Source organism: Streptomyces sp. NPDC055099 (assembly GCF_053607685.1).
The window spans coordinates 196,561-309,715 of record NZ_JBSGUA010000009.1 but is presented as its reverse complement, the minus strand read 5'-3'; the positions used below and the strand labels follow the sequence as shown (position 1 = coordinate 309,715).

Annotated in this window: 102 protein-coding genes, 2 tRNA genes and 1 riboswitch (2 of these 105 running past the window's edge); of the genes, 64 read left to right on the top strand and 40 right to left on the bottom strand. The window is 70.6% G+C overall.

The features are described 5' to 3' along the window. From ACWFRU_RS23605 to moeZ, 11 genes are all read left to right on the top strand, one after another. Positions 1–1,080 carry the 3' portion of a DUF3152 domain-containing protein gene (locus tag ACWFRU_RS23605; RefSeq protein WP_453689905.1) on the top strand. It extends 405 nt beyond the left edge of the window, so 1,080 of the gene's 1,485 nt are visible here — the last part of the coding sequence; the start codon falls outside the window, past its left edge; it ends in the stop codon at positions 1,078–1,080. 78 nt (positions 1,081–1,158) lie between these two features. Then, the gene (locus ACWFRU_RS23600; protein ID WP_344520500.1) at positions 1,159–1,251 is read left to right on the top strand and encodes an Ms4533A family Cys-rich leader peptide; all 93 of its coding nucleotides are present in this window, start codon (positions 1,159–1,161) and stop codon (positions 1,249–1,251) included. 147 nt (positions 1,252–1,398) lie between these two features. Beyond that, complete coding sequence (locus ACWFRU_RS23595; protein WP_453689903.1) at positions 1,399–3,129, top strand: ABC transporter substrate-binding protein; 1,731 nt, start codon at positions 1,399–1,401, stop codon at positions 3,127–3,129. 20 nt (positions 3,130–3,149) lie between these two features. Next, entirely contained in the window at positions 3,150–4,142 is a 993-nt protein-coding gene (locus tag ACWFRU_RS23590; protein ID WP_453689901.1) for an ABC transporter permease, read from the top strand. Next, the gene (locus ACWFRU_RS23585) at positions 4,139–5,158 is read left to right on the top strand and encodes an ABC transporter permease (RefSeq protein ID WP_453689899.1); all 1,020 of its coding nucleotides are present in this window, start codon (positions 4,139–4,141) and stop codon (positions 5,156–5,158) included. Before ACWFRU_RS23590 ends, ACWFRU_RS23585 begins: the two co-directional genes overlap by 4 nt. Then, positions 5,155–6,783: a dipeptide ABC transporter ATP-binding protein gene (locus ACWFRU_RS23580; protein ID WP_453689897.1), complete on the top strand. Its 1,629-nt coding sequence runs from the start codon at positions 5,155–5,157 to the stop codon at positions 6,781–6,783. The genes ACWFRU_RS23585 and ACWFRU_RS23580 overlap by 4 nt, the downstream gene beginning before the upstream one ends. Before the next feature lie 201 nt (positions 6,784–6,984). After that, positions 6,985–8,730, top strand: coding sequence for a DUF3492 domain-containing protein (locus ACWFRU_RS23575; protein ID WP_453689895.1), 1,746 nt, complete (start codon positions 6,985–6,987; stop codon positions 8,728–8,730). After that, a complete protein-coding gene (locus ACWFRU_RS23570) occupies positions 8,727–9,947 on the top strand; it encodes a hypothetical protein (protein WP_453689893.1) in 1,221 nt (406 codons plus the stop codon). Before ACWFRU_RS23575 ends, ACWFRU_RS23570 begins: the two co-directional genes overlap by 4 nt. A 172-nt stretch (positions 9,948–10,119) precedes the next feature. Further along, the gene (locus ACWFRU_RS23565; RefSeq protein WP_363209136.1) at positions 10,120–11,073 is read left to right on the top strand and encodes an NAD-dependent epimerase/dehydratase family protein; all 954 of its coding nucleotides are present in this window, start codon (positions 10,120–10,122) and stop codon (positions 11,071–11,073) included. Further along, a complete protein-coding gene (locus ACWFRU_RS23560; RefSeq protein WP_453689891.1) occupies positions 11,061–11,810 on the top strand; it encodes a spherulation-specific family 4 protein in 750 nt (249 codons plus the stop codon). The genes ACWFRU_RS23565 and ACWFRU_RS23560 overlap by 13 nt, the downstream gene beginning before the upstream one ends. A gap of 63 nt (positions 11,811–11,873) precedes the next feature. Then, positions 11,874–13,052, top strand: coding sequence for an adenylyltransferase/sulfurtransferase MoeZ (gene moeZ, locus ACWFRU_RS23555; protein WP_363209138.1), 1,179 nt, complete (start codon positions 11,874–11,876; stop codon positions 13,050–13,052). 72 nt (positions 13,053–13,124) lie between these two features. On the opposite strand, the gene ACWFRU_RS23550 is transcribed toward moeZ, so the two are convergent. From ACWFRU_RS23550 to ACWFRU_RS23540, 3 genes are all read right to left on the bottom strand, one after another. Then, positions 13,125–14,690 (bottom strand): alpha/beta hydrolase, encoded by a 1,566-nt coding sequence (locus ACWFRU_RS23550; protein ID WP_453689889.1) that lies wholly within the window; start codon positions 14,688–14,690, stop codon positions 13,125–13,127. A gap of 81 nt (positions 14,691–14,771) precedes the next feature. After that, positions 14,772–16,316, bottom strand: coding sequence for an alpha/beta hydrolase (locus ACWFRU_RS23545; protein ID WP_453689887.1), 1,545 nt, complete (start codon positions 16,314–16,316; stop codon positions 14,772–14,774). A gap of 100 nt (positions 16,317–16,416) precedes the next feature. Continuing rightward, entirely contained in the window at positions 16,417–19,296 is a 2,880-nt protein-coding gene (locus ACWFRU_RS23540; RefSeq protein ID WP_453689885.1) for a lysylphosphatidylglycerol synthase domain-containing protein, read from the bottom strand. Between the two features lie 161 nt (positions 19,297–19,457). Here ACWFRU_RS23540 and ACWFRU_RS23535 point away from each other — a divergent pair, with 161 nt between their 5' ends. From ACWFRU_RS23535 to nudC, 6 genes are all read left to right on the top strand, one after another. Then, entirely contained in the window at positions 19,458–19,919 is a 462-nt protein-coding gene (locus ACWFRU_RS23535; RefSeq protein ID WP_453689883.1) for an MGMT family protein, read from the top strand. Positions 19,920–20,180: 261 nt separating this feature from the next. Continuing rightward, positions 20,181–23,471, top strand: coding sequence for an ATP-dependent helicase (locus ACWFRU_RS23530; RefSeq protein ID WP_453690010.1), 3,291 nt, complete (start codon positions 20,181–20,183; stop codon positions 23,469–23,471). Between the two features lie 113 nt (positions 23,472–23,584). Further along, positions 23,585–24,280 (top strand): hypothetical protein, encoded by a 696-nt coding sequence (locus tag ACWFRU_RS23525; protein WP_453689881.1) that lies wholly within the window; start codon positions 23,585–23,587, stop codon positions 24,278–24,280. 80 nt (positions 24,281–24,360) lie between these two features. Then, positions 24,361–28,014 carry a UvrD-helicase domain-containing protein gene (locus ACWFRU_RS23520; protein ID WP_453689879.1) on the top strand — a complete coding sequence of 1,218 codons (3,654 nt, stop codon included), beginning with the start codon at positions 24,361–24,363 and terminating at the stop codon, positions 28,012–28,014. A 10-nt stretch (positions 28,015–28,024) separates the two neighbouring features. Beyond that, positions 28,025–29,446 (top strand): dipeptidase, encoded by a 1,422-nt coding sequence (locus ACWFRU_RS23515; RefSeq protein WP_451206467.1) that lies wholly within the window; start codon positions 28,025–28,027, stop codon positions 29,444–29,446. Between the two features lie 48 nt (positions 29,447–29,494). Continuing rightward, on the top strand, positions 29,495–30,442 hold the full coding sequence (gene nudC, locus ACWFRU_RS23510) for an NAD(+) diphosphatase (protein WP_453689877.1): 948 nt from the start codon (positions 29,495–29,497) through the stop codon (positions 30,440–30,442). Here the strand turns inward: nudC and ACWFRU_RS23505 are convergent. Then, entirely contained in the window at positions 30,439–30,678 is a 240-nt protein-coding gene (locus ACWFRU_RS23505; protein ID WP_363209148.1) for a mycoredoxin, read from the bottom strand. The two genes, nudC and ACWFRU_RS23505, sit on opposite strands and share 4 nt — an antisense overlap. A 45-nt stretch (positions 30,679–30,723) precedes the next feature. On the opposite strand from ACWFRU_RS23505, the gene ACWFRU_RS23500 reads away from it, so the two are divergent. The 5 genes from ACWFRU_RS23500 to ACWFRU_RS23480 all read left to right on the top strand — a co-directional run bounded on the left by ACWFRU_RS23500 (position 30,724) and on the right by ACWFRU_RS23480 (position 34,765). After that, a complete protein-coding gene (locus ACWFRU_RS23500) occupies positions 30,724–33,045 on the top strand; it encodes an ATP-dependent DNA helicase UvrD2 (RefSeq protein ID WP_453690008.1) in 2,322 nt (773 codons plus the stop codon). Between the two features lie 167 nt (positions 33,046–33,212). Beyond that, positions 33,213–33,584 (top strand): hypothetical protein, encoded by a 372-nt coding sequence (locus ACWFRU_RS23495; RefSeq protein ID WP_453689875.1) that lies wholly within the window; start codon positions 33,213–33,215, stop codon positions 33,582–33,584. Positions 33,585–33,751: 167 nt separating this feature from the next. Further along, a complete protein-coding gene (locus ACWFRU_RS23490; RefSeq protein WP_344522157.1) occupies positions 33,752–34,123 on the top strand; it encodes a WhiB family transcriptional regulator in 372 nt (123 codons plus the stop codon). Continuing rightward, positions 34,120–34,443 carry a hypothetical protein gene (locus tag ACWFRU_RS23485; RefSeq protein WP_451206460.1) on the top strand — a complete coding sequence of 108 codons (324 nt, stop codon included), beginning with the start codon at positions 34,120–34,122 and terminating at the stop codon, positions 34,441–34,443. The genes ACWFRU_RS23490 and ACWFRU_RS23485 overlap by 4 nt, the downstream gene beginning before the upstream one ends. 121 nt (positions 34,444–34,564) lie before the next feature. After that, positions 34,565–34,765: a hypothetical protein gene (locus tag ACWFRU_RS23480; RefSeq protein ID WP_453689873.1), complete on the top strand. Its 201-nt coding sequence runs from the start codon at positions 34,565–34,567 to the stop codon at positions 34,763–34,765. A gap of 50 nt (positions 34,766–34,815) precedes the next feature. Here the strand turns inward: ACWFRU_RS23480 and ACWFRU_RS23475 are convergent, their stop codons facing one another. After that, complete coding sequence (locus ACWFRU_RS23475; RefSeq protein ID WP_453689871.1) at positions 34,816–36,174, bottom strand: ABC1 kinase family protein; 1,359 nt, start codon at positions 36,172–36,174, stop codon at positions 34,816–34,818. 41 nt (positions 36,175–36,215) lie between these two features. Continuing rightward, positions 36,216–37,373: a ThiF family adenylyltransferase gene (locus ACWFRU_RS23470; protein ID WP_453689869.1), complete on the bottom strand. Its 1,158-nt coding sequence runs from the start codon at positions 37,371–37,373 to the stop codon at positions 36,216–36,218. A 204-nt stretch (positions 37,374–37,577) separates the two neighbouring features. On the opposite strand from ACWFRU_RS23470, the gene ACWFRU_RS23465 reads away from it, so the two are divergent. The 4 genes from ACWFRU_RS23465 to ACWFRU_RS23450 all read left to right on the top strand — a co-directional run bounded on the left by ACWFRU_RS23465 (position 37,578) and on the right by ACWFRU_RS23450 (position 41,426). Continuing rightward, the gene (locus ACWFRU_RS23465) at positions 37,578–38,174 is read left to right on the top strand and encodes a M48 metallopeptidase family protein (protein ID WP_363209155.1); all 597 of its coding nucleotides are present in this window, start codon (positions 37,578–37,580) and stop codon (positions 38,172–38,174) included. Positions 38,175–38,291: 117 nt separating this feature from the next. Then, entirely contained in the window at positions 38,292–39,962 is a 1,671-nt protein-coding gene (locus tag ACWFRU_RS23460) for a TerD family protein (protein ID WP_453689867.1), read from the top strand. A gap of 11 nt (positions 39,963–39,973) precedes the next feature. Continuing rightward, positions 39,974–40,654, top strand: coding sequence for an AIM24 family protein (locus ACWFRU_RS23455; RefSeq protein ID WP_453689865.1), 681 nt, complete (start codon positions 39,974–39,976; stop codon positions 40,652–40,654). A 16-nt stretch (positions 40,655–40,670) separates the two neighbouring features. After that, positions 40,671–41,426, top strand: a complete 756-nt coding sequence (locus ACWFRU_RS23450) for an AIM24 family protein (protein WP_453689863.1) — start codon at positions 40,671–40,673, stop codon at positions 41,424–41,426. A gap of 110 nt (positions 41,427–41,536) precedes the next feature. Here the strand turns inward: ACWFRU_RS23450 and ACWFRU_RS23445 are convergent, their stop codons facing one another. Together ACWFRU_RS23445 and ACWFRU_RS23440 are read right to left on the bottom strand one after the other, a co-directional pair. Further along, a complete protein-coding gene (locus ACWFRU_RS23445; RefSeq protein WP_453689861.1) occupies positions 41,537–42,067 on the bottom strand; it encodes an NUDIX hydrolase in 531 nt (176 codons plus the stop codon). Beyond that, positions 42,064–43,539: a zinc-dependent metalloprotease gene (locus tag ACWFRU_RS23440; protein WP_453689860.1), complete on the bottom strand. Its 1,476-nt coding sequence runs from the start codon at positions 43,537–43,539 to the stop codon at positions 42,064–42,066. The genes ACWFRU_RS23445 and ACWFRU_RS23440 overlap by 4 nt, the downstream gene beginning before the upstream one ends. A 191-nt stretch (positions 43,540–43,730) precedes the next feature. On the opposite strand from ACWFRU_RS23440, the gene ACWFRU_RS23435 reads away from it, so the two are divergent. The 4 genes from ACWFRU_RS23435 (at position 43,731) to ACWFRU_RS23420 (ending at position 46,935) form a co-directional block, all read left to right on the top strand. Next, positions 43,731–44,843, top strand: a complete 1,113-nt coding sequence (locus tag ACWFRU_RS23435) for an SDR family oxidoreductase (protein WP_453690006.1) — start codon at positions 43,731–43,733, stop codon at positions 44,841–44,843. Positions 44,844–44,954: 111 nt separating this feature from the next. Next, entirely contained in the window at positions 44,955–45,419 is a 465-nt protein-coding gene (locus ACWFRU_RS23430; RefSeq protein WP_365820340.1) for a molybdenum cofactor biosynthesis protein MoaE, read from the top strand. A gap of 139 nt (positions 45,420–45,558) precedes the next feature. Further along, positions 45,559–45,729: a hypothetical protein gene (locus tag ACWFRU_RS23425; protein ID WP_249587868.1), complete on the top strand. Its 171-nt coding sequence runs from the start codon at positions 45,559–45,561 to the stop codon at positions 45,727–45,729. A 117-nt stretch (positions 45,730–45,846) separates the two neighbouring features. Continuing rightward, positions 45,847–46,935 (top strand): YlbL family protein, encoded by a 1,089-nt coding sequence (locus ACWFRU_RS23420; RefSeq protein ID WP_453689857.1) that lies wholly within the window; start codon positions 45,847–45,849, stop codon positions 46,933–46,935. Positions 46,936–46,986: 51 nt separating this feature from the next. Here ACWFRU_RS23420 and ACWFRU_RS23415 read toward each other — a convergent pair whose 3' ends face one another. Next, positions 46,987–47,526: a PPA1309 family protein gene (locus tag ACWFRU_RS23415; RefSeq protein ID WP_453689856.1), complete on the bottom strand. Its 540-nt coding sequence runs from the start codon at positions 47,524–47,526 to the stop codon at positions 46,987–46,989. Positions 47,527–47,672: 146 nt separating this feature from the next. Between ACWFRU_RS23415 and ACWFRU_RS23410 the strand changes: the two genes are divergently transcribed. From ACWFRU_RS23410 to ACWFRU_RS23395, 4 genes are all read left to right on the top strand, one after another. After that, positions 47,673–50,600: a UPF0182 family membrane protein gene (locus ACWFRU_RS23410; protein ID WP_453690004.1), complete on the top strand. Its 2,928-nt coding sequence runs from the start codon at positions 47,673–47,675 to the stop codon at positions 50,598–50,600. A 50-nt stretch (positions 50,601–50,650) separates the two neighbouring features. Next, positions 50,651–50,724, top strand: a tRNA-Met gene (locus tag ACWFRU_RS23405). 220 nt (positions 50,725–50,944) lie between these two features. Next, positions 50,945–52,765 carry a sel1 repeat family protein gene (locus ACWFRU_RS23400; protein WP_453689854.1) on the top strand — a complete coding sequence of 607 codons (1,821 nt, stop codon included), beginning with the start codon at positions 50,945–50,947 and terminating at the stop codon, positions 52,763–52,765. Between the two features lie 219 nt (positions 52,766–52,984). Then, positions 52,985–53,058, top strand: a tRNA-Met gene (locus ACWFRU_RS23395). A gap of 64 nt (positions 53,059–53,122) precedes the next feature. Here ACWFRU_RS23395 and ACWFRU_RS23390 read toward each other — a convergent pair. From ACWFRU_RS23390 to ACWFRU_RS23375, 4 genes are all read right to left on the bottom strand, one after another. After that, the gene (locus ACWFRU_RS23390; RefSeq protein WP_453690002.1) at positions 53,123–54,271 is read right to left on the bottom strand and encodes an ABC transporter substrate-binding protein; all 1,149 of its coding nucleotides are present in this window, start codon (positions 54,269–54,271) and stop codon (positions 53,123–53,125) included. 26 nt (positions 54,272–54,297) lie between these two features. After that, a complete protein-coding gene (locus tag ACWFRU_RS23385) occupies positions 54,298–55,173 on the bottom strand; it encodes an ABC transporter permease (RefSeq protein ID WP_453689852.1) in 876 nt (291 codons plus the stop codon). After that, positions 55,170–55,937, bottom strand: a complete 768-nt coding sequence (locus ACWFRU_RS23380) for an ABC transporter ATP-binding protein (protein WP_453689850.1) — start codon at positions 55,935–55,937, stop codon at positions 55,170–55,172. The genes ACWFRU_RS23385 and ACWFRU_RS23380 overlap by 4 nt, the downstream gene beginning before the upstream one ends. A gap of 109 nt (positions 55,938–56,046) precedes the next feature. Continuing rightward, entirely contained in the window at positions 56,047–56,463 is a 417-nt protein-coding gene (locus ACWFRU_RS23375; protein ID WP_453689848.1) for a Fur family transcriptional regulator, read from the bottom strand. Between the two features lie 156 nt (positions 56,464–56,619). On the opposite strand from ACWFRU_RS23375, the gene ACWFRU_RS23370 reads away from it, so the two are divergent. Continuing rightward, positions 56,620–58,089 carry a catalase gene (locus ACWFRU_RS23370; RefSeq protein ID WP_453689846.1) on the top strand — a complete coding sequence of 490 codons (1,470 nt, stop codon included), beginning with the start codon at positions 56,620–56,622 and terminating at the stop codon, positions 58,087–58,089. A 73-nt stretch (positions 58,090–58,162) separates the two neighbouring features. Here the strand turns inward: ACWFRU_RS23370 and ACWFRU_RS23365 are convergent, their stop codons facing one another. Then, a complete protein-coding gene (locus ACWFRU_RS23365; RefSeq protein WP_453689844.1) occupies positions 58,163–58,561 on the bottom strand; it encodes a CBS domain-containing protein in 399 nt (132 codons plus the stop codon). A gap of 167 nt (positions 58,562–58,728) precedes the next feature. Continuing rightward, positions 58,729–59,529, bottom strand: coding sequence for a histidinol-phosphatase (gene hisN / locus ACWFRU_RS23360; protein WP_451206409.1), 801 nt, complete (start codon positions 59,527–59,529; stop codon positions 58,729–58,731). A 162-nt stretch (positions 59,530–59,691) separates the two neighbouring features. Here hisN and ACWFRU_RS23355 point away from each other — a divergent pair, with 162 nt between their 5' ends. Continuing rightward, positions 59,692–60,297, top strand: coding sequence for a TetR/AcrR family transcriptional regulator (locus ACWFRU_RS23355; RefSeq protein WP_453689842.1), 606 nt, complete (start codon positions 59,692–59,694; stop codon positions 60,295–60,297). Positions 60,298–60,314: 17 nt separating this feature from the next. Here the strand turns inward: ACWFRU_RS23355 and ACWFRU_RS23350 are convergent, their stop codons facing one another. The 4 genes from ACWFRU_RS23350 to ACWFRU_RS23335 all read right to left on the bottom strand — a co-directional run bounded on the left by ACWFRU_RS23350 (position 60,315) and on the right by ACWFRU_RS23335 (position 63,858). After that, entirely contained in the window at positions 60,315–60,638 is a 324-nt protein-coding gene (locus ACWFRU_RS23350) for a DMT family transporter (protein ID WP_249587857.1), read from the bottom strand. Positions 60,639–60,747: 109 nt separating this feature from the next. Further along, positions 60,748–61,761: a ribosome small subunit-dependent GTPase A gene (gene rsgA, locus ACWFRU_RS23345; RefSeq protein ID WP_453689840.1), complete on the bottom strand. Its 1,014-nt coding sequence runs from the start codon at positions 61,759–61,761 to the stop codon at positions 60,748–60,750. Between the two features lie 16 nt (positions 61,762–61,777). Beyond that, positions 61,778–63,094, bottom strand: coding sequence for a 3-phosphoshikimate 1-carboxyvinyltransferase (gene aroA / locus ACWFRU_RS23340; protein WP_453689838.1), 1,317 nt, complete (start codon positions 63,092–63,094; stop codon positions 61,778–61,780). A 41-nt stretch (positions 63,095–63,135) separates the two neighbouring features. Next, positions 63,136–63,858 (bottom strand): M50 family metallopeptidase, encoded by a 723-nt coding sequence (locus ACWFRU_RS23335; protein ID WP_453690000.1) that lies wholly within the window; start codon positions 63,856–63,858, stop codon positions 63,136–63,138. Between the two features lie 61 nt (positions 63,859–63,919). On the opposite strand from ACWFRU_RS23335, the gene ACWFRU_RS23330 reads away from it, so the two are divergent. The 10 genes from ACWFRU_RS23330 (at position 63,920) to ACWFRU_RS23285 (ending at position 73,993) form a co-directional block, all read left to right on the top strand. Further along, the gene (locus ACWFRU_RS23330; RefSeq protein WP_453689836.1) at positions 63,920–64,735 is read left to right on the top strand and encodes an SOS response-associated peptidase; all 816 of its coding nucleotides are present in this window, start codon (positions 63,920–63,922) and stop codon (positions 64,733–64,735) included. Position 64,736: 1 nt separating this feature from the next. Continuing rightward, positions 64,737–65,393, top strand: coding sequence for an alpha/beta hydrolase family protein (locus ACWFRU_RS23325; RefSeq protein WP_453689834.1), 657 nt, complete (start codon positions 64,737–64,739; stop codon positions 65,391–65,393). 221 nt (positions 65,394–65,614) lie between these two features. Beyond that, positions 65,615–66,295, top strand: coding sequence for a sigma-70 family RNA polymerase sigma factor (locus ACWFRU_RS23320; RefSeq protein ID WP_336605886.1), 681 nt, complete (start codon positions 65,615–65,617; stop codon positions 66,293–66,295). Beyond that, entirely contained in the window at positions 66,292–66,636 is a 345-nt protein-coding gene (gene rsrA / locus ACWFRU_RS23315) for a mycothiol system anti-sigma-R factor (RefSeq protein ID WP_453689832.1), read from the top strand. Before ACWFRU_RS23320 ends, rsrA begins: the two co-directional genes overlap by 4 nt. A gap of 207 nt (positions 66,637–66,843) precedes the next feature. After that, complete coding sequence (locus ACWFRU_RS23310; RefSeq protein WP_453689830.1) at positions 66,844–68,193, top strand: HD-GYP domain-containing protein; 1,350 nt, start codon at positions 66,844–66,846, stop codon at positions 68,191–68,193. Beyond that, positions 68,190–69,419 (top strand): HD-GYP domain-containing protein, encoded by a 1,230-nt coding sequence (locus ACWFRU_RS23305; RefSeq protein ID WP_453689828.1) that lies wholly within the window; start codon positions 68,190–68,192, stop codon positions 69,417–69,419. The genes ACWFRU_RS23310 and ACWFRU_RS23305 overlap by 4 nt, the downstream gene beginning before the upstream one ends. Positions 69,420–69,521: 102 nt before the next feature. After that, the gene (locus tag ACWFRU_RS23300; RefSeq protein WP_351163657.1) at positions 69,522–70,502 is read left to right on the top strand and encodes a tetratricopeptide repeat protein; all 981 of its coding nucleotides are present in this window, start codon (positions 69,522–69,524) and stop codon (positions 70,500–70,502) included. Between the two features lie 64 nt (positions 70,503–70,566). Beyond that, a complete protein-coding gene (gene def, locus ACWFRU_RS23295) occupies positions 70,567–71,217 on the top strand; it encodes a peptide deformylase (protein ID WP_453689826.1) in 651 nt (216 codons plus the stop codon). 305 nt (positions 71,218–71,522) lie between these two features. After that, positions 71,523–72,644, top strand: coding sequence for an epi-isozizaene synthase (cyc1, locus tag ACWFRU_RS23290; protein ID WP_453689998.1), 1,122 nt, complete (start codon positions 71,523–71,525; stop codon positions 72,642–72,644). Further along, positions 72,641–73,993: a bifunctional albaflavenone monooxygenase/terpene synthase gene (locus tag ACWFRU_RS23285; RefSeq protein ID WP_453689824.1), complete on the top strand. Its 1,353-nt coding sequence runs from the start codon at positions 72,641–72,643 to the stop codon at positions 73,991–73,993. The genes cyc1 and ACWFRU_RS23285 overlap by 4 nt, the downstream gene beginning before the upstream one ends. Here ACWFRU_RS23285 and ACWFRU_RS23280 read toward each other — a convergent pair. The 8 genes from ACWFRU_RS23280 to ACWFRU_RS23245 all read right to left on the bottom strand — a co-directional run bounded on the left by ACWFRU_RS23280 (position 73,947) and on the right by ACWFRU_RS23245 (position 84,336). Further along, complete coding sequence (locus ACWFRU_RS23280; protein ID WP_453689822.1) at positions 73,947–74,963, bottom strand: helix-turn-helix domain-containing protein; 1,017 nt, start codon at positions 74,961–74,963, stop codon at positions 73,947–73,949. The genes ACWFRU_RS23285 and ACWFRU_RS23280 overlap by 47 nt on opposite strands. Before the next feature lie 243 nt (positions 74,964–75,206). Continuing rightward, positions 75,207–76,283 (bottom strand): ribonucleotide-diphosphate reductase subunit beta, encoded by a 1,077-nt coding sequence (locus ACWFRU_RS23275; RefSeq protein WP_453689821.1) that lies wholly within the window; start codon positions 76,281–76,283, stop codon positions 75,207–75,209. Continuing rightward, positions 76,283–78,679, bottom strand: a complete 2,397-nt coding sequence (locus ACWFRU_RS23270; protein ID WP_453689819.1) for a ribonucleoside-diphosphate reductase subunit alpha — start codon at positions 78,677–78,679, stop codon at positions 76,283–76,285. Before ACWFRU_RS23270 ends, ACWFRU_RS23275 begins: the two co-directional genes overlap by 1 nt. A gap of 137 nt (positions 78,680–78,816) precedes the next feature. Next, a riboswitch (cobalamin riboswitch) is annotated at positions 78,817–78,940 on the bottom strand. 116 nt (positions 78,941–79,056) lie between these two features. After that, positions 79,057–80,706 carry a monocarboxylate uptake permease MctP gene (mctP, locus tag ACWFRU_RS23265; RefSeq protein ID WP_453689817.1) on the bottom strand — a complete coding sequence of 550 codons (1,650 nt, stop codon included), beginning with the start codon at positions 80,704–80,706 and terminating at the stop codon, positions 79,057–79,059. Further along, on the bottom strand, positions 80,703–80,972 hold the full coding sequence (locus tag ACWFRU_RS23260) for a DUF3311 domain-containing protein (RefSeq protein ID WP_453689815.1): 270 nt from the start codon (positions 80,970–80,972) through the stop codon (positions 80,703–80,705). The genes mctP and ACWFRU_RS23260 overlap by 4 nt, the downstream gene beginning before the upstream one ends. A gap of 121 nt (positions 80,973–81,093) precedes the next feature. Next, positions 81,094–81,291 carry a YbdD/YjiX family protein gene (locus tag ACWFRU_RS23255; RefSeq protein ID WP_453689813.1) on the bottom strand — a complete coding sequence of 66 codons (198 nt, stop codon included), beginning with the start codon at positions 81,289–81,291 and terminating at the stop codon, positions 81,094–81,096. Beyond that, positions 81,288–83,441: a carbon starvation CstA family protein gene (locus tag ACWFRU_RS23250; protein WP_453689811.1), complete on the bottom strand. Its 2,154-nt coding sequence runs from the start codon at positions 83,439–83,441 to the stop codon at positions 81,288–81,290. The genes ACWFRU_RS23255 and ACWFRU_RS23250 overlap by 4 nt, the downstream gene beginning before the upstream one ends. Positions 83,442–83,538: 97 nt before the next feature. Continuing rightward, positions 83,539–84,336 (bottom strand): GntR family transcriptional regulator, encoded by a 798-nt coding sequence (locus ACWFRU_RS23245; protein WP_453689996.1) that lies wholly within the window; start codon positions 84,334–84,336, stop codon positions 83,539–83,541. Positions 84,337–84,610: 274 nt separating this feature from the next. Between ACWFRU_RS23245 and ACWFRU_RS23240 the strand changes: the two genes are divergently transcribed. The 4 genes from ACWFRU_RS23240 (at position 84,611) to ACWFRU_RS23225 (ending at position 89,337) form a co-directional block, all read left to right on the top strand. Continuing rightward, entirely contained in the window at positions 84,611–85,885 is a 1,275-nt protein-coding gene (locus ACWFRU_RS23240) for an extracellular solute-binding protein (RefSeq protein ID WP_453689809.1), read from the top strand. Positions 85,886–85,992: 107 nt separating this feature from the next. Then, positions 85,993–86,973 (top strand): carbohydrate ABC transporter permease, encoded by a 981-nt coding sequence (locus tag ACWFRU_RS23235; protein ID WP_453689807.1) that lies wholly within the window; start codon positions 85,993–85,995, stop codon positions 86,971–86,973. A gap of 53 nt (positions 86,974–87,026) precedes the next feature. Next, on the top strand, positions 87,027–87,833 hold the full coding sequence (locus ACWFRU_RS23230; RefSeq protein ID WP_453689994.1) for a carbohydrate ABC transporter permease: 807 nt from the start codon (positions 87,027–87,029) through the stop codon (positions 87,831–87,833). 7 nt (positions 87,834–87,840) lie between these two features. Continuing rightward, positions 87,841–89,337 (top strand): glycoside hydrolase family 3 protein, encoded by a 1,497-nt coding sequence (locus ACWFRU_RS23225; protein WP_453689805.1) that lies wholly within the window; start codon positions 87,841–87,843, stop codon positions 89,335–89,337. A gap of 138 nt (positions 89,338–89,475) precedes the next feature. Here the strand turns inward: ACWFRU_RS23225 and nagB are convergent, their stop codons facing one another. Continuing rightward, a complete protein-coding gene (gene nagB, locus ACWFRU_RS23220) occupies positions 89,476–90,261 on the bottom strand; it encodes a glucosamine-6-phosphate deaminase (RefSeq protein ID WP_453689803.1) in 786 nt (261 codons plus the stop codon). Between the two features lie 209 nt (positions 90,262–90,470). Beyond that, complete coding sequence (locus ACWFRU_RS23215; protein WP_453689801.1) at positions 90,471–91,241, bottom strand: SDR family oxidoreductase; 771 nt, start codon at positions 91,239–91,241, stop codon at positions 90,471–90,473. A gap of 93 nt (positions 91,242–91,334) precedes the next feature. Here ACWFRU_RS23215 and ACWFRU_RS23210 point away from each other — a divergent pair, with 93 nt between their 5' ends. Then, complete coding sequence (locus ACWFRU_RS23210) at positions 91,335–91,952, top strand: TetR/AcrR family transcriptional regulator (RefSeq protein WP_453689799.1); 618 nt, start codon at positions 91,335–91,337, stop codon at positions 91,950–91,952. A gap of 300 nt (positions 91,953–92,252) precedes the next feature. After that, on the top strand, positions 92,253–93,719 hold the full coding sequence (locus ACWFRU_RS23205) for a sensor histidine kinase (protein ID WP_363209409.1): 1,467 nt from the start codon (positions 92,253–92,255) through the stop codon (positions 93,717–93,719). A 178-nt stretch (positions 93,720–93,897) separates the two neighbouring features. On the opposite strand, the gene ACWFRU_RS23200 is transcribed toward ACWFRU_RS23205, so the two are convergent. Both ACWFRU_RS23200 and ACWFRU_RS23195 read right to left on the bottom strand, forming a co-directional pair. Continuing rightward, entirely contained in the window at positions 93,898–94,155 is a 258-nt protein-coding gene (locus ACWFRU_RS23200) for a WhiB family transcriptional regulator (RefSeq protein ID WP_016639615.1), read from the bottom strand. A gap of 318 nt (positions 94,156–94,473) precedes the next feature. Beyond that, the gene (locus ACWFRU_RS23195; protein WP_453689797.1) at positions 94,474–95,442 is read right to left on the bottom strand and encodes a diacylglycerol/lipid kinase family protein; all 969 of its coding nucleotides are present in this window, start codon (positions 95,440–95,442) and stop codon (positions 94,474–94,476) included. Between the two features lie 92 nt (positions 95,443–95,534). On the opposite strand from ACWFRU_RS23195, the gene ACWFRU_RS23190 reads away from it, so the two are divergent. Next, complete coding sequence (locus tag ACWFRU_RS23190) at positions 95,535–95,987, top strand: hypothetical protein (protein WP_453689795.1); 453 nt, start codon at positions 95,535–95,537, stop codon at positions 95,985–95,987. An 87-nt stretch (positions 95,988–96,074) separates the two neighbouring features. Here the strand turns inward: ACWFRU_RS23190 and ACWFRU_RS23185 are convergent, their stop codons facing one another. From ACWFRU_RS23185 to ACWFRU_RS23175, 3 genes are all read right to left on the bottom strand, one after another. Next, positions 96,075–97,127 carry an RNA polymerase sigma factor SigF gene (locus ACWFRU_RS23185; protein WP_453689793.1) on the bottom strand — a complete coding sequence of 351 codons (1,053 nt, stop codon included), beginning with the start codon at positions 97,125–97,127 and terminating at the stop codon, positions 96,075–96,077. Further along, positions 97,124–97,537, bottom strand: coding sequence for an ATP-binding protein (locus ACWFRU_RS23180; protein WP_135332116.1), 414 nt, complete (start codon positions 97,535–97,537; stop codon positions 97,124–97,126). Before ACWFRU_RS23180 ends, ACWFRU_RS23185 begins: the two co-directional genes overlap by 4 nt. Positions 97,538–97,784: 247 nt before the next feature. Further along, a complete protein-coding gene (locus ACWFRU_RS23175; protein WP_453689791.1) occupies positions 97,785–98,045 on the bottom strand; it encodes a UBP-type zinc finger domain-containing protein in 261 nt (86 codons plus the stop codon). Between the two features lie 46 nt (positions 98,046–98,091). Between ACWFRU_RS23175 and ACWFRU_RS23170 the strand changes: the two genes are divergently transcribed. Further along, entirely contained in the window at positions 98,092–99,690 is a 1,599-nt protein-coding gene (locus tag ACWFRU_RS23170; RefSeq protein WP_453689789.1) for a Na+/H+ antiporter, read from the top strand. Here the strand turns inward: ACWFRU_RS23170 and ACWFRU_RS23165 are convergent. From ACWFRU_RS23165 to ACWFRU_RS23155, 3 genes are all read right to left on the bottom strand, one after another. After that, entirely contained in the window at positions 99,669–100,616 is a 948-nt protein-coding gene (locus ACWFRU_RS23165) for a 1-aminocyclopropane-1-carboxylate deaminase/D-cysteine desulfhydrase (RefSeq protein ID WP_453689788.1), read from the bottom strand. The genes ACWFRU_RS23170 and ACWFRU_RS23165 overlap by 22 nt on opposite strands. A 60-nt stretch (positions 100,617–100,676) precedes the next feature. Then, the gene (locus ACWFRU_RS23160) at positions 100,677–101,267 is read right to left on the bottom strand and encodes an N-acetylmuramoyl-L-alanine amidase (RefSeq protein WP_453689786.1); all 591 of its coding nucleotides are present in this window, start codon (positions 101,265–101,267) and stop codon (positions 100,677–100,679) included. A gap of 137 nt (positions 101,268–101,404) precedes the next feature. Beyond that, positions 101,405–101,653, bottom strand: a complete 249-nt coding sequence (locus ACWFRU_RS23155; RefSeq protein ID WP_363209205.1) for a hypothetical protein — start codon at positions 101,651–101,653, stop codon at positions 101,405–101,407. 254 nt (positions 101,654–101,907) lie between these two features. On the opposite strand from ACWFRU_RS23155, the gene ACWFRU_RS23150 reads away from it, so the two are divergent. The 7 genes from ACWFRU_RS23150 (at position 101,908) to ACWFRU_RS23120 (ending at position 108,133) form a co-directional block, all read left to right on the top strand. Next, positions 101,908–103,314, top strand: coding sequence for a family 2B encapsulin nanocompartment shell protein (locus ACWFRU_RS23150; protein WP_453689784.1), 1,407 nt, complete (start codon positions 101,908–101,910; stop codon positions 103,312–103,314). 96 nt (positions 103,315–103,410) lie between these two features. Further along, positions 103,411–104,478, top strand: a complete 1,068-nt coding sequence (locus ACWFRU_RS23145) for a family 2 encapsulin nanocompartment cargo protein polyprenyl transferase (protein WP_453689782.1) — start codon at positions 103,411–103,413, stop codon at positions 104,476–104,478. A gap of 194 nt (positions 104,479–104,672) precedes the next feature. Then, complete coding sequence (locus ACWFRU_RS23140; protein ID WP_453689780.1) at positions 104,673–105,302, top strand: GNAT family N-acetyltransferase; 630 nt, start codon at positions 104,673–104,675, stop codon at positions 105,300–105,302. Positions 105,303–105,359: 57 nt separating this feature from the next. Next, complete coding sequence (locus ACWFRU_RS23135) at positions 105,360–106,124, top strand: ANTAR domain-containing protein (RefSeq protein ID WP_453689778.1); 765 nt, start codon at positions 105,360–105,362, stop codon at positions 106,122–106,124. A 115-nt stretch (positions 106,125–106,239) separates the two neighbouring features. After that, positions 106,240–106,476 (top strand): hypothetical protein, encoded by a 237-nt coding sequence (locus ACWFRU_RS23130; protein WP_363209210.1) that lies wholly within the window; start codon positions 106,240–106,242, stop codon positions 106,474–106,476. A 47-nt stretch (positions 106,477–106,523) separates the two neighbouring features. After that, on the top strand, positions 106,524–107,048 hold the full coding sequence (locus tag ACWFRU_RS23125) for a hypothetical protein (protein WP_453689776.1): 525 nt from the start codon (positions 106,524–106,526) through the stop codon (positions 107,046–107,048). Next, positions 107,045–108,133: an HAD-IA family hydrolase gene (locus ACWFRU_RS23120; protein WP_453689774.1), complete on the top strand. Its 1,089-nt coding sequence runs from the start codon at positions 107,045–107,047 to the stop codon at positions 108,131–108,133. Before ACWFRU_RS23125 ends, ACWFRU_RS23120 begins: the two co-directional genes overlap by 4 nt. A 33-nt stretch (positions 108,134–108,166) precedes the next feature. Here ACWFRU_RS23120 and ACWFRU_RS23115 read toward each other — a convergent pair whose 3' ends face one another. Further along, positions 108,167–108,634, bottom strand: a complete 468-nt coding sequence (locus ACWFRU_RS23115; RefSeq protein ID WP_453689772.1) for a pyridoxamine 5'-phosphate oxidase family protein — start codon at positions 108,632–108,634, stop codon at positions 108,167–108,169. A 72-nt stretch (positions 108,635–108,706) separates the two neighbouring features. Here ACWFRU_RS23115 and ACWFRU_RS23110 point away from each other — a divergent pair, with 72 nt between their 5' ends. Beyond that, positions 108,707–109,627: a sigma-70 family RNA polymerase sigma factor gene (locus ACWFRU_RS23110; RefSeq protein ID WP_453689770.1), complete on the top strand. Its 921-nt coding sequence runs from the start codon at positions 108,707–108,709 to the stop codon at positions 109,625–109,627. 22 nt (positions 109,628–109,649) lie between these two features. Here the strand turns inward: ACWFRU_RS23110 and ACWFRU_RS23105 are convergent, their stop codons facing one another. Next, the gene (locus ACWFRU_RS23105) at positions 109,650–111,671 is read right to left on the bottom strand and encodes a GTP-binding protein (RefSeq protein WP_453689768.1); all 2,022 of its coding nucleotides are present in this window, start codon (positions 111,669–111,671) and stop codon (positions 109,650–109,652) included. 174 nt (positions 111,672–111,845) lie between these two features. On the opposite strand from ACWFRU_RS23105, the gene ACWFRU_RS23100 reads away from it, so the two are divergent. Together ACWFRU_RS23100 and ACWFRU_RS23095 are read left to right on the top strand one after the other, a co-directional pair. Further along, the gene (locus ACWFRU_RS23100) at positions 111,846–112,514 is read left to right on the top strand and encodes a LysE family translocator (protein ID WP_453689766.1); all 669 of its coding nucleotides are present in this window, start codon (positions 111,846–111,848) and stop codon (positions 112,512–112,514) included. Between the two features lie 32 nt (positions 112,515–112,546). Then, complete coding sequence (locus ACWFRU_RS23095; RefSeq protein WP_453689764.1) at positions 112,547–112,840, top strand: DUF3303 family protein; 294 nt, start codon at positions 112,547–112,549, stop codon at positions 112,838–112,840. A 75-nt stretch (positions 112,841–112,915) separates the two neighbouring features. On the opposite strand, the gene sodN is transcribed toward ACWFRU_RS23095, so the two are convergent. Beyond that, a protein-coding gene (gene sodN / locus ACWFRU_RS23090; RefSeq protein WP_160507177.1) for a superoxide dismutase, Ni crosses the window boundary here: on the bottom strand, positions 112,916–113,155 show its 3' portion. The gene runs 156 nt beyond the window's last position; 240 of the gene's 396 nt are visible here — the last part of the coding sequence; the start codon falls outside the window, past its right edge; its stop codon occupies positions 112,916–112,918.

The window sequence follows — 113,155 nt, the reverse complement described above, 5'->3', positions numbered from 1 at the left end:
GCGTTCGGCGACGAGTCGTTCGGCGACGAGTTCGCCGGCGAGGACCTCTTCGGGAGCGGCGCGACCGGTGCCACGCGTGCGCCGACCGGGCCTCCGCCCCCGCGGACACCCCAGCCCCGCGACCCGTACGCCTCCGTCACCGACTGGGACCGCTCGGTCGACGAGGACGAGGAAGAGCGGGGAGAGCTCTGGGCCGACGGAGCCGACGGAGCGGATGGGGCCGACGGTCCCGGCGCCTTCGCGGATGCGGATGACGACGCCCAGGACGGCAAGGGCGGCAAGGGCCGCGCCTTCACCGGGATCGCCGCCGCCGCTGTCACGACCGTTCTCGCGGTCGTGGTGGCCGGGCAAGTGGCCAGCGGGGCAAAGGATTCTGCGCCCGAGGCCGCCCCGCGGGCCGCGAAGGGCCAGGACAGCCGTGCCGCGGGCGAGGACGCGTCCCGCTCGGACGACCGGCCCACGCCTCCGGAGTCCGCCCCGGCGACGTACGAGACGAAGATGGCCAAGAAGTACCCGCTCGACGCCAAGCTCATGGCGTCCGGCGAGTTCGAGGCGATGGCCGGGTTCGAGAAGGCGCCGGGCAAGGGGCAGTTGTTCCGCTACCGCGTGGACGTCGAGAAGGGGATGGGCCTGGACGGCGAGCTGTTCGCGTCGGCCGTGCAGAAGACCCTGAACGACGAACGGAGCTGGGCGCACGGCGGAGGCCGGACCTTCGAGCGGATCTCCTCGGGAAAACCCGACTTCGTCATCACGCTCGCGAGCCCCGGGACGACCGGGAAGTGGTGCGCGAAGTCCGGGCTCAACACGGTGGAACAGAACGTCTCCTGTGACTCCGCCGCCACCGAGCGCGTGATGATCAACGCCTACCGGTGGGCGCAGGGCGCCAAGACCTACGGCGACCGCATCCACCCGTACCGGCAGATGCTGATCAACCACGAGGTCGGCCACCGGCTCGGCTTCAATCACACGGACTGCACGAAGGACGGCGACCTCGCGCCGGTCATGCAGCAGCAGACGAAGTTCCTCGACCACGACGGAATCAAGTGCAAGGCCAACCCCTGGGCGTTTCCCAAGAGTTGAGACAGAAGTGACCGCCATGCGGTCATTTCCGGATGCGCAGCTTTGACATCTGTCGCAAGTTCGTTCATATTTCTCCGCATGTCGCCTCGTCACGCCTCCTCGCGCGCAGCCCTTGAGCTGGCGCTCTTCGGCGTGACCGCGCTCTGCGTGTCCGACATTCACTGTTGCTGACGCCCGCCCCTGGCGCGTGCGTCGCTTTCGCATGACCTTCTGCGGTCCTGACCTTCTTCGGCGACCCCGGGGCGAGCTCTGCTCATTTCCTGTTGATTGCTGCCCCGCGCCCGTGTGCCGTGCAGCGCTCCCGAGAGGTCCTTTCCCATGCGTCAATCGTCCGTCATGGCCCGCCGTGTGGCAGCGGCATCCGTCAGCCTCGTCCTGGCAGCGGGCGCCGCCGCCTGCGCGGGCCCCGAGGACAACGGCGCCGGCGGCAGCGCCGACGGCAAGCCCGCGAAGGGTGGCATGCTCACCGTCCTCAACAGTGACCCGCAGGTCGACTTCGACCCGGCGCGGCTCTACACCTCCGGCGGCGGCAACGTCCCCTCGCTCGTCTTCCGCACCCTGACCACCCGCAACCGCGAGGACGGCGCCAAGGGGTCGGAGGTCGTGCCGGACCTCGCCACGGACCTCGGCAAGTCGAGCAAGAACGCCACGGTGTGGACGTACACCCTGAAGAAGGGGCTCAAGTACGAGGACGGTTCGCCGATCACCTCCGCCGACATCAAGTACGGCATCGAGCGTTCCTTCGCCGGTGAACTCTCGGGCGGGGCGCCCTACTTGAGGGACTGGCTGATCGGCGGCGACAAGTACGCCGGGCCCTACAAGGACAAGGGCGGGCTCGACTCCATAGAGACCCCGGACGAGCGGACGATCGTCTTCCGGCTCAACAAGCCCGAGGGCGAGTTCCCCTATCTGGCCACGCAGACGCAGTTCACGCCCGTCCCCAAGAGCAAGGACAAGGGCACGAAGTACGAGGAGCACCCGGTCTCCTCGGGCCCGTACAAGGTCGTCAAGAACGAGAACGACGGTGAGCGGCTCACTCTGGAGCGCAACCCGCACTGGTCGGCGAAGACCGACTCCGAGCGCAAGGCCTACCCCGACACGATCGACGTGCGGTCCGGTCTCAACTCCTCCGTCATCAACCAGCGGCTCTCGGCGGGCCAGGGCGCGGACGCCGCCGCCGTGACCACCGACACGAACCTCGGCCCCGCCGAACTCGCCAAGGTCACCGGCGACAAGGAACTCGCGTCGCGCGTCGGCACCGGGCACTTCGGATACACCAACTACCTGGCCTTCAACCCGAAGGTGAAGCCCTTCGACGACCCGAAGGTGCGCCAGGCCATCTCGTACGCCGTCGACCGGTCGTCCGTGGTCAACGCAGCCGGCGGTTCGTCCCTCGCCGAGCCCGCGACGACGTACCTGCCGAACCAGAAATCCTTCGGATACACGAAATACGACCACTTCCCGGCGGGCGCGAACGGCAACCCGAAGAAGGCCAGGGAGCTCCTGAAGGAGGCCGGCCACAAGGACGGGCTCACCATCACGCTGACCCACTCCAACGCCAAGGACTTCGAGACGAGCCCGGAGATCGCCTCCGCGATCCAGGACGCCCTGAAGAAGGCCGGGATCACCGTCAAGCTCCAGGGCCTGGAGGACAACGACTACTCGGACAAGATCCACAGCGCCGAGGACGAGCCGGGCCTCTTCCTCGCCCACTGGGGTGCCGACTGGCCCTCCGGCGGCCCCTTCCTCGCCCCGATCTTCGACGGGCGACAGATCGTGAAGGACGGCGCCAACTTCAACACCGGCTTCCTGGACGACAAGGCCGTCAACGACGAGATCGACGCGATCAACAAGCTCACCGATCTGGACGCCGCCGCGAAGCGCTGGGGCGCCCTCGACAAGAAGATCGGCGAGCGGGCCCTGACCGTGCCGCTCTTCCACCCCGTCTACAAGCGGCTGTACGGCAAGGACGTCAAGAACATCGTGATCAGCGACTGGACGGGCGTCCTCGACGTCTCCCAGGTCGCGGTCAAGGTCTCGGGCAAGTAAGGGCTACCGGTCACATCACCATGAGCGAGGCCCTGTTGGCCTCGGGAGCGGGGACGGGCGTCACGGCGCCCGCCCCGGCTTCCGGAGCCCGTCAGTTCTGGCGGCGGCTGCGTGCGCAGCGTGCCGCCCTCGTCGCGGCGGCCGTCGTCGCGCTGCTCGTCCTGGTCGCGCTCGCCGCGCCGCTGCTCGCCGCCGCCGAGGGCCAGGACCCCAGTACGTACCACCCCGACCTCATCGACTCCGGCCGCGGCGGCGTGCCGATCGGGCCGTTCGGCGGGATCAGCGCCGACCACTGGCTCGGCGTCGAACCGCAGACCGGGCGCGACCTGTTCGCCCGTCTCGTGTACGGCGCGCGGGTCTCCCTTGGCGTCGCGCTCGCCGCGACCGTCGTGCAGGTGCTGATCGGTGTCGCCGTCGGCATCGCGGCAGGGCTCGGCAACCGCCTGGTGGACCAGGTGCTCAGCCGCGCCACCGACGTCATCGTCGCCATGCCGCTGATGGTGCTCTCCCTCGCCCTGATGGCGATCGTGCCCAGCGGTTTCCCGCGCCCCGTGCTGGTCGCCCTGGTCATCGGGCTCGTCGCCTGGGGCAGCACGGCCAAGATCGTGCGCGCGCAGACCATCACCCTCAAGGAGCTCGACCACGTGGCCGCCGCCCGGCTCAGCGGCTGGAGCACCTGGCGCATCGCGCGCCGCGAACTCCTGCCGGGGCTCGCCGCCCCCGTCATCACCTACGCGGCGCTGCTCGTCCCGATGAACATCACGGTGGAGGCCGCGCTCTCCTTCCTCGGCGTCGGCGTCAAACCGCCGACCGCGTCCTGGGGGCAGATGCTCACCTCGGCCGACATCTGGTACCAGGCCGCGCCGCAGTACCTACTGCTGCCGGCGGGGGCCCTGTTCGTGACGGTGCTCGCGCTGACCGTCCTCGGGGACGGCATCCGGACCGCGCTCGATCCACGGGCCGCCTCGCGGCTGCGGATCGGCACCGGGCAGAAGCGGGAGGGCACGGCATGAGCGGCTCCCCGCACGGCGTGAGCGGCTTCCTGGGCTTCTTCCTCAGGCGCTCGGTGGGCGCCCTCGTCACGCTGCTCGCCATCTCCGTGATCATCTACGCGGTCTTCTACATCGCTCCCGGCGACGTCGCCCAGATCACCTGCGGGCCGCGCTGCTCTCCGGCTCAAGTGGCGCAGGTGTCCGAGCAGTTGCGGCTCGACGATCCGGTGTACATCCGCTACTGGGACTTCCTCCAGGGCATCTTCACCGGCCAGGACTACTCGACGGGCACCGGCGTGGAGCACTGCGACGCGCCCTGCCTCGGGCTCTCCTACCAGAGCGATCAGCAGGTCACCGCGCTGATCCTGGCGAAGCTGCCGGTCACCGGGTCGCTCGCGCTCGGCGCCATGGTGATGTGGCTGATCCTCGGCGTCGGCACCGGCGTCCTGTCCGCCTGGCGGCGCGGGCGCGTCACCGAGCGCGTCCTGACCGCCGTCACGCTCGCGGGCACGGCCACGCCCGTCTTCGTCATCGGCCTGCTGCTCATGATCGTGGTCTGCGGGCAGCTGAACTGGCTGCCCTTCCCGCAGTACGTACCGTTCACCGACGACCCCCAGCAGTGGGCGTGGAACCTGCTCCTTCCCTGGCTGTCGCTCGCCCTGATCGAGGCCGCCAAGTACGCGCGCCTCACCCGCGCCTCGATGCTGGAGACCCTCGCAGACGACCACGTGCGGACGTTTCGCGCGTACGGCGTCGGGGAGCGCTCGATCATCGGCAAGCACGCCCTGCGGGGTGCGTACGCGCCGGTCATCGCACTCAGCGCCAACGACTTCGGGTCGATGTTCGGCGGCGCCGTGCTCAGCGAGACCCTCTTCGGGCTGCCCGGCATGGGGCGCGAACTCGTGCACGCCGTCAAGGTCGTCGATCTGCCGGTCGTGGTCGGCATGGTCCTGGTGACCGGCTTCTTCGTGGTGCTCGCCAACGCCGTCGCGGACGTGCTCTATGCGGTGGCCGACCGAAGGGTGATCCTGTCATGAGCCTGGTCCCAAACCTCGTCCAAGTGGACGGCCTGGTGGTCGACTTCGGGGAGACCCGAGCCGTCGACCGGCTCTCCTTCACCCTGGAGAAGGGCGCCGCCCTCGGTCTCGTCGGCGAGTCGGGCTCCGGCAAGAGCACGGTGGCCTCGGCGCTGCTCGGGCTCCACCGGGGCACGGGGGCGAACGTCGGCGGCGCGGTGCGGGTCGGCGGCATCGACGTACAGGAGGCGTCCGGTGCGGAGCTGCGGCGGCTGCGCGGCGGGACGGCGGCCATGGTCTTCCAGGACCCGCTGTCGTCCCTCGACCCCTACTACGCGGTGGGCGACCAGATCGCCGAGGTGTACCGCGTGCACACCGGAGCATCCCGCCGGGCGGCACGCGCGCGTGCCGTCGAGGTACTCGACCGGGTGGGCATCCCGGACGCCGTGCGCAGGGCGCGCTCCAGGCCGCACGAGTTCAGCGGCGGCATGCGGCAGCGCGCGCTCATCGCCATGGCCCTGGCCTGCGAGCCCGAGCTGTTGATCGCCGACGAGCCGACGACCGCCCTGGACGTCACCGTGCAGGCCCAGATCCTCGACCTGCTGCACGTGCTGCGGGCCGAGACCGGCATGGGGCTGCTCCTGGTCACCCATGACGTGGGCGTCGCGGCGGAGAGCGTCGACGACGTCCTGGTCATGCGGTACGGGCGGGCCGTCGAGCGGGGGCCCGTGCGCGAGGTCCTCGGGGCGCCCGCGGACGCGTACACGAAAGAGCTGCTCGGGGCGGTGCCCCGGGTGGACTCGCCGCGGCAGACGTCCACGGCCCGCGCGCAGGGGGACGTCGTCCTCGAAGCGGTGGACCTGCGCAAGGAGTTCGGCCGCGGGAAGCGCGCCTTCGCCGCGGTGGACGGGGTCTCGCTCACGGTCCGCCGGGGCGAGACGCTCGGGGTCGTGGGGGAGAGCGGCAGCGGCAAGACGACCCTCGGCCGGATGCTGGTGGGGCTCCTTGAGCCCTCGGCAGGGGCTGTCCGCCACGGGGGCGCGCGGGAGCCGGGCGAGAAGGCGGCGGGCGGTGACGCGCGGGGCGGTGTGCAGATGGTGTTCCAGGACCCCGTCTCCTCGCTCAATCCCCGCCGCTCCATCGGTGAGTCCATCGCCGACCCGTTGCGCGCGCGGGGCGAGCGCGACGCGGTGGTGCGCGCTCGCGTGAGCGACCTCATGGAGCGCGTCGGGCTCGATCCGGCGTACTACGGGCGCTACCCGCACGAGTTCAGCGGCGGCCAGCGTCAGCGCGTCGGGATCGCGCGGGCCCTCGCCGCCGAGCCGCGGGTCATCGTGTGCGATGAGCCGGTCTCGGCACTCGACGTGACGACGCAGGCACAGGTGACCGCGCTGCTCGCCGAACTGCAGCGGGAGCACGGGCTCGCGCTCGTCTTCATCGCCCATGACCTCGCGGTGGTACGCCAGGTCAGCGACCGGGTCGCGGTGATGCGGCAGGGGCGGATCGTCGAGCACGGCTCCGTCGACGAGGTGTACGGGACGCCCCGACAGGCGTACACCAAACAGCTGTTGGCGGCCGTGCCCGCGCTCGACCCGGAGGCCGCGGCACGGCGCCGTGCCGCCCGCAGGGAGCTGGCCGCAGCTTAACCCTCCGTAGCGAAAGAGCGCTCTCCCGGCTCCATAGCGCGACAGAACGCTACCGGGGCGAGAAAGTTACTGCCGTTCACCCCTTCTGGTGGCGCGATGGACAACCGTCCGTCGCGCCACCGGCATGTCCGCATACGTTCGTCCCGCTGCGAGCCGCCGGTCCAACGGCGGCTCCCCACATGGGAGATCGGGGGTGTACGCGTGCGCATCGGATTGCTTACGGAGGGTGGTTATCCGTATGTGAGCGGTGAGGCCAGGCTCTGGTGCGACCGGCTCGTGCGCGGGCTCGAGCAGCACGAATTCGACATCTACGCACTCAGCCGCAGCGAGCGGCAGGAGGCGCAGGGCTGGATCGAGTTGCCGCCCCAGGTGAACCGGGTGCGGACGGCGCCCCTGTGGACCGTCGACCGGACCGACGACGGAGTGTCCTTCGGGGCCGGGTACGGACGCCGGGCGCGGCGGCGCTTCGCGGAGATCTTCGGCGAACTGGCCGCGGCGGTGTGCGAGTCCGGAACGGGGGCCTCAGACGGCGCCTCCGGCGACTCCGAAGCGTTGGCGGACCGTTTCGGCAGTGCGCTCTACGGCCTCGCCGAACTCGCCGATGATCAAGGCGGGCTCGTAGGTGCGTTGCGTTCCGAGACCGCCGTGCGCGCCCTGGAGGGCGCGTGCCGCGCGCCCGGCGCACTCCGCGCGGCGCGCACCGCTCGCGTACCCGACCTGCTCGCCGTGGCGGGCCTCCTGGAGCGCGCGCTGCGACCGCTCTCCCTCGACTGGTACGGGGCCGACGGCCTCGGCGCGGTCGACCTGTGCCACGCCACGTCCGGCGGCCCGGCGGCGCTCCCCGGCCTCCTCGCCCAGCACTTCTCCGGAGTGCCCCTCCTCGTCACCGAATACGGCGTGCAACTGCGGGCGCACTACCTCGCGACCGGCGACGAGGCCCTCAGTGCGCCGGCGCGGGCACTGCTCACCTCCTTCCACGGCAAGCTCGCCGCCGAGGTGTACCGAAGGGCCACCGTCATCACCCCCGGCAACACGCACGCCCGCCGCTGGCAGGAGCGGTGCGGGGCCGAGCGGTCGAAGCTGCGCACGGTCTACCCCGGCATGGAGGCGTCCCGCTTCGCGGAGGTGGGCGAGCGGGAGGACCCGGGCGACCCCGACACCCTCCTGTGGGTCGGGCGCATTGAGCCCGCCAAGGACCTGATCTCCCTGCTGCACGCCTTCGCGGAGATCCGCAAGGAGGAGCCCAAGGCGCGGCTGCGGATCGTCGGGGCGCCCGCAGAAGGCCCCGATGCGGCCGCGTACCTCACCCACTGCAAGGCGCTCGCGGCGCAGCTCTTCCCCGACGAGGCGGACGGCGCGCACGCCGTCGGCGACAACCCCGTGTCCTTCGAGGAGATCGGCGCCCCCGAGGTGCCCGAACTCGCCGACGCGTACGCCGCGGGGAGCGTCGTCGTCCTTTCGAGCGTCGTCGAGGGCTTCCCGATCAGCCTGGTCGAGGCGATGTTCTGCGGGCGCGCCACGGTCTCCACGGACGTCGGAGCGGTCGTCGAGGTCATCGGCGGCACCGGACTCGTGGTCCCGCCGCGCAATCCGCGGGCGCTCGCGGAGGCGTGCGTGGCGCTGCTGCGCGACGCCGGGCGGCGCGAGCGGCTCGGTGCGGCGGCGCGTGCGCGGGCGCTCGAACTGTTCACCGTGGAGCAGAACACCGAAGCCTTCCGCGGCATCTACCTGGAGATCGTCTCGCACTGCCCGGTGCGCAGGGAGGCGCTCGACGACGCGGGCGAGCCGGTGCCCTTCGGCAACCCGGCGGAGGCGTACATGCCGGGCCGATGGGCGGTGGCCTCGGGTGGCGGGGACGCGGGCAGCGGCGCGGGAGGCGCTGGTGGCGCGCCCAGCTGGGCCCAAGAGGCGGACGGACCTGAGCGGTTGAAGGAGGCGGGCGTATGAACAAGGAACAGCAGATCGACGCGCCACGGGCTCCGGGGAGCCCCGGCGGGTGGGACGCGCGGTCGGAGGAACTGGTGGCCGACGCCGCCCTGGTGCGGGAGCCCGCGGCCTGGCGGGGCGCGGGGGGTGGTGCCGGGACGGACGCCAGGCCCGCGCGGCGCGGTGGCGTCGACCCCGTCAAGGCACTGATGCACCGGCATCGAGAGTTGTGCGAGCGTGCCGTCGACCCGCTGGAGATCGCCGCGGGCCTCGAGGCGCACGGAGTGACCGACCGGACCGCCGCGCGCTTCAGGCACCGGGACGTGTTCGCGCTCGCCGAGGAGATGTACGCGCGCGTGCCCCGCGACGAGGAGGAGCGCGCCACCTCCCAGCCGGCCCCCGCACGCCGAGCACCCGAAGTGCCCGCTGGATGGGCGCTGTTCGCCCTGCTGCCGGGCGTGGCCTGCGGGCTCGCCGCCGTGGGGATCGAACTGAGCGAGGGGCGCGCGCGGTACGCGGTGGGACTCGGCGGAGCACTCGCCGTGGCCGTCGCGCTCCGGGTGGCCCTTCGGTACGGGCCGCTGCGTTCCGCGCACCATGTCGTGCCGGCCACGCGCGCGTGGACGTGCTTTCTCGTCGCGTACGCCCTCTTCGGCGACGGGCTCACACGGGCCGCCGTATCGGGCGGGCCCGACGGTCCGTGGGCGCCGTCGATCGCCGCCGCCCTGGGGCTTTCGCTTGCCGTGGCCCCCGCCATGTGGTGCGTGCGGCTCTTCGCCGTGGGGGCACGGCGACGGCTCGCGCTCAGCCGCGGGCTCGCCGAATTCACCGCCTCCGTACGGCCGTTGCTGCTGGGCGTCGTCGCGCTGTACCTGTGCGCTCTGGGGGCCCTGCTCGTGGGAGCCGCCGCCGTCCATGGCGTGCCGGCCTCCGCGGGGGCCGCCACGCTCGGCGCGCTGCTGCTCCTCGCCCGGCTGCTCTCCTCGTACGGGTTTACGCGGGCGCCCCTGCTGATGCTGGGTGCCGCGGGCGCGGTGGAGGCGGTCTCGCTCGTCTCCGTGTTCGCGGGGCGCCTGCCCGGATGTGCGTGGCTCGCGGCTCCGGTGGAGGGCGCGGTCCGGGCCGGGGGGCCCGGAATCGTCCCCCTCGTCGCGTGCGGCGCCGCCGCGTGCGTGCTGTTGCTCCACTGCCTGCGCGTGCTCAGCCGGGCCTCCGCGCACGGCGACGGAGCGCCCTGAGGATGCGCACCGCCAGTTCCCCCTGGCCCCATTCGAACTGGCCCCATTCGAAAACTCACTCTCCCGCGGGGCCGACACCGCGGGCCTTACCCCGTGCATTACGGCAACCCCCTGAAGGAGAACGCCAGATGAGGACCCCCAGCATCCGAGAATCCGATCCGGGAGCCGCCCGATGAGGGTGCTGCTGATCGGAGCCAACGGATACCTCGGCCGGTTCGTCGCCGACCGGCTGCTCGCCGACCCGGCGGTGCAGCTCACAGCGCTCGGCCGCGGTGACGACTCGGACGTACGGTTCGACCTCGCGAGCGGCAGCCCCGGCGCGCTCACCCGCTTCCTGGACGCCGTGCACCCGGGCGTCGTGATCAACTGCGCGGGCGCCACCCGTGGCGGTGCCCGCGAGCTGACCCGGCACAACACCGTCGCCGTCGCCACGATCTGCGAGGCCCTGCGCCGCAGCGGATGCGGGGCGCGGCTCGTGCAGCTGGGGTGCGGTGCCGAGTACGGGCCGAGCCAGCCGGGGTCCTCCACCGCCGAGGACGCCGTGCCCAGGCCCGGCGGGCCGTACGGCGTCAGCAAGCTCGCGGCCACCGAGCTGGTCCTCGGGTCCGGTCTCGACGCGGTCGTCCTGCGGGTCTTCTCGCCCGCCGGGCCCGGTACGCCCGCCGGATCACCGCTCGGGCGGCTCGCCGAGGCCATGCGGCGGGCCATGCAGGCCGGTGACGGCGAGCTCAAGCTCGGGGGGCTCGGCGTCCAGCGGGACTTCATCGACGTACGCGACGTGGCGCGCGCCGTGCACGCCGCCTCGCTCTCCGCCGCCCAGGGCATCGTGAACATCGGCGCCGGCCGCGCCGTACGACTGCGTGACGCGGCGGCCGTCCTGGCGCGCGTCGCGGGGTACGGCGGAGCCCTGCACGAGCTCGACCAAGGGGCCCTGCGGCAATCCATCGGGCACCCGCGCTCCGAATCCGACCACGGGAGCCCGGCCGCCTACCCCTATCCCGACGGGTGCGGAAGCTGGCAGCAGGCCGATGTGCGCACCGCGCGCGACCGGCTCGGCTGGCGCCCCCGCATCAACCTCGAGGAATCACTCGCCGACATCTGGATGGAGGCGGCATGCCGCATCTGACAAGGACCGGCACAGACACCGCGCAAACCGACGTACGGCTCGGATTCGGCATCCCCGGGTTCGCGCACCCCCTCGTCGCGCCCACCGAATGGTCCGAACTCACCCGCCCTGGTGCCCCTTTGCACTGGGTCGTCCTGAATGTGAGTAGGGGCCCGGGGGACCGGCCCGACCCGCACTGCCTGGAGGCGGCCGGGCGGCTGCGGAACGCGGGCGTACGTGTTCTCGGTCACCTCGACGTGACGTACGGGGCGCGCGGCTTCGGGGAGCTCATCTCCGAGGCGCACCGCTACCTCGACTGGTATCAGGTCGACGGCTTCTCCCTGGACCGCTGTCCCACGGAGCGGGCAGCGCTCCCGGAGGTGCGCAGGACGGTCACGACGCTGCGCGCGCTCTGCGACGACGCGCACATCGTCCTGGGGCACGGCACCCACCCGTATCCCGGATACGCCGAATCGGCCGACCAGTTGGTGACGTTCTCCGGCCCCTGGAGCGATTACCGCTGGTCACAGGTGGCCGAGTGGACCGCGGACTATCCGCCCGAGCGCTTCTGTCACTTCGTGCACGGAATGCCCCGCGGTCATCTCGACGAGGCGCTGCGCATCGCGCGCTGGCAGGGCGCGTCGACGATCTACTTCACCGACCGGGTGGACGGCGGGGGAGGGGACGAGCCCTGGGAGTCGATGCCCGGGTACTGGGACGAAATCGTCTCGCGCATCGGAACGGGTGTCTCGGAATGAAGTAGGGCGTGGCAGTGTTACGGACAGAACAACCGTTTCCACATACCGACCAACGGAGTCTCCGTGTCGCTGCCACCCCTGGTCGAGCCAGCATCTGAGCTCACCGTCGACGAGGTCCGCAGGTACTCCCGCCACCTGATCATCCCCGACGTCGGGATGGACGGGCAGAAGCGGCTGAAGAACGCCAAGGTGCTGTGTGTCGGCGCCGGCGGCCTCGGGTCACCGGCGCTGATGTACCTCGCCGCGGCGGGCGTCGGCACGCTCGGCATCGTGGAGTTCGACGAGGTCGACGAGTCGAACCTGCAGCGCCAGATCATCCACAGCCAGGCCGACATCGGCCGCTCCAAGGCGGCGTCGGCGAAGGACTCCGTCCTCGGCATCAACCCGTACGTGAACGTGATCCTCCACGAAGAGCGGCTCGAGGCCGAGAACGTGATGGACATCTTCAGCCAGTACGACCTGATCGTCGACGGCACGGACAACTTCGCCACGCGTTACCTGGTCAACGACGCCTGCGTGCTGCTCAACAAGCCGTACGTATGGGGTTCGATCTACCGCTTCGACGGCCAGGCGTCCGTCTTCTGGAGCGAGCACGGCCCGTGCTACCGCTGCCTCTACCCGGAGCCCCCGCCGCCCGGCATGGTCCCGTCCTGCGCCGAGGGCGGCGTGCTCGGCGTGCTCTGCGCGTCGATCGGCTCCATCCAGGTCACCGAGGCGATCAAGGTCCTGGCCGGCGTGGGCGACCCGCTGGTCGGCCGCCTGATGATCTACGACGCCCTGGAGATGCAGTACCGCCAGGTCAAGGTCCGCAAGGACCCCGACTGCGCGGTCTGCGGCCCGAACGCCACCGTCACGGAGCTCATCGACTACGAGGCCTTCTGCGGCGTCGTGTCGGACGAGGCCCAGGAGGCGGCGCTCGGCGCGACGATCACTCCCAAGCAGCTCAAGGAGTGGATCGACGCGGACGAGAAGATCGAGATCATCGACGTGCGCGAGCAGAACGAGTACGAGATCGTTTCGATCCCCGGCGCCAAGCTGATCCCCAAGAACGAGTTCCTCATGGGCACCGCCCTGGAGAGCCTTCCGCAGGACAAGAAGATCGTCTTGCACTGCAAGACGGGTGTCCGGTCCGCGGAGGTCCTCGCCGTCCTGAAGTCCGCGGGCTTCAGCGACGCGGTGCACGTGGGCGGCGGCGTGATCGGCTGGGTCAACCAGATCGAGCCCGAGAAGCCGGTCTACTAGGCGTAGCGCCTGAACGGATCAGAATGGGGCCCGCACCTTTTGGTGCGGGCCCCCTCTGCTTGAACCGCTCGCTCAGTTCTCGCAGACCTTGCCGTCCTTCGGGGTCTTGCCCTCCAGCAGGTAGGCGTTCACCGTGCTGTCCACGCAGTCGCTGCCCATGCCGTACGCACCGTGGCCCTCGCCCTTCCAGGTCAGCATGGTGCCGACCCCCTTGCCGAGCTCGTCGGCCATCTTCCGCGCACCCTCGTACGGCGTCGCCGGGTCACCGGTGTTGCCGACGACCAGGATCGGCGCCGCGTCGGGGGCGCTGACCTCGGGGGAGTCGTGCAGCCCGGCCACCGGCCACTTGTGGCACCAGCCGGCCGTGTCCCAGCCCATGAACTCGCCGAAGACGGGCGATATCTCGCGGAAGTCGGCCAGTTGCGCCTTCGCCTGCGCGGGCGTCGTCCGTGCCTTGGCGTCGCGGCAGGCGATCGAGCGCTGCGAGTGGCTCTGCGTGCTGTAGCGTCCGGATTCGTCCCGTTCGTTGTAGGCGTCGGCCAGCTGCAGCAGGGCCGAGCCGTCGCCCTTCTCGGCCGCCTCCAGGCCGCGGGTCAGGGCGGGCCAGCTCTGCTGGCTGTAGAGGGTGACCGTGATGCCGGTGAGGGCCAGGGACTGGGTCAGCTTGCGGTCGCCGGAACCGGGCAGCGGCTCGGCGTCGAGGCGCTTGAGGAGGCGCACTATCTTCTGCGAGCCGTCCTTGGGGTCCTGGCCCGAGGACTTCAGGTAGTTCTCCAGGGCGCGCTGGAAGCCCCGCGCCTGATTCCTGGCGTGGCCCACGGAGTCCGCGGTCGGGTCGACGACGGCGTCCAGGGTGAGGCGCCCCGCCTTCTTGGGGAACAAGTGGGCGTACGTGCCGCCCAGTTCCGTGCCGTACGAGATGCCCATGTAGTGCAGCTTCTCGTCGCCGAGGACCTGGCGCATCACGTCCATGTCCCGGGCGGCCTCGACCGTCGAGACATGGCCGAGGAGCTTGTCCGCGTCGTCGGCGCAGCCCGCGCCGAAGTCGGCCGCGTCCTTGAAGTACGCCGCTTCCTCGGCCGGGGTGTCGGGGGTGAGGTCGACGGCCTCCGCGGCCTCCGTCTCCTTGTCGCTGCGGCAGCGGATGCCCTCGCTGCCCGCGACCCCGCGCGGGTCGAAGCTCACCAGGTCGTAGCGCTCGCGGAGCTTGTCGTACATGTCCGCGAACGACGGCAGCATGGAGACACCGGAGCCGCCGGGTCCGCCGAAGTTGAACAGGAGCGAGCCGATGCGCTTGCCCTCGCCGGTGGACCTGGCGCGGATCAGCGCGACGTCGATCGTCTCGCCGTCCGGCTTCGCGTAGTCCAGGGGGACCTTGAGGGTCGTGCACTGCCACTCGGAGCCGGGGGCGGGGTCGCCGCCGGTCGCCTTGCAGCCGCCCCAGTCGAGCTTCTGGGTGGTGAGCGAGGCGGGCAGGGTGGAGGAGGGGTCGGGCTTCGGCGACTGCTCGGGTCCGGTCGGGGCGGGCTTGGCGTCGTCCTTGCCGCCGTCCCCGTCGGAGCCACCGCAGCCGACGGCGAGCCCCGCCACCAGAACCCCTGCGGCGGCCATGGCTGCTGACCGTACGAAACGCGGCATGGAGCGCTTCCCCCCTCGGAAGACAGTCAATCCATAGTAGGCGGGACCACCGACAGTCCCCTGGGCGGGTTGATCACCCCGTCACGAGCAGACCGTGCCCTCCTTCGGCACCGCGCCGTCCAGCAGATAGCCGTTCACCGCGTCGCGCACACACTTGTTCTTGCTGTCGTACGCCCCGTGCCCCTGGCCCTTGTACGTCAGCTCGACGCCGACGCCCTTGCCCAGCGCGTCCGCCATCTTCTTCGCGCCCTCGTACGGGGTGGCCGGGTCGCCCGTGTTGCCGATGACGACGATGGGCGGCGCGCCCTGCGCGCTGACGTCCGGGTGCTCGGCGGCGCCGTCCACCGCCCAGTCGGTGCAGCCGACCATGCCCCAGGCCAGATAGTCGCCGAACAGCGGCGACGCCTCACGGAACCCGGGGAGCTTCTGCTCGACGTACTGAGGGGTGTAGCGCTCCTTGTCGTCCGCGCAGTTGATGGCGATGTTGGCTGCCTGGATGTTGCTGTACGTGCCGTCCTGGTTGCGGCCGTTCATGGAGTCGGAGAGCGCCATGAGGATCTTGCCGTCGCCGTCGTACGCCTCCTCCAGGCCCTCGGTGAGATACGGCCAGAAGTCCTTGGAGTACAGGGCCTGCGCGATGCCGTTCGTGGCGGCGGTCTGGGTCAGTTCGCGCGGCGCGATGGCGGGCAGCGGCTTGGCGTCCAGGTCCTTCAGGAGCGCCGCGATCTTGCCCTTGACGTCCTGCTCGGTGTCGCCGACGGGACAGTCCGCGACCTTCGACGTGCAGTCCTTCGCATAGTTGTCGAGCGCGAGCTGGAAGCCCTCGGCCTGGCCGAGCGAGCCCTGTTCGGCGGTCTCGGTGGGGTCGACGACCGCGTCGAAGACGGCACGGCCCACCTTCTTGGGGAACAAGTGCGCGTAGACGCCCCCGAGTTCGGTGCCGTACGAGATGCCGAAGTAGTGCAGCTTGTCGTCGCCGAGCACCTGGCGCATCAGATCCATGTCGCGGGCCGCGTCGGTGGTGCGTACGTGCGGGAGCACCTCGCCGGAGTTCTTCTCGCAGGCTCCGTTGAAGCCCTTCACGTTGTCGACGAGCTTCTTCTGCTCGGCGTCGTCGTCGGGCGTGGAGTCCTGCTGGAAGTACGTGTCGAGTTGTTCGTCGTCCTCGCACCGCACGCCCGCGCTGCGCCCGACGCCGCGCGGGTCGAAGCTCACCAGGTCGTAGCGGGTGCGCAGCTTGGCGTAGTCCTCACCGAAGGCGGGCAGCGTGGTGATGCCCGAGCCGCCGGGGCCACCGAAGTTGAAGACGAGCGAGCCGATCCGCCGGTCCTTCTCGCCGCTCGCCGCGGCGCGGATCAGGGCGATGTCGAGGGTGTCCCCCTTGGGCTTGTCCCAGTCGAGGGGGGCCTTCATGGTGGCGCACTGCCATGCGACGCCGCCGGGCAGCGGGGACGGGGCCTCGCCGCCGCCCTCGGAGGCGGCGGGCGCGGGGCAGTCCTTCCAGTCGAGCTCCTGGGCCGACAGGTTCTCGTCCCCGGAGTCCTTGGAGTCGTCTGTGCCGCAGGCCGCGAGGGTCGCGGACAGCAGGACGACAGTGGCGGCGGCACGCGCCTTGAGGTTGGGCATGCTCCCCATCCTGAGGGGGGCGTGAACGGGGCGCACGGCTGGCTCGGCCTTCCGTGAACAGGCCTCCTTCTTAAAGAAGACTCCAGGAAGACCCCTCGTTCTAAAGAAGGCCCTTCCTTGTCAGGTGGTTGAAGAACAACCACCCGGGGAGCACCGGCAGCCACAGGGTGAGGAGGCGGAAGAGGAGCACGGCGGGCGCCGCGACATCCTTGGGCACGCCCACCGCGATCAGACCGAAGGTGAGCGTCGCCTCGACCGCTCCGACACCGCCGGGCGTGGGCGCCGCGGAGCCGAGCGCGTTTCCGGCGAGGAAGACCACGGCGACGCTGGCCAGGGTCAGCGGCTTCATCTCCGTGGTGCTGAAGGCGCGTACCGAGGCGTCGAGGCAGAGCACGAACGTCAGCGTCAGGAGGAGCATGCCGCCGATGCCGGTGAGCAGCTTCTGCGGGCGCTGCAGCACGTCGAGCATGCGCGGCACGACGCCCGCGAAGAGCGAGCGCACGCGCGTGACGACGAACTTCCGAAGGAACGGGATCGCGGTCACCACGAGCACGAGCACCGCGACCGACAGGAGACCGGCGATGACGGTCCGGGACGGCGACAGGGAAGGCGTCTTCTCCGTACCGGTCACATAACCGAAGATCATCAGCAGCATGATGTGCGAGCCGAGCCCGAAGAGCTGCGAGGCGCCGACGCTCGCCACCGCGAGGCCGGAGCGCACCCCGGAGCGCTGCAGGAAGCGCGTGTTGAGCGCGACGCCGCCCACCGCGGCGGGCGCCACGATCTTCACGAACGACCCGGCGACCTGCGCCTGCACGGCCCGCAGGAACGGCACACGCTCCGGCACGAAGCCAAGCAGGCTCATCGCCGCCGCGAAGTAGCTCAGCGCCGAGCACGCCACGGCCACGGCCACCCAGCCCCACTCGGCCTCGCTGACGATCGTGTTGAAGTCGACGTGGGTGAGCTGCGAGAGCAGGAAGTACGCGCCGATGGCACCGGCGATGAAGCTGATGAGCGTGCGCGGCCTGATCCGCTCCAGCTGGGCGGGCTCGACGGGCGCCTGCGGCCGGATGAGCAGCACCTGGTGGCGGATCTGGGTGAGCAGGTCCTCCTCGCGGGCCTGGTCCAGCGCGACGTCTATGGCCTGCTTCTCGGCCTGCTTCTCCGCGCGCACGGTCTTGCGGTCGGGGCCCTTGGCGCCCCCCTCGGCGGTCTCAAGGGCTTCCGCGGCCGCGTCGGCGTTCGCCTCCGCCGCGCGGGCCAGCTTGTCCTTGCGGGAGGCCTCCAGGACCGCCTCGCGCTCGCGCTGGGACCTCTCCCTGGCCAGCTTGCGCAGGGTTCCGCGGGTCGAGCGGGTCAGCGCGATGGGCTGGAGCAGCGGCAGACAGTCGGCGACCGAGTCGGGGCCGAGCACGTCGACCGCGGTCGCCACCGCGCGTTCGGCGCCCACGCGCAGCCCGAAAGCGGTCAGGAGCTGGGCGATGTCCATCCGCAGGACGAGGTCGCCCGCGGCGATCTCACCGCCCCTGAGGTCGGTCAGGATCACCGTGCCGGAACGATCCACCAGAATCGCGTCGCCGGCGAGCCTGCGGTGCGCGATCCGCCGCGACTGGAGCGCCTGCACCTGTCGCCAGGTGTCGCACAGCAGTTCATCGGTGATGACCTCGTCCGGCAGGGAGTCCAGGGTGCGGCCGCCCGTGTGCTCGTAGACGAGGATGACGGCGTCGGGGCCGAGCTCGGAGGTGGCGATCAGCTTGGGCGCGTTGGCCCCGGCCGCGATCGCCGCGTACGCGAGGAGGGCCTCCTGCTCCAGGGCCTGGCGCAGCGACTGGAGGCTGCGGCGCTGGGTGATGCCGCGCAGCGTGAGTCTGCGCCAGGCGCGGTAGAAGAAGCCCTGGGCCTGCTGTTCGCGGTCGATGACCGTGACGTCCAGGGGCGGGCCGTCCTCCAGGGTGACGAAATAGCGGCGGCCCCGGTCGCCGTGCTCGCTGTCGGGGGAGTCCTCGCGGGCGGCGCTCACCGGGTGGAAGCCGACGTGCCGCAGACCGGCGAGCAGCGTCTGGCCGGTGGGCCGCACGTTCGGTGAGCCGACCGCGTACAGCGTGCCGTAGGCCACGCTCCAGCCGAGGAGGACGGTCAGGAGGATCGAGAACGGCGTCGTGTAGCCGGTGACCAGCATGGTGAACGCGTCGAGCAGCAGCACCACCCACAGGACCACGCGCCAGCGCGGTCTGCGGGACATCCCCACGGCTGTCATATAGGCGATGACGGGGGCCAGATAGCCGTGTACGGGGTCGGTGAGCGCGTGCAGATCGCCGGGGGACGGCCGGGTCAGCGCCTCCTGGATGGAGCCCGGCGCCGCCTTGGCGACCCAGAGGTCGGTGGCGAGCGTGACGCCGTGCGCGAGGACGGCCGCGAGGACGCCGTCGGCGATGCGCAGCCCGTCCCGTTTGACCAGTCGCTCGATGGCGAACGCGACCGGCACGAGCAGGACACCGATGCTCGCGGTGAGACCCGCGAACTTGATCAGGAGGTCGGGCGCCTGGTCGGTGCCCTTGTCGATGTCCTGGGCGAGACCCGACGTCGTGCCGTGCGCGAACGCGGCGATGGCGAGGACGACGGCGATCCCGAGGATGCCGACGAGCAGCCGCATCAGGTCGGAGGGACGGTGTACGCGCGCGGCGAGCAGCGGTTCGTCACCGGCGACGCGGTCGGTGTGGGCTTCCTCTTCGTCGGCGCAGTCGTCGGGCACGAAGGCGTCGTGGATGTCCTGCCCGGCTCCGGACAGGCCGGCTCCTGGCAACTCGGCTCCTGACAGCCCGGCCCCGTCCTTGTCGGAGCCGACCGACTTCTCGAACTTCTCGTGCTTCTTCAGGGAGTGCCCACCGGTGTCCGGGTGCGCCTCGGCCGCAGGGGTGCCCGCCGTCTCATCGGGGTGCACATCCTGCTGCTCCGTCGCCTCTTCTTGATCTCGTATCACCAGTCACCGCCCGCACGATGGTGGCATGTCCCACCGACAGAGGGGGGCATCAGGGTGCAATGCGGGGGCGCAAAGTGTTCGCCGAGCTCCAGTTTGTCTCGTACCGCACACTCTGTCGCGGGCCGCTCACTGTGTCGGTGGGGTACGGCAGGATGGACCGGATGAGCGAGGAGAGCGGACCGGAGCAAGGGCTTCCGGAGTACCCGGAGTACGCGGAGCGGGTCCTCGAGGTCGCGGAGCTGATCCCTCCGGGGCGGGTGATGACCTACGGGGACGTCGCCGAGTGGCTGGAGGAGGGCGGTCCCCGGCAGGTCGGTCGGGTGATGGCGCTCTACGGAGGGGCGGTTCCGTGGTGGCGCGTGGTGCGCTCGGACGGCGTGCTCCTGCCCGGCCACGAACTGCGGGCGATCGACCACTACCGCGCGGAGGGCACACCGCTGCGTGAGGCGAGCCGCGCGGCCCAGGGCCATGTGCCGCGCCTCGACATGCGACGGGCACGCTGGGACGGCGCCGGTCCGCACGGGGGTAGCGCCGGTCCGCGCGGGGGCGGCGAGGCGGCGGGCGACGACGCGGCGGGAAGCGGCGAGGCCGCTCACCCGCGGGCTCCGGAGGCTCACACCTGACAGCTTCGGCCATCGCGCGCGGTCGCGGGGGACCGGTGGCCCGTACGGGGGAAGCCACGCGTCCCGCACGCCCGCTGGCGTAGCGTCGACCGCACGCATCTCCCTCACCCCGCTCTCTCATCCCGCGGCCACCGCGCAGCCGTTTTTCACCACGTACACCCACCAGGACCGGCGACCCACGTGAGCTCCACTTCTTCCGCCCGGCACACCCGGCACCCGTCGCACCCCCAGGGGCGACAGGGGAGCCAGGGTGCCTATCGGCTGGTGCGTACCCCGCCGGTCCGCGTGGACCCCCCTCGTCTTGACGCACGGCAGCGTGCGGTGGTTGACCACCCGGGAGGGCCGCTGCTCGTCCTGGCGGGGCCCGGCACGGGCAAGACGACGACGCTCGTGGAGTCCGTCGCCGCGCGGGTCGCCAAGGGCACGGAGCCGGAGCGGGTCCTGGTCCTCACCTTCAGCCGCAAGGCCGCCGTGGAACTGCGTGACCGCATGGCGCTGCGCATAGGAGCGGCCAACGCCCCGCAGGCGACGACGTTCCACTCCTTCTGTTACGCCCTCATCCGCGCCCACCAGGACGCCGACCTGTTCGTCGAGCCGCTCCGGCTGCTCTCGGGCCCCGAGCAGGACGTGGCCGTACGCGAGCTCCTCGCGGGCCAGATCGACTTGGCGGGGGAGGGGCGCTCGCACGTCCGCTGGCCGGACGAACTGCGCGCCTGCCTGACCACGCGTGGCTTCGCCGACGAGGTGCGCGCGGTGCTCGCCCGGAGCCGTGAACTGGGTCTCGGTCCCGATGCCCTGGACGCCTTCGCCCGGCGCGCGGGGCGCCCGGACTGGGGCGCGGCGGCGGCGTTCCTCGCGGAGTACCTGGACGTACTCGACATGCAAGGAGTGCTCGACTACGCGGAACTGGTGCACCGCGCGGTGCTGCTCGCGCGCCGCCCCGAGGTCGCGCGGGCGCTCGGAGCGCAGTACGACGCGGTGTTCGTGGACGAGTACCAGGACACGGACCCGGCGCAGGTGCGGCTGCTGCACGCGCTTGCCGGGGGCGGGCGGTCTCTCGTCGCGTTCGGCGACCCGGACCAGTCGATCTACACCTTCCGGGGTGCCGACGTGAACGGCATCCTGGAGTTCCCCGACCGCTTCCCGCGCGCGGACGGCACCGCGGCGCCCGTGGAGGTACTGACGACCTCGCGCAGGTCCGGCGCAGCCCTCCTGGCGGCCACCCGCCTGCTCACCCGCCGCATGCCGCTCACCAGGCTGCCCGCGGACAAGGTGCGGGCCCACCGGGAACTGGCCGCGGTTCGCGAGGGCGGCCGCGTGGAGACGTACACCTACCCGACGGCGGGCGCCGAGCTCGACAACATCGCGGACATCCTGCGCCGCGCGCACCTGGAGGACGGTGTTCCGTGGGGTGAGATGGCGGTCCTGGTCCGCGCGGGTGCCCATACGATCCCCGCGGTCCGCCGCAGCCTCACCGCGGCCGGCGTCCCCCTGGACATCGACGGCGACGACATCGCCCTGCGCCACGAACCGGCGGTCACGCCCCTTCTGACGGCGCTGCGGGCGGTGGCTACGGCGGTGGTGTCGGAGGTGCCGTCTGCGGAGCCGGAACCGGAACCGGAGCCAGAGCCGGAGCCGGAGCTAGGGGCCGAAGCCGAACCCGGAGCCACCGCCTCCCCCTGGCTCGACACCGAGACCGCCCTGACCCTCCTGACGTCCCCCCTCGCCGGCATGGACGCCGCCGATCTCCGCCGTCTGGGGCGTGCCCTCCGCGCGGAGGAGCGCGCCGCGGGGAACCACCTTCCGCCGCCCTCCGACGACCTCCTCGCGCGTGCCCTTGCCGAACCGGAGCGGCTCGTCGCGCACGACCCCGCGTACGCGCGAGGCGCCCAGCGGCTCGGCGCGCTGCTCCGCAAGGCCCGTGAGCGGCTCGCGGGCGGCGGCACCGCCGAGGAGGCGCTCTGGGAGCTGTGGGACGGCACGCCGTGGCCGCGCCGCCTGGAGCGGACCGCGCGGCGCGGAGGCGCCGCGGGGCGCAACGCGGACCGCGATCTCGACGCGGTCTGCGCCCTGTTCGCGTACGCCTCCCGCGCGGAGGAGCGCACCGGAGGGCGCGGAGCCCTCAACTTCCTGGAGGAGACCGAGGCGCAGGACATCGCGGCGGACACCCTCATGCGCAGGGCGGTACGCCCCGACGCCGTACGCCTGATGACGGCGCACCGCTCCAAGGGCCTGGAGTGGCGGCTCGTGGTGGTCGCCGGGGTCCAGGAAGGCCTCTGGCCCGACCTGCGCCGCCGTGGCTCCCTCCTGGAGGCCGACCGCATCGGCAGTGACGGCCTGGCCGAGCCCCTCACTCCCGGAGCGCTCCTCTCCGAAGAGCGCCGGTTGTTCTACGTGGCCGCCACGCGCGCGCGTGAGCGCCTCGTCGTCACCGCCGTCAAGGCGCCCGCGGACGACGGCGACCAGCCGTCCCGCTTCCTCACGGAACTCGGCGTCGAACCCAAGGACATAACGGGCCGCCCGCGCCGCCCCCTCTCCGTCTCCGCGCTCGTCGCCGAGCTGCGCTCCACCACCGTCGACCCCCGGGTCTCGGAGCCGCTGCGCGAGGCCGCCGCGCACCGCCTGGCCCGGCTCGCGGCGCTGAGCGACGCCGACGGGCGCCCCCTCGTGCCGTCCGCGCACCCGTACCGCTGGTGGGGCATGTACGAGCCGACGGCCAGTGAAGTCCCCCTGAGGGACCGCGACAAGCCCGTCGTCCTGTCCGGAAGCGCCCTGGACCAGCTCGCCAACACCTGCTCCTTGCAGTGGTTCCTGGGCCGCGAGGTGAAGGCGGACGCCCCCGCGACCGCCGCCCAGGGCTTCGGCAACGTGGTGCACGTCCTGGCCGACGAGGTGGCCTCCGGCAGGACACCCGCCGACCTCGCCGTCCTCATGGAGCGCCTCGACTCGGTCTGGGACGCGCTGGCCTTCGACGCCCCCTGGAAGTCGGCGCAGGAGAAGGAGCACGCGCGCGTGGCGCTCGAACGGTTCCTGCAGTGGCATGTGATGGACCGTGCGACCCGCACCCCGGTCAGCAGCGAGCACGACTTCGACGTGACCCTCGAAGCGGGGCCCTACGAAGTACGCGTGCGCGGCTCCATGGACCGCGTCGAGCAGGACGCGCAAGGGCGTGCCTACGTAGTGGACTTCAAGACCGGCAAGCAGACGCCCACCGCCGCCGAGGTGGCCCGTCACCCGCAGCTCGCCGTCTACCAGCTCGCCCTGCGCGAAGGAGCGGTCGACGACGCCTTCGGAGGCGTACGTCCGCAGGCGGGCGGCGCGGAACTGGTGCAGCTGCGCCAGGGCGCCGCCAAGAAGGACGGCGGCGAGACCCTCCCCAAGGTGCAGGCCCAGGAGCCGCTGGCCGGGGAGTGGGTGGGCGACCTGCTCGCCACGGCGGCCGGCAAGGTCCTGGACGAACGCTTCACACCCACCACGGGCCAGCACTGCACGCACTGCGCTTTCCGCGCCTCGTGCAGCGCACGGCCGGAGGGCCGACAGGTGGTGGACTGATCTACCCCGGGGTGCCAGTGGCCAACGTCACCCTTCTCCGTGCGCGCTCATAGCAGCCGCACAGGCCATCTAAAGTCGCGGCAAAGCTAAACGTCTCATGAGGAGAAACACACATGGCAGCCAACCGGAAGATCCTGGCCGCGGCAGTCGTCTGCGCCGCCGCGTTCGTGGGCATCACGGGCTGCTCCAGCGAGGAGAAGGACCCCTTCGAGGGGATGAGCGCCGACAAGATCGCCAAGAAGGCGTCCAACGCGTCCAAGGACGCGGGCTCCTTCCGGGTGGCCGGCGAAGGCAAGCAGGACTCCAAGACGGTCAAGGTCGACTTCTCGGTCGCCAAGTCGGGGGACTGCAAGGGCAAGATGGACGGTGGCACGGGAGGCACCGCCGAACTGCTCGTGTCCGGCGACACCCAGTACATGAAGGGCGACGAGGCGTTCTGGAAGGACGCCATGGGCGGCAGCGGCCAGGCCTCGGCCCTCAAGGACAAGTGGGTGAAGACGCCGAACCCGAAGGGCGAGGGTGTCTGTGACGCCGACGCCATGTTCCAGTCCAAGGACCTCAAGGACCTCAAGCGCGGGGAGGACTCCGAGGTCGACGGCAAGAAGGCGGCCGTCCTCACGAAGAACAAGTCGGGCAAGAAGACCACCTTCTACGTGGCCGCGGAAGGCAAGCCGTACTTCCTGAAGGTCGTCACCACGGGCAAGGAAGACCCGGGCACGATGAACTTCTCCGACTACGGCAAGCCCGTCGCCGTCAAGGCGCCGGCGCCGGGCGACGTCATGGACATGGAAGAGCTCATGAAGTCCTGACGCCTTGACACCATGAGCGACGGCGGCCACTGACGACCGGGAGACCCCGATTGTCAGTGGCCGCCGCTAGCCTCTCTGACGTGTCACCTCGCATCACCGACCCCGAGCAGCTCAAAGAGCTCCTCGGCATCCCGTTCACCCCGGAGCAGACGGCCTGCATCATCGCGCCGCCCGCCCCGCAGGTGATCGTGGCCGGAGCCGGGTCGGGCAAGACGACGGTGATGGCGGCCCGCGTGGTGTGGCTGGTCGGCACCGGGCAGGTCGCCCCCGAGCAGGTCCTCGGCCTGACGTTCACGAACAAGGCGGCCGGTGAACTGGCCGAGCGCGTGCGCCAGGCGCTGATCAAGGCCGGGGTCACCGATCCCGAGGCCCTTGACCCGGACCACCCTCCGGGCGAGCCGGTCATCTCCACGTACCACGCCTTCGCGGGCCGCCTCCTGACCGACCACGGGCTGCGCATAGGGCTCGAACCCACCGCCCGGCTGCTCGCCGACGCCACCCGCTTCCAGCTCGCCGCGCGCGTGCTGCGCGAGGCACCGGGCCCGTATCCCGCGCTGACCCGTTCCTTCCCCGACCTCGTCAGCGACCTCCTCGCGCTCGACGGCGAGCTCGCCGAGCATCTCGTACGTCCCGAGAAGCTCCGCGCGTACGACACCGAGCTGCTGCGAGCCCTGGAGGGCGCCAAGCTCTCCAACGCCGACCTGCGCAAGGTGCCGGAGACGGCCGCCGCCCGGCTCGAACTGGCCGAGCTCGTCGGCCGCTACAGGGAGGCGAAGAGCGCCCGCGATCTCCTCGACTTCGGCGACCAGATCGCCCTCTCCGCGACGCTGGCCCGCACCCGCGCGGAGGTCGGCGAGATCCTGCGGGACGAGTTCCGGGTCGTCCTGCTCGACGAGTACCAGGACACCTCGGTCGCCCAGCGCATCCTCCTGGCGGGCCTCTTCGGAGGCGGCACGGGCCACCCCGTGACGGCGGTCGGCGACCCCTGCCAGGCGATCTACGGCTGGCGCGGCGCCTCTGTGGCGAACCTGGACGACTTCCCCGAGCACTTCGCGCACGCCGACGGGCGCCCCGCGGCCCGCCACGCCCTCAGCGAGAACCGCCGCAGCGGCGGCCGCCTCCTGGACCTCGCGAACGGCCTCGCGGAGCCCCTGCGCGCGATGCACGCGGGCGTGGAGGCACTGCGGCCCGCGCCCGGCGCCGAGCGCGACGGCATGGTGCGGTGCGCCCTCCTTCGCACGCACGCCGAGGAGGTCGACTGGATGGCCGACTCCATCGCGCACCTCGTGCGCACCGGGAAGGCCCCCGGCGAGATCGCCGTCCTGTGCCGCACGGCCACCGACTTCGCGCAGATCCAGGGCGCGCTGGTGGCCCGCGACGTCCCCGTCGAGGTCGTCGGTCTCTCCGGGCTTCTGCACCTCCCGGAGGTCGCCGACCTGGTCGCCGTCTGCGAGGTGCTCCAGGACCCGGGCGCCAACGCCTCCCTGGTGCGCCTGCTGACCGGCCCGCGCTGGCGCATCGGCCCGCGCGACCTCGCCCTCCTCGGCCGCCGCGCGCGCCTTCTCGTACGCCACGGGCACGCGGCCCCGGACGACGACCCGGACCGGCGGCTCGCGGAAGCGGTCGAGGGGGTCGACCCCGCCGAGGTGATATCGCTCGCGGACGCGCTCGACACGTTCCTGGAGACGCCTCTGGAGGAGGACACGGAGGACGACGGGCTGCCTTTCTCGCCGGAGGCGAGGGTGCGCTTCGCCCGTCTCGCGGCCGAACTCCGTGATCTGCGCCGCTCCCTGGCCGACCCGCTCATGGACGTCCTGCACCGGGTGCTCGCCGTCACGGGCCTCGAGGTCGAACTCTCCGCGTCGCCGCACGCCCTCGCGGCCCGCCGCCGCGAGACCCTCTCGAACTTCCTGGACGTCGCCGCGTCCTTCGCGGCGAACGACAGCGGGGCGAGCCTGCTGGCCTTCCTCGCCTTCCTGCGGACGGCCGCGCAGTACGAGAAGGGCCTGGACAACGCCCTGCCCGGCGGCGAGAACACGGTCAAGGTGCTCACCGCCCACAAGTCCAAGGGCCTGGAGTGGGACGTCGTGGCCGTCCCCGGCCTGGTCACCGGGACGTTCCCGAGCACGCAGGGCCGCGAGAAGTGGACGGCCCAGGGCAAGGTCCTTCCGCACGCGCTGCGCGGCGACGCGGCGACCCTGCCGGACATAGAGACGTGGGATTCCCGGTCCATGAAGGCGTTCCATGAGGACATGAAGGAGCACCAGCGCACCGAGGAACTCCGGCTCGGCTATGTGGCGTTCACCCGGCCCCGCTCGCTGCTCCTGGGCTCCGGCCACTGGTGGGGTCCCTCACAGAAGAAGCCGCGCGGCCCCTCGGACTTCCTCCGGGCGCTGTACGACCACTGCGCGGTGGGCCACGGGGAGATCGAGGCCTGGGCGGACGAACCGGAGGAGGGCGAGGAGAACCCCGCCCTGGCGGAAGGCGCCGCGGAGCACGCGTGGCCGCTCCCGCTGGACGACACGTCCCTCGCCCGCCGCAGGGCCGCCGCCCAGACGGTCCTCACGCAGCTGGACCGCCTGACCGCGGAACAGGCGGGCGAGGGAGCGCGGGACGATGCCCGCTCGCACGAAGAGCCCCACCCGTCGGCGTACGACGACGTGCCCCCAGCCGAGGACCCTGACTGGCCCCCGCCTCCGGAGGACGAGGAGCCGCCGTTCGACGAGGCCGGCTTCCCGGACGTCGCCCCGGACGACTGGGACGACCTGCCCCAGGAACGCCCCACGCTGCCCCACGCGCGCGTGCACCTCCCCACGGGCCCGGAAGGAGTCCCGCAGCGCCCCGAAGGAGTCCCGCAGGGCCCCGAAGGAGTCCCGCAGGGCCCCGAAGGAGACCCGCACCAGGCGGCCGTCCCGCACCAAGCGCCCGAGCCGGAGGCCCGGCAGCACCCGCCGGAACCCGAAGCCATCCCGGAGCGCGCCCGCCTCACCCCGGAGGAGGCCCGCACGCTCGCCTCCTGGGACCGTGACCTGGACGCCCTCACCGGCGAACTCCTGCGCGCCCGTGAAGCGGTCAGGGACATCCCCGTACCGGCATCGCTCACGGCGTCCGAAGTGCTGCGTCTGGCCGCCGACCCCGAGGGCTTCGCGCAGGAGCTCGCGCGCCCCATGCCACGCCCGCCGCAGCCCGCGGCCCGGCGCGGCACCCGCTTCCACGCCTGGATCGAGACCCGCTTCGAGGAGCTGCGCCTGCCGCTGCTCGGCCCCGAGGACCTGCCGGGCGGCGGCCCCGGAGAGGCCGAGATCGCCGACGAACGCGACCTGGACGCGCTCAAGGAAGCCTTCGAGCGCACCGAGTACGCCCACCGCACCCCGCACCGCGTCGAGGTGCCCTTCCAGCTGACGCTCGCCGGCCGCGTGGTCCGCGGCCGGATCGACGCGGTCTACAAGGAGGTCGACGGCGACGACGTGACGTACGAGATCGTCGACTGGAAGACCAGCCGCACCCGCACCGCCGACCCCCTCCAGCTCGCCGTCTACCGCCTGGCCTGGGCCGAGCTGCACGATCTGCCCCCGGAGTCCGTGAAGGCGTCGTTCCTGTACGTGCGCAGCGGCGAGACGTCCCGCCCCGCGCACCTGCCGGGCCGGGCCGAGCTGGAGCGCATCCTGCTCGCGGAACCGGGCGGGCAGCCGGGTGACGAACCACCGGACGATCCGGCTCCCGGGGGCGGCTAGGCTCGTGACCATGAGCCAGTCCGTTGACAGTGACGTCAGTGGCGTCAGCGCCGTTCGTACGTACATCCAGACCCACCGTGCCGCCTTTCTCGACGACCTCGCCGAGTGGCTGCGCATCCCCTCGGTGTCGGCACAGCCCGACCACGCGCAGGACGTGCGGCGCAGCGCGGACTGGCTCGCCGCTCAGCTCAAGGAGACCGGCTTCCCGACCGCCGAGGTCTGGCAGACGGCCGGCGCTCCCGCCGTCTTCGCCGAGTGGCCCTCGGGCGACCCACAGGCCCCCACGATCCTCGTCTACGGCCACCACGACGTGCAGCCCGCGGCCCGCGAGGACGGCTGGCACACGGACCCCTTCGAGCCCGTCGTCCAGGGCAACCGCCTCTACGCGCGCGGGGCCGCCGACGACAAGGGCCAGGTGTTCTTCCACACACTCGGCGTCCGTGCCCACCTCGCCGCCACCGGCCGCACCGCCCCCGCCGTGAACCTGAAGCTCCTGATCGAGGGCGAGGAGGAGTCGGGCTCCCCGCACTTCCGCGCGCTCATCGAGGAGCACAAGGAACGCATCGCGGCCGACGCGGTGATCGTCTCGGACACGGGCATGTGGGCGGAGGACACCCCCACGGTGTGCACCGGGATGCGCGGTCTCGCCGACTGCGAGATCGAGCTGCGCGGCCCTGACCAGGACATCCACTCGGGCTCCTTCGGCGGCGCCGTCCCGAACCCGGCGACCGCAGCCGCCCGCCTCGTCGCGGCGCTGCACGACGAGCACGCGCGCGTGGCCGTACCGGGCTTCTACGAAGGCATCACCGAACTCACCGACCGCGAGCGCGAACTCTTCGCCGAGCTGCCCTTCGACGAGGAGCGCTGGCTGCGTACGGCCAAGTCCCACGCGACATACGGAGAGGCGGGTCACACCACTCTGGAGCGCATCTGGGCCCGCCCCACCGCCGAGGTGAACGGCATCGGGGGCGGCTACCAAGGGCCGGGCGGCAAGACGATCGTCCCGTCGTCCGCGTTCCTGAAGCTCTCCTTCCGCCTCGTCGCGGGCCAGGACCCGGACCGCGTCGAAGAAGCCGTACGCACCTGGGTCGCCGACCAGTTGCCGAACGGAATCAGCCACACGATCACCTTCGGCGCCGCCACGCGCCCGTGCCTGACGCCGCTCGACCACCCCGCCCTGCAGTCCGTCGTACGGGCGATGGGCCAGGCCTTCGAGCAGCCGATCCGCTTCACCCGGGAGGGCGGTTCGGGCCCGGCGGCCGACCTCCAGGACGTACTCGCCGCCCCCGTGCTCTTCCTGGGCATCTCCGTGCCGTCCGACGGCTGGCACGCACCGAACGAGAAGGTCGAACTCGATCTGCTCCTCAAGGGAGTCGAGACGACGGCCTACCTGTGGGGCGATCTCGCCGAGCACTGGCGCGATGCACACTGAACACGCCCTGCCGCACCACCCATTCCATCGGGGGAGTTGGAAGCACCTGTGACCACCTGGACCGACCGCACCGCTGACCGTCCCGTCTCGCTCACCGCACCGAGCGGCATCGACCGCGCGGCCCACCACCGGCTCGACGAGGCCTGGCTCGCCGCCGCCTGGAGCCACCCCACGACACGGGTCTTCGTGGTCTCCGGCGGCCAGGTACTCATCGACGAGACGCCCGAAGGCGCCACCGAACTGGTGATGACGCCGTCCTTCGAGGCACCCCTGACCGAGGCCCACCGCTACTTCCTGGGCACGGACGACGACGGCGTCAGCTACTTCGCGCTGCAGAAGGACTCCCTGCCGGGCCGCATGGACCAGCAGGCGCGCCCCGCGGGCCTGCGCGAGGCCGGACTCCTCCTGTCGCCCCGTGACGCGGGCCTGATGGTGCACGCCGTCGCCCTGGAGAACTGGCAGCGCCTGCACCGCTTCTGCTCGCGCTGCGGCGAGCGCACGGTCATCGCGGCGGCCGGCCACATCCGCCGCTGCCAGGCGTGCGGCGCGGAGCACTACCCGCGTACGGACCCGGCCGTGATCATGCTCGTGACGGACGACCAGGACCGCGCGCTCCTCGGCCGCCAGGTGCACTGGCCCGAGGGCCGCTTCTCGACGCTCGCGGGCTTCGTGGAGCCGGGCGAGTCCATCGAGACGTCGGTGCGGCGCGAGGTCTGGGAGGAGGCCGGTGTCGTGGTCGGCGACGTCGAGTACGTCGCGAGCCAGCCCTGGCCGTTCCCCTCCAGCCTGATGCTGGGCTTCATGGCCGAGGCCACGTCCTCGGAGATCAACGTGGACGGCGAGGAGATCTCCGAGGCGCGCTGGTTCTCCCGGGAAGACCTACGGGCCGCATTCGAGTCCGGGGAGGTCCTGCCTCCCTACGGGATCTCGATTGCGGCCCGACTGATCGAGCTCTGGTACGGAAAGCCCCTGCCGAAGCCGGGCACCGTCGGCTAGGCCAGCTTCTGCTTCACCTGGGCCAGCGACGGGTTCGTCAGCGTCGAGCCGTCCGGGAAGAGAACGGTGGGAACCGTCTGGTTTCCGCCGTTCGCCTTCTCGACGAAGGTCGCGGAATCCGGGTCGTGCTCAATGTTGATCTCGTTGTACGTGATGCCCTCGCGGTCCATCTGGCCCTTGAGCCGGCGGCAGTAGCCGCACCACGTGGTGCTGTACATCGTCACAGTGCCCGGCATGTGTCTCGCGCTCCTTTGTTGCTCGGGGTGCGTCATCGCAATGACCTGAACGTACGTGACCCGGCCACCATTCCCGCATTAGTACGACCGCAGCCGCCTCCCTGTGGACAACCGGCTCACGCGCCTCCGGCGACCTGGCAGCATGGCGGGGTGACAGCAGCAACGCACTCCACCCTCTTCCCGCAGGTCCCGGACTCTGCCGACGCGGTGCTCGCCGGGCTCGACCCCGAGCAGCGCGAGGTGGCAACCGCCCTGCACGGGCCGGTGTGTGTCCTGGCGGGCGCCGGGACGGGCAAGACCCGGGCGATCACACACCGCATCGCCTACGGCGTGCGCGCCGGAATCCTCCAGCCGGCCAGCGTGCTCGCCGTCACGTTCACCAACCGCGCGGCGGGCGAGATGCGCGGGCGTCTGCGCCAGCTCGGCGCCTCCGGGGTCCAGGCCCGCACGTTCCACTCCGCGGCGCTGCGCCAGCTCCAGTTCTTCTGGCCGAAAGCAGTCGGTGGTCAGCTGCCCCGGATCGTCGACCGCAAGATCAAGCTCGTCGCGGACGCGGCGGCAGCGTCCCGCATCCGCCTCGACCGCAACGAACTGCGGGACGTGACGAGCGAGATCGAGTGGTCCAAGGTCACCCAGACCGTCCCCGCCGACTACGCTGCCGCCGCCGCCAAGTCCGGCCGCCTCGTCCCCCGCGACGCGGCCGAGATCGCCCAGATCTACGGCGCGTACGAAGATCTCAAGCGCGACCGCTCCGTCATCGACTTCGAGGACGTCCTGCTCCTGGCCGTCGGCATCCTCCAGGACCGCCACGACATCGCCGACCAGGTCCGCGCCCAGTACCAGCACTTCGTGGTCGACGAGTATCAGGACGTCAGCCCGCTCCAGCAGCGCCTCCTGGAGCTGTGGCTCGGCGACCGGGACAGCCTCTGCGTCGTCGGCGACGCCAGCCAGACGATCTACTCCTTCACCGGCGCGACCCCCGACCACCTGCTGAACTTCCGCACCCGCCACCCCGGGGCGACGGTCGTCAAGCTCGTCAGGGACTACCGCTCCACGCCCCAGGTCGTCCACCTCGCCAACGGCCTGCTCTCCCAGGCCCGCGGCCGCGCCGCGGACCACCGCCTCGAACTGATCTCCCAGCGCGACGCCGGGGCCGAGCCCTTCTACACGGAGTACGCGGACGAGCCCGCCGAGGCCGAGGGCGCCGCCCGCCGCATCCGTGCCCTCATCGCCGACGGCGTCCCGGCGAGCGAGATCGCCGTCCTGTTCCGCACGAACTCCCAGTCCGAGATCTACGAACAAGCGCTCGCCGACGCCGGCGTGCCCTATCAGCTGCGGGGCGCCGAGCGGTTCTTCGAGCGCACCGAGGTCAGGGAGGCGGGCGCCGCGCTGCGCGGCGCGGCGCGCTTCGGGGGCAACGACTCCCTGCTCGATGATGTCGTCGACCTGCCCTCGCAGGTGCGGGCCGTCCTCTCCACGAAGGGCTGGACGACACAGCCTCCGGCGGGCTCCGGCGCGGCCCGCGACCGCTGGGAATCCCTGGCGGCCCTGGTGCGCCTCGCCGAGGACTTCGCGCGGGCCAAGCCCGGCGCGACGCTCGCCGACCTCGTGGGGGAGCTCGACGAGCGCGCGAACGCCCAGCACGCGCCGACCGTGGAGGGCGTCACCCTCGCCTCGCTGCACGCCGCCAAGGGCCTGGAGTGGGACGCCGTCTTCCTGGTCGGTCTCGCCGAGGGCATGATGCCGATCACGTACGCCAAGACCGACGAGCAGGTGGAGGAGGAGCGCCGCCTCCTGTACGTGGGCGTCACCCGGGCGCGCTCCCACCTCTCCCTCTCCTGGGCGCTGTCGCGTTCGCCGGGAGGCCGCGGGGGACGCCGCCCCAGCCGCTTCCTTGACGGGCTGCGACCGGGCTCGGGGGCGGGCACCGGAGCCCGGTCGGCGGGCGGCGGGCCCGGTGGCGTCGAGCGCGGCAGCGGCAGCGCCGGCGAGGAGAGCGGCGGTGGCGCCAGGAGCCGCCGGCGGACGAGCAGGTCCCCGGCCCGGTGCCGGGTCTGCGGGCGGTCCCTGACCGACGCGGGCGAGATGAAGCTGATGCGCTGCGAGGACTGCCCGTCCGACATGGACGAAGGGCTCTACGAACGCCTGCGGGAATGGCGCGCGGGCCAGGCGGAGATCCTCGGACAGCCCGCCTACTGCGTGTTCACGGACAAGACCTTGATCGCCATCGCGGAGGCCTCGCCCGACGAGGAGGGCGAGCTGGCCCGGATCCCGGGCGTCGGCGTGCGCAAGCTCAACCGCTTCGGATCTGATGTCCTCGCCATTTGCGCAGGTGAGGAGCGTGTAAGGGGCGCCGATGGCAACTGATTCAAACTCGTCGAGAAAATAGTTTGCGCATGCGCAAGGAAGACCCATAGGTTCTTAAGCACGGGAACGGCGGCTTCTCCGAAGCCCTCGCTCCGTGCTGTACTTAATAGTCCGCCCGCAGGATCGGTTTCGATCGATCCCATAGACGCCGAGAGGAGGCGATTCCAGTGATCAGCATCAACGAGAGCTTCGTCAGCACCGCCAAAATGACCGATCGCTCGGTCGTCGCTTCCTGCCTGCTCGGCTTCTCGAACCTGGGCACCGGTCTGTCCGGTGGCATCGCTGCCGCCGCCGTCCGTCCGGAGTCCTCTGCCCTGCCTCTGTCCCCGCGCGCCGCTCACATCGCTCTCAACGTTCTTCCGATGCGTGAGGTCAATGAGGGCAGCGAGCGAGCGACCAAGGCACCGGAAGCAGTAGCGACGGCACAGGCGCAGGCCTATGCCTTTGCGGCAGCCGGTGCCGGATCCAAGAAGCAGACGACGCAGCACCACACGATGTGGGCCTTCCGTGGGCTCGAACCCTGGAGTGATCCAGTCTGATCCTCGATCAGACCGGCGCCTTCAGGGCCGCGGAACCCCACCCGGGATCCGCGGCCCTTCTGTTTTCCCCAAAACGGGATGACGGAGCGAAGGGGCCGAGCAAGACCCGGTACCAGCCGCCAACCGGCCGACCCAGGCCGGCACGACCAGACGAGGAAAACACCACCGTGCAACTCGAAGCGCACGCCCCGTCCGTACCGCCTTCAGAGACTCTCCCCCCGCCCGCTCCCACGGAGGACCCGACCTTGACCCCCCTGACCGCGCTCACCGCGCTCGACGACGCCATCGAGAACCTCGGCGTACCCGTCCCCTGCCGTGCCTACGACCCCGAGGTCTTCTTCGCCGAGTCGCCCGCCGACGTCGAGTACGCCAAGTCCCTCTGCCGTACCTGCCCGCTGATGGAGGCCTGCCTGGCCGGCGCCAAGGAGCGGCGTGAGCCGTGGGGCGTCTGGGGCGGCGAGCTCTTCGTCCAGGGTGTCGTCGTCGCCCGCAAGCGGCCGCGTGGCCGTCCGCGCAAGAACCCGGTTGTCGCCGCATGAACGCCATCGGAACGATCGATCGCCCCCTGACGCACGACCCCAAGAAGCAGGCCCCGATGAAGGCAGCCACCGCTGAGCCCGCAGGCTCCGCCACCCCGGACTTCACCACCACCGGCGCGAACGACTCGCGTCAGAACAGGACCCGCGAGATGCAACTCATCCCAGAAGCCCTGGCTCGTGCGCATATGCACGAACGCATGCGTGAGGCCGAGGCCCAGCGCCCGGCCGCTCGCCTGATGGCCGCCCGCCGGATGCAGCGCCGCGCCGAGCGCGCGTCGCTGCGTGCCAGGCGCGCGCTCGCCATCGCCGTCATGCAGTGACGAGTCGGCGGACGCGCTGACAGAGCCACACCACGATGCCCGCGGGGGCCGGTCCGAACGGACCGGCCCCCGCGGTGCGTTGTGCCGGGCGAACCTCTGGGAGCGGCGATAGGGTCGCCGAGTGGACCAGCAGACTCCTCAGCCCTCGGGCAGCGAGAATGCCGAGCATCTCGTGTGCTCCCGCTGCGGCACGGTTGCCGAAGACACGCCGCCCACCTGGACCTGTTCCGTGGAGAACGGCGTCAGACGCTACTTCTGCGACTCCTGCGCCCGCGAGAACCTCAGGGCCATCGAGGGGCGACTCGACTCCCCGTGGTGGTGAATTCCGGTGGTGAGTCCTACCGGGCGGTGAGGCCTGCCGGGCGGTGAGGCCTACCCGGTGGTGCGGTCCGCCTCGGCCTCCGGCTCCTCCTCCAGGAAGCCCGGCAGCCACTCATCGAGCTCGTCCCGCATCCGCACCGTCGCCCCCAGCTGACACAGCACCCCGATCGTGCTCAACGTCACCCGGTGGATCAGCAGATACGACGGCGGGAGGTTCAGCCGCTTGCCCAACTGGTAGGCGGGGGAGCGGGGGTCGGCCACCCGCGCCGCCTGTCCGCGCATCCAGCCGCGGGTGAAGGTGAACTCCTCCACCAGCATCGGTTCGATGATCGGCAGCAGATAGTCGAGGACCGCGTCCGGTTCGAGCTCGACCGACTCCTGGACGAAGCCCTCCTCGCACAGCATCGCGTAGACCGCGTCGGCCTCGCCGTCGAGCGTCATCCGCAGGGAGTGGCCGATGGTCGGGGGGAGCCCGCCGGGCAGCCGGTCCACCGTGCCGAAGTCCAGGACCCCGAGCCGCCAGCCGTCCTTCTCGTCGGGCAGCAGCCGGAAGTTGCCCGGGTGCGGGTCGGCGTGCAGCAGGCCCGTGCGCGCGGGACCCGAGAAGAGGAAACGGGCAAGCAGCTGTCCCGCCCGGTCCCGCTGCTCCTGGGTGCCGTCCGCGATCACATCCGAGAGGGGTATCCCGTCGATCCACTCGGTCACCAGGACCTGCTCGCACTGATGCACCACGCCGGGGACCACGACATCCGGGTCGTCCGCGAACTCCTCGGCGTGCGCACGCTGCGCCTGGGCCTCCAGGCTGTAGTCGAGCTCCTCGGAGACCCGGTCGCGCAGCTCCGCGATGAGCGGCTTGATGTCCATGCCCGGGATCAGCGGCCCCAGGAGCTTGGCGAACCTGCTGAGTTGATTCAGGTCGGAGAGCAGCGCCTCGCCCGCCCCGGGGTACTGCACCTTGACCGCGACCTCGCGCCCGTCCCCCCACACCGCCCGGTGGACCTGGCCGATCGAGGCGGCGGCGGCCGGCTTGTCCTCGAACTCCAGGAACAGCTCGCGCCAGTCCTCGCCGAGCCGCTCGGCGAGCACGGCGTGCACGGTGCGCGTCGGCATCGGCGGAGCCGCTTCCTGCAGCTTCGTCAGCGCGGCGCGATACGGCCCCGCCACCTCCTCCGGCAGCGCCGACTCGAAGACCGACAGCGCCTGGCCGAACTTCATGGCCCCGCCCTTGAGCTCGCCGAGCACCTTGAACAGCTGCTCCGCCGTGCGCTGCTGCAGCTCACGGCCGACGATCTCCGCCGACTTGCCCCCGATCCGCTTGCCGAGCCCCCAGGTCGCCCGCCCGGCGAAGCCGAGTGGCAGCGCGGCCAGTTTGGCGGTACGGGTTACCGCCTTCCGGGGAAGATCAGACATGCGCCCCTCCAAGTCCCAGACAGCCACGCCTTCGCAGGCGGTTACCCGGCCATTGTGTCGTGCGGCTTCCTGTCCCCGGCGGGGTGTTCCCCCTTATCCACCACACCCGCCCCACACGGGCACGTCAGATGCGGTGGCACCGGCCGTGCGTGCCAGTCGAATCCGGGCACGGACGCCTCCCAGCGAGCCCCCGCGCTCGCCGGTGCCGCCCCGTCCAAGAACGCCAGGGCGTGCGCCGCGGCGAGGCCGGCGACCGTGGTCGACAGCGCCAGATCGCACGCGTGCACCTGACGTGCCCGTCCCGAACGCCACTGCGCCAGCAAGCGCGGCCAGGTCGGATCCCGGTCGGCGCGATCCAGTGCAAGACAGTTGGCGCAGGCTGTCGTCCCCGGCAGGACGAGCGGCCCGACCACTCCGGTTCCTTCGATCACCCCCGCGTAGAGATGGGGTGTCCCCGACGCGACGAGTGGCTCGGCGGCGCGCGGGTCGGGCGCGTGGACGTCGAGTCCGTCCCGCGGCGCGATGATCACGAGGGCGAGCCCCGGATCTTCCGCGCCCGGCTCGCGCGGCGCACCCGCTTCCTTCCTGCCGCGCCGGGGTGGGCGGTCCGGAGCCGACTGTCGCACGATCCGCCGCGCCGCCGTGTCCCTGCGGCCGCCGACCGCTTCGGCGGGCAGGCCGCCCGGCGCCACGTCCCAGGGTTCGACGACCCCTCCCTCCATCACGTCGACCTGCCCCACACCCGCCCCGGAGAGGACCGAGGCCACCACCGCCCCCACCCGGCCCGCTCCCCGGACCTGCACCCGCATCGCGCGGCGCGCCGCCAGCTTCCGCATCCCGTCGCCCGGCCCGGGCGTCACGACCGACAGGGTGGCCAGATCCGGGCGCAGCCGGTCCATGGCCGATGTCCTCTTGCGCAGGGCGTCGGCCGCCGCGCCGCCGCCCGTCGCGTCGTCGATGAGCCCGGCCGCGGACAGCCGCCGCACGAGCTTGTCCACGTGCTCGTCGGGCAGGCCCATCCGCTTGCCCTCGTCGCGCAGGAGCGGCAGCCCGCGTGTCCCGTCCAGGAGCTGGAGAAAGCTGCCCGTGGCCGTGTCCACCGGACCGAGCACCAGGGCATGAGCGGGCGCCACGCCGAACTGGATCGTGTTCAGATCGCGCCAGCCGCGCCGCAGCGCGGGTTTCAAGATCGGATGCATGGCCTTCGTCCCCCGTCAATCTTCCGGCGCTGTCCCCGTCCGCAGCCGGTCGACAGCCAGGATGCCCGGCCCGGCGGACAGCCGCGCGGCGTTGTCCACAGGCAGGGGGTATTCGTCGTACTAATCGATCGCACGGGGAGCGATACCCCGCCGAACCGTCCCGGAGGCGGGACTTCCCCCACACCCAGCGGGTAACGTCGTGGCGTGCCCGCCGACCCACTGCACCGCGCCGGAAACCCACAGCGCAGCATGACCAGCCCGCCGTCACCCGGCTCGGTGGCGAGCGCGGTCGAGGTCAGACGGAGCGCCCGCCGCCGCAGAACGGTCTCCGCGTACCGCGAGGGCGATCGCACCGTCGTGCTCATCCCCGCCCGGATGTCCGAGGCCGAGGAGCAGCGCTGGGTCAACGTCATGCTCGACAAGCTCGCGGCCCAGGAGAGCAAGCGGGTCCTGGGCGACGCGGAGCTCGCCGAGCGCGCCGAGCGGCTCTCCGAGCAGTACTTCGACGGCCGGGCCAGGCCCACTTCCGTTCGCTGGGTCACGAACCAGAACACCCGGTGGGGATCGTGCACCCCCTCCGAAGGCAGCATCCGCCTTTCGCACCGGCTGCAGGGAATGCCCGAGTACGTCGTCGACTACGTCCTCGTCCACGAGCTCGCGCATCTCCTCGTCCCCGGGCACGGCCCCAACTTCTGGCAGCTCCTCGAGGCGTACCCCCGGACGGAACGGGCGCGTGGGTACCTCGAAGGTGTGGTCGCGGCCGACCGCCTGCCCCATCTGCCAGCTGCCCGCGACGAGTGATCTTCCGCCGCGCGCGGTGGTTGTGTACCGGGTCTGTACCGGCTTGGTCCGCTGTCACGGATTGCGGTTAGCCTGGCGCGACGCATTTACATTCGGGATGGGGGACGGTCGTTACGTATGGCCAGGGAATTCCAACGCGGCCACAAGGCCAAGATCAGTGACCTCACCGCGGGTACCGATCTGTACGTAGGTGTGCAGATCTCCGCCCCCGGACTGAGCTTCGACATCAGCTGCTTCGGCCTGGACGCGGACGAGCGCCTGTCGGACGACAGTTACTTCATCTTCTTCAACCAGCCGAAGTCGCCCGAGGAGTCCATCCAGCTCCTGGGCGCGCAGGCCGGCGACACGGAGTCCTTCCGGGTCACGCTCGACCGGATCCCGCCGCAGATCAAGAAGCTGTCGTTCACCGCGACGATCGACGGCGCCGGTCAGATGTCGCAGGTCGCCCCCGGGTACATCCGGATCGTCGCGGGTGGCGAGGAAGTGGCCCGCTACTCCTTCAACGGCGCGGAGTTCTCCACGGAGCGTGCCGTGATGCTGGGCGACTTCTACATGAAGGACGTCTGGCGGTTCGCCGCGATCGGCCAGGGCTTCGACGGCGGTCTCGACGCGCTCCTGAAGAACTTCGGCGGCGAGGTCGCCGAGGAGGAGCCCGAGCCGCAGGCACCGCAGGCCACCGGCGCTCCCGGTTTCGCCCCGCCCGGCCAGGCCGCCGCACCGCCCGCGTTCGGCGCCCCCGCCGGACCCGCGCAGCCCCCGGCCCCCGCACCGGCCCCCGCTCCCGCACCCGCCCCGGCTCCGGCCCCGGCCCCGGCCCAGAATTTCGCGCCGCCCGCCCCGGCCCCCGCGGACCCCTCGGTGCACGCCGCGCAGACCATCGTGGCGCCGATGACCCCGCCGCAGGGCGGCACGGTCCCGCCCCCGCCGGCCCCCTCCCCGTACGGGCAGCCCGGCCAGCCGCCGCCGCCGCAGCAGCCGCAGTTCGGCCAGGTCCCCGGCCAGCCGGCGCCCCTGCCGCCCGGTTACGGGCAGCAGCCGAGCGCCCCGATGCCGCCCGGCTATGGCCAGCAGCCCCCCGGCCAGTTCCCCGGCCAGCCCGCCGCCCCGCAAGGCGCGGCCCCGCAGGGCGCCGGAGTGGCCGCCGCCCTCCAGAAGTACCGCGAGGCCCCCACCGGGCAGCGCTGGACGCAGCAGAACGAGAAGATGATCCGCGTCGACCTCGGCGTCAGCGAGCAGGCCGTGCTCGCCCGGCAGGGCAGCATGGTGCTCTACCAGGGCAAGGTCGAGTTCAGCTACAAGGGCGCGGGCTTCGCGGGCCGGGTCGTGGGCAACGCGACCGGCCAGGAGATGCAGCTGATGCGCTGCTCCGGCCGCGGCCAGGTCTTCCTCGCCGAGGAAGCCACGTATCTGCACCCCATCGAGCTCCAGGGTGACGCGATCTGTGTCTCCGCGGAGAACGTCCTCGCGTTCGACGAGTCCCTCCAGCACGAGGTCCGCCGGATCGAGGGCCACGGCATCCCCGGTGGCGCGTTGTTCGTCATGCAGTTCCAGGGCACCGGCACCGTCATCGTCAAGACGCACGGTGTGCCCGTCGTCCTGCCCGTCACCCCGACGACCTTCGCCGACTGCCACGCCGTGGTCGCCTGGTCGGCCGCGTCCCAGGCGATCGTCTCCAGCCAGGTGCGGCTGCGCGCCAACGCGTCCGCGGGCTCCACGGGGGAGAGCGTGAACCTCCAGTTCCGGGGCGCTCCCGGCAACTTCATCATCGTCCAGCCGTTCGAGGTCTGAGGGAGCCCGTCATGAATCAGCAACTCGCGGGCTTCGCCCCCGCACCCGTCGCCGCCCGTATGGAGAACCACGGCCACCACATGGTCAAGGTGGCGATGCAGACCGGAAACGACCTCCTCGCGCGCGTGGGATCGATGGTCGCCTACGAAGGGTTCGTGCAGTACGAGCCCAATCCGCCCGCCGTGCGGCAGATCGCGCGGGAGTGGATGACCGGCGAAGGCGCACCTTTGATGAAGTGCTCCGGAGACGGCCTGCTCTATCTCGCCGACTACGGAGCCGATGTCGTCGTCATCAATCTGGCGGGCGACTCGCTCTCGGTGAACGGCACGAACCTGCTGGCCTTCGACGCGAACCTCCAGTGGGGCGTCGAGCGGGTCAAGGGCCTCGCCAAGTTCGCCGGCCAGGGCCTGTGGAACATCAAGATCTCCGGCCAGGGCTGGGTCGCGCTGACCTCCCGCGGCACCCCGGTCGTCGTCGACTGCGGCCGCGGCGACGACGAGACGTACGTCGACCCGGACGCCCTGATCGCCTGGTCCCCGAACCTCAAGGTGAAGGGCAAGCGCAGCTTCAAGGCCGGTTCGCTCATCGGGCGCGGCAGCGGCGAGGCCTACCAGATGGGCTTCTCCGGAGAGGGCATCGTCGTCGTACAGCCCAGCGAGGACAGCACCGACCGTCTCCGAGCCCGGGGCTGAGGGGGAGCAACACACCATGCAGAGCCCACTTTTCGCGCACACCGAGCAGCAGACTCAGGAGCGCTACACCGTCCAGAACCCGCAGCTGCTGCGGGTCGCCCTCGCGGGCCACGACGACATCCTGGCCCGCAAGGGCGCCATGGTCGCCTATCAGGGTCTGATCGAGTTCGACGCCGAGTACCAGAGCCAGGGCAACCAGCGGGCCCGCGCGCACACCGGCGAGGGCCTCGACCTGATGCGCTGCCACGGCCAGGGCACGGTCTATCTCGCCAACCTCGCCCAGTACATCCACGTGGTGGATGTGGACCAGGACGGTCTGACCGTGGACAGCAGTTATGTCCTCGCGCTCGACTCGTCGCTGACCCACCAGGTCATCGCCGTGGACAGCCAGTACGGAATCTCCGGCTCCGGCAAGTATCAGCTCAACATCACGGGCCGCGGCAAGGTCGCCCTGATGACTTCGGGGCAGCCGCTGATGCTGCAGGTCACTCCCGATCAGTACGTGAACGCCGACGCCGACGCGATCGTCGCCTGGTCCAACGGACTGCGGGTGCAGATGCAGGCTCAGACGCACTCCTCCGGAGTGTGGCGCCGCCGCGGTAACACCGGTGAGGGCTGGGAGCTCAGCTTCATGGGCCAGGGTTACGCCCTCGTCCAGCCGAGCGAGCTGCTGCCGCCCCAGAACGCGGTCATCGGGCAGGGCGCCAGGGCTCAGTACGGCATGGGCCAGCAGGGTGCCCGGGGGCAGAACCAGGGCAACGTCTGGAGCTAGCCCCTGCTCGGGGGGCGGGAGCGGTGACAGGAGCGCGGGGGACTGCGGGCCGGCTGTGGCTGAGCGCGCAGTTCCCCGCGCCCCTTACGGGGCACCCCTGAGGGACCCTCTCAAAGCCGGGCCCTCGTTGCTTCCACCAAGCGCACCACCGACTCGTCGGCCACCCCCGCCACCTCGTCGTACGCGAACCAGCGCAGGTCCAGTGACTCGTCGCTGATCGCCTCGACGGCGTCCCGCGGGGCCAGCGCCGCGTACTGCACGTCCAGGTGCTGGGTGCAGGGGCCCGGGATCGGGTGGCGGTCCAGGCGGACCGGGCCTCCCGGGAGGAGCGTCAGGCCCGGGACTCCCGACTCCTCCGTGGCCTCACGCAGCGCGGCGGCGGCCAGGGTCGGGTCGCCCGGCTCGCAGTGGCCGCCCATCTGCAGCCACATCCGCAGCTTCTTGTGCAGGGTCAGCAGCACGCGACCGCGCTCCGGGTCGATCACCAGGGCGCTGGCCGTCACATGGCCGTCCGTGCACGCCTTCCACATGCCGTTCTCGGGGTGGGCGGCGAGGTGGTCCAGGTAGTACTGACGCAGCTCTTCCTGGTCCTCGTCCTCGTACTCCTTCAGGACGAGGACCGCGTCGTCGTACAGGCTCACTTCTCGTCGTCGCCCTTGTCGTCCGTTTCCTCGGTGGCCTCGGCCGCCCCGGTGTCCTTCTTCAGGTCAGGCTTGGCGGAGCCGCCGCCCGCTGCCTCGCCGAGCATCTTGTCCAGCTCGGAGAAGTCCAGCTGCTCGTGGTGCACGAAGCCGTCCGGGTCGTCCAGGTCCGAGGCCGTCGGCAGCATGTCCGGGTGGGCCCACAGTCCGTCGCGGCCGTCCACGCCGCGCGCGTCCGTGAGCGAGGCCCACAGGCGCGAGGCGTCCCGCAGCCGGCGCGGGCGCAGCTCGAGGCCGATCAGCGTGGCGAAGGTCTGCTCCGCGGGGCCGCCCGTCGCGCGGCGCCGACGCAGCGTCTCGCGCAGGGCGTCGGCGGACGACAGGCGGGGCTTGGCCGCGGCGTGCACGACCGCGTCCACCCAGCCCTCGACGAGTGCGAGAGCCGTTTCCAGGCGGGCCAGGGCCGCCTTCTGCGCGGGGGTGTCCTCCGGCTGGAACATGCCCTGCTGGAGCGCTTCCTGAAGCTGCTCGGGGTTCTGCGGGTCGAGCTGGCCGACCACGTCCTCCAGCTTGGCGGTGTCGACCTTGATGCCGCGGGCGTACCCCTCGACCGCGCCGAACAGATGCGAGCGCAGCCACGGCACGTGCGCGAAGAGCCGCTGGTGGGCGGCCTCCCGCAGCGCCAGGTAGAGCCGGACCTCCTCCTGGGGGACGCCCAGGTCCTTGCCGAACGCCTCGACGTTCACCGGGAGCAGGGCGGCCTTGCCGGCCGGGCCGAGCGGCAGGCCGATGTCCGTGGAGCCGACGACCTCGCCCGCGAGCACGCCCACGGCCTGGCCGATCTGCTGGCCGAACATGGCGCCGCCCATGGAGCGCATCATCCCGATCAGCGGGCCCGCCATGGCCTGCATCTCCTCGGGGAGCACGTCACCCATGGCGAGACCGACGCGCTCGGCGACCGGGTCGACCAGTTCCTTCCACACCGGGAGGGTCGCCTCGACCCACTCGGCGCGGCTCCAGGCCACGGCCAGGCCGGAGCCGGACGGGAGGGACGTCGCGTCGTCGAGCCACAGGTCGGCGAGGCGGATGGCCTCCTCGACCGCGCCGCGCTCGGTGGGACCGACGCTCGCGTCCTTGGTGCCGTCGGGCGTCCCCTGGGAGACGGTCTGGCGGGCGATGTCCTTGGCCATGTCCCAGTTCACCGGTCCGCCCTCGTACGAGAGCATCTGGCCGAGCTGCTGGAAGGCGGCGCCCAGGTCGTTCGGGTTCATCGAACCGAACATCGCGGCGAACGGGTTGTCACCGCCGGGGCCGCCGGCGCCGGGCAGGCCGCCGAAGCCGAAGGGGTTCGCGGGGCCACCGGAGCCCTGTCCTCCGCCCTGTCCCCCTCCGGGGGTGTCCTTCTTCTTGCCCTCGTCGCCGTTCTCCGGCTCCTCCGGCGGAAGGCCGAATCCGAATGGGGTGTCACTCACGGGATTCCTCGGCTCGTCAGGCCGCCGGTACGGTTCCGGCGGCGGCTGCCTTACAACACCACCCAGCGTAGACACCGTGACGGGATCGGGCCTCAGTGCTCCGCCGACTCATGGCCTGCGGCAGGATGGATGCCACCTGGTACGTACGCGTCATTCGCGTATCTACTGAAGACAACCGCTGGAGACGCCTGGTGAGTTCCCCAGATCCACAGGTTCGCGCAGCGCGAAACCTTTCTACACCGGCCCCTGTCCGAGGGCCCGTGGTCGCCGTCACCGGCGCCGCCTCGGGCGTGGGTGCGCTGCTGACCGAGCGCCTGGCCGCGTCCGAGGAGATCAAGCAGGTCGTTGCCATCGACGAGCGGCGGGGCGAGTGCGCCGAGGCCCAGTGGCACATCCTGGACGTCAGGGACCCGGCCATCGCCGAGAAGCTGCGGGGCGCGGACGTCGTGGTCCACCTCGCGCTCGATCTCGACCTGGAGACGGACCCCGCTGCCCGTACGGCGTACAACGTGCGGGGCACGCAGACCGTGCTGACGGCCGCCGCGGCGGCCGGCGTCCACCGCGTCGTGCTCTGCACGTCGGCGATGGTCTATGGAGCGCTGGAGGACAACGAACTGCCCCTCTCCGAAGACGCCGAGCTGCGCGCCACCGCGGAGGCCACCGGCGTCGGCGACCTCCTGGAGGTCGAGCGCCTCGCGCGGCGCGCTCCCCGGGCCCACCCCGGCCTGAACGTCACCGTGGTGCGGCCCGCGATCCTGGTGGGCGGCACGGACACCGCGCTCACGCGGTACTTCGAGTCGCCCCGGCTGCTCGTGGTGGCGGGCTCACGCCCCGCCTGGCAGTTCTGCCACGTCGAGGACCTGTGCAGCGCCCTGGAGTACGCCGTCCTGGAGAAGGTCGACGGGGAGCTGGCCGTCGGCTGCGACGGCTGGCTCGAACAGGAGGAGGTCGAGGAGCTCAGCGAGATCCGGCGCATGGAGCTGCCCTCCACGGTTGCCCTGGGCGCGGCCGCGCGGCTGCACCGCATCGGTCTCACGCCGTCCCCGGCCGGGGACCTCGCGTACACGATGTACCCGTGGGTGGTCAGCGTCAGCAGGCTGCACGAGGCGGGCTGGCGTCCGCAGTGGACCAACGAGGAGGTCCTCGGGGAACTCCTGGAGGAGGTCGCGGGGCGCCGCACCGTCGCAGGACGCAGGCTCGGCCGCAAGGACGCGACGGCCGCGGGTGCCGCTGGTGCGACGGTCGCTCTGCTGGGCGCCGCGGCGGTGGTGCGGCGCGCCCGGAAGGCGCGGCGCCGGATCTGAGACGTACCCCCAGCCCGGGCGCGGGCCTGTAGAGAACTCCAACGCGGCACGCGCGCGTGCCGGGCGAAAGCGCTATTCCGTGATGTCCGTGCCGTGCGGCACCATGGCCGCATGGCACGCACCACGAACGACCACCCCGGCGAGCAGGCCGCACAGGACCCCATCCGGCTGCTCGCGATCCGTGACGCACCGCTCTCCCTGGACGAGGTCTTCCGGGCGGTCGGCGACGACGCCGCGGGCGGCACGGCGCTCTTCGTGGGGACCGTGCGCAATCACGACGGCGGCGCGGACGTCGACGAGCTCGGCTATTCGACCCATCCGACGGCCGAGGCCGAGATGCGGCGGGTGGCCGAGAAGGTCGTCGCCGAGTTCCCCGTGCGCGCCCTGGCCGCCGTCCACCGCGTGGGCGACCTGGCGGTGGGCGACCTCGCGGTCGTCGTGGCGGTCTCCTGCCCGCACCGCGCGGAGGCCTTCGCCGCCTGCCGCAAGCTGATCGACGACCTCAAGCACGAGGTGCCGATCTGGAAGCACCAACGATTCTCCGACGGTCAGGAGGAGTGGGTCGGCGCCTGTTGATCGTCGGCCGCTTCACCGGGCCGGTTGGTCCAAGTGGTCTCCGGTTGCGTAACCCGACCCCTGGCGTGAGCGTTGACGCAGCGGATGGTTAATCTGCTGATCAGTCAGTTGTTGTCGCTCAAGGGGTCGGGAGGTCGACATGGCATCACTTGCCTGGTTGCTGATTCCGTTCGCGGCGGCCGTCGGTGCGGGGCTGTGGGCCGCCTTGGCGGCGCGCAACCGCAAGTCCGGCAAGACCGGGGACAACACCGAGCTGAACGGCTACGCGGCCTTCCGCGAGGCGATGGAGAAGTCCCACTCGGGTACGTGAGGGGTACGTGAGGCCGCGGGCCCCCGAGGGGCCTCAGAAGGCCTCCTGAGGCCCTGTGAGCCCCGTACGGACTGGCCCCAGGGGTGCACTGACAGACAGGTCCCGTACTGTCGTTCCATGCCACGCCGCACCGCGACGATGCTCGCCTCCACCCTGATGCTGATCGCGCTGCTCTGCGCCGGAGTCCTCATCAAAGTGCCGTACTCGGAGATGTCCCCGGGTCCGACGGTGAACACCCTCGGCGACCACGGCGGCGAGCCGGTGCTGCAGATCTCCGGCCACAAGACGTATCCGACGACCGGTCACCTCAACATGACGACGGTCCGGGTCACCAGTGCCGACTACAACATGAACATCGCGGAGGCCGTGTACGGCTGGATGGCCCACGACAACATCGTGGTGCCGCACGACACCCTCTACCCGGACGGCAAGACCGAGCAGCAGTCGAGCCAGGAGAACGCCGAGGAGTTCAGCCAGTCCCAGGAGAGCGCCAAGGTCGCCGCGCTCAGGGAGCTGGACATCCCGGTGAAGTCGCAGGTCGTCGTCTCCACCGTCTTCAAGAACAGCCCCGCCGAGGGCAAGCTCCACGCGGGCGACGTCATCAAGAAGGTCGACGGCAAGCCCGTGAAGGAGATGACGGACGTCGCCGAACTGGTCACGAAGCACAAGCCGGGCCAGGACGTCGTCTTCAGCCTCGTCCCCGTGAAGGAGGCGGCCGCCGCCGAGAAGGCGGGCAAGGAGCCGACCCGCACGGAGGACGTCAAGATCACCACCGAGAAGGCGAAGGACGGCCGCGCGATCGTCGGCATCCAGGCGGGCACCGATCACACGTTCCCGTTCACGATCGACATCAAGCTCGCCGACGTCGGCGGCCCCAGCGCCGGACTGATGTTCGCGCTCGGCATCGTCGACAAGCTGACCCCGGACGACCTGACCGGCGGCAATTTCGTGGCCGGCACCGGCACGATCGAGGACAACGGCAAGGTCGGCCCGATCGGCGGCATCGGCATGAAGACGGTCGGCGCGCGCGCCAAGGGCGCCGAGTACTTCCTGACGCCCAAGGAGAACTGCGCCACAGCCGCCAAGGACGTCCCGGACGGCCTCACGCTGGTCAAGGTGGACACCATCGACGACGCGGTCGACTCCCTCGAAGCCATCCGCAAGGGCGACACCGCGGACCTGCCGCAGTGCACGGTGAAGAAGTAGCGGGACGTACGCGGGCGGGGCAGGCCCCACCCGCGTACGAGAACCGTGGTCTCAGGCGAACGTGGCGGCCAGCGCCTCCGCGAGGCCAGGAACCAGGTCGGACCCCGTGAGGACCTCGGTGGCCGAGTCCTTCTCGCGCAGCCGCAGAGCCGACTCACGCGCACCGTCACGCAGCACCGCGACGGTCATGCGGACCTCCTGGCGGTCCGGGTGCTCGGCCACCCACTTCGCGAGCTGGGCCTCGCTGAGCCCTTCGGGGACGGACGTCTCTGCGGACGGCGGCAGCATCAGACGCTCCACCGTGAGCGCGCAGCCCGCCACGGCGTCCGGCCAGGCGATGGTGCCCAGGAACTCGTCCAGCGGCTTGCCCTCCGGGATCTCCTCCTGCTCGATGGGTGTGAGGCCGGTCTCCTCGGGGGAGTTGTCGAGGCCGAGCTGCTGGGCGAGGCCGGGTTCTTGGGAGCGCAGTCGCGCCGTGTCGACGAGCGCGAAGAGGCGTGCGGGCCGGTCCCAGCCGAGGCCGGACGCGTACTCGTCGATCTCGAGAACGGCACGGGTGAGGGGGCTCGCTGCCATGGGAGTGTTGGACATGGTCACAATCCTGCCTCGTTAGTCCCGAGAAACGGGAACCGAGTAAAGCGTAGGTAAGTTGCATAGGTGTGGGTCCACGATCACAGGGCCCTGACGGATCAACAGAATCAACATCGAACTTCGAGGTGCGCACCTTGGCTTTCCAGATGCCGGACCGCGGCGGAGGCCCGACGGGGCCACGGATCAGAGTGGGCCGACCGTCCCGTCGCGTCCGGACCCTGCTCATGACACTGGGCATCCTGGCTGTACTCGCCATGGTGTTCGTCATGTTCGCGGGGTTCTGGACGGACTGGCTCTGGTACCGCTCGGTGAACTATTCGTCGGTCTTCACGACGACACTGTGGACCAAGATCGGCCTGTTCTTCGTCTTCGGCCTGCTGATGGCGGCCGCGGTCGGACTGAACATCTGGCTGGCGCACCGGCTGCGCCCGCCGCTCAGCGCCATGTCGATGGAGCAGCAGAGCCTCGACCGGTACCGCATGAGCATCGCGCCGTACAAGAAGTGGCTGCTGCTCGGCATCGCCACGCTCGTCGGCCTGATCGCGGGCGCGTCCGCGGCGGGCCAGTGGCGCACATGGCTGCTGTGGGTGAACGGCGTCTCCTTCGGTCAGAAGGACCCGCAGTTCCACCTGGACGTGTCGTTCTTCGCGTTCGACCTGCCCTGGTACCGCTTCCTGCTCGGCTTCGGCTTCGCGGCCACGGTGCTCTCCCTGATCGCCGCCGCCCTGACGCACTACCTGTACGGCGGACTGCGGGTCACCAGCCCCGGCGCGCGCGCCACGGCGGCGTCCACCGGGCACCTGTCGGTGCTGCTCGGCGTCTTCGTGACGCTCAAGGCGGTGGCGTACTGGCTCGACCGGTACGGCCTCGCGGTGAAGTCCAGTGACTTCAAGGCGACGGGCGACTGGACGGGCCTTCGCTACGTGGACGCGAACGCGTACCTGCCGGCCAAGACCATCCTGTTCTGCATCGCCGTCATCTGCGCCCTGCTCTTCTTCGGGACGCTGTGGCGGCGCACCTGGCAGCTGCCGGTCATCGGCTTCGGCCTGATGGTCCTCTCCGCCATCCTCATCGGCGGCCTGTACCCGGCCATCGTGCAGAAGTTCCAGGTCCAGCCGAACGAGCAGGCCAAGGAAGCGCCGTACATCGAGAAGAACATCGCGGCGACACGCGACGCGTACGGCATCAGCGACGTGAAGCCCGAGGACTACAAGGGCGCCGGCAAGGCCGACGAGGACCCCGAGAAGAAGCGCGACGACGCGGACTCGGCCGCCAACTACCGGCTGAACGACCCGAACATCGTCTCGCCGACGTTCCAGCAGCTGGAGCAGGAGCGCGAGTACTACCGCTTCCCGACGACCCTGGACGTGGACCGCTACAACGGCCAGGACACCATCGTCGGTCTGCGTGAGCTCAGCCTCGACAAGCTCGACAAGCGCAACTGGATCAACGACCACTTCGCCTACACCCACGGGTACGGCATGGTCACGGCCAAGGGCACGGAGACCAAGAAGGGCTCCAAGGGCGCCCCGGACTTCACGGAGTCCGGCCTGCCGACCACCGGCAAGCTCGGTGAGTACGAGCAGCGGATCTACTACGGCGAGAAGACCACCCAGTACTCGATCGTCGGCGGGCCCCAGAAGGAGCTCGACTACGAGGAGGACGGCGGCGGCCAGAAGACCTACAGCTACAAGGGCGACAGCGGGGTCAATCTCTCCAACCCGATCAACCGCGCCGCCTACGCGGTGTCCTTCGGTGAGCCGCAGATGCTGTACTCGGGCGCCATCGGTGAGGGCTCGCGGATTCTCTACAACCGCACCCCCAAGGAGCGCGTCGAGTCGGTGGCTCCCTGGCTGACCATCGACGGCGACACGTATCCGACGGTCGTCGACGGCAGGATTCAGTGGGTCGTCGACGCGTACACGACCAGCAACGGCTATCCGTACGCCTCGCGGACCACGCTCGGCGACACCACGGCCGACTCGCTGTCGGAGTCCGACGACGCGCGCGCGGTGGTGGCCCAGCAGAACCAGGTCAACTACATCCGCAACTCGGTGAAGGCGACCGTCGACGCGTACACCGGAGAGGTCAAGCTCTACACCTGGGACGACAAGGACCCGGTCCTGAAGACCTGGAAGAAGGCGTTCCCGGACACCGTCAAGGACAAGGGTGAGATCCCCAAGGCCCTGATGGACCACCTGCGCTACCCCCAGGACATGTTCAAGGTGCAGCGCGAGCTCCTGACGCTCTACCACGTCACGGACCCGGGCCAGTTCTATAACGCGAGTGACGCCTGGCAGGTGCCGAACGACCCGACGAAGAAGGACAACAGCGCGGTTCCGCCGTACTACCTGTCCATGAAGACGCCGGGCCAGACGCAGCAGCAGTTCGCCCTGACGACGACGTTCACCCCCAGCGGGCGCCCTAATCTGCGCGCCTTCATGACGGTCGACGCCGACGCCAGAAGCAAGAACTTCGGCAAGATGAAACTGCTGAGAGTCACGGGCGACGTGGACGGCCCGGAACAGGTCCAGAACAAGCTGAACTCGATGACCGAGGTCGGTAACTTCGTCCGGGACATGAAGGGCGCCGACTCCGACGTCCTCTACGGGAACCTGCTGACGGTGCCACTGGACGACGGGTTCCTCTACGTCGAGCCCGTGTACGTACAGGGACGCAAGTCGGCGTATCCGCTCCTGAAGAAGGTCGCGGTGTCCTACGGCACGGAGACCGCGTTCGCGGACTCCCTGAGCGACGGCCTCAACCAGGTCTTCGGCGCCGAGGGGACCACCAAGCCACCGGCCGACGAGGGCGACACGGATGAGCCGACCGATCCGGCCGAGCCGCCCAAGTCGAACGACCCGACGGTGCAGGCTGCCCTCGACGACGCCCAGCAGGCGTTCGAGGACGGGCAGACGGCCCTGAAGGACGGCGACTGGGAGGCGTACGGCAAGGCGCAGGAGGACCTGCAGGAAGCCCTCCAGCGTGCCGAGGACGCCCAGTCCAAGGCGGGCGACGACGGCAAGGGCGGCGACAAGAACAGCGACGACAAGGGCGACAAGAAGGGCGGCTGACCAGCTGCGAAACACCCCCTCCGCGCCGTGGTACGGTTGCATCACAACGGCGCGGGGTGGAGCAGCTCGGTAGCTCGCTGGGCTCATAACCCAGAGGTCGCAGGTTCAAATCCTGTCCCCGCTACTCAAGGCGAAGGCCCGGATCCTTATCGGATCCGGGCCTTCGTCGTGTGTGCGTGGGGCCCGTGGCGTCGTGCGCTGGTCTGTGCGAACCGTGCGCCGCCCGGGGGGAGTTGAGGGATCTGTGTTTGACTTGTCTCTCTGTGGGCATGTCGACAAAACGCTGAAGTGACCTCACTGGCTGCGGTATTTCAGGTATACCCAGGGTTGCAGGTGGTGCGACGATGGACGTTATGGGGGACAAGGCAACTCTGTTGGATACAGGGCGGTTTGTGCAGGCGGCCGACCGGGAGGATCCCGGGACGGCCGCCGAAGAGCTGCGCCATCGGATGGCCGCCGAGGCCGGGGACGTCGACGCGATGAGCGTCCTCGGAAGCCTTCTGCTGCGCCGCGGTGATCTCGACGGGGCCGAGTCCCTGCTGCGCGCCGCGACCGCCGAGGGCGACCGTGCCGCGGCCAACAACCTCGGGGTCCTCCTCCACCAGCGCGGGTACGCCGACGAGGCGGCCGGCTGGTGGCGGGTCGCCGCCGTGGCCGGTTCCGCCGCCGCCGCGCACGCACTCGGGCGCCACCACCGTGAGCGCGGCGACGAGCCCGCCGCCGAGTACTGGCTGCGGCAGTCCGCCGAGCAGGGCCATGCCCTGGGCGCGTACGCCCTCGCCGATCTCCTGGAGCACCGCGGTGACGTCGGCGCCGAGCGCTGGATGCGGGCCTCGGCCGAGCGCGGTCACCGCGAGGCCGCGTACAGGATCGCCCGCGCCCTCGACCGGCGGGCCACCGCCGAGCGCACCGCCGGCAAGGCCGCGGCGAAGGCCGACGTCAAAGGGGCGCGTTCCGCCGCCGCCGAGGCCGAGCAGTGGTACCGCCAGGCCGCCGCGCGCGGACACCGGCGGGCCGCGCTGCACCTCGGCGCGATCCTGGAGCAGCGCGGCGAGCTGAAGGAGGCCGGGCGCTGGTACCTGAACTCCGCGAAGGACGGGGAGGCGCGTGCCGCCTGCGCCCTCGGCTTCCTGCTGCGTGACGCGGGCGACGAGGAGAGCGCCGCCGTCTGGTGGCTGAAAGCTGCCCAGGACGGCGACGGGAACGCCGCGAACGCCCTGGGCGCGCTGCACGCCGAGCGCGGCGAGACCCAGACCGCCGAGCGCTGGTACAGGGCCGCCATGGACGCGGGGGACGTGAACGGCGCGTACAACCTCGGTCTGCTCTGCGCCGAGCAGGGGCGGACCGTGCAGGCCGACCAGTGGTACAGGCGTGCCGCGTACGCCGGTCACCGCGAGGCCGCCAACGCGCTCGCCGTGCTGCTGCTCCAGGGCGGCGACGCGGCGGGCGCCGAGCCGTGGTTCTCCAAGGCGGCCGAGGCGGGCAGCGTGGACGCGGCCTTCAATCTCGGCATCCTGTACGCCTCCCGGGGCGACGAGGACTCCGCCCTGCCCTGGTACGAGCGTGCGGCGGCGGCCGGGCACACCGAGGCCGCGCTCCAGGTCGGCACCGCGCGGCTGCGGGAGGGCGACGAGCGGGAGGCCGAGCGGCATCTGCGGTGCGCTGCCGGTGGCGGCAGCGCGGAGGCGGCGTACCGCCTCGGCACCGTGCTCGACGCGCGGCGGTCCGCCGCGGGCCCGCCCGCGCTTGGGGAGCCCGCCGCCGAGAAGACCGAGTGCGAGGAGTGGTACGAGCGGGCTGCCCAGCAGGGGCACCGGCGTGCGCAGGTGCGCGTCGGGATGCTGGCCGCGGGGCGCGGGGATGTCGTCGAGGCCGCTCGGTGGTACCGCCTCGCGGCGGACGCGGGCAGCCGGAACGGCGCGTTCAACCTGGGGCTGCTGCTGGCCCGCGAGGGGAGTGAGCCCGAGGCCGCGCTGTGGTGGACGCGGGCCGCTGACGCGGGGCATGGGCGGGCCGCGCTTCGGCTTGCGCTGCTTTACGCTCGGCGTGGGCAGTTGGTGGAGGGGCAGCGGTGGGCTTCCCGTGCGGTGGAGCTTGGGCCCGCTGAGGTTTCCGAGCGTGCCGCTCGGTTGCGTGAAGCCCTGCAGCAGGAGCTGACTGCTTAGCCCCCTGCCTTGCCCTGTTCGCCGGCCTGCATGTGCCCTGCGCCTGCGCCTGTTCCGCTTTCCGCTGTCGGGCGGGTGCAGGCCGGTGGGTGGGCTGTGCCCACCCGTTCCGCCCTGCGGAACGCCTGCCCACAGCGGCGCGGAACGCCTGCCCACAGCCAGGGCGCGGAGCGGATTTGCGCTGGTCGTCGCGGTTGACGTACGGTTGCAACACAACGGCGCGGGGTGGAGCAGCTCGGTAGCTCGCTGGGCTCATAACCCAGAGGTCGCAGGTTCAAATCCTGTCCCCGCTACTAAAGGCCAGAGGCCGGGAAGCACTAGCTTCCCGGCCTCTGGTGTGTTCAGGGCGGCGCTTGGTCAAGACCCCTTGTGGCCCACCGCTTCCTCGTACAGCCTGCGGTCCACCGCCTTCCCCTCCGGGACCCTCTCGCCCTCGGCGACGCCCGCGGCCTCGTACGCCGCCTGGAGCCGGTCCGTCGTGCCGGCTCGGATCTCCCAGTCCATGCGCAAGGACGGAGTCGACCTGAGGACCGCCTCGTCGATCTTCAGGAGCTTCGCGAGATCGGCCACGAAGGTCTTGTCCGCCTTGTAGTCACCGGCGAAGTACGTGTTCACGGTCCTGATGTACGCGCGCAGCAGGGCGACGCCCGCGTCCGGGTCCTCGGTCAGGAGATTGGGGCCGAAGAGGAGACCGCCGAGCGGCTCGCCCTGGGGCTGGCCGCCGAGGAAGGCGTACCGCTTGTCGCCGTCCACCTTGCGCCAGACCGGGTCGAGGAGCCAGGCGGAGTCGGTGCCGCCGTTCTGGAGTGCCGTCAGTACGTCCGCCGAACCCAGTTGCTGGAACTGGATCTTGTCGAGGCCGCCGCCGTGCTTCTTCAGGGCCTTGCCCATGGGGTACGAGATGACCGAACCCTTGCCGATCATGGTGCCGAGCTTGCGGCCCGCCATCGGGACGTGGTCCGCGCTCTCGCCCTTCTTCAGCTTCACCCACAGGCCGCTCTTGGACTTCGGGTCGGGGGAGAAGTTCCCGGCCGCCCATTTGATGGTGAAGCCGCCCGTGATGCCGTTCATGACGGCGGCCTCGGGGGCGGCCCACTGGGCGTCGATGTCGCCCTTGGCGAGGAGGGGGAGGGCGTCGGGGGTCGGCAGCACCTTGAGCTGGACGTTCAGGCCCTCCTTCTTGAACTCGCCTTTGTCCACGGCCATTTGGAGGGGCGCGACGTACTCGGCGCTGAGCGTGCCGGTGGCGATGGTGAGGTCGCGTTCCTTCGGCAGCGGGCGCGGTGCCGGGGCGCCCTTGTCGCAGCGGGCGGGCTTGCGGTCCTCGGCGAGGTCGGCCGGGTCCGTCCAGCTGCCCTTGCCGCAGCCGGGGACCGACTCGACGGCGCGGGGCTTCGCGGGCGCCGCCGATTCCGGGGCGTCGTCCTCCTTCGCGCAGCCCGCAGAGGCGAGCAGCGAGCCCGCGACGAGGAGGGTCAGGGCGGAGAACCGTGTGCGGGTGTGCATGGAGCCTCCGTACGCGTACGAATGGTTCATGACTGACTTCTGCCGCGGTCGCGCGGGGCCCACGGGGTGAGCAACCGGCCGGCGATCCGCACCAGTTCGGAGAAGACGACGCCGAGCACGGCGACGCAGACGATGCCGACGAACATCACGTCGTTCTGGAAAAGGGCACGGGAGTCGAAGATCAGGTGCCCGAGGCCGTCCGACGCCGCGATCTGCTCGGATGCCACGATCACCAGGACCGCGACACCCGCCGCGATCCGCGCGCCGACGAGCACGGCGGGCAGCGAGGCGGGCAGCAGGACGTGGCGGAACATCTGCCACGGCGAGGCCCCGAAGACCTGGCCCGCGTCGCGGTGTCCCGAGGGCACGGCGAGCACCGCCGCCATCGTCGAGATCCAGACGAAGAAGAAGACGGTGGCCGCCACGAGCGCGATCTGCGGACCCTCCCCGAGGCCGAACATGTTCAGGAAGACGGGCAGCAGGGCCAGCTTCGGTACGACGTACAGCGCGTCCAGGAGCGGTTCGAGCGCCGCGCGTACGAGCGAGAGCGAGCCCATGAGGAGGCCGAGCGCGTAGCCGGTGACCGTGCCGATCGCGTAGCCGGCGAGCACGCGCTTGAGCGTGGCCCAGACGTCGGGCCACAGGTCGCCGTCCGCCGCGCGCTGCCAGCCGTCCTCCAGGATGGTCTGGGGAGCGGGGTAGACACGGTCGTCGATCCAGGCCTGGGTGGCGGCGAGTTGCCACAGGAGGAGCAGGGCGAGGGGGACGGCCACGGCGAGGCCGGTCTCCAGGGTTCGGCGCCTGCGGTGGGTGCGGGCGGGGTGCAGTTCCTGGGGGCCCGGCCTGCGGACGAGCACGCCGTCCTCGGGGGCGGCCGCCTTGCGTGGGGTGGTCGTCGTCATGCCGGGACCACCTCGCCACGCAGCAGGTCCCACAACTCCCCCTTGAGGGAAGTGAATTCGGGCGTCGCGCGGACGTCACCGCTGCGGGGCCGCGGGAACGGCGGGCGGTGTTCGGCGATGATGCGGCCCGGCCGGGCGGACATGACCAGGACGCGGTCGCCGAGCACGATCGCCTCTTCGAGGCTGTGGGTGATGAAGAGGGTGGTGGTGCGGGTGGTCTGGGTGAGGTCGAGGAGCTCGTCCTGGAGGATCGTGCGGAGCTGGGCGTCCAGGGCGGCGAACGGCTCGTCCATCAGGAGGATCTCGGGCTCCACGGCCAGGGCGCGGGCGATGGCCACGCGTTGGCGCATGCCGCCGGAGAGGGTGGCGGGATAGGCCTCGGCGAAGTCGGCGAGGCCGAGGCGGGTCAGCCAGTCGGTGACGCGGGCGTTCGCTTCTTTTCGCGGTACGCGCTGGATGTCCAGGCCGAAACGGACGTTGGCCCGGACGGTCTTCCAGTCGTAGATGCCGTAGTCCTGGAAGATCATCGCGGCGGGGCGCGGGTCCGCGGTGCGGATCGTCAGCTGGCCCTGGCTCGGCCGCAGCAAGCCCGCTGCTATGCGGAGCAGGGTCGACTTTCCGCAGCCTGAGGGGCCGACGATGCAGGTGAATTCGCCTGGGGCGATCTTCAGGTCCAGCGGCCCCAGGGCGTCCACGGCCTTGGCGCCGCGGCCGAACGTTCTCGTCACTGCGTGGGCTTCTAGTTTCGGGTGCGGGTCTCCCACGGGAATCTCCTTGCGGAGGGCAGGCGGAAATCAGGGCCCGCCGACGATATGACGCACCGTCAGATTCCGGAAGAGGTTACCCGTGAGCCCGTGGCGGCGGGCCGGAGTCCTACGCCCCCGCGCAGCCGGGGCACGTACCCCTATAGGTGACGTCCGCGCCCTCGACCGAGAAGCCGAAGCGCTCCGAGTCGGGGAGGCTGCTCAGCGGGTCGCCCGTGGGGTGGACGTCGCGGATAGTGCCGCATTGCGCGCACACCAGGTGCTGGTGGGGGCGGTGGGCGTTCGGGTCGTACCGCTTGGCCCTGCGGTCCGTCGAGACCTCGATGACCTCGCCGAGGGTCACCAGCTCGCCCAGGGTGTTGTAGACGGTCGCGCGGGAGATCTCCGGCAGCTTGTCGACGGCGCGCGCGTGCACCTCGTCCGCCGTCAGGTGTACGTGGTCCCCGTCGAGGACCTCGGCCACGACGCGCCGCTGCGCGGTCATGCGCCAGCCGCGTCCGCGCAGTCGTTCCAACAGGTCGCTCATGAGAACCAGCCTAACAGGTGGGGAGCCTAACTCCCGACGAGGTGTGACTTTGGATGCTTACTTGACTTAGACAATGTCTATCGTAGGATCGAGTTCGGCAGAAGCCAACGACACGGCTGAGCCAAGGGCAACGCCAAGGGACAGGACTTGCAGGAAATGACGCAGGAGGCGCACGTGACGCAGGGACCGCTCACCACGGAGGCCGGAGCGCCGGTCGCCGACAACCAGCAGAGCGAGACCGCGGGTCTCGGCGGACCGGTGCTCGTGCAGGACCAGCTCCTGCTCGAGAAGCTCGCCCACTTCAACCGCGAGCGCATCCCGGAGCGCGTCGTGCACGCCCGGGGTGCGGGCGCCTACGGCACGTTCACGCTCACCCGTGACGTCTCGCAGTGGACGCGGGCCAAGTTCCTCTCCGAGGTCGGCAAGCAGACGGAGACGTTCCTGCGCTTCTCCACGGTGGCGGGCAACCTCGGCGCGGCCGACGCGGTGCGCGACCCGCGCGGCTGGGCGCTGAAGTTCTACACCGAGGAGGGCAACTACGACCTCGTCGGCAACAACACCCCGGTCTTCTTCATCCGGGACGCCATCAAGTTCCCCGACTTCATCCACACCCAGAAGCGCGACCCGTACACGGGCTCGCAGGAGGCGGACAACGTCTGGGACTTCTGGGGTCTGAGCCCGGAGAGCACCCACCAGGTGACCTGGCTGTTCGGCGACCGCGGCATCCCCGCCTCGTACCGCCACATGGACGGCTTCGGCTCGCACACGTACCAGTGGAACAACGAGGCCGGCGAGGTCTTCTGGGTCAAGTACCACTTCAAGACCGACCAGGGCATCAAGAACCTCACGCAGGACGAGGCCAACAAGCTCGCCGGTGAGGACCCCGACTCCCACCAGCGCGACCTGCGCGAGGCCATCGAGCGCGGTGAGTTCCCGTCCTGGTCCGTGCAGGTGCAGATCATGCCGGCGGCGGACGCGGCGACCTACCGCTTCAACCCGTTCGACCTCACCAAGGTGTGGCCGCACGCGGACTACCCGCCGATCGAGATCGGCAAGCTGGAGCTCAACCGCAACCCGGAGAACGTCTTCGCCGAGGTCGAGCAGTCCATCTTCAGCCCCGCCCACTTCGTGCCGGGCATCGGCCCGTCCCCGGACAAGATGCTCCAGGGCCGTCTCTTCGCGTACGGCGACGCCCACCGCTACCGCGTCGGCATCAACGCCGACCACCTGCCGGTGAACCGCCCGCACGCCACTGAGGCGCGCACCAACTCGCGTGACGGCTTCCTGTACGACGGCCGCCACAAGGGTGCGAAGAACTACGAGCCGAACAGCTTCGGCGGCCCCTTCCAGACGGACCGCGCGCTGTGGCAGCCCGTCCCCGTCACCGGCGCCACCGGCAACCACGAGACGCCCCGGCACGCCGAGGACAACGACTTCGTGCAGGCGGGCAACCTCTACCGCCTGATGTCCGAGGACGAGAAGGGCCGCCTGGTCGACAACCTGTCGGGCTTCCTCGCCAAGGTCTCCCGCGAGGACATCGTGGACCGCGCGATCAACAACTTCCGTCAGGCCGACGGAGACTTCGGCAAGCGGCTGGAGGCCGCGGTCCAGGCCCTGCGCGGCTGAGACTGCTTGTCGTGGAGAGACGGCGGGCCGGATCCCCTCGGGGGTCCGGCCCGCCGTCGTGTCCGGGGAGCGCTCAGACCGTGAGCGTGGGTGCGGGCTGCCGGCTCGGGGCCCAGCAGCGGATGATGTCGCGGACCGAGACGATGCCGGTCGGTTCGTTGCCGTCCATCACGATCAGGTGCCGGAAGCCGCCGTGCGACATGGCGTCGGCCGCCTCCTCCAAGGTCCAGGACGGTGCGGCGAAGACGACGTCGGTCGTGGTGTGGGTGCCTGCGGTCTCGATGTCGGGGTTCTGGCCGAGGCCCAGCGAGACGAGGACGTCGCGCTCGGTCAGGATTCCAAGGCCGATGTCGCCGTCGAGGACGACGGCCGCGCCGACGCGGCGCGCCGACATCAGCCGGGCGGCCTGGCGCAGTGTGTGGGCGGGACCGATGGTGAGGACCATCGTGCTCATGGCGTCGCGGACGAGCATGGGCTTGAGCCACCTCCTGAGTGGACCGCAAGAGAAGCGGTTCACAAGTTCACAAGTGGGGGACTCTCAGAGTCGCAGCCATGCGGGGAGTCAACAAGGGGGCGCGTGCTGCCGGTTCAGGGCGTACGCACAACGGGCGCGCGCCTCGGACGTGCGGGGCGCATGCCTCAGTAGCGCTGGTTGAGGTAGCCGAGCAGCTCCTCGTGGAGCAGGCCGTTCGACGCCGCCGCGTTGCCGCTGTGCGGGCCCGGAGTGCCGTCGAGGCCGGTGAAGGTGCCGCCCGCCTCGGTCACGATGATCGCGGTCGCCGCCATGTCCCACAGCGAGAGCTCGGGCTCCGCGCAGATGTCGACCGAGCCTTCGGCGACCATCATGTACGGCCAGAAGTCGCCGTACCCCCGGGTGCGCCAGACCGCCCGCGTGAGGTCCATGAACCCGTCGAGGCGGCCCTGCTCCTCCCAGCCCGTCAGCGAGGAGTACGCGAACGAGGCGTCCTGGAGCCGCGAGACCTTGGAGGCGTGCAGCCGCGTCGCGGAGGTCAGACTGCGCCCGGTGTAGGCCCCGGCGCCCTTGGCCGCCCACCAGCGGCGGCCGAGCGCGGGCGCCGACACGACACCCACCACCGGCTGGAAGCCGCCCTCGCCCGCCTCCATCAGGGCGATCAGCGTGGCCCAGACCGGCACCCCGCGCACATAGTTCTTGGTGCCGTCGATCGGGTCGATCACCCAGCGGCGCGGGCCTGTGCCCTCGACGCCGAACTCCTCGCCGAGGATCGCGTCGCGCGGCCGCCCCCGCTTCAGGTTCGAGCGGATCAGCTCCTCGGCCGTTTTGTCCGCCTCGCTCACCGGCGTCATGTCCGGCTTGGTCTCGACCTTGAGGTCGAGAGCCTTGAACCGGTCCATCGTCGCGGCGTCGGCGGCGTCCGCGAGGACATGGGCAAGACGCAGATCATCGTGGTAGTCGGGCATGAGTGAACAGTATCGATCTCGTTGTGCCTGAGCCACAGCGCCGTATGTCCGGGCCATTCCGGGACATGACGCATACCGTGCCAGGTCGCGCCGGGAGTATTGACACCGCTTCCGAGCACGTCAACTCTGGCCGCAGAGCCGCTTCGGCCCCGGGAGGCGACGATGCCTGCAGCACGGGAATCCTTACTGGACGCGGCCAACACGGCGCTCGCCCGTCGGCCCTGGCCGGGCGTCCGCATGGTCGACGTCGCGGCCACCGCCGGGGTGTCCCGGCAGACCCTCTACAACGAGTTCGGCAGCAAGGACGGCCTCGCGCGCGCCCTGCTCCGGCGCGAGACCGACGCGTATCTGCACGGCGTGGAGCGCGCGTTGGCCGTGGAGGGCGGCCCGGTGGACCGGCTCGCCGCGGTGAGCGCGTGGACCATCGCCGCCGCCCGCGGGAACGAACTCGCCCGGGCCATGCTCACCGGCTGCTGGAGCGAACGGCTGCCCGCGCCGACCAGGCCCGGCATCTCCTCGTCGCCCGTACCGGCACAGCGGCGCGCGGACGCGGGAGTCCCCTCGCCCGCCGAACTGCTCGCCCTCGTCCGGGACAAGGCGGTGAACGCGCTGAACGGCCGGGCGCGGCCGAAGGACACGGAGGAGCTGGCCATGGCCTGCGAGAGCGCCGTACGGATGGCCCTGTCGTACGTCGTCGCGCCCTCGCCGGCGGGGGAGGACCCCGTGGAACTGGTGCGCGGGACCCTCGGGCGCTGGATCAGCGCCTGAACCCCTGAAGCGGCGTTCTAGTGCGCGGAGCCCGAGAGCTGCAGGCCGATGACGCCCGCGATCACCAGCGAGATGGAGACGATCTTGAGCGTGGAGACCACGTCACCGAGGAAGACCATGCCGTAGATCGCGGTGCCCGCGGCGCCGATCCCCGTCCAGACCGCGTACGCCGGACCCACGTCGAGCTTGCGGAGGGCGAGCGTGAGCAGGCCGAAGCTGCCGAGGGCGAAGGCCGCGAAGGTGATCGTCGGCCAGAGCCGGGTGAAGCCGTGCGAGAGCTTGAGGCAGACCGCGAAACCGGTCTCCAGGAATCCCGCGACGATGACCAGCAGCCACGCCATGTCTGTGCCTCCGCAACCCATACGTTCGGTGACCGCTTCGCCTGCCTTGGATCAGGCTTGGTGCGATTATGCCTTTGCCGCTGAGCCCCGGGCGCAAACAACGGCGAGGTCAGTCGTCGTCGCGTCGCTCACGGGTGGCGAGGAGCCTGCGCAGCGAGTAGAGCCGCGCGGGATCCGCGTGGCCCCCTTCCACCCACGCGTCCAGCGCGCAGTCCGGCTCGTCGTGGCTGCACGCGCGCGGGCACTCCTCCGTCCCCGGCACCAGGTCGGGGAAGGCGAGGATGACGCGGGACGGGTCGACGTGATGCAGGCCGAAGGAGCGCACGCCGGGCGTGTCGATCACCCAGCCGCCGGGCGAGTCCGCCAGCGGCAGGGCGAGCGCGGATGTGGTGGTGTGGCGGCCGCGGCCCGTGACGGCGTTGACGTGTCCGGTGCTGCGCCTGCGCTCCTCGGGGACCAGGGCGTTGACCAGCGTCGTCTTGCCGACACCGGAGTGGCCGACGAACGCGGTGACCTTGCCGTCGAGCACGTCGTGCACCCGGGCGAGCTCCGCGCTGTCGGTGAACTCCTCGCGGCTGGTGACGACGTAGGGCATGTCGAGCGTGGAGTAGGTCTCCAGGATCTTGTCGGCGGACGCCAGGTCGGACTTGGTCAGGACGAGGAGCGGCGTGAGACCGCCGTCGTACGCCGCCACGATGCAGCGGTCGATCAGGCGCGTGCGCGGCTCCGGATCGGCGAGGGCGGTGACGATGGCCAGTTGGTCGGCGTTGGCGACGACCACCCTCTCGTAGGGGTCGTCGTCGTCGGCCGTGCGCCGCAGGACCGACGTGCGCGGCGCGATGCGCACGATGCGCGCGAGGGTGTCCTTCTTGCCGGAGAGATCACCGACGAGCGAGACCCGGTCGCCCACCACGGCGGCCTTGCGGCCCAGTTCGCGGGCCTTCATGGCCATGACGATCCGGTCGTCGACCAGGACGGTGAGGCGGCCCCGGTCGACGGTGAGGACCATGCCGTCGGACGCGTCCTCGTGCTTGGGCCTGATGTGCGTGCGCGGGCGGTTGCCCTTGCGGTTGGGGCGGACGCGGATGTCGTCCTCGTCGGGGTTCTTTCCGTAGCGGCGCATGTCCTGGTCCCGCCCGTCAGTTCCCGAGCATTCCGGTCCAGAGGTCGGGGAAGTCGGGCAGTGTCTTCGCCGTCGTCGCGACGTTCTCGATCTGTACGCCCTCCACCGCCAGGCCGATGATCGCGCCCGCGGTGGCCATGCGGTGGTCGTCGTACGTGTGGAAGATCCCGCCGTGCAGGCGGCGCGGCCGGATGTGCAGGCCGTCGGCGGTCTCGGTGACGTCGCCGCCGAGTTCGTTGATTTCCTTCGTGAGGGCCGCCAGGCGGTCCGTCTCGTGCAGCCGCAGGTGGGCGACGCCGCGCAGGGTCGAGGGGGAGTCGGCGAGGGCCGCGACGGCCGCGATGCCCGGGGTCAGCTCGCCGACCTCGCTCAGGTCCACGTCGAGGCCGTGGATCGAGCCGGAGCCGGTGAACACGAGGCCCTGCTCGGTCAGTTCGCAGGAACCGCCCATCTCGGTGAAGATCTCCCGCAGCTTGTCGCCGGGCTGCGTGGTGTGCGCGGGCCAGTCCGGGACGGTCACCCGGCCGCCGGTGACCAGGGCCGCCGCCAGGAACGGCTGGGCGTTGGAGAGGTCGGGCTCGACGGTCAGGTCGCGGCCGAGCAGCGCGCCGGGGGTGACCCGCCACACGTTCGGCTCGCCGCCCGACTCCGGGGTGTCCACCTGGGCGCCGACCGCGCGGAGCATGTCGACGGTCATCCGGATGTGCGGCATGGAGGGCAGCGCGGAGCCGGTGTGCCGTACCTCGACGCCCTGGTTGAAGCGCGGGCCCGAGAGCAGCAGGGCGCTCACGAACTGGGATGACGAGGAGGCGTCGATCTCGACCGGGCCGCCGTCCAGGGCGCCCGCGCCGTGCACGGTCAGCGGCAGCGCGCCGCGGTTGTCGTCGTCGATACGGGCGCCGAGCGCGCGCAGGGCGTCGATCACGCCGTGCAGCGGACGCTCGTACGAACGGGGGTCGCCGTCGAAGCGGATCGCGCCGTCGGCGAGGGCGGCGACCGGCGGCAGGAAGCGCATGACCGTGCCCGCGTTGCCGACGTCGACCGTGGCGGGGCCGTGCAGGCCGGAGGGGATGATCCGCCAGGCCTCGCCGGAGCCGTCCGGGCCGACGCCTTCCTCGATGCCGACGCCGAGCGCGCGCAGGGCGCCCGCCATCAGGAGGGTGTCGCGGGAGCGCAGCGGCCGGCGCAGCCAGCCGGGCTCGGCGGCGAGGGCGGCCAGGACCAGGCCGCGGTTGGTGACCGATTTGGACCCGGGTACATGGACCGTCGCGGCGACGGCTCCGCTCGCGTGCGGGGCTGGCCAGAGGGTGCTGTGCGCTGGGTTTACGGTCATGCCCCCACTTTAGTGGCAGACAGGTGAGGGGTCGTGGCTGCTCAGAGGCCGAGCAGCCAGCGTCCGCCGCCTATCAGCGAGCACAGTGAGACGGCATGGAAGAGGAAGAGCCACATGCCCGCGGGGACGTGCGTGAGCCGGGAGAGCTGATCCGCGTCCGAGTCACCGGCGCCGCCGCGCCTGCGCTTGGACTGCAGCTCGAAGGCGGGACGCACGCCGCCCAGGAGCAGGAACCACACCACCGCGTACGCGAAGGCCGCCTGCACCTGCGAGCTGGTCAGCCAGGAGACGAGCAGGAACGTGCCGCCGGTGAGGATCACGGTGAGGGCGCCGTACGCGTTCCGGATCATGACGAGCATCACGATGAGCAGCGCCGTCGCGATCCACAGGAACGCCGTGATGTGGCCGGCGGCGAGCAGCGCGGCGCCCGCCAGGCCGAGCAGGGGCGGCGCGGTGTAGCCCGACGCCGCGGTCAGGATCATGCCGATGCCGGTGGGCTTGCCGCGCGAGACGGTGAGGCCGCTGGTGTCGGAGTGCAGCCGGATGCCGTCGAGGCGGCGGCCGGTCAGCAGGGCCACCAGGCCGTGGCCGCCCTCGTGCGCGATGGTGATGGCGTTGCGGGCGACGCGCCAGATCCCGTGCGGGACGACGACGGCGAGGGCGATGAGGCCGGTGGCGATCACCAGCCATTCGTCGGGGGCGGCCTGCGTGCCGAAGACCCGGTCCCAGAGGTCGGTCAGGCTGGCGTTCGCGGTGATTTCCATTGCTGCAGCCATGAGCGGAACTGACTCCTCTGGGGGTACGGGGTCTGGCAGTCTGGCACGTATGTGCGGACGGTATGCATCGAGTCGTAGGCCCGAGGATCTCGCGGGAATCTTCGAGATCGAGAAGTGGGAGCCGGAGGAGGCGCTCGCCCCCGATTTCAACGTGGCTCCGACCAAAGAGGTCTACGCGGTACTGGACCGTCCCGTGAAAGACGCTGAAGACCCCCGCCCGGTTCGCCAGCTGCGCACGCTCAAGTGGGGCCTCGTCCCGTCCTGGTCGAAGACGCCCGAGGGCGGCGCCCGGATGATCAACGCCCGTGCGGAGACCGTGCACGAGAAGCCCTCCTACCGCCGGGCCTTCACCTCCCGCCGGTGCGTCATCCCCGCCGACGGCTACTACGAGTGGGTCACCGGGACCGGCGAGCGGGAGCTTGAGGTCGAGGGAAAGAAGAAGCGGCCGCGCAAGCAGCCGTACTTCGTGACGCCCGCCGACGGCTCGGTCTTCGCGATGGCGGGGCTCTACGAGTTCTGGCGTGACAAGACCCTCCCCGACGAGCACCCCCTCGCCTGGTGGGTGACGTGCACGGTGATCACCACCGAGGCGGAGACCGCGCCCCTGGCGGTCGCGCCCGAGGAGGGCCCGCGCTCGCTGCACGACATCCACCCGCGGATGCCCCTGATGCTCACGCCGGACCGCTGGGACGCCTGGCTCGACCCCTCGCGCACGGACGTCGAGGACCTGCGCACGCTCCTGGAGCCGCCGCCACACGGCCTGATGCGGGCCTTCCCGGTGTCGACGGCGGTCAGCAACGTACGCAACAACGGCCCGGAGCTGCTGAAGGAGCTGGAGGGCCCCGAGGAAGGCACACTCTTCTGATGTGACCAAGAGCGCAGTGACCAAGAGCGAGATCGTCCGGACCGATGCCGGTGAGGCGCGCATCACCTGGCATCCCGCGCCGAAGAGCAAGGCCCGCCACGTCCTGGCTCTCAGCCACGGGGCAGGCGGCGGCATCGAGGCCCGTGACCTGCGGGCCATCGCCGACGCCCTGCCCGCGCACGGCGTCACCGTCGCCCTCGTGGAGCAGCCCTGGCGCGTCGCGGGCAAGAAGCTGGCGCCGGCGCCGAAGACCCTGGACGTCGGATGGCGCGGCCTGTGGCCCGCGCTCGCCAAGCCGGGCCTCCCGGTGATCGCGGGCGGACGCAGCGCCGGAGCACGGGTGGCGTGCCGCACCGCCACCGAGCTCGGCGCCGCCGCCGTACTCGCCCTGAGCTTTCCGCTGCACCCGCCGGGCAAGCCGGAGAAGTCCCGGGCCGACGAACTGCTCGGCGCCGGGGTGCCGACCCTCGTCGTGCAGGGCGGGAACGACCCCTTCGGGAAGCCCGCGGAGTTCCCCGAGGGAACGTACGAACTAGTAGAGGTCCCCTGTGGCGATCATGGCTTCGCGGTCCCCAAGCGCGCGGACATCAGCGAGGCGGAGGCCATGACGCGCATCACGGATGGCGTCATCCGGTGGGCGGGAATGTTGGCAACGTGACCTCTGTTGTGCCGAACAGAAGCTAAACGCTGTTGGTACGAGAGGAAGTCAGCCGCATGGGTTCGACCATCTGCCCGGCCCGCTCCAGCGCCTCTGACCTGGAATGGACGGTGCTGAGCGCGCCCAAGACCGCTCCTGTTCGGGCGGCGGCGGGACCGGATCGTCGTCTATCCTCCGATTCGAGTGGGACTGCTTTTGGTCTCGCCACGTCTTTGGAGGAGGTGGGTCCGGTCACTGGGACCGACGCAGGGGCCGAGAACGGCCAGGCGGAGCGACCCGACGGAAGCGCTGAGACGTCGGCGGAGCGCACGGCCCGCTTCGAGCGGGACGCCCTGGGCTTCCTCGACCAGATGTACTCGGCGGCGCTGCGCATGACGCGCAACCCGGCGGACGCGGAGGACCTGGTGCAGGAGACCTACGCCAAGGCGTACGCGTCGTTCCACCAGTTCCGTGAGGGCACCAACCTCAAGGCGTGGCTGTACCGCATCCTCACCAACACGTTCATCAACTCGTACCGCAAGAAGCAGCGCGAGCCCCAGCGCAGCGCCGCCGAGGAGATCGAGGACTGGCAGCTCGCGCGTGCCGAGTCGCACATGTCCACCGGTCTGCGCTCCGCCGAGTCGCAGGCGCTCGATCACCTGCCGGATTCGGACGTGAAGTCCGCACTGCAGGCGATCCCCGAGGAATTCCGCATCGCCGTCTATCTGGCCGACGTAGAGGGCTTTGCGTACAAGGAGATCGCGGACATTATGGGGACACCCATCGGTACGGTGATGTCCCGGTTGCACCGCGGCCGTCGCCAACTGCGCGGCATGCTCGAGGACTACGCCCGCGACCGCGGCCTCGTCCCCGCCGGCGCCGCGTCAGAGTCGTCGAACGAAGCGAAAGGCTCAGGCTCATGAGCTGCGGAGAGCCGCACGAGACGGATTGCAGTGAAGTCCTGGACCATCTGTACGAGTTCCTGGACCACGAGATGCCGGACAGCGACTGCACCAAGTTCGAGACGCACTTCGAGGAGTGCTCTCCGTGCCTGGAGAAGTACGGCCTCGAGCAGGCGGTCAAGAAGCTGGTGAAGCGCTGCTGCGGCCAGGACGACGTGCCGGTCGACCTGCGCGCCAAGGTCATGGGCCGCATCGATCTGATCCGCTCGGGCGAGGCCGTGCCCGAGCACGACGTGACGGTGGAGACGGTGACCGCCGAAGGCAGTGTGTCCGCCAAGACGCTGCGGGCCAAGGAAGCCTGAACCGCAGGTAGTTGAGCGCGAGCAGGCCGTGACGGAATTCCGTCACGGCCTGCTTTTTTCTGTTCACCGTCACTCGTACGTGCCAATTTCCGCGGGCGGGGCTCGGAGCGTGCGGCAGTCGTTCTAGTCTCCGGACCTTGGAACGTGGTCCCTGTGGACGGACGGTCACGGGGGACCGAGGGCGGTCGCGGGGGAGGAGGCAGCGCCATGCGGTCCATCGCTCCATGGGCGCGCGCCTACATCCTGTGCGCCGCCCTGGCCGGCGCCGCCTGCGCCGTGCCCGCGGCGGGCTCGCGCACGCCGTGGGCCGCGCTCGCGCTGCTCGCCGCGCTCTACGCCGGGTGCGAGCAGATCACCCGCTGCCGCGTCATCGCCCGCCGCGCCGGCGCCCCGGCGGGCGGTCTCGGCACCTTCTTCCCCGTGCTGCTCGCCGCCGTCTTCCTGCTGCCGCCCGCGGCCGCCGCGCTCGTCGCGGTGCCGGGCGCGCTGCTCGCCCGCGTCGAGCGGCGCCCCCGGTGGGTGCGCAGACTCTGGCGCGCGTCCCAACTCGCCCTGGCCGCCTGGGCCGCCGCGTGGACACACGGCGCGCTGGGCGGGCGCGAGGCCGTGGCCGCGCCCGACTTCCCGTACGCGCTGGTGCCCGCGGGAGGGGCCGTCCTCGCCTTCTCCGTCGTACTGACCGTCCTGGACGGCGGCATCCTCGCCACGGCGGAACGGGTGCCCGTGCGCAGCGCGTGGCGCGGGCTCTTCCTGCGGTCGTTCGCGCCGGTCGCCGTGCACGGCCTTGCCGGTCTGATGATGGCGGTGCTGTGGCGCAGTCCGTACGGGCCGCTCGCCGCGCTCCTGGTGCTGCTGCCGATGGGGGTCTCCTGCTGGGTCTTCGCGCAGTACCACCGCGAGCGCGCCGCCCATCAGGCCACCATCCGGGCGCTCGTGCAGGCCGTCGACATCAAGGACCGCTACACCCGCGGACACAGCGAGCGCGTGGGGCGGGCCTCCGTGATGATCGCGCGGGAGCTGGGGATGGCGGACGAGCGCGTGGAGAGCCTGCGCTTCGCCGGAATCCTCCACGACGTCGGCAAACTCGGCGTACCGACCCGGTTGCTACGCAAGGACGGCCCGCTGACCCCGGAGGAGCGGCGGGTCATCGAGCTGCATCCCGAGTACGGGCACGAGATGGTGCGCGGGATCGGCTTCCTCGGCGAGGCACGGGCGGCGATCCTCCACCACCACGAGCGGATGGACGGCAGCGGGTACCCCTACGGGCTCGTCGGACGGCAGATCCCGGAGTTCGCCCGGGTGGTGGCCGTCGCGGACGCCTTCGACGCCATGACGTCCACGCGCTCCTACCGGCGGGGGCGGCCCGTCGCGGCCGCCGTGGCCGAGCTGTCCCGGTGCGCGGGGTCGCAGTTCGACCCCGCGATGGTCGGCGCCCTGCGGCGGGCGCTCGACCGGTACGGGTGGCATCCGGTGGTCACCTCGGACACCGGCGGGGTGCCGGGGCCCCGCGAGGGGGCGCCCGGCGTCCCCGCGGCTCCTGGAACGGCGCCACGGTGAGGGCCGTCCACGGCTCCGCCGGAGCCCTTACGCTCATCGCCCTCGGCTGGACCCTCTGGCACGGCGTCGCCGAGGGAGGCATCGCGCTCGCCTTCGGAGGGCTCGTCACGGTGGGGGAGCTGGCCCGGTGGGGCACGGGCGGCAGTGACCGGGAGCCCGCGCCGCTGGGGGCCGCGGGGGCGCTGGCGTACGCGCTGCTGGGGGAGGTCGGCGGGCGGGCCACGCACCACGGCGTCTTCCAGGTGATCGCCGTGGTCGTGGCGGCCGTGCTCGTCGGAGCCGTGCCGCATGTGGCGCTCGGCAAGGGGCCCGCCCTCGACCACGTGGCCCGGCGCGTGCTCACCGTGGGCTTCGCCGCCGCCTGTTTCCAACCGCTCTACAACGCGGGGAAGTTGAAGGAGTGGGTGGGGCAGGGGCCCGCCTTCGCCGCCGTCATCGTGGCGCTGCTCGTCCTGACCGCCCTCTGCGACGCCGTGCTCGCCGCGGCCATGGCGCACGCCCGCACCCGGTGGCCCTTCGGACCGCTCCTGCGCGACGAACTGCGGGCCATGCTCGGCATCGGGTCCGCCGTCTGCGCCACGGGGGCCGTCATGGCGCTCGCGGTGGCCGTGGCGGGGCTCTGGGCGCTGCCGGTGTTCAGCCTGCCGCTGCTCCTGACCCAGCTGTCCTTCGGGCGGTACGCGGCGGTGCGGACCACCTACCGGCAGACCATCACCTCGCTCGCCCGGTCCACCGAGATCGCCGGGTACACCCCGCAGGGCCACGCCCGCCGCGTGGCCGCGCTCAGCCGGGCCGTCGGGCGTGAGCTGGGGCTTTCCGCGCCGGACCTGACCGTCCTGGAGCATGCCGCCCTGATGCACGACATCGGGCAGCTCTCCCTCGTCGACCCCGTGCCGGCGGGCGCCACCGCCGCCCTGCCGGACGCGGAACAGCGCCGGATCGCCCTGCTCGGGGGCGCCGTGGTGCGTCAGACGGGGGTGAAGGGCGACGTTGCCGTGGTCGTGGAGCGGCAGGCCGACCCGTACCGCGACCAGCCGCTCACCGCCCGTATTGTGCGGGCCGCCAACGCGTACGACGAGATGGCCAGGGGAGAAGGCCCCGGGGGGCCTCTCAACGCTCTGGAGCGGCTGCGCCTGGGCACCGGCCGCGACTACCAGCCCGAAGTGGTGGAAGCCCTGGCCCGGGTGCTTTCGCGGGGCGGTCATAGCTTGCCGCCGGTTGGGTAACCCATGGGTAATGAGCGGCCGTCCGACCGTACGTGGTTGGATGCGAAGAGGGCCCTCGGGCACAGCGGAACACAGGAACTTATGCATCGGCAGGCGGGAATCGTGAGGATCTTCGGCAAGGGACGGCACCGGCCCTCCGCCTCATGGCGGCAGGCCACCGACCGCGCCTTCACGCTGATCGGCGACGGGCGGTACGAGGACGCGGGCGCACTCCTGACCCGCGCGGCGGATCTCGAGCCCTGGCTCTCGGAGTCCTGGTTCAACCTCGCGCTGCTCCACAAGTTCCGGCACGACTGGGAGCAGGCGCGGGCCGCGGGCCTGCGGGCCGTCGCGCTGCTCGACCGGTCGGCGGGCGCCCCCGACTGGTGGAACGTGGGGATCGCCGCCACCGCCCTCCAGGACTGGCCGCTCGCCCGGCGCGCCTGGCAGGCGTACGGCCTGAAGGTGCCGGGCGGTGTGGCCGCCTCCGGGGAGCCCACCGGCATGGACCTGGGCAGCGCCGCCGTGCGGCTCTCGCCCGAGGGCGAGGCCGAGGTCGTGTGGGGGCGCAGGCTCGACCCCGCCCGCATCGAGGTGCTCTCCATCCCGCTGCCCTCCTCCGGGCGCCGCTGGGGCGAGGTCGTGCTGCACGACGGCGTTCCGCACGGCGAGCGGACGACGGGGGCGGGGGACTCGTATCCCGTCTTCGACGAGATCGAGCTGTGGGCTCCCTCACCCGTTCCCACCTGGGTGGTCCTCCTGGAGGCCGCCACCGAGGACGACCGGGACGCCCTGGAGAAGCTCGCCGCGGACGCGGGCTTCGCCGCCGAGGACTGGTCCTCGTCCGTGCGGCTGCTCTGCCGGATGTGCTCCGAGAGCCGCATGCCGAGCGACGAGGGCGACGGCGAGCACCTGGACCCCCACGACCACAGCGAGCCGGGCCACCCCGGGCCGCTCGGCCACCGCAGCCCCGGCGCCCTGTGGGTGCCCGAGCGGGAGTGCGGCATCGCGGCGCCCGCCGCCCTGGTGCGCGGGCTGCTCGACGGCTGGGTCGCGGACAGTCCGGACTCCCGCGACTGGCGGGATCTGGAAGAGGTCTGCTGACTCCTGGCCGTAGGCTGTACCGGCACTATCTCTCGTGGGTTCCCAGGAAGGCGTACGTCGGACAATGGCGCAGGACACTGAGCAGCAGGCCTCGGGCGGGGTCCTCCCCGTCGACGACGAGGGCTTCGTCATCGACACGGAGGACTGCGAGGAGCGGGAGACGGCCTACCGCGAGCGCGGCACGTCCCGGCCCATCACGGTCGTCGGCAACCCCGTGCTGCACAAGGAGTGCAAGGACGTCACCGCCTTCGACGCCGAGCTGGAGCAGCTCGTCGCCGACATGTTCGCCAGCCAGCGGACCGCCGAGGGCGTGGGCCTGGCCGCCAACCAGATCGGCGTCGACCTGAAGGTCTTCGTCTACGACTGCATGGACGACGAGGGCAGGCGGCACGTCGGCGTGGTCTGCAACCCCGTCGTGCGCGAGCTCCCCGCGGAGCGGCGCCGCCTGGACGACTCGAACGAGGGCTGCCTCTCCGTGCCCACGGCCTACGCCGAGCTGGCCCGCCCGGACTTCGCCGAGGTCACCGGGCAGGACGAGAAGGGCAACCCCATCAAGGTGCGGGGCACCGGGTACTTCTCGCGCTGCCTCCAGCACGAGACGGACCACCTGTACGGCTACCTCTACATCGACCGCCTCTCCAAGCGCGACCGCAAGGACGCGCTGCGGCAGATGGAAGAGGGCACCCCGCGCTACCCCGTCGTGCCGAACGCCTAGACGACTCCGGACTCGCGCGCCCCGCGAGTCACCTGCGGCCCCTGGCCGGGAACTCCCTCCCGGCCAGGGGCCGTTCGCATGAACCGACCCGGACCGGTCAGCTGTGCGATCGAATCAGGCTCTTGGTGATCCATAATCAGTCACGTACGGGGATTTTCTCGGCACTGGGGGGTAGTGAATGGCGCAAATCTGTTCCCTGAACGGTCAGTTGTGGTGCTGAATGGAAAGCGCGGGGATACACAACGGCGCGCGCCCGGTACGGCGGGAGGGGCGTGCGTCCTCACGCGGCTGAGAGGGGTTTGTCCGTGCCTGCATATTCACATGGCATTTCACCGACACAGACACATGCGCGGGTGGTATCCGTGCCACCGGCGTTGGTACTTCCGCTGATCGAGTCCGGGTTTCCTCGCCAACTGCACCCGTATTGGCCACAGCTCCAGGAAAGGTCCCGGACGTGGCTGCGCGAAATGCGCCTCATGTCCGCGGACAAGGTCGAGCGGTACGCGGACAGCCTCTGCTACACGGATCTGGTGGCCGGCTACTACATTGGCGCGCCGGACGAGTTGCTCAGCGCGATAGCCGACCTCAGCAGTTGGTTCTTCGCGTGGGACGACCGGCACGACCGCGACTCGGTGCACGGCAGGGCGGCGCAGTGGCGCCGGCTGTGCCGCGGGCTCCACGAGACACTCCGGGCACCCCGGCAGCAACTGCACCACCGTGACCCCCTGGTGGCGGGGTTCGCGGACTGCGTCCTGCGGCTGTACTCGCACCTCGGGGCGGGCTGGAACGCCCGGTTCGCGCGGCATTTCCACAGCGTGATCGAGGCGTACGACCTGGAGTTCAGGAACCGCAGAACCGGAACCGTCCCGACGGTCGAGGCCTACATCGAACTGCGCAGGCTGACGTTCGCGCACTGGACGTGGATCGACCTGCTCGAACCGACGGCGCGACGGGAGCTGCCGTCGTCCGTGCGGAAGCATCCCGCATATCGGCGGGCGGCGCTCGCCACGCAGGATTTCTCCGCCTGGTACAACGACCTGTGCTCGCTCCCCAAGGAACTCGCGGGAGATGAATTGCACAATCTCGGGATCAGTCTGATCCAGCACGAGGGGCTTTCCCTCGAAGAAGCGGTGTCGGAAGTCCACCGGCGGGTCACCCGATGCATTTCGGATTTCCTGGTGGCAGAAAAGGAAGTGCTCCGTCTCGCCGGGCAATTGGCCGAGGGGAGCGTGCAGGGCAGGGAGCTCTCGGTCGCGCTGGAATCGTGCATCGCCAACATGCGGAACTGGTTCTCTTCCGTGTATTGGTTCCATCACGAATCCGGTCGCTATCGGGTGGACAGCTGGGACGACCGGTCCATTCCCCCGTACGTGAGTGACGCGGTAATGAGCGACGTGGCCGAAACTGAATTGGTGGGTGAGGAATGAGCGTCGAATCCGCGCTGTCCGCGACAACGACTCCGCCGCTTGTCAGCGGTGGCGCGCCGCTCATCGGCCACGCCTGGAACCTGGTGCGCGACCCGCTCGGCTTCCTCGCCGCGCTACGGGATCACGGTGATCTCGTACGCATCAGGCTGGGACCCAAGACGGCGTACGCGGTCTGCGATCCGGAACTGGTCGGGCAGCTCCTGAGGAGCCCCGACTACATCGTCGGCGGGCCCCTCTGGGACACCCTGGAAGTGCTCCTCGGCAAGGGGGTGGCGACCAGCAACGGCAAGCTGCACCGGCGTCAACGGCGCATGATGCAGCCCGCGTTCAGGCGCGAGCGGATCGCCGACTACGCCAAGGTCATGGAGGAGGAGGCCCGGATGACCGCCGGGCGCTGGCGGCCGGGCGACACGATCGACATCAACGCGGAGATGTTCCGCACCGCGGTGCGCGTCGTCTCGCGCTCGCTCCTGGAGGTCGACGCGATCAGTGAGAAGGCGGACCGCATCGCCGAATCGCTGCACACCGTCTTCGAGGGGCTCTACCGCAGGATGGTGCTCTCGGTCGGGCCGCTGTACCGCGTGCCGACCCAGGGCAACCGCCGCTTCCAGAGCGCGCTCGCCGATCTGCACGCACTCGTCGACGAGATCATCGCCGAAGGCAGGGCGGCGGCGGGCGGAGACCAGGACGACCTGTTGGCCGAAATGCTGCGGGCGCGCGATGAATCAGGTCAGCCGCTCAGCGATCAGGAGGTTCACGACCATGTGATCTCCCTTGTCGTGGCGGGCGCCGAGAATATCGCGGCGACCCTGGCATGGACCTTCCATCTGCTGGCCGAACACCCCGAGCAGGAAAGGCGATTGGTTGAAGAAGTAAATGCCGTCGCGCCGGACCGGGAGATCACATTCGCCGACCTCGGGGACCTTCCGCACACCCGGAATGTCGTCACGGAGGCCATGCGTATACAACCGGCCGCCTGGATATTCACCCGCAGGTCGGTGGGAGAAACCAGCCTGGGCGGCTATCGCATTCCGGCCGGTGCCGACATCGTCTACAGCGTGTACGCGATGCAGCGCGATCCGCGTTCCTTCGAGCAGCATCTGCGGTTCGACCCGGACCGCTGGAATCCGGAACGAGCGCAAGACGTACCGGAGTTCGCGATGATGCCGTTCGGCACCGGCAACCGCAAGTGCCCGGGCGACCATTTCAGCCTGGCCGAACTCGCCATCATCCTGGCGACGGTGGCGCCCAAGTGGCGTCTGACGCCGGTCGAGGAGACCGACGCCGACACGAAGATCGGCATCACGCTACAGCCGAAGCGTCTGGTCCTGCGGGCCGAGCGACGCTGACGGCCGGACCGCGGAAGGTACGGCGGTAGGCGTTCGGCGTGGTGCCGAGCGCCCGCAGGAACTGGTGGCGCATCGCCGCCGCGTTGCCGAAACCGGCACGCCCGGCGATGGCGTCCACCGTCTCGTCCGAACCTTCGAGCAACTCCTGCGCCAGGAGCACGCGTTGGCGCAGGAGCCAGCGGTAGGGGGTGGTGCCGGTCTCCTGCTGGAAGCGGCGCGCGAAGGTGCGCGGCGACATGTGCGCGCGCTCGGCGAGCCGCTCGACGGTGATGTCCGTGTCCAGATGGCGCTCCATCCAGGCGAGCACCCCGCCCACGGTGTCGCACGCCGTGCGCGGCAGCGGGCGCGCCACGAACTGGGCCTGCCCGCCGTCGCGATGGGGCGGTACGACCATGCGCCGGGCGATGGCGTTGGCGACCTCGGTGCCGTGTGCCTGGCGCACGATGTGCAGGCAGGCGTCGATCCCGGCGGCGGTTCCGGCCGAGGTGACGATCGGGCCCTCGTCCACGTACAGGACGTCGGGCTCGACCCGGGCGCGCGGATAGCGCACCGCGAGTTCCGTGGCGTGCTGCCAGTGGACGGCGCAGCGGCGGCCGTCCAGGAGCCCCGCGGCGCCGAGCACGAAGACGCCGGAGCAGACGGACAGGACGCGGGCCCCGCGGTCCACCGCACGGCGCAGGGCGTCGAGCAGCTCCTCGGGGTAGTCGCGGTCCACGAACGCCTGGCCCGCGGGAACGGTGATGAGGTCGGCCTCTTCGAGCCGGTCGAGGCCGTACGGGGTGGTGATCGAGAACCCGGCGTGATTGGTCAGGGGCCCCCTCTCCGCGGCGACCACCGCGAAGTCGTACGCGGGAAGACCCGAGTCGCTGCGATCGAGCCCGAACACCTCGCAGACGACACCGAGTTCGAAGGGATTGACGCCGTCGAGCAGTACGGCGGCCACGTTCTTCAGGGTCCCGGCCTTCAGCATGCGACCAGTGTGCCGCGTCAGTGGCAGTAAGTCGATGGTGTGTGGCAGTCCTGCCACTGCCGCGCCCGTCCGGCGCGCAGGACAGTAAGGGACATGAACACACTCACCGCATACGCGACCGTCCTGACCGTCTTCCTCCTCCTCGCCGCGCCCTCGCTCGTCGGGTACCTCCACGACCGCCGGATCGACCGCGAGCTGCGCGAGGCGGAAACCGCCCCGCGCAGCTCGGACACACCGGCCGGACTAGAACTCGTCGTCGAAGGAGACCGAACCCTCGACCGCGACCTGGTAGGCCGAAGGACGCCGCTCGAAGAAGTTGGTCAGCTCCTGGACACCCTGAAGTTCCATGAACGAGAACGGGTTTGAGGAGCCGTAGACCGGCGCGAAGCCGAGCCGCTGGAGCCGCTGGTCGGCGACGCACTGCAGGTACTCGCGCATGGAGTCGGTGTTCATGCCGGGCAGGCCCTCACCGCACAGGTCGCGCGCGAACTGCAGCTCGGCCTCGACGGCCTCCTTGAGCATGTCGGTGACCTGCGTCTGCAGCGCGTCGTCGAAGAGCTCGGGCTCCTCCTTGCGGACGGTGTCGACCACGTCGAAGGCGAAGCTCATGTGCATCGTCTCGTCACGGAACACCCAGTTGGTGCCGGTGGCGAGGCCGTGCAGCAGGCCGCGCGAGCGGAACCAGTAGACGTAGGCGAAGGCGCCGTAGAAGAAGAGCCCCTCGATGCACGCGGCGAAGCAGATCAGGTTCAGCAGGAAGCGGCGCCGGTCGGCCTTCGTCTCCAGGCGGTCCATCTTCTCGACGGAGTCCATCCACTTGAAGCAGAACTCGGCCTTCTCGCGGATGGAGGGGATCTCCTCGACCGCGTCGAAGGCCGCCGCGCGGTCCTCCGGGTCGGGCAGATAGGTGTCGAGCAGCGTCAGATAGAACTGGACGTGCACGGCCTCCTCGAAGAGCTGACGGCTCAGGTAGAGCCGCGCCTCGGGGGAGTTGATGTGCTTGTAGAGCGTGAGCACCAGGTTGTTGGAGACGATCGAGTCGCCGGTCGCGAAGAACGCGACCAGGCGGCCGATCATGTGCTGCTCGCCCGGGGAAAGCTTCGCCAGGTCGGCGACGTCCGAGTGGAGGTCGACCTCCTCGACGGTCCAGGTGTTCTTGATCGCGTCCCGGTAGCGCTCGTAGAAGTCCGGGTAACGCATGGGCCGCAGGGTCAGCTCGAAGCCCGGGTCCAGGAGGTTCTTCTCGCCAGAGGGGGTATCGGTGCGAAGCGCCGTCGTTGAGGGGTGGTGGTCGGGCGACGGGTGGGCGGTGGAGCTCATTACTGGCAGGCCTCGCAGGACTCGGGGTTTTCCAGGGAGCAGGCGACGGCTTCTTCGGCCGTGGTCTGGGCGGGGACGGGGGCGGCCTCGGCGCTCTGGCCGGCCGCCGCGCGGGCGATGCGGGTCGCCGGGCGCGAACGCAGGTAGTACGTGGTCTTCAGACCCTGCTGCCAGGCGTACGCGTACATCGAGGAGAGCTTGCCGATGGTCGGCGTCTCCAGGAACAGGTTCAGGGACTGCGCCTGGTCCAGGAACGGCGTGCGCGCGGCGGCCATGTCGATCAGGCCGCGCTGCGGGATCTCCCACGCGGTGCGGTACAGCTCGCGCACCTCGGCCGGAATCCAGCCGAAGCCCTGCACGGAGCCGTTGGCCTCGCGCAGCGCCTCACGCGTCTGCGCGTCCCACACGCCAAGGCGCTTCAGCTCCTGCACCAGGTAGGCGTTGACCTGGAGGAACTCACCACTCAGCGTCTCGCGCTTGAAGAGGTTGGAGACCTGCGGCTCGATGCACTCGTACACGCCCGCGATGGACGCGATCGTGGCGGTCGGCGCGATGGCCAGGAGCAGCGAGTTGCGCATACCGGTCGTGGCGATACGTTCCCGCAGCGCGGCCCAGCGCTCCGGCCAGGTCAGCTCGACGCCGTAGTGGTCGGGGTGCAGGACGCCGCGCGCGGTGCGGGTCTTCTCCCAGGCGGGAAGCGGCCCGTTCCTTTCGGCGAGGTCGGCGGACGCCTCGTACGCGGCGAGCATGATGCGCTCGGCGATGCGCGTCGAGAGGGCGCGCGCGGCGGGGGAGTCGAAGGGCAGCTTCAGCCGGAAGAAGACGTCCTGGAGACCCATCGCGCCGAGGCCCACCGGACGCCACTTGGCGTTGGAGCGTCCCGCCTGCTCGGTCGGGTAGAAGTTGATGTCGACGACACGGTCGAGGAAGGTGACGGCGGTGCGGACGGTCTCGTCGAGCCGCTGCCAGTCGATGTCACCGGCGGCCGTGTCCACGAACGCGCCGAGGTTCACCGAACCCAGGTTGCAGACGGCCGTCTCGCCGTCGTCCGTCACCTCCAGGATCTCCGTGCAGAGGTTGGAGGAGTGGACGGTGTGGCCGGGCTCCGCCGTCTGGTTGGCCGTGCGGTTGGCGGCGTCCTTGAAGGTCATCCAGCCGTTGCCGGTCTGCGCCAGGGTGCGCATCATGCGGCCGTACAGCTCGCGGGCCGGGATGGTCTTGCGGGCGAGCCCGGCGGCCTCGGCCTTGCGGTAGGCCGCGTCGAACCCATCGCCCCACAGGTCGACGAGCTCGGGCACGTCGGCCGGGGAGAACAGCGACCAGTCCTGGTCGGCGGCGACCCGGCGCATGAACTCGTCCGGGATCCAGTGCGCCAGGTTGAGGTTGTGCGTGCGGCGCGCGTCCTCACCCGTGTTGTCGCGCAGCTCCAGGAACTCCTCGATGTCGGAGTGCCACGTCTCCAGGTAGACCGCGGCGGCGCCCTTGCGGCGGCCGCCCTGGTTCACGGCGGCGACGGACGCGTCCAGGGTCTTGAGGAACGGCACGATGCCGTTGGAGTGCCCGTTCGTGCCGCGGATGAGCGAACCGCGGGCGCGGATGCGGGAGTACGAGAGGCCGATGCCGCCCGCGTGCTTGGAGAGCCGCGCGACCTGGTGGTAGCGGTCGTAGATGGAGTCCAGCTCGTCCAGCGGGGAGTCGAGGAGGTAGCAGGAGGACATCTGCGGGTGGCGGGTGCCGGAGTTGAAGAGCGTCGGCGAGGACGGCAGGTAGTCCAGGCGGCTCATCAGGCGGTACAGGGCGGCGACTTCGTCCGCCGCGCGCGCGGAGCCGTCCTCGGCGAGGCCGCTCGCGACGCGCAGCATGAAGTGCTGCGGGGTCTCGATGACGTGCCGGGTGAGGGGGTGGCGAAGGAGGTAGCGGCTGTGCAGGGTGCGCAGGCCGAAGTAGCCGAAGCGGAAGTCCGCGCCGTCCTCCAGGGCGGCCTCCACCAGACCGTCGAGGCGCTCCGCGTGGTCGGTGACGAACGCGGCGGTGCGGTCCGCGATCAGGCCCTCGCGGTGCCCGACGGCGACCGAGTCGGAGAAGGAGCGCACGCCCTGCGACGCGGCCTCGTCACGGATGGTGAGGCTGAGCAGCCTGGCCGCGAGCTGCGAGTACGTCGGGTCCTCGGAGATGAGGCCGGCCGCGGCCTCGGTCGCCAGCTCCCGCAGCTCCGCCAGATCCGCCCTGGCCGAGCGGCCCCGCAGCGCGGCGGCGGCGACCCGGCCGGGGTCGGCGTCGGGGAGGTCGGCGGTGAGGTCGGTCAGGGTACGCAGCAGCGCGGTTCCTGGGCCGTCGGCGGTCTGCGATCCGTCGGTGGTCTGCGCTGACGCAGGTTCGGCTGGCGCGATGGTCACGTGGAGCACTCCCTCGCTCGGCTCAGGGCCTTGGGGAGGGGTGAGTGACACACGGGGGCCGGCCCTGGGCAGGGCTGCGCTCCGCGTCCACCAGCCCATTCCACGAGGCCCGGACGTCGTCGGCACCCGGACCGGTCGGAACGGGCGCACTGTCGACAGGTCTTCGGACTTGCGAGCACGACAAATGCGTACTCATACACCGTTGCGGGACAGTTCCGGACTTGCACCGGATTCCCCTGCGGCGACAGCGAGCACGAGCATACATCTTGTGCTGGCTCTGAGCGGCAGCCCCATATCTTGTGTCGGCGCACACAACAAAGCGCGGGCCGCTGGGGGAAACCGGCGGCCCGCGCCATGCGTTGCGTACAGGAACAGGCTCAGTGCCCGCTCGGTGCTCCCGCCGTGGCCGGCGGCAGCTCCTCCACGACGCCGGGGTCGCCCACGTCCGCCGTGTAGTCGCCCGGAGACGTCTCGTCGATGCCGTCAGGGGCCTTCATGGCGCGCAGGACGAAGGTCATGGCCACGGTGACCGCCACGTTCAGGACGAACGCCGTGAGGCCGATGTAGCCGATCTCGCCGATGCCCGGGATCTCGTCGGACGAGCCGCCGAAGTGCTTCTGGGTGGGCGAGGCGACGCCGTACGTGGCGGCCGTTCCGTAGACCATGCCGACCGCCCAGCCCGCGAGCAGCGCCCAGCGGTGGAACCACCGCGTGAACAGGCCGCCGACGAGCGCGGGCATGGTCTGCAGGATCCAGATGCCGCCCAGGAGCTGGAAGTTGATCGCGACCGTCTTGTCCATGGTGAGGACGAAGGCGAGCGCGCCGACCTTCACCAGGAGCGAGACCAGCTTGGAGACCTTGGTCTCCTGCGCGGGTGTCGCGTCCGGCTTGAGGAAGTCCTTGTAGATGTTCCTGGTGAAGAGGTTCGCGGCCGCGATGGACATGATGGCGGCCGGGACGAGCGCGCCGATGCCGATCGCCGCGAACGCGACGCCGGTGAACCAGTCGGGGAACATGTTCTCGAACAGCTGCGGGATCGCGAGCTGGCCGTTCTCCACCTTCACCCCGGCCGCGATCGCCATGAAGCCGAGCAGCGCGAGCAGCCCCAGCATCAGCGAGTACAGCGGCAGGATCGTGGTGTTGCGGCGGATCACGTCACGGCTCTTGGAGGAGAGCGTCGCCGTGATCGAGTGCGGGTACATGAACAGCGCGAGCGCGGAGCCGAGCGCGAGCGTGGCGTAGGTCCACTGCCCGGCCTCGCCCGGCGCGAGACCCGCGACGGGCTTGCCCGCCGCGTCGTTCGCCGCCGAGAACTTGTCGTTCGCCGCCTGGAAGATCTCGTCGAAGCCGCCGAGCTTGATCGGGATGTAGATGATCGCGACGGCGATGACCAGGTAGATCAGACCGTCCTTCACGAACGCGATCAGCGCGGGCGCGCGCAGACCGGACGAGTACGTGTACGCGGCGAGCACCGCGAACGCGATCAGGAGCGGCAGGTCCTTGATGAACCAGTTCGTGTCCGGACCGCCGCCGACGCCCATCACGTCCAGCACGGCCTGGATACCGACCAGTTGGAGCGCGATGTACGGCATCGTGGCGAGGATGCCGGTGACCGCGACGGCCAGCGAGAGCCCCTTGGAGCCGAAGCGTCCGCGCACGAAGTCGGAGGTGGTCACGTATCCGTGCTTGTGCGAGACGGACCACAGGCGCGGCAGGAAGGTGAAGATCAGCGGGTAGACGAGGATCGTGTACGGCACCGCGAAGAAGCCGGCCGCGCCCGCCGCGTAGATCGCCGCCGGGACGGCCACGAAGGTGTACGCCGTGTAGAGGTCGCCGCCGAGCAGGAACCATGTGACCCAGGTGCCGAACGACCGGCCGCCCAGACCCCATTCGTCCAGGCTCTCGGTCTCGGCCTTGCGCCAGCGCGCGGCCAGGAAGCCCATCGCCGTGACGGCCGCGAAGAAGAAGATGAAGACGGCGAGGGCTATGCCGTTGACGCCGCCGGTGTCCGCTGCGAGCACGTTCATCGGGTCGCACCCCCCTGGGCCTGCTCGGCCTTGCGGGCGCGCTGGTCACGCTGCCACAGCTTGTAGGCGATCATGGTGAGAGCGGTGGAGACGACCACCCACAGCATCTGGTACCAGTAGAAGAACGGGATGCCTATGAAGGTCGGTTCGACCTTCGCGTAGGAGCTCACCCAGAGCATCGCCACGAACGGCGCGACGAGGCAGAGGGCAACGACCACGCGGACCGGCGTGACCACCGGTCTGCTCACTTCAGGCGCATCTGACACTTCGCGGCTCCGCTCCCTCGCTTATCCCACCTTTAACGTGCGGGAAATCTAAGCGAGGAGATTGATCTACGGAACCCCCGTCCGGATAGCGGACGCGTCGATGTGCCTGCTCAGTACGGGGTCAGCAGCAGCGGAACCCCTGCCTGGGGTCGGACTCCTGGCGCTCCGTCCGCATTCGCTCGAACTCCCGCCGGGAGGGGACGGATGCCCCGGGATGCGTCTTCCGCCTGTGCTCCACATAACGGTCGTACGCGGACTCATCGGTCAACTCGCGCGCGTACCACCGCACCCAGCGCAGGCCGCGCAGCACCCATGTCATGACGGGACCTGCGCGTCGTCCGAGGACCTCGCTTTCGCCGCCGCCAGTTCCGCCTTCTCCTCCGGTGTCGCGATGAGCCCGGCGGGCGCGACCAGCTTGGACTCCACGTACGCGGCCTCGCTCAGCTTCGTCGACTGCGGGTTGCGGACGTGCTTCACGCAGATCCGTGCCGCGTCCGCGATCACGATGACGATGAGCAGGGCGAGCGCGGCCGAAAGGACGCCGTCCACCGTGGAGTTGGTGACGACGGTGTGCATGTCGTCCATGGTCTTGGCGGGCGGCAGGATCTTCCCTTCGTCTATCGCGTCCTGGTAGTTCGAGCGCTGCTGGAAGAAGCCCACGCGCGGGTCGCTGGAGAACACCTTCTGCCAGCTCGCGGTGAGCGTCACCGTGGCGTCCCAGGCGAGCGGAATCCCGGTGATCCAGGCCCACTTGAGGCGCCCGGACTTCACCAGGAGTGTCGTGCAGACGGCGAGCGCGACCGCGGCGAGGAGCTGGTTGGAGATGCCGAAGATCGGGAAGAGCTGGTTGATCCCGCCGAGCGGCTCGTGCACGCCCACCCACAGGAAGTAGCCCCACAGGCCAGTGACGACGGCGCTCGTGATGATGAGACCGGGCTTCCAGCTGACGTTCTTGAAGGGCTTGTAGACGTTGCCGAGCATGTCCTGCAGCATGAACCGGCCCACGCGTGTGCCCGCGTCGAGCGCCGTGAGGATGAACAGCGCCTCAAACATGATCGCGAAGTGGTACCAGAACGCCTTCATGGAGCCGCCGGTGACCTTCGAGAAGATCTCGGAGACACCGACCGCGAGCGTGGGCGCGCCGCCGGTGCGCGAGAGCAGCGAGGACTCCTCGACGTTCTTGGCCGCCTGCGCGAGATCCTCGGGGGAGATGGAGTACCCGAAGTTCGCGACGGCCTGGCTCGCGGCCTGGACGTTGTCCCCGATGACGCCCGCGGGGGCGTTCATGGCGAAGTACAGCCCGGGGTCGATGATGCTCGCCGCGACGAGCGCCATGACCGCGACCGACGACTCCATCAGCATGGAGCCGTAGCCGATCATCCGGATCTGCGTCTCCTTCTGGACCATCTTGGGCGTGGTGCCCGAGGAGATCAGCGCGTGGAAGCCGGACAGGGCCCCGCAGGCGATGGTGATGAAGACGAACGGGAAGAGCGAACCGGCGAAGACGGGCCCGTCGCCGCGTGAGGCGAAGTCGGTCACCGGGTCCATCTTCATCGTCGGCAGCGTGATGACGACGCCGAGCGCGAGCAGCAGGATCGTGCCGATCTTCATGAACGTGGAGAGGTAGTCGCGCGGCGCGAGCAGCATCCACACCGGCAGGATCGAGGCGATGAATCCGTACGCCACCAGCCAGATGACCAGCGTCGACGGCGCGAGCGTGAACGTGTCCGCGAGCGACGACTCGGCGACCCAGCGCCCGGCGACGAGCGCGAGGAGCAGCAGGGCGATCCCGATGAGGGAGACCTCGCTGACCCGCCCTGGGCGCAGGATGCGCAGGTAGAAGCCCATGAACAGCGCGATCGGAATGGTCATCGCGATGGAGAAGGTGCCCCACGGCGAGTCCGCGAGCGCGTTGACGACGACGAGCGCGAGCACCCCGAGCAGGACGATCATGATGGCGAACGCGGCGAGCAGCGCGGCGGCCCCGCCGAAGGGGCCGATCTCCTCGCGCGCCATCTGGCCGAGCGACTTGCCGTCGCGCCGGGTGGAGAAGAAGAGGACGACCATGTCCTGCACGGCGCCTGCGAAGATCACGCCGACGATGATCCAGATGGTGCCCGGCAAGTAGCCCATCTGCGCGGCCAGGACGGGCCCCACCAGCGGCCCCGCGCCCGCGATCGCCGCGAAGTGGTGGCCGAGCAGGACCCGGCGGTCGGTCGGGTGGAAGTCGATGCCGTTGTCCAGGCGCTCCGCCGGGGTGGCCCGCTTCTTGTCGACCTTCAGGACCCGGTTGACGATGAACTTGGAGTAGAAGCGATAGGCGATCGCGTACGAGCCGAGGGCCGCCGCGACCATCCAGGCCGCCGACACCTCCTCGTCGCGCGAGAGCGCCAGGACGGTCCAGCCCGCGGCGCCCACCAGCGCGACGAGGGTCCAGATGACGATGGATCGGGGATTCGCTGTGCGCACCGGGTCGTCCTCCCGTTCATCATGCGATGACGGGAGGAACGTAGAGCAGCGCGGTGATCTGCGCCAGACCCCGGAAGGGTTCTTGAAGGGGAGCGGGTCAGTCCGTGGGGCGCTTGAGGCGTGCCACGAACTTGTAGCGGTCGCCGCGGTACACCGACCGCACCCACTCCACCGGCTGGCCGCCGCCGTCCAGGGAGTGCCGCGACAGGAGCAGCATCGGCAGGCCCACGTCCGTGCCGAGCAGGCCGGCCTCGCGCGGGGTGGCCAGCGAGGTCTCGATGGTTTCCTCGGCCTCCGCGAGATGGACGTCGTACACCTCGGCGAGTGCGGTGTAGAGCGAGGTGTACTTCACCAGGGAGCGGCGCAGGGCCGGGAAGCGCTTGGCGGAGAGGTGCGTCGTCTCGATGGCCATCGCCTCGCCGTTGGCGAGGCGCAGGCGCTCGATCCTGAGGACGCGGCCGCCCGTGCCGATGTCGAGCAGGCCGGCGAGGGTGTCGTCGGCGGTGATGTACCCGATGTCCAGGAGCTGCGAGGTGGGTTCCAGGCCCTGGGCCCGCATGTCCTCGGTGTACGAGGTGAGTTGCAGCGCCTGGGAGACCTTCGGCTTGGCCACGAAGGTCCCTTTGCCCTGGATCCGCTCCAGGCGGCCCTCGACGACCAGCTCCTGGAGGGCCTGGCGGACCGTCGTGCGCGAGGTGTCGAACTCGGCGGCCAGGGTGCGCTCCGGGGGGACCGGGGTGCCGGGCGGCAGGGTCTCCGTCATGTCGAGCAAGTGCCGCTTCAGGCGGTAGTACTTGGGCACGCGCGCGGTGCGGCCGACTGCCGCGGCCGCGCCGGTCTCCGGGGCCGGGGACGTGCCCGCCTCGGTTTCCGTACTCCCCGCCTCGGTGCCCATGGCCCGCCTTCCTGCTGCCGTCACCGGCTCCTCCGTCTGTCGCGGCTCACATCGTGGCACGTACCGGGCCGGGCTTAGTGTGCCCGCTCAGGTGTCGGTCCGATAACGGACCTGACAGCCCTTCTTATACACCCTTGACACCCCTAAAGGTCTAGGCCAAGCTCCCCGTACTGGTCTACACCATTAAAGACCAGGTTCCAGTCCCACGGGCAGATCTCGGTCCATTTGGTCGCTGCGGGTGGGGGGTTGACTGGCATCCCTTGAGGAGGGTGACGTGAAGCGCAAGCTCATAGCGGCCATCGGTGTCGCGGGCATGTTGGTCTCGATCGCGGCCTGTGGCGGCGACGACAAGGACGACAAGAACGCCGGGGCGGACGGCTTCAAGGGGGAGACCCTGACGCTCTGGGCGATGGACGGCTCCACGCCCGAAGGCTGGACCAAGGACGTCAAGGCCGCCTTCGAGAAGAAGACCGGCGCCAAGCTGAAGCTCGAAGTCCAGCAGTGGAACGGCATCCAGCAGAAGCTGACCACGGCCCTCTCCGAGGAGAACCCGCCGGACGTCTTCGAGATCGGCAACACCCAGACCGCCGCGTACGCCAAGACCGGTGGCCTCGCCGACCTCAGTGACCTCAAGGAGGGCGTCGGCGCCGACTGGACCGAGTCGATCAACAAGTCCTCGGTCGTGGACGGCAAGCAGTACGCCGCCCCGTGGTTCGTCCTGAACCGTGTCGTCATCTACAACAAGAAGGTCTGGGCCGACGCGGGCATCAAGGAGACGCCCAAGACCCGCGCGGAGTTCCTCAAGAACCTCAAGACGATCGAGTCCAAGACGGACGCCGAGCCGATCTACCTGCCCGGCCAGAACTGGTACCACTTCGTCGGCCTGACCATCGGTGAGGGCGCCGAACTGGTCAAGAAGGACGGCGACAAGTACGTCTCCAACCTGGCCGACCCCAAGGTCGCCAAGGCCATGAAGACGTACAAGCAGTTCGCGGACCTCTCCAAGGCGCCCAAGAACAAGGACGAGGCCACCCCGCAGCAGGCCGAGGTCTTCGCCAAGGGCAAGACCGGCGCCTTCATCGGCATGAGCTGGGAGGCCGCGACCGCGATCAAGGCCAACCCGAAGATCGAGAAGGACATCGGTTACTTCACGATCCCCGGTGCCACCGCCGCCAAGCCCGAGGGTGTCTTCCTCGGCGGCTCGAACCTCGCCGTCGCCGCGACCAGCAAGAAGCAGGAGCTCGCCAAGGAGTTCCTGAAGATCGCGCTGAACGACAAGTTCGAGGGCGCGCTCGCCAAGGAAGGCGGCGTCATCCCGAACAAGCAGGCCCTGGAGGCCCAGCTCAAGGGCAACCCGGCCGCCGAGGCCATGGCCCCCGCGACCGCCGGTGGCGGCACCACCCCGCTGATCCCGGAGTGGGCCGCGGTGGAGAACCCGCCGAACCCGATCAAGAACTACATGACCGCGGTGCTGAACGGTAAGTCCAACGACGCGGCCGCCAAGCAGGTCGAGGGCGAGCTCAACAAGCGCCTGTCGCAGAAGCAGTAAGGGCGCGCTCCTGCCGGGGCTCCCGGGTCCGGGGTGTCTTCACCCCCGGGCCCGGTGCCCCGGTTCAGCGCTGCGTTCCGCGATGCCCACGAAAGAGATGGCGAAGCATGACCGTGCAGACCGAACGGCCGCCCTCCGGCCCGACGGAGGATCTGAAATCGGACAGACGGCCGGCGGATCCGGGTAAGCCCCGCACGGGGGCCCGCTCGCTCGCGCCCTACCTGTTGCTGCTCCCCGCACTCGTGGCCACCCTGCTGTTCCTCGGCTGGCCGCTGGTCAACAACGGGATGCTGTCGTTCCAGAACCTCAACATGAGGCAGTTCATCCTCCACCTCACGGAGTGGAACGGGATCGACAACTTCAAGGAGGTCCTCAGCGGCGAGGACTTCTGGCGGGTCACAGGACGCTCGATCGCGTTCACCGCGATCAACGTCGCACTGATCATGCTGATCGGCACCCTGGTGGGCCTGCTGCTCGCACGGCTCGGCAAGCGGATGCGGACGTTCCTCCTGGTCGGTCTCGTGCTCGCCTGGGCGATGCCGGTCATCGCGGCGACGACCGTCTACCAGTGGCTGTTCGCCCAGCGCTTCGGCGTCGTCAACTGGGTCCTGGACAAGGCCGGCTGGCACTCGATGGCCGACTACGACTGGATGGGCAGCCAGTACTCCACGTTCTTCGTGGTCATCACCCTGATCGTCTGGATGTCGGTCCCCTTCGTGGCGATCAACCTGTACGCCGCCACGACGGTGATCCCCAAGGAGCTCTACGAGGCCGCGTCGCTCGACGGCGCCGGCGCCTGGAAGCGCTTCACGAACGTCACGCTGCCCTACCTGCGGCCCTTCCTCTACGCGACGACGTTCCTGGAGATCATCTGGGTCTTCAAAGCGTTCGCGCAGGTCATGGCGCTCAACGAGGGCGGCCCTGACCGGCTCACCGAGATCCTGCCCGTCTACGCCTACATCGAGGGCATGGGCAACCAGCACTTCGGCATGGGTGCGGCGATCGCGCTGCTCACCATCGTCATCCTGCTGGCCCTGACCGCCTTCTACCTGCGGATCGTGCTCAAGCAAGAGGAGGACGAGCTGTGACGCGCACTGCTTCTGGTACTGCTTCCGGTTCCGCTGCGAAGAGGTTCGGCCGCATCTGGCCCAACGTGGCGGCCGTCGTACTCTTCATCGGCTTCGTCTTCCCGGTCTACTGGATGTTCGCCACGGCCTTCAAGCCGACCGGCGACATCATCAGCGAGGACCCGGTGTGGTTCCCGACCGACGCGACGTTCGAGCACGTCAAGACGGCCGTGAACGCCGACCACTTCTGGACGATGGTCGGCAACTCGCTCACCGTCACGGTCCTCGCCGTGCTGTTCTCGCTGATCATCGGCCTCGCGTCTGCGTTCGCGCTCGCCCGGATGCGCTTCAAGGGCCGCAAGGGCTTCATCATCGGCTTCATGCTGGCCCAGATGGCGCCGTGGGAAGTCATGGTCATCGCGATCTACATCATCGTGCGCGATGCCGACATGCTGAACAGCCTCGTACCGCTCACCCTCTTCTACATGGTGATGATCCTGCCCTTCACGCTCCTGACGCTGCGCGGCTTCGTCGCCGCGGTGCCGCGCGAGCTGGAGGAGTCGGCGATGGTCGACGGCTGTTCACGGATGCAGGCGTTCCGCCGGGTGATCCTGCCGCTGCTCGCACCTGGCCTGATGTCGACCTCGCTCTTCGGTTTCATCACCGCCTGGAACGAATTCCCGCTCGTCCTTGTCCTCAACAAGGAGGCGGAGGCCAAGACGCTCCCGGTGTGGCTGTCCGGCTTCCAGACCGCCTTCGGCGACGACTGGGGCGCCACCATGGCCGCCGCCTCGCTCTTCGCCATCCCGATCCTCGTCCTCTTCGTCTTCCTGCAGCGCAGGGCCGTCAGCGGTCTGACCGACGGTGCCGTGAAGGGATAACCGCCATATGACGACACTCACCAGGCCCACCGACACTCTGACCCGCGACGCCCTGACCGTCCTGCAGCCCGGCTTCGTCGGGACCAGCGCGCCGGACTGGCTGCTGCGCAGGATCGGTGAAGGGCTCGCCTCGGTCGGCCTCTTCGGCCGCAACATCGCCTCGCCCGAACAACTGGCCGCCCTGACGGCCCAGTTGCGCGCCGAGCGCGACGACGTCCTGGTCGCCATCGACGAGGAGGGCGGTGACGTGACCCGCCTCGAGGTCCGCTCCGGCTCCTCCTTCCCCGGCAACCACGCCCTCGGCGCGGTCGACGACACGGGCCTCACCCGTGACGTGGCCGCCGAGCTGGGCCGCAGGCTCGCCGCGTGCGGCGTCAACCTCAACTGGGCGCCGTCCGCCGACGTCAACTCCAACCCGGACAACCCCGTCATCGGCGTACGGTCCTTCGGCTCCGACCCGCTCCTGGTGGCCCGGCACACCGCCGCCTACGTCGAGGGGCTCCAGTCCGCCGGCGTCGCCGCCTGCACCAAGCACTTCCCAGGGCACGGCGACACAGCGGTCGACTCGCACCACGACGTGCCGCGCATCGGGGTGGACCCCGAGGTACTGCGGGCGCGTGACCTCGCGCCCTTCCGGGCCGCGATCGCCGCGGGCTCGCGTGCGGTGATGAGCGCCCACATCCTCGTCCCGTCGCTGGACGCGGAGTACCCGGCGACGCTCTCGCGCCGCATCCTGACGGGCGTCCTGCGCGAGGAACTCGGTTTCGACGGACTGATCGTCACGGACGGCATGGAGATGCAGGCCATCTCCGCCACCTACGGCATCGAGCGCGGCAGCGTCCTCGCCATCGCCGCGGGCGCCGACGCGATCTGCGTGGGCGGCGGCCTCGCGGACGACGACACGGTCCTGCGCCTGCGGGACGCGCTGGTCGGGGCCGTCCGCTCGGGCGAGCTCTCCGAGGAGCGCCTCGCCGACGCGGCCTCGCGCGTACGGGCGCTTGCCCACTGGACTTCGGTGTCGGGCGCGACCGAGCGTTCGGGGGGCGCGCCCGGCACCGAGATCGGCCTGGTCGCGGCCCGCCGCGCCCTGACGGTCACCCGCAGCGAGTCGTACGCGGCCCCGCTCACCGAAGCTCCGTTCGTCGCCGCCTTCACCCCGATGGCCAACATCGCGGTGGGTGACGAGACCCCGTGGGGCGTGGCCGCCGAGCTGCGACGCCTGCTCCCGGGCACGGAGACGGGCAGCTTCACCGGCCCGGACGCGGGCGCGCTCGCGCTGAACGAGGCGGGGGAGCGGCGCATCGTGGCCGTCGTCCGCGACGCCCACCGCCACGCGTGGATGGCGGAGGCCCTGGACACCTTGCTGTCCGCCCGCCCCGACACGATCGTGGTCGAGATGGGCGTCCCCAAGTCCGCCCCGACAGGCGCCCTCCACATCGCCACCCACGGCGCGGCAAGGGTCTGCGGCCTGGCAGCAGCAGAGGTAATCACGGGCGCCCCGTAGGTACCGTCTGTGGGCAGGCGTTGGCGTTCCGCAGGGCGGAACGGGTGGGCACAGACCACCCACCGGCCCGCACAGGAGCAGCGAACAGCAAGGTGCCGGGTGCCCCCAGCAAGGGGGCACCCGGCACCTTCGTGCAACTTACAGACCCTGCCAATCAGGCTTCGCCGCATACGTCGCCCGGAAGTACTCCCCAAGCTTCAGCTTGGAGGCAGCCGCTTCATCCACGACGACCGTCGCATGCGGATGCAACTGCAGGGCCGAGGCCGGAACCACCGCCGCCACGGGACCCTCCACCGTCGCGGCCACCGCGTCCGCCTTGCCCTCGCCGGTGGCGAGCAGCACCAGATGCCGCGCCTCCAGGATCGTCCCGATGCCCTGCGTGATCACGTGGTGCGGCACCTGCTCGATGTCCCCGTCGAAGAAGCGCGCGTTGTCCACCCGCGTCTGCTCCGTCAGCGTCTTGATCCGGGTGCGCGAGGCGAGCGAGGAGCACGGTTCGTTGAACCCGATGTGCCCGTCCGTGCCGATCCCGAGCAGCTGGAGGTCCACACCGCCGGCGTCCGCGAGCGCCTGGTCGTACGCCTCGCAGGCCGCCTGCACGTCCTGCGCGCTGCCGTCGGGCCCCATGAAGGACTTCTCACTGAGCCCGAGCGGCTCGACGACCTCACGCAGCACCACGGAGCGGTAGGACTCGGGATGCCCGGCGGGCAGCCCCACGTACTCGTCGAGCTGGCAGATCCGCGCCCGCGAGGCATCCACGGCACCGGAGCCGACCTTGGCGGCCAGGGCTTCGTAGATGGGCAGCGGGGTGGATCCGGTGGCGACACCGAGCAGGGCGTCAGGCTTACGGTGCACCAAGGCGGCCATGGCCTCCGCGATGAGCTCGCCGCCTGCCTTGGCGTCCGGGACGATGACAACTTCCACGCTGGGCCTGCCGATCTGGAGGGGGGCTCGCGGGCCCGGAGAGAGAGCCCACGGGGAACCATTGGTCTATGTGGTATAGACCAATCTAGCAGAGCTGACCCGCCGTGGCCCAGGTTCTCGGCCCCGGCAGCACGAAGTCCCCGCGTCCCATGCTCGGCTCTGTGCCCGCCCCTCGCCTGTCGAGCAACCCCCCGGCGGACCGACGGCCCCTACGCCAGCGACCCTCCCGTCACGTCCAACCACTGACCGGTGACCCAGCGCCCGTCGTCCGACGCGAGGAACGCGACGGCGTCGGCTATGTCCGCCGGGGTGCCGACCCGGCCGAGCGCCGACATCGCCGCCGCGCCCGCCCACGCCTCCTTGTTCTCGTCGCCGCGCAGCCATGCCGCGTTGACGTCCGTGTCCACGATCCCGGGCGCCACCGAGTTGACCGTGATGCCCCGGGGGCCGAGGACCTTGGACAGGTTCCGGGTGAACACGTCCAGGGCGCCCTTGGTCATGGCGTACGTCAAGATCTCCGGCATGACGGCGGCCCGCGAGAGGCCCGACGAGATGTTGATGACCCGCCCGCCGTCCCGCAGCCGCCGCTCACCGAGCTGCGTGATGAAGAACGGGGCCTTCGCGTTGACCGCGAACAGCCGGTCGTACTCCGCGTCGTCCGCCTCGGAGAAGGGGCGGGACGTGCCGATGCCCGCGTTGTTCACCAGGATGTCCACGCCGTCGGCATGCCGGTCGAACTCCGTCCACAAGGCCTCGGCATCGCCCGGGACGCCCAGCTCCGCGCCGAGGGCGAAGGCGGAGCCCCCCGCCTCCTCGATCGCCGCGACCGTCTCCTTCGCCGCCGCCTCGTTGCTGCCGTAGTGCACGGCCACCCGTGCGCCGTCCCGCCCCAGCCGCTCGGCGATGCCCCGTCCGATGCCCCGGCTGCCGCCCGTGACCAGCGCCGTCTTCCCCGCGAGCTTCCCTGCAAGCGCACCCATGAGAGCCGCCCCCTATTTCTCTAGTGGTCGTTACAGAAAGAACCGTAGCGAACCCCGAGCCGTTTTTCTAGTGGCCGCTATACAATTCACCCCATGGCGACGAAACAGCGCGGCCGCCCCCGCTCCTTCGACCGCGAGACAGCCCTGGAGCAGGCCCTGCGCACCTTCTGGGACCAGGGGTACGAGGCGACGTCGGTCGCGGACCTCACCCGGGCCATGGGTATCGGCGCCCCCAGCATGTACGCGGCCTTCGGTGACAAGCAGTCACTGTTCGAGGAGGTCGTGCTGCTGTACGGGCAGACGCACGGCTCCTTCGGCGAGCGCGCCTTCGCGGAGGAACCGACCGTCCGCGGGGGAGTGGCGCGGATGCTGCACGAGGCCGCCGACAAGTACACGGAGGCCGGACACCCGCACGGCTGCCTGGTCATCTGCGCCGCGACGAACTGCACGACGCCGGAGGTCGAGGCCGGCCTGCGCGAGCGGCGCAACGCGAACATCAGCTCCATCGAGTCCCGCATAAGGGCCGCCGTCGCCACGGGCGAGCTCCCCCCGGAGACCGACGCCCCCGCCCTGGCCCGCTATACGGGCGCGGTCCTGCAAGGCATGTCCCAGCAGTCCCGCGACGGCGCGAGCCGACAGGAACTGGAGGCGATCGCCGAGCTGGCCATGAGGGTCTGGCCCGAAGTACAACAAACATCTGCCGACGCATAGACACAGGTGAATGGTCTAGTCCACAATGCGTTGGTAAAGCATCCGCCCTTCCCGCACAGGAGGGCGGACCGAGGAACCGGCACTCTCTGCCCTGACCGTGTCGGATCCTCCGATCGGCCGTCCGGTACCGCACATTCCGGTGGTCGGTGTTCCTGAAGGGCTGCGGTGCCGTGGGTGGGTTGAGGGTCCCGCCCTGGCGCCGCGGCTCGTCGGGAAGGTGCCTCGGTTCGTCGGGACTCTTGGGATTCTCCCGGAGCGGGCCCGCCGGACGTGCCAGGTACGCTCGCACACGTGCCCTCCATGAACGACCTCGTACGCCAGCACACCGCTCTCGGTGACTCCGATCTCGAGTGGCTGCATCTGCTGGTCTCGGAGTGGCAGCTGCTCTCCGACCTCTCCTTCGCCGACCTCGTGCTGTGGGTCCCCACCCGCGACGGCACCCGCTATGTCTCCGTGGCGCAGATGCGGCCGAACACCGGCCCCACCTCCTACCAGGACGACATGGTCGGCCACCTCGTCCCGCGCGGCCGGCGCCCGCTGCTCGACGCCGCCCTGGACGAGGGCCGCATCGTGCGCGAGGGCGACCCCGAGTGGCGCGAAGAGGTCCCGGTGCGCGTCGAGTCCATCCCCGTACGCAGGGAAGGACGCGTCCTCGGGGTCATCGCCCGCAACACGAACCTGCTCACGGTGCGCACCCCTTCGCGCCTCGAACTGACCTACCTCCAGTCGGCGTCCGACCTGGCCCAGATGATCGCGGCCGGGTCTTTTCCGTTCCCCGGCCAGCAGGTCGACATGGACGCGTCCCCGCGCGTGGGCGACGGTCTGCTCCGCCTCGATGCCGACGGCATCGTCCAGTACGCGTCACCCAACGCGCTCTCCGCCTATCACCGCCTCGGCCTCGCCGCCGACCTGGTCGGCCACCACCTCGGCACGGCGACCGCCGAACTCGCCCCGTCCCGCGGCCCGGTCGACGAGGCGCTCGCCAAGGTCGCGAGCGGCTGGGCGCCCCGCGAGTTCGAGATCGAGGGCGGCGACGGCGTGATCCAGCTCCGCGCGATCCCGCTCAAACCCAAGGGCCCGCGCATCGGTTCGCTCGTACTGCTCCGCGACGTCACCGAACTGCGCCGACGCGAGCGGGAGTTGATCACCAAGGACGCGACCATCCGGGAGATCCACCACCGGGTGAAGAACAACCTCCAGACGGTCGCGGCACTTCTGCGCCTCCAGGCACGCCGCATCGACTCGGCCGCCGGACGCGAGGCGCTCGAAGAGGCCGTACGCCGCGTGGGCTCCATCGCCATCGTGCACGAGACGCTGTCCCAGAACCTGGACGAGCGCGTGGAGTTCGACGAGATCGCCGACCGGGTCCTCGCGATGGTCGCCGAGATCTCACCGGGCAAGGTCACCGGCCGGCGCACCGGACGCTTCGGCATCCTGGACGCCGAGGTCGCCACGCCGCTGTCGATGGTCCTTACGGAGGTCCTGCAGAACGCCCTGGAGCACGGCTTCCAGGAAGGCGACACCGGGACGGTCGAGGTCTCCGCCGTGCGCGGCGGCACCAGCAAGGACGCCCGGCTCCTCATCACCGTCCAGGACGACGGCGTCGGTCTGCCCGAGGGATTCGACCCGCACCGCTCGGGCAATCTCGGCCTGCAGATCGTCCGCACCCTGGTCGAGGGCGAGATGGGCGGCACCTTCGACATGGTGCGCGCCCCCGAGCGCGGCACGCAGGTCGTCCTCGACATCCCGGTACGTGCCGACAAGTAGCCAGGCGCGCCGACAAGTAGCAGACGAAAAGCAGTGAGCCCCGGACCGAAGTGGTCCGGGGCTCACTGCTCACGTTGCGTTGCGCATCGGGGGGTACTGCGCGGCTGCGGCTCGGGGGCGGGAGATGCGTACTCGCTGTACGCGCCGCCGGGCTAAGGCTCGTTAGGGGGCGTGAGCGTCAGGCGCTTGCCTGGCGAGCACGGTTGCGAGCGGCGCGGCGCTTCATTGCGCGGCGCTCGTCCTCGCTGAGGCCACCCCAGACGCCGGAGTCCTGGCCGGACTCGAGCGCCCACTGCAGGCACTGCTCCATGACGGGGCAGCGGCGGCAGACGGCCTTGGCTTCCTCGATCTGCAGCAGCGCAGGACCGGTGTTGCCGATGGGGAAGAAGAGCTCGGGGTCTTCCTCGCGGCAAACGGCGTTGTGACGCCAGTCCATGGCTGCTACCTCTCCTTGGTATTACATGCAGGTTGCTTGTGAATGTGAACGCTTTCACGAATCCCTCGACGACGGAAGGGACTTTCGTCACATACGCGACGATGTCCTATGCGTTGAGGAGGGGGTTCTGGCGGTCTGTGGGGCCGATGTTGCGGGCCGTCCCGATCGCCATGTAGAGATTCGCAAACCTCGGCGGCGGATACAACCCCTTCCGGAAAGTTTTTTTTGATTCCTCAGTGTCGACTGGGTCACAGCCGTACTTCCATGGGGTGGACCCTGGCCTAAACGTTCGAGTGAAAGGACTTTGGGCCCTTCTACTCACACAATCACACGCAGTGCACGGCGAACGCCTGTGAACGTCACGCTCGTGCGCAGCCCCAGGTGGTCACCGTCCATCTGAAGGGGGAGCGGCACCTTCGAATGCAAGGTGAAGTTGGTGAGGTCATGGAGCGTAACCGCGTGCTTGCCGTGAGGTCCGCGATCCGGCGTCGAGGTCAGGAGCTGGGTCCCGTACCGGGCCACGGCCGTGGTGGAGAGCTTGCTCAGGCCGAGCACGTCCAGGCCGGTGTCGAAGGAGGCCTGCGGTGACGCGTACATCGGGCGATTGCCCAGGTAGGTGTACGGAGAGGTGTTGCAGACTATGGAGAGCACAAGATCGGTGACCGGGTCCATGCCGGGCCGTTCCAGCGTGATCATTCCGTGTCTGCGGTGCGGCTCGTCGAGGAACTGACGGACCACCTGGCGCAAATACAGCGCGTGCGTGGACCGCTTGCCGCGCTCCCTCTGTTGTTCGACCCGTCCGACGACCCCGGCGTCGAAGCCGAAGCCGGCGGCGAAAGTGAACCAGTGTGCGGGGATCGTCTCGTCCTCGGTACCGGGGGTCCCGGCCAGTCTTCCGAGGCTCACCGTCCGTTCGCTTCCCTCACGCAGCGCGTCGAGGATCGCGCCGGTCGCCTCCACGGCGTCGTTGGGCAGACCGAGGGCGCGCGCGAAGACGTTGGTGGACCCGCCGGGGACGACGGCCAGCCGCGGCAGCCGGTCCGGATCGGGTCCGTTGTGCAGCAGGCCGTTGGCGACCTCGTTGACCGTGCCGTCCCCGCCGAGGGCGACGACCAGCTCGATGTCCTTGCTCTCCGCGGCCTGTCTGCCGAGGTCCCGGGCGTGGCCGCGGTACTCCGTGGTGACCGCTTCGAGCTTCATCTCGCTCGCCAGCGCATGGATCAGTACGTCACGCGTGCGCGCGCTGGTGGTGGTTGCCGCCGGATTGACCACAAGGAGTGCACGCATGCGAAGCAGAGTACCCAGCCCTCTTTACCCGACACAGACCGAGGGGTCGGACCGGAGGCCGGAGCACGGACACGCACAGCTACCCTGCAAGGGTGAGCACTGAGCGGAACCCCACCCCCGAAGCACCGGAGCCCGGCCCGCGTCCCGGACGTCTGACGGCCGCCGCGGCCCTTGCCGCGCTGGAGGGCGTCGCACTCATCGCCGCCGGCGTCTACATGCTCGTGATGGGCCTCGCGGGTGACCCCGACAACCCGGAACAGGCCACGACGGGCGGCGTCACGCTGATCGTTCTCGCGCTCCTGCCCCTGCTCGCCGCGCGCGGCCTCCTGCTCCGCCGCGGCTGGAGCCGGGGGCCCGCGATCATCACGCAGATCATGGCGCTGCCGGTGGCCTGGCAGCTGCTGCAGGCCGACAGCATGGCCATCCCGGCGGGTATCGCGCTCGCCGCCGTCGCGGTCGCCGCGCTCGTCCTGCTGGTCAATCCCGCCACGACCGAGGCCCTCGGCATCAAGGGCCCGGGGAACGTACGGGACGACGCGAAGTAACCGTCCCGCACGAAAACCGACCGGGACCGACCGGCGACCGGCTGACTTGCCGAAGGAGCAGACCAGGAGGGGCGGCCTGCTCCTTCGTCACTCCTCGACGAGGAGCTTCTCGCGCAGCTGCGCGAGTGTGCGGGCGAGAAGCCGGGAGACGTGCATCTGGGAGATGCCGACTTCCTGGGCGATCTGCGACTGCGTCATGTTGCCGAAGAACCGCAGCAGCAGGATGCGCTTCTCGCGCGGTGGAAGGTCCTCCAGGAGCGGTTTGAGGGACTCCCTGTACTCGACGCCCTCCAGGGCCTCGTCCTCCGCGCCCAGGGTGTCCGCGACCGCCGGGGACTCGTCGTCCGTGTCCGGGACGTCCAGGGACAGCGTGGAGTACGCGTTGGCCGACTCCAGGCCCTCCAGGACCTCCTCCTCGGAGATGCCCAGCTTCTCGGCGAGCTCGTGCACCGTCGGCGAGCGGCCGTGCAGCTGGGACAGCTCGGCGGTCGCCGTGGTCAGCGCGAGCCGCAGCTCCTGAAGGCGCCGCGGGACCCGGACCGCCCAGCCCTTGTCGCGGAAGTGGCGCTTGATCTCGCCGACGACCGTGGGGGTCGCGTACGTGGAGAACTCCACGCCGCGCTCCGGGTCGAAGCGGTCCACGGACTTGATCAGGCCGATGGTGGCGACCTGCGTCAGGTCGTCGAGGGGCTCGCCGCGGTTGCGGAAGCGGCGGGCCAGGTGCTCGACGAGCGGCAGGTGCATGCGGACCAGCTTGTTGCGCAAATCCGCGTACTCAGGGCTGCCGTCCGTCAGCTCGCGCAACTCGATGAACATCGCGCGTGCACCGCTGCGGTCCTGCGGATCGTGCCGGGTGTGCTGCTGCTCGCTCATGTATCCCGCCCGTTGCGCGCCGCCCCGGACGGAGGGCTTCGCGCGCTCCTCCTGGGCGGTCGGCTCTGCCTGCTCCGACGCGTCAGCCACAGTCGACGGACCCGGTTGCTCCGGGTCCTCGGGGTGCGGCCTGGCCTGCTGCTCGGGGATGCCCGTGAGCGCCGGCTCCACCGGAGCCCCGCGCCTCGTGGGCGTCCCTCCCCGGCCACCGGGCAGACCCCGTGTGCCGCGCTCTTCGTCCCGCACCGGCCCCTCCCCGTCCCTCACGCCGGCCCGGGTCCCGCGCCGCGCTTCTTGTAGAGACTGATCGAGACGGTGTTGTCCTCGGCCACGGAGGAGTCGACCTGACCCGCGAGGGCGGACAGCACTGTCCAGGCGAAGGTGTCCCGTTCCGGGGCCCGGCCGTCGGTGGTCGGCGCCGAGACGGTCACCTCCAGGGAGTCGTCGACGAGCCGGAAGACGCAGCTGAGCACCGAACCGGGCACGGCCTGCTGGAGCAGGATCGCGCACGCCTCGTCGACCGCGATGCGAAGGTCCTCGATCTCGTCGAGAGTGAAGTCCAAACGCGCCGCGAGGCCGGCCGTGGCCGTCCGCAGCACCGACAGGTAGGCACCCGCAGCCGGAAGGCGGACCTCGACGAAGTCCTGATTCCCGGGCTCGCCTGCGATCTGGGACACCCTCACCTCCAAGGTGGTACAAGCACTTTCGGGGCTCCAGGTCCGCCGTCGAGCGGCGGGCCGGACTGCGTCACACGGGTAACGCACCACGTAGTTATGCGGTGACGCTACCGCGCTCCCCAGTTCCGTGTCCCGGGGACCCCGCTCCGTTGCTGTCACTCATAGTAAGCCTATAGGTACGGAGAGTGGCTAGGGGTCGCGCGGGCCCAATTGGAGAGTACGGGCGTCGGGTTGACGTACCCAGGCGTCAGACGATCGAACCGTCCACGAAGCACCAACGCCAGCTCTCGCCCGGTTCGAAGGTCCTCATCACCGGGTGTCCGGTCTCCTTGTGGTGCTCCGTCGCGTGCCGGAAGGGCGACGAGTCGCAGCAGCCCACATGGCCGCAGTCCAGACAGAGCCGTAGTTGCACCGGGTGACTGCCGGCCGCGAGGCACTCCAGACAGGTCTCGCTCAGCGGCGCGGGCTCAGGGTGCGGCAGCGCTGCGACGTGCGGGCACTCGTTCATGATTGCCAGATTACGACGGGAACGCGTATCGCGGAGGGCCTGACCCATGGACGTACTGCCCCTGGTGGCACTGATCGCGGCGAGTGCCGCGGTGGCCGGAGCCGCGCGCCGGACACCGGTGCCCGCGCCGCTGCTGCTCGTCGCAGCGGGTCTGGTCGCCGCGTACGTGCCCGGGGTGCCGGAGTATCACCTGGACCCGCACATCGTGCTGCCGTTGATCCTGCCGCCGCTGCTGCACACCGCGGCCCTGGAGAGCTCGTACCTCGATCTGCGCGCCAACATCAGGCCCGTCGCGCTGCTCTCGGTCGGTTACACACTGTTCGCGACCCTCGTCGTCGGATATCTCGCGTATCTGCTGATCCCCGATCTTCCGCTGACCGCCGCGCTGGTCCTCGGCGCGGTGATCGCGCCGCCGGACGCGGTGGCGGCGACGGCCATCGCACGGAAGGTGGGGCTGCCGTCACGGATCACCACGATCCTGCAGGGCGAGTCACTGGTGAACGACGCGACCGCGATCACCGCCTACAAGGTCGCCCTGGCGGCGGCGGTCGGCGAGGGCGCGAGCTGGGCGGGCGGGATCCAGGAGTTCCTGGTGGCGGCGGTCGGCGGGGTCGGTGTCGGACTCGTCCTCATGGTGCCCATCCACTGGCTGCGGCGGCACATGAAGGAGGCGATGCTGCAGAACACCCTCTCCTTGCTGATCCCCTTCGTCGCGTACGCGGCCGCCGAACAGGTGGGCGCCTCCGGAGTGCTCGCCGTGGTCGTCGTCGCCCTCTTCCTGGGACACCGCTCCTGGGAGGTCGACTTCGAGACGCGACTCCAGGAGGCCGCCGTGTGGAAGGTGGTCGCGTTCATCCTGGAGTCCGCGGTCTTCGCGCTCATCGGCCTGCAACTGCCGCTCGTGCTCAAGGGGCTCGGCGAGTACAGCGGCCTGGAGGCGGCCTGGTACGCGCTGGGGGTCTTCTTCCTGGTCGTCCTCGTGCGCTTCGTGTGGTCGTATCCGGCGACCTACCTGCCGCGGATGCTGTCCAAGCGCATCAAGGAGCGCGAGAGCGACATGGACTGGCGGCGGCCGCTGATCGTCAGCTGGGCCGGCATGCGCGGTGTGGTCTCGCTGGCGATCGCCTTCTCGATCCCGCTCGTCATGGACGACGGGGAGCCGTTCCCCGCGCGCAACCTCGTGCTGTTCCTGACCTTCACCACGGTGATCGGCACGCTGGTCGTGCAGGGGCTCTCGCTGCCGTGGCTGATCCGGGTGCTGCGGCTGCCGGGGCGCGACACGCAGGCGGAGACACTCGCGGAGGCGCAGGCGCAGAACGCCGCCTCACAGGCCGCGGAGCGGCGGGTGGACGAACTCATGCGGGACGAGCGCAATCGCCTCCCAGAGCCCCTCCAGGACCGTCTGCGCACTGTTCTGGAGCGGCGCCGCAACTCCGTGTGGGAACGCCTGGGCCAGTCGAACCCGGTGACGGGGGAGTCCGCCGACGACACCTACCGCAGGCTCACCCGGGAGGCGATCGCCGCGGAGCGCGAGGTGTTCGTGACGATGCGGGACGAGCGGCGCATCGACGACGAGATGATGCGGACGCTGCTGCGCAAGCTGGACCTGGAGGAGGCCGCGGCCTACCGGGAGGTCGAGGACTGAGCCGCGGGGGCCCTGGGGGCCGCGGGTTCCGTCGCGGTGATCACCGCTGTCACGGAGCTGCCGCGGGCGAAGGCGCCCTCTTCGGAGAGGGCCGTCAGCGCGTAGAGGAGCTTGGCCACGTAGACGCGCTCCACGGGGAGGCCGTGCCGGTCCTCGAAGTCGTTTGCGAACGCGGTGAGTTCGGGGGACGTGCGGGCGTAGCCGCCGAAGTGGAAGCGTTCGTCCAGGTGCCAGTTGGCGGTGGGGGCGCCGAAGGCCCGCTGTTGCAGTGCCCGTATCTCGGGGCCGAGGAAACCGCCCTTGAGCACCGGTATGCCGAGCGCCTGCTGGCCGGGGGCGAGGCCGGCGGCCATGCCGGCCAGGGTGCCGCCGGTGCCGCAGGCCACGGCCGCCGTGTGGGTACGCCCGCGCAGTTCCTCGCCCAGGGCCGTGCAGCCGCGCACGGCCAGGGAGTTGCTGCCCCCTTCGGGGATGACGTAGGGGTTCTCGGCGCCCGTCGCGCGCAGGAGGGCGGCCAGGACCTCCGGGTCCGTCTTCCTGCGGTACGTCGCCCGGTCGATGAAGTGCAGGCGCATTCCGTCGGCCGCGCATTGCGTGAGCGACGGGTTCAGAGGGCGGTCGGCGAGCTCGTCGCCGCGGACCACGCCGATGGTGTCCATGCCGAGGAGGCGGCCCGCGGCGGCGGTCGCCCTGAGGTGGTTGGAGTAGGCGCCGCCGAAGGTCAGCAGGGCTTCGTGCCCGGCCTCGACGGCGGCGTCCAGGTTCAGGAAGAGCTTGCGGTACTTGTTGCCCGGGAGGTCCGGGTGGATGAGGTCGTCCCGCTTGAGCGTGAGAGTGACGCCGCGCCGCGTGAACCGCTCGTCCCGGAGTTCCAGGAGCGGGGACGGGAGCCGGGGGCGCCGGGTGGTCGGCGGGGTGGTGCTCACCCCGCCATTCTGCCCGCCGCCGTGCCGGCGGGCACGCGTACGGCCGCCCGCTCGGCGGCTCTACTTGAGGCGTTCCTCGATGCGCTCCCGCATCGCGTTCATGGTGAAGCCCTTGGGGTCGATCTTGCCCGGCTGCCATTCGAGATGGCCGATCACCGAGCGATGGGTCCAGCCGTGATGGCGGCAGATGGCCGCCGAGACCCGCTCGATGGCGTCGAGCTGGGCGTCGGGCCACGGGTCCTCGCCGTCGCCGAGGTTCTCGCACTCGAAGCCGTAGAAGTGGCGGTTTCCGTCGGTGTTCGCCTCGTTGTCCGGCGGGAGCGCCTTCTCGGCGATGACCGCGCGCAGCACGTCGTCGTCGCCCAGGCCCGCGTGGTTCGCGCGGCCGTATCCGACGAGATGGACGCGGCCGTCCTTGGTGATGACGCCGTGGCAGAGCGGACCGGGCAGCGAGGCATAGCCGTCACGGCAGATCTCCACGGTCCGCTGGCTGCCCGATGTGACCGTGTGGTGGATCATCACGCCGTGCACGGGCCCCCAAGGCCCCTTGTGGTTGCGGTTGTGGTGCGGCCAGTCGCCGACTTCGACGACCGTCACCTCTTCGTCCTTGAGCGCATTGAGGAAGCTGCCCGCGGACATGGGTGGGGCCATGGCCGACTCCTTTGCGGAGCACGACGGCCGCCTGTCGCGGACCGTCTTGTATGTCCGCTATTACCGGAACCACGGTGCCTGAACCAGCCGTTCGGGCTCAATCTGCCGCTGTTCGGGCACCGTGCGAGCCGATTTGGTCAGCCGCGGTGGTCGCCGCCGTGCAGGAACGCGTCGCCGTTCGTCGCGATGTGCGCCTCGACGGCCTGCAGGGCCTGCTGCGTGGCCTGCGGGGTTCCCGTGCCGTGCTGCTGCGCGTAGTACGCGGCGCCCAGCTTCTTCAGGAGGTCGCCGCCCGTGCGCTGCGCCTGGACCTCGTCGATCTTCTGCTTGCCCTGTGTGAGTCCGCGCTGCGCCTGTTCCTTGGCGCGATCCAGGAAGCCTGCCATTGCCGTCTCCTACGCATAGGTGCGGATTGGTGCTGATCTGTGCATTTCGGAATGAAGGGTATCGGCCGTTGTGTCCTGTTCAACGCATGCACGGATCTTGGAGTTCCCCGCCCCCGCGGACCCCTGTCCTGGTACGCGGGTGAGTGCCCCGTCTCGCCTGATCCATTCCCGCTCGTTTGTGTAATGGCGCCGGTACACACCGTGCTGGAAGGCTTGTCGGCGCAGATCAGCGCTTGATCGGGAGGGCATAGCCAATGTCGGTAGGCGAAGAGGTCCGGGCGGAACAGGCCGAGCCGCAGCAGAGCTTGGGCACGTCGGCCGCGCGGAATCTGGCCACCACCACCAAGTCCGCGCCGCAGATGCAGGAGATCAGCTCCCGCTGGCTCCTGCGGACGCTGCCCTGGGTGCAGGTGCAGGGCGGTACGTATCGAGTGAACCGGAGGTTGAGCTACTCGGTCGGAGACGGCCGGGTGACGTTCGTGAAGACCGGGGACCGGGTCCAGGTCATCCCGGCGGAGCTCGGCGAACTGCCGACCCTGCGGGAGTACGAGGACGTCGAGGTCCTGGGGGAGCTGGCCCAGCGCTGCCAGCAGCGGGAGTTCGCCGCGGGGGAGGTCATCACCTCCTTCGGCAGCCAGGCCGACGAGGTGTTCCTGCTCGCGCACGGCAGGGTCGAGAAGATCGGCACCGGGCCCTACGGGGACGACACGGTCCTCGGGACACTCGCCGACGGCGCCTACTTCGGCGAGCAGGCACTGCTCGACCCGGAGGCCATCTGGGAGTACACGACGCGCGCCGTGACCGCGTGCACCGTGCTCACCCTGCCCCGCCAGGACCTGGAGCAGGTCGCCGAGCGCACGGACTCCCTGCGCGAGCATCTGCGGCGGCTGCGGTCCATCCCGTCCCAGCGCACCAACAAGTTCGGCGAGGCGCCCATCGACCTCTCCGCGGGACACGTCGGCGAGGCCGTGCTGCCGGGCACGTACGTCGACTACGAATCGGCGCCGCGTGAGTACGAACTGAGCGTCGCCCAGACCGTCCTGCGCATCCACACGCGCGTGGCCGATCTCTACAACCAGCCGATGAACCAGACCGAGCAGCAGCTCCGGCTCACGGTCGAGGCGCTCAAGGAGCGCCAGGAGCACGAGCTGATCAACAACCGCGAGTTCGGGCTGCTCAACAACTGCGAGTACGAGCAGCGGCTGCAGCCGCACGACGGCGTGCCGAGCCCGGACGACATGGACGAGCTGCTCAGCCGCAGGCGCGGGTCGAAGCTCTTCCTGGCCCATCCGCGCGCGATCTCCGCGTTCGGCCGTGAGCTCAACAAGCGCGGTCTGGTGCCGGAGACCATCGACATGGGCGGCCACCGCATCCCCACCTGGCGCGGGGTGCCGATCTTCCCGTGCAACAAGATCCCGGTCACCGAGGCCCGCACCACCTCGATCATCTGCATGCGTACGGGCGAGGAGGAACAAGGTGTCGTCGGCCTGCACCAGGCGGGCATCCCGGACGAGATCGAGCCGAGCCTGTCCGTGCGCTTCATGGGCATCAGCGAGCAGGCGATCATCTCGTACCTGGTGTCGACCTACTACTCCGCGGCGGTCCTGGTGCCGGACGCGCTCGGCGTGCTGGAGAACGTCGAGATCGGCCGCTGGCGATGAGGCCGTGTCTGCGGGCGCGCGGCCGGGTAGACCTCTTCCGTACGCGCCCGCAGGCCCAGGAACCGCCACCGTCCGCATCCTCTCCGGGGTGAGTCCATGACGGACACGACGACGGACATGACGGAGTACGAGGAACACGCGGAGCGCGATGCGTGCGAAGCGGCGGAGATCCTGGCGTCGGCGCGCGAGTGCGTCGATCCGGAGCTGCGGCGGGCGATCGACTCGCTGCCAGGGGCGATGCGCCGCATCGCGCTCTACCACTTCGGCTGGGAACACGCGGACGGCACACCGGCGGCCGGGCACGCGGGCAAGGCGATCAGGCCCGCGCTCGTGCTCGCCGCGGTGCGAGCCCTCGGCGGGGACCAGGCCAGAGCGGTCCGGGCCGCGGCGGCGGTGGAGCTGACCCACAACTTCACCCTGCTGCACGACGACGTCATCGACCGCGACGCCACCCGCAGGCACCGGCCCACCGCATGGACCGTGTTCGGTGAACCCGACGCGATCCTGGCCGGTGACGCGCTCCAGGCACTGGCGCAGCGGCTGCTCGCCGAGGACCCCCACCCCGGGGCCCCGGCGGCGGCCGCCCGGCTCGCCGCCTGCGTGGTGGAGCTCTGCGCGGGCCAGCAGGCGGACGGCGCGCTGGAGCGGCGCGCCCCCGACGAGGTCACGCTCGACGAGTGCCTCGCCATGGCCGAGGCCAAGACGGGAGCCCTGCTCGGCTGCGCCTGCGCGCTGGGGGCGGTGTACGCGGGGGCGGGGAAGAGCGAGGTCAACGCGCTCGACGGGTTCGGCCGTGAGGCCGGGCTCGCCTTCCAGCTCATCGACGACGTGATCGGCATCTGGGGCGACCCGGGGTGTACGGGCAAGCCGGCCCGTGCCGACCTCGCGGCCCGCAAGAAGTCCCTGCCGGTGGTCGCGGCCCTGGCCTCGGGCACCCCGGCCGCGGCCGAACTGGCCGAGCTGTACGGCCGTCCGTCGGCCGTCGGCGACCTGGACCGCATGGCGCGCGCCGTGGAGGCGGCGGGTGGCAGGGACTGGGCGCTGCTGCACGCGGGCGACCGGATGTCCCGCGCGATCAACCAGCTCGCCGGCGCGGTGCCGGTTCCGGAGGCCGCGGGCAGCCTGCTGGCGCTCGCGGAGTTCGTGACCCGCCGTACGCACTGATCGTCCGCAACCAGCAACCAGCAACCCGCAATTCGCAACCCGCAATTCGCAACCCACGGCCCGCACCCCGCCGAGATCCGGTCAGGGTGCGGGTCTCCCCCGCGTGTCGGGGCCCGATCGCCTAGGCTGCGACGCAAGCAACCAGTGGGGCGATAGACGCAGTTGAGCGTGGTCGAGGGGCGAAGGGGCGGGCTGTGGGCGTAGTCATCCGGCGAGCCGGGGAGAGCGACAGGGCCGACGTGGTCCGGCTGCTCGACGAGGCGTTCCACGACGACCCGGTGAGCGGCTGGGTCTTCCCCGACCCGGAGCACCGCCGCCGCAGGCACGGCGCCCTGATGGACGCCTTTCTCGACCTCGCGCTCGACATGGGCCACGTCGACATCACCGAGGACGGCTCCGCCGTCGCGCTGTGGTGGTCCGTCCCCGCGGGCGAGGACGAGGGCGGCGAAGAGGGCCCCGCGCAGCTGCGCGCCGCCGTCGACCCCGACAACGCGCGGGTCGAGGTGATCGCCCGGCTGACCGGCGAGGCGCACCCCACCGACCGGCCCCACGAGTACCTGCACATGATCGGCGTGAGCCCGGAGCGGCAGGGGGAGGGGCTCGGCTCGGCGCTGATCTCGGCCGTGCTCGACCGCTGTGACCAAGAAGGGCTGCACGCCTATCTGGAGGCGAGCAACAGCCGCAGCCGCGAGCTGTACGACCGGCTCGGATTCCGGTTCACGGGAACCACCGTGGATCTGCCGGACGGCCCGCGGCTCTGGCCGATGTGGCGGGAGCCCAGGCCTTTCGGCACGGACGGTGTCGACCCCGGCCGATACGCCTAAAATCGTTGTGGTGACGCTGTGTTGGCCGTAGGCATGACGAAGGGGGGGATGAGCCCCATGTCCCGCAAAACGACCCGTGAGGTGTCCGGCGACACGTCCCGCGAGCGACTTCTGGCGGAGGCATTCGTGGAGATGGCCGACTCCGTGACCGACGACTTCGAGGTCGTCGAGTTCCTGCAGAGCCTCGCCGTGCGGTGTGTGGAACTGCTCGGCGTCTCGGCGGTGGGTGTCCTGCTGGCGGATTCGCAGGACGACTTGAAGCTCGTCGCCGCGTCCGGCGAGCACGCCTGGGTGCTCGACCTGTTCGCCCTCCAGCAGGAGGAGGGGCCATCGATGGACTGCTACCGCTCCGGCACGGCGTACACGAACATCGCGCTCACCGGCCTGGAGGCGAACATCGCCTGGCCGCAGTTCGCGACGCGCGCCAAGGAAGCGGGCTACACCATGACGCAGGTGCTGCCCCTGCGCCAGGGCGATCAGGCGGTCGGCACGCTGAATCTCTTCCAGGCGCGGCCGCAGGTGATGGGGCCCGACGAGATCGCGCTCGCCCAGGCGCTCGCGGATGTCGCCACGATCGCGATCCTCCAGCGGCGCTCCCTGGAGCAGAGCGAGACGGAGCGCGGCCAGTTGCAGGAGGCGCTCGTCAGCCGGATCGTCATCGAGCAGGCGAAAGGTGTGCTCGCCGAGCGCTGGAAGTGCACGGTCGACGAGGCGTTCGCGGCGCTGCGGCGCCATGCCCGCTCGAACCGGCTGCGGCTCGCGGAGTGCGCGCGCCAGGTGGTGGCGGGGGAGTTCGACACGGAGGGCATCCGCCGGGGGTGACGCGCTCGCGCGGCACCGTCGTGCGGACGCGGCGCGGGAAGCGCTGACGGCCGTACCCGCAGAAGGACGCGCGGCCGGGCTTTCCGGTCGGGGTGGCCCGCTCTACCCTGGACGTATGGGCAGCGATGGGAGCCGGTCCGGCCCCCGTCCGCGGAGCGAGCCGGTGTGCGCGAGCTGCGGACGGCCTGTCGGTACGGCCATCAAGCGACGCAAGGTGCTCGGGGCGTACGTCCCCGTGTGGGGCCCCGGCCCCTGCCACAACCCGCGGTGCGACGCGTGCGTCGACGAACCCGCGGCGAACCGGACCGAGGCCGAGGTGGAGCCCGCGCCCGCGCGCTCCGACGACGACTGAGGGCATCCGTGTCCCCATGATGCGCGGGACATCTGCATCATGGGCGCATGGACATGACCGAGCTTGTTGTACTTCCGTCGGCTGTCGACGGTGAGCGGCTGCTTGCGCTCGCCGACGGACATCACGCGCGCACCGCACGGCACCTTGGCGTCCGCGAGGCCGGCGGGCATCTCGTGAAGGTGTACGCCGTCGAGGCCCCCGGGCGGAAGGTGACCGGGCGGGACGAGGAGTCCGCGCTCGCTATCGCGGGGGCGCATCTGAGGCTTGGCGGTGCCCGTGGGTCGGCCGGGCTCGCCGTGCTGATCGTGCACGCGGGCGGTGACGGGGACTACGTCCTCATGCAGAGCTGGATCGAGGGGTACATGTCCGACCTCGCGGTCTTCACGGGTCCCGCCGGGGAGCCGGGTGAGCTGAGGCCGGGGCGGGCCGGGCTCGCGCCCTGCGTGTGGGAGGCCGCCGTGCTCACGCACGAGCGCGACGCGTACGTGCGGTGCGTGCTCGACGGGAGCGGAAGCCTCACGGAGCGGCTCACCGCCTGGGGCCGGGACGTCATCGAGGGTGACCTGCGATGACGTACGAGAAGGCCGAAGCACCCCGCATACGCCACGCACGCCCCGCCGACCTCCCCCGCGTCGTGGAACTCGTCGCCGAGCACGCCGCGTACGAGAAGGGTGCCCCGCCCGCCCCCGGCCTCGAACAGCGCCTGCAGGCCCTCCTCTTCGGGGTGCCGGACCCGCGGCTGCGCTGTCTGGTGGCCGAGCTGCCCGGCGGCGACGTCGTCGGCTACGCCACGTGTGCGCCGGAGATCTCCACCTGGGACGGCGCCGAATACCTCCACATGGACTGCCTCTTCCTGCGGGACGGTCACCGGGGCCTCGGCCTCGGCGAGCGCCTGACGGACGCGGTGGCCGCGGAGGCCCGTGCCCTCGGCCTCACCGAGGTCCAGTGGCAGACGCCCGCGTGGAACGAGGGCGCGATCCGCTTCTACGGCCGGATCGGCGCCGACGCCAAGGAGAAGCTGCGGTTCTCCTGGCAGGTGCCGCCGCTGCCGTTCGACGCGGTGCTCTGCGATCTCGACGGCGTGATCCGCTTCTACGACATGACGCGGGTGGAGGAGATGGAGCGCGCCGCCGGTCTTCCCCACGGCAGCACCGCCGAGATCGCCTTCGCACCCGAGACCGACCAGCCGCTGATGCTCGGGCGCATCGGCAAGGAGGAGTGGGTCCAGGCCATCGCGCACGGCCTCGCCGACCGGGTGCCCCACGAGCGCGGGCACGCCCTGGGCACCGCGCTCGCCGAGACCGGCTTCTCCGCGGACGCCACCGTGGTGGACCTGCTCAGGCGGGCCCGCGCGCATCTGCACGTGGCGCTCGTGACGAACGCGACGCCCTGGCTCGACGCCGACCTGGCCGAACTCGGCATCGCCGACCTCGCGCACACCGTGGTCAGCAGCGCCGACGTCGGCATCGTCAAGCCCGACCACCGGATCTACGAACTCGCCGTGGAGCGCACGGGAGTCCCCGCCGAGCGCTGCCTGTTCGTGGATGACCGCAAGGAGAACGTGGAGGCGGCCGTCGCGCTCGGCATGACGGGGCTTTTCTACACCGGCCCCGACGACCTCCGGGAGGCGCTGGCCCCGGTGCTCGGCAGCGACTGACCCAGGGCGCCGGGCCCGCCGCTGCCGCACGGCTCACCCCACCGTCCACCGCCCGCCCCGCATCAGCTCCCGGCCCTGGATCTCGTCGGCCTCGCGCCAGGCCTGGAGCCGCTGCGGGGTGATGCGGAAGTAGGTGTAGAGGGTGTCGAGCTTGCTCGGGTCGAAGCCCGTCCGCTCGGCGAAGGTGGCACGGTCCTCGGGGGTCAACTCGTCCTCGGCCAGGGCGCGTACGGTCCCCTCGATGATGACGACGTCGCGGGTCGGCCCGACGCCGACCCGCGCCTTCCCGGTCGCCCGGAGGTTGCGGCCGGTGACGCTGGCATCGGGAGTGGCCACCAGCAGGCTCTCGCCGTCCCAGTGGAAGGACAGCGGGACCAGGTACGGGGCCCCGCCGGCCGCGTCGGCCGTCGCCACCCACGCGTCGACGTCATGGGTGAGACGGTGCAGGGTGTCCCGCTTGCGCTGCTCGGCCGAACGGGGCCCTGTCGCATCGGTGTTCATTACTGTTCTCCTTCAAGTGCGCGTGCACGGTGCGTCATTGCTCTGACGTACCGCGAAGGGGGAATGTGACGGATGGACCAGGACGAAGCAGCAGCAGTAGATCAGGGCGAGGCGCTGGCGGTCCGTTTCGAGGAGCACCGGCCGCATCTGAAGGCGGTCGCCTATCGCATGCTCGGTTCGCTCGGCGAGACCGATGACGCGGTCCAGGAGGCCTGGATCCGGCTCAGCCGCTCCGACATCAGCGGGGTGTCGAACCTGGGGGGCTGGCTGACCACCGTCGTCGGCCGGATCTGCCTCGACATGCTGCGTACGCGGCAGTCGCGGCGCGAGGAATCCCTGCCGGTGTCGCTCGACACCCATGTGCCGGACCCGGTGGTGAGCTGGGGAGACGTGGCCGACCCCGAGCAGGAGGTGCTGCTCGCCGACTCGGTCGGTCTCGCGCTGCTCGTCGTCCTGGAGACGCTGGCCCCCGCCGAACGCCTCGCCTTCGTGCTGCACGACATGTTCGCCGTGCCCTTCGACGAGGTCGCCCCGATCGTGGAGCGCACCCCGGCCGCGACCCGCCAGCTGGCGAGCCGGGCCCGCCGCCGGGTGCAGGGCTCGGCGCCCACTCCCGACAACGATCCCGTGCGTCAGCGCGAGGTCGTCGGCGCCTTCCTCGCGGCGGCGCGGGGCGGCGACTTCGACGCGCTGCTCGAACTGCTCGACCCGGACGTGGTGTTGCGGGCCGACACCGGCGAACTGGCCTCCGGGCTCTCGAAGCTGGTTCGGGGCGCGTCGGCGGTGGCGGGGCAGGCGGCGATGTTCTCGAAGGCGGCGCCGACCACCGAGATCGCGCTCGTCAACGGCCGCTACGGCATGGTCGGGGTGCCGGACGGCGAGGTCGTCTCCGTCATGGAGTTCACGATCGCCGGCGGCAGGATCGTCGAGCTCAACATCCTCGTCGACCCCGCTCGCGTACGTGCCCTGGGCCTGCCCGCGTTCCGGCGCTGACCCGGGGCCGGGTCCTGGCGCGTCAGCGCCGGACACCCGTCACCTCCCGGAGGTACTCCTTGCGGCAGAGCGGGTTGCGGTCGGTCCGCGGCCGGTCCGGGGTCTCGCCCCGGACCGGCTGGTACCGCTCGAAGGCCGACTCCAGCTCGCCCTCGCCGCGCGTCAGCGAGGGCAGCAGCTGCTCAAGTTCGTGCACGCGGGCCGCCGGGATGTCGCCCTCGACCACGTACGAGGCTCCGCGCGCCGTCTGGGTGTGCGGGACCGCGCGGAGCCGCGAGAGCGCGGGCAGGAGCAGCCCGAACACGTCCTCGGGGACGGTGAGCCGGAACCGGTGCAGCGGCTCGTGGACCTCGGTGCCCGCCCGCCGCAGCGCGCTCAGGAGGACCAGCGGGGTGAGCTGCCGGAAGTCTCCGGCCGTGCTCGACATGCTCTTGTCGAAGGTGCCGTGCGCGTGGCTCTGGCGTGGCCAGTACCCGGAGTGCGTCATGGTGACGACGCAGTCGTCGACCTCCCACCCGTGGACTCCCTGGTGCAGGGCCTCCCGCACGGACTCCTCGACGGCGCGGAAGAAGGCGTACGGCATCGAACCGAGCTCGACCTCCAGGCGGAACTCCACGCCGGAACCGGGCGGGCCCGGATCGACGCGCAGGCCGACGGTGGCGAGGAAGGGGTTGTCGTCCTTGTCGATGATCTCGAAGGCCGACCCGCTGCCCCTCACGCGCTCCACGCAGATGGTGGTGGTCTCGCGGAACGTGACGTCGACGCCGTACTCGTCGAGGAGGGTCGCCTGGATGACCTCCTTCTGGACCTCGCCGTAGAGCGACACGTGAACCTCTTGGCGCAGATCGTCCTGCCGCAGGTCGATCAGCGGGTCCTGCTCGGCGAGCTGGGCGAGCGCGAGGTGCAGCGCGCCCCTGTCGCCGGGCCGTGCGGGCACGACGACGGTCTCCAGGGTGGGCGGCGAGAAGAAGTGCTGCCCCTCGCCGCCCCTTCCCGCGTGCGGTACGCCGATGACATCGCCGATCCGGATGTCGCCGAGCCCCCACAGCTTCCCGATCTGCCCCGCGGACACCCCCTCGCGCGGGGTGGCCGACCCGCGGTCGAAGACGCTCACCGCGGTGACCTTGCCCTCGCGCCCGTCGCCGAACGGCAGCCGGTCCCGGGCACGGATCGTCCCCGCGAACATCCGTACGTACGCGACCTTCTCCCCGGCGTCCCCGCGCTCGACCTTGAAGACGGTGCCGGACGCGGGGTCGCCGGCGAGCGGGGCGCCGTCCTCGGAGGGCAGCAACTCACGGATTCCCGCGATGAGTTCACCGACGCCCGCGCCGGTGGCGGCCGAACCGAAGAACACCGGGTGCACGAGCGCCTTCTTGGTCTGCGTGCCGAGTTCGGCGCGGAGCCGCCGGCCCGAGAGCCCGTCCCCGTCCTCGACGTACGCGGCGAGCAGGGCGTCGTCGTGCGCGGCGAGTACGTCGACGAGGCGGGCGGTGAAGGAGGGATCGCCGTCGTCGAACGGCACGAAGGCCGCGTCGCGCCCGCCGAGGCCGCCAGGCGCCCCCATGGGCACGATGTCCGGGGCGAGCCGCTCGGAGATCTCGCGGAGCAACTCCTCGTGGCGCGCGCCGCGTCGGTCGATCTTGTTCACGAAGACGAGCGTGGGGATGCGCAGCCGCCGCAGCGTCCGCATGAGCACGCGCGTCTGCGCCTGGACGCCTTCGACGGCGGAGACGACGAGCACGGCACCGTCGAGCACGCTCAGGACCCGCTCCACCTCGGCGATGAAGTCCGGGTGACCGGGGGTGTCGATGAGGTTGACGGTGACGTCGTCGACGGCGAAGGAGACGACGGCGGACTTGATCGTGATGCCGCGCTGCCGCTCCAGGGCCAGTGAATCGGTCTGGGTGTTCCCCGCATCGACGCGACCGATCTCGTCGATGACACCGGCGGCGTGCAGCAGCCGCTCGGTCAGGCTGGTCTTGCCGGCGTCAACATGCGCCAGGATTCCCAGGTTCAGGGTGTTGCACGTGCTCGACGTATGCACTGAGTGTCATGTCCTCTGGGTTGATGGCAATTCCCTTCTGGCTGGACATGAACGAACGGCGCATTGCGTCTCCTTGACGGGTCTAGGCGTACGCAGAGTGCAGCAGGGGCAGACCGCCGCGGCAACTGATTTATCCGACGGCGCGCCACCGGGGCCGCCGACTAGCCTCCTGTCATGCTCACCGCCGCACTCGCGTTCGCGGGCGTCGCCGCGATCATCAACATCACGCCCGGCCTGGACACCCTCCTGGTCCTGCGCACCTCCGTGGCCCACGGCAGGGTCGGCGGTCTGGCCGCCGCGCTCGGCATCCTCACCGGCTGCCTGGCCTGGGGCGTGGCGACGGCGATCGGCCTGACGGCGCTCCTCACGACGTCCCGGTTCGCGTACGACGCCCTGCGCATCGGGGGCGCCGTCTATCTGGCGTGGCTGGGGGGAACGGCGCTGTGGCGGTCCCGCCGCCGGGTGCGGGAGCAGGAGCCGGAGCGGGAGCAGGAGCCGGAGCGGGAGGAAGCGGCGCGGGCCGAGCCGCCCTCGCCCCGGGACCGCTGGGCGGCCTTCCGTGCCGGGCTCGGCACGAACCTGCTCAATCCCAAGGCCGGGCTCTTCTACATGAGCCTGATCCCGCAGTTCATCCCGGAAGGTGCCCCCGTCTTCGGCGCGACGCTGCTGCTCACGGCGATCGACCTGGTGGAGCTCGCGCTCTGGTACTGGATCGTCACCTACGCGGCATCCGCACTCGGCGAGCGCATCCGGCGTCCGTCGTTCCGGCGCCGCCTGGAGCAGTTCAGCGGGGTGGCGTTCCTCGGCTTCGCGGTGAATCTGGCGCTGCACGACCGGGCCTGATGCGAGATTCTGGGAGGGAGGAAGTGAGTGCCATGAGAGTCATGCTGAGAGCACGTCTGGACACGCAGATCTCGAACGAGGCGATCAAGAACGGCACGCTGCCGAAGCTGATGCAGTCGGTGACGGAGCAGATCAAACCGGAGGCGGCGTACTTCGGCCCCAGTGAGGGCGGGCGGGCCGCCACCTTCGTCTTCGACATGCAGGACAGCTCGCAGATGCCGTCCATCGCGGAGCCGTTCTTCCTGGAGCTCGGCGCCGAGATCGAGATCTACCCCGTGATGAACGCGGAGGACCTGCGCAAAGGTCTCGCGTCGCTACAGGGCTGAGGCAACGCGAAAGCACCCGGCTCCGCGCGGATGCCGGGTGCTTTCGCGTGCGCTCTCGAAGAGCCGACCGGTGGGTCAGGCCTTCTTGGTCTCCCAGAAGATCTTGTCGATCTGGGCGATGTAGTCCAGCGCCTTCTGGCCCGTGGCCGGGTCCGACGAGCCCTTGGCGGCCGAGAGGGCCTTCAGGGTGTCGTTCACCAGCTGGTGCAGCTCCGGGTACTTCTCGAAGTGCGGGGGCTTGAAGTAGTCGCTCCAGAGCACCGACACGTGGTGCTTGGCGAGCTCCGCGCGCTGCTCCTTGATGCCGATGGCGCG

Excerpts from the sequence above, each read along its gene's own strand:
- ACWFRU_RS23600 (WP_344520500.1), top strand. The coding sequence starts at position 1,159 with ATGTCGCCTCGTCACGCCTCCTCGCGCGCAGCCCTTGAGCTGGCGCTC.
- ACWFRU_RS23595 (WP_453689903.1), top strand. The coding sequence starts at position 1,399 with ATGCGTCAATCGTCCGTCATGGCCCGCCGTGTGGCAGCGGCATCCGTC.
- ACWFRU_RS23590 (WP_453689901.1), top strand. The coding sequence starts at position 3,150 with ATGAGCGAGGCCCTGTTGGCCTCGGGAGCGGGGACGGGCGTCACGGCG.
- ACWFRU_RS23585 (WP_453689899.1), top strand. The coding sequence starts at position 4,139 with ATGAGCGGCTCCCCGCACGGCGTGAGCGGCTTCCTGGGCTTCTTCCTC.
- ACWFRU_RS23580 (WP_453689897.1), top strand. The coding sequence starts at position 5,155 with ATGAGCCTGGTCCCAAACCTCGTCCAAGTGGACGGCCTGGTGGTCGAC.
- ACWFRU_RS23570 (WP_453689893.1), top strand. The coding sequence starts at position 8,727 with ATGAACAAGGAACAGCAGATCGACGCGCCACGGGCTCCGGGGAGCCCC.
- ACWFRU_RS23565 (WP_363209136.1), top strand. The coding sequence starts at position 10,120 with ATGAGGGTGCTGCTGATCGGAGCCAACGGATACCTCGGCCGGTTCGTC.
- ACWFRU_RS23560 (WP_453689891.1), top strand. The coding sequence starts at position 11,061 with ATGCCGCATCTGACAAGGACCGGCACAGACACCGCGCAAACCGACGTA.
- ACWFRU_RS23550 (WP_453689889.1), bottom strand. The coding sequence starts at position 14,690 with ATGCCGCGTTTCGTACGGTCAGCAGCCATGGCCGCCGCAGGGGTTCTG.
- ACWFRU_RS23545 (WP_453689887.1), bottom strand. The coding sequence starts at position 16,316 with ATGCCCAACCTCAAGGCGCGTGCCGCCGCCACTGTCGTCCTGCTGTCC.
- ACWFRU_RS23535 (WP_453689883.1), top strand. The coding sequence starts at position 19,458 with ATGAGCGAGGAGAGCGGACCGGAGCAAGGGCTTCCGGAGTACCCGGAG.
- ACWFRU_RS23525 (WP_453689881.1), top strand. The coding sequence starts at position 23,585 with ATGGCAGCCAACCGGAAGATCCTGGCCGCGGCAGTCGTCTGCGCCGCC.
- ACWFRU_RS23515 (WP_451206467.1), top strand. The coding sequence starts at position 28,025 with ATGAGCCAGTCCGTTGACAGTGACGTCAGTGGCGTCAGCGCCGTTCGT.
- ACWFRU_RS23505 (WP_363209148.1), bottom strand. The coding sequence starts at position 30,678 with ATGCCGGGCACTGTGACGATGTACAGCACCACGTGGTGCGGCTACTGC.
- ACWFRU_RS23485 (WP_451206460.1), top strand. The coding sequence starts at position 34,120 with ATGAACGCCATCGGAACGATCGATCGCCCCCTGACGCACGACCCCAAG.
- ACWFRU_RS23475 (WP_453689871.1), bottom strand. The coding sequence starts at position 36,174 with ATGTCTGATCTTCCCCGGAAGGCGGTAACCCGTACCGCCAAACTGGCC.
- ACWFRU_RS23470 (WP_453689869.1), bottom strand. The coding sequence starts at position 37,373 with ATGCATCCGATCTTGAAACCCGCGCTGCGGCGCGGCTGGCGCGATCTG.
- ACWFRU_RS23460 (WP_453689867.1), top strand. The coding sequence starts at position 38,292 with ATGGCCAGGGAATTCCAACGCGGCCACAAGGCCAAGATCAGTGACCTC.
- ACWFRU_RS23455 (WP_453689865.1), top strand. The coding sequence starts at position 39,974 with ATGAATCAGCAACTCGCGGGCTTCGCCCCCGCACCCGTCGCCGCCCGT.
- ACWFRU_RS23450 (WP_453689863.1), top strand. The coding sequence starts at position 40,671 with ATGCAGAGCCCACTTTTCGCGCACACCGAGCAGCAGACTCAGGAGCGC.
- ACWFRU_RS23430 (WP_365820340.1), top strand. The coding sequence starts at position 44,955 with ATGGCACGCACCACGAACGACCACCCCGGCGAGCAGGCCGCACAGGAC.
- ACWFRU_RS23425 (WP_249587868.1), top strand. The coding sequence starts at position 45,559 with ATGGCATCACTTGCCTGGTTGCTGATTCCGTTCGCGGCGGCCGTCGGT.
- ACWFRU_RS23420 (WP_453689857.1), top strand. The coding sequence starts at position 45,847 with ATGCCACGCCGCACCGCGACGATGCTCGCCTCCACCCTGATGCTGATC.
- ACWFRU_RS23415 (WP_453689856.1), bottom strand. The coding sequence starts at position 47,526 with ATGTCCAACACTCCCATGGCAGCGAGCCCCCTCACCCGTGCCGTTCTC.
- ACWFRU_RS23410 (WP_453690004.1), top strand. The coding sequence starts at position 47,673 with ATGCCGGACCGCGGCGGAGGCCCGACGGGGCCACGGATCAGAGTGGGC.
- ACWFRU_RS23400 (WP_453689854.1), top strand. The coding sequence starts at position 50,945 with ATGGACGTTATGGGGGACAAGGCAACTCTGTTGGATACAGGGCGGTTT.
- ACWFRU_RS23390 (WP_453690002.1), bottom strand. The coding sequence starts at position 54,271 with ATGCACACCCGCACACGGTTCTCCGCCCTGACCCTCCTCGTCGCGGGC.
- ACWFRU_RS23385 (WP_453689852.1), bottom strand. The coding sequence starts at position 55,173 with ATGACGACGACCACCCCACGCAAGGCGGCCGCCCCCGAGGACGGCGTG.
- ACWFRU_RS23375 (WP_453689848.1), bottom strand. The coding sequence starts at position 56,463 with ATGAGCGACCTGTTGGAACGACTGCGCGGACGCGGCTGGCGCATGACC.
- ACWFRU_RS23370 (WP_453689846.1), top strand. The coding sequence starts at position 56,620 with ATGACGCAGGAGGCGCACGTGACGCAGGGACCGCTCACCACGGAGGCC.
- ACWFRU_RS23365 (WP_453689844.1), bottom strand. The coding sequence starts at position 58,561 with ATGCTCGTCCGCGACGCCATGAGCACGATGGTCCTCACCATCGGTCCC.
- hisN (WP_451206409.1), bottom strand. The coding sequence starts at position 59,529 with ATGCCCGACTACCACGATGATCTGCGTCTTGCCCATGTCCTCGCGGAC.
- ACWFRU_RS23355 (WP_453689842.1), top strand. The coding sequence starts at position 59,692 with ATGCCTGCAGCACGGGAATCCTTACTGGACGCGGCCAACACGGCGCTC.
- ACWFRU_RS23350 (WP_249587857.1), bottom strand. The coding sequence starts at position 60,638 with ATGGCGTGGCTGCTGGTCATCGTCGCGGGATTCCTGGAGACCGGTTTC.
- rsgA (WP_453689840.1), bottom strand. The coding sequence starts at position 61,761 with ATGCGCCGCTACGGAAAGAACCCCGACGAGGACGACATCCGCGTCCGC.
- aroA (WP_453689838.1), bottom strand. The coding sequence starts at position 63,094 with ATGACCGTAAACCCAGCGCACAGCACCCTCTGGCCAGCCCCGCACGCG.
- ACWFRU_RS23335 (WP_453690000.1), bottom strand. The coding sequence starts at position 63,858 with ATGGAAATCACCGCGAACGCCAGCCTGACCGACCTCTGGGACCGGGTC.
- ACWFRU_RS23330 (WP_453689836.1), top strand. The coding sequence starts at position 63,920 with ATGTGCGGACGGTATGCATCGAGTCGTAGGCCCGAGGATCTCGCGGGA.
- rsrA (WP_453689832.1), top strand. The coding sequence starts at position 66,292 with ATGAGCTGCGGAGAGCCGCACGAGACGGATTGCAGTGAAGTCCTGGAC.
- ACWFRU_RS23310 (WP_453689830.1), top strand. The coding sequence starts at position 66,844 with ATGCGGTCCATCGCTCCATGGGCGCGCGCCTACATCCTGTGCGCCGCC.
- def (WP_453689826.1), top strand. The coding sequence starts at position 70,567 with ATGGCGCAGGACACTGAGCAGCAGGCCTCGGGCGGGGTCCTCCCCGTC.
- ACWFRU_RS23285 (WP_453689824.1), top strand. The coding sequence starts at position 72,641 with ATGAGCGTCGAATCCGCGCTGTCCGCGACAACGACTCCGCCGCTTGTC.
- ACWFRU_RS23280 (WP_453689822.1), bottom strand. The coding sequence starts at position 74,963 with ATGCTGAAGGCCGGGACCCTGAAGAACGTGGCCGCCGTACTGCTCGAC.
- ACWFRU_RS23275 (WP_453689821.1), bottom strand. The coding sequence starts at position 76,283 with ATGAGCTCCACCGCCCACCCGTCGCCCGACCACCACCCCTCAACGACG.
- mctP (WP_453689817.1), bottom strand. The coding sequence starts at position 80,706 with ATGAACGTGCTCGCAGCGGACACCGGCGGCGTCAACGGCATAGCCCTC.
- ACWFRU_RS23255 (WP_453689813.1), bottom strand. The coding sequence starts at position 81,291 with ATGACATGGGTGCTGCGCGGCCTGCGCTGGGTGCGGTGGTACGCGCGC.
- ACWFRU_RS23245 (WP_453689996.1), bottom strand. The coding sequence starts at position 84,336 with ATGGGCACCGAGGCGGGGAGTACGGAAACCGAGGCGGGCACGTCCCCG.
- ACWFRU_RS23235 (WP_453689807.1), top strand. The coding sequence starts at position 85,993 with ATGACCGTGCAGACCGAACGGCCGCCCTCCGGCCCGACGGAGGATCTG.
- ACWFRU_RS23225 (WP_453689805.1), top strand. The coding sequence starts at position 87,841 with ATGACGACACTCACCAGGCCCACCGACACTCTGACCCGCGACGCCCTG.
- ACWFRU_RS23215 (WP_453689801.1), bottom strand. The coding sequence starts at position 91,241 with ATGGGTGCGCTTGCAGGGAAGCTCGCGGGGAAGACGGCGCTGGTCACG.
- ACWFRU_RS23210 (WP_453689799.1), top strand. The coding sequence starts at position 91,335 with ATGGCGACGAAACAGCGCGGCCGCCCCCGCTCCTTCGACCGCGAGACA.
- ACWFRU_RS23205 (WP_363209409.1), top strand. The coding sequence starts at position 92,253 with ATGAACGACCTCGTACGCCAGCACACCGCTCTCGGTGACTCCGATCTC.
- ACWFRU_RS23200 (WP_016639615.1), bottom strand. The coding sequence starts at position 94,155 with ATGGACTGGCGTCACAACGCCGTTTGCCGCGAGGAAGACCCCGAGCTC.
- ACWFRU_RS23195 (WP_453689797.1), bottom strand. The coding sequence starts at position 95,442 with ATGCGTGCACTCCTTGTGGTCAATCCGGCGGCAACCACCACCAGCGCG.
- ACWFRU_RS23175 (WP_453689791.1), bottom strand. The coding sequence starts at position 98,045 with ATGAACGAGTGCCCGCACGTCGCAGCGCTGCCGCACCCTGAGCCCGCG.
- ACWFRU_RS23170 (WP_453689789.1), top strand. The coding sequence starts at position 98,092 with ATGGACGTACTGCCCCTGGTGGCACTGATCGCGGCGAGTGCCGCGGTG.
- ACWFRU_RS23160 (WP_453689786.1), bottom strand. The coding sequence starts at position 101,267 with ATGGCCCCACCCATGTCCGCGGGCAGCTTCCTCAATGCGCTCAAGGAC.
- ACWFRU_RS23155 (WP_363209205.1), bottom strand. The coding sequence starts at position 101,653 with ATGGCAGGCTTCCTGGATCGCGCCAAGGAACAGGCGCAGCGCGGACTC.
- ACWFRU_RS23150 (WP_453689784.1), top strand. The coding sequence starts at position 101,908 with ATGTCGGTAGGCGAAGAGGTCCGGGCGGAACAGGCCGAGCCGCAGCAG.
- ACWFRU_RS23145 (WP_453689782.1), top strand. The coding sequence starts at position 103,411 with ATGACGGACACGACGACGGACATGACGGAGTACGAGGAACACGCGGAG.
- ACWFRU_RS23135 (WP_453689778.1), top strand. The coding sequence starts at position 105,360 with ATGTCCCGCAAAACGACCCGTGAGGTGTCCGGCGACACGTCCCGCGAG.
- ACWFRU_RS23130 (WP_363209210.1), top strand. The coding sequence starts at position 106,240 with ATGGGCAGCGATGGGAGCCGGTCCGGCCCCCGTCCGCGGAGCGAGCCG.
- ACWFRU_RS23125 (WP_453689776.1), top strand. The coding sequence starts at position 106,524 with ATGGACATGACCGAGCTTGTTGTACTTCCGTCGGCTGTCGACGGTGAG.
- ACWFRU_RS23120 (WP_453689774.1), top strand. The coding sequence starts at position 107,045 with ATGACGTACGAGAAGGCCGAAGCACCCCGCATACGCCACGCACGCCCC.
- ACWFRU_RS23115 (WP_453689772.1), bottom strand. The coding sequence starts at position 108,634 with ATGAACACCGATGCGACAGGGCCCCGTTCGGCCGAGCAGCGCAAGCGG.
- ACWFRU_RS23110 (WP_453689770.1), top strand. The coding sequence starts at position 108,707 with ATGGACCAGGACGAAGCAGCAGCAGTAGATCAGGGCGAGGCGCTGGCG.
- ACWFRU_RS23100 (WP_453689766.1), top strand. The coding sequence starts at position 111,846 with ATGCTCACCGCCGCACTCGCGTTCGCGGGCGTCGCCGCGATCATCAAC.
- ACWFRU_RS23095 (WP_453689764.1), top strand. The coding sequence starts at position 112,547 with ATGAGAGTCATGCTGAGAGCACGTCTGGACACGCAGATCTCGAACGAG.